This is a genomic window from Brevibacillus sp. TJ4, assembly GCF_044627595.2.
Lineage (GTDB): Bacteria > Bacillota > Bacilli > Brevibacillales > Brevibacillaceae > Brevibacillus.
The window spans coordinates 2,759,220-2,872,706 of record NZ_CP185865.1; the positions used below are offsets into that span (position 1 = coordinate 2,759,220).

The 113,487-nt window shown below is 54.5% G+C and carries 114 protein-coding genes, 6 tRNA genes, 1 pseudogene, 1 riboswitch and 1 other annotated feature (1 of these 123 cut by a window edge); of the genes and pseudogenes, 25 read left to right on the forward strand and 96 right to left on the reverse strand.

The window, feature by feature from the left end:
- Positions 1-983, forward strand: the 3' portion of a protein-coding gene (locus ACAF76_RS13565) for a PucR family transcriptional regulator (protein ID WP_421616801.1). It extends 571 nt beyond the left edge of the window; 983 of the gene's 1,554 nt are visible here — the last part of the coding sequence; its start codon lies off the left edge, out of view; the stop codon is at positions 981-983.
- Here the strand turns inward: ACAF76_RS13565 and ablB are convergent, their stop codons facing one another.
- Complete coding sequence (gene ablB, locus ACAF76_RS13570) at positions 984-1,829, reverse strand: putative beta-lysine N-acetyltransferase (RefSeq protein ID WP_421617916.1); 846 nt, start codon at positions 1,827-1,829, stop codon at positions 984-986.
- A gap of 341 nt (positions 1,830-2,170) precedes the next feature.
- Between ablB and ACAF76_RS13575 the strand changes: the two genes are divergently transcribed.
- Entirely contained in the window at positions 2,171-2,902 is a 732-nt protein-coding gene (locus tag ACAF76_RS13575; RefSeq protein WP_421616802.1) for a glycerophosphodiester phosphodiesterase, read from the forward strand.
- A gap of 105 nt (positions 2,903-3,007) precedes the next feature.
- On the opposite strand, the gene ACAF76_RS13580 is transcribed toward ACAF76_RS13575, so the two are convergent.
- Both ACAF76_RS13580 and ACAF76_RS13585 read right to left on the reverse strand, forming a co-directional pair.
- The gene (locus tag ACAF76_RS13580; protein WP_421616803.1) at positions 3,008-3,979 is read right to left on the reverse strand and encodes a TIGR01212 family radical SAM protein; all 972 of its coding nucleotides are present in this window, start codon (positions 3,977-3,979) and stop codon (positions 3,008-3,010) included.
- 147 nt (positions 3,980-4,126) lie between these two features.
- Positions 4,127-5,020 carry a PhzF family phenazine biosynthesis isomerase gene (locus tag ACAF76_RS13585; RefSeq protein ID WP_421616804.1) on the reverse strand — a complete coding sequence of 298 codons (894 nt, stop codon included), beginning with the start codon at positions 5,018-5,020 and terminating at the stop codon, positions 4,127-4,129.
- Positions 5,021-5,184: 164 nt separating this feature from the next.
- Between ACAF76_RS13585 and ACAF76_RS13590 the strand changes: the two genes are divergently transcribed.
- The 3 genes from ACAF76_RS13590 to ACAF76_RS13600 all read left to right on the forward strand — a co-directional run bounded on the left by ACAF76_RS13590 (position 5,185) and on the right by ACAF76_RS13600 (position 7,327).
- Entirely contained in the window at positions 5,185-6,042 is an 858-nt protein-coding gene (locus ACAF76_RS13590) for a manganese catalase family protein (protein WP_421616805.1), read from the forward strand.
- Positions 6,043-6,167: 125 nt separating this feature from the next.
- Positions 6,168-6,464, forward strand: a complete 297-nt coding sequence (locus ACAF76_RS13595; RefSeq protein WP_400162144.1) for a helix-turn-helix domain-containing protein — start codon at positions 6,168-6,170, stop codon at positions 6,462-6,464.
- 44 nt (positions 6,465-6,508) lie between these two features.
- Positions 6,509-7,327, forward strand: a complete 819-nt coding sequence (locus ACAF76_RS13600; RefSeq protein WP_400162159.1) for an IS3 family transposase — start codon at positions 6,509-6,511, stop codon at positions 7,325-7,327.
- A 220-nt stretch (positions 7,328-7,547) separates the two neighbouring features.
- On the opposite strand, the gene ACAF76_RS13605 is transcribed toward ACAF76_RS13600, so the two are convergent.
- The 6 genes from ACAF76_RS13605 to ACAF76_RS13630 all read right to left on the reverse strand — a co-directional run bounded on the left by ACAF76_RS13605 (position 7,548) and on the right by ACAF76_RS13630 (position 8,071).
- Positions 7,548-7,624, reverse strand: a tRNA-Arg gene (locus ACAF76_RS13605).
- A gap of 10 nt (positions 7,625-7,634) precedes the next feature.
- Positions 7,635-7,708 (reverse strand) — tRNA-Cys (locus ACAF76_RS13610).
- Between the two features lie 9 nt (positions 7,709-7,717).
- Positions 7,718-7,793: transfer RNA gene (locus ACAF76_RS13615), tRNA-His, on the reverse strand.
- 19 nt (positions 7,794-7,812) lie between these two features.
- Positions 7,813-7,886: transfer RNA gene (locus tag ACAF76_RS13620), tRNA-Trp, on the reverse strand.
- Position 7,887: 1 nt separating this feature from the next.
- Positions 7,888-7,964: transfer RNA gene (locus tag ACAF76_RS13625), tRNA-Met, on the reverse strand.
- Between the two features lie 16 nt (positions 7,965-7,980).
- Positions 7,981-8,071: transfer RNA gene (locus ACAF76_RS13630), tRNA-Ser, on the reverse strand.
- Positions 8,072-8,272: 201 nt separating this feature from the next.
- Between ACAF76_RS13630 and ACAF76_RS13635 the strand changes: the two genes are divergently transcribed.
- Positions 8,273-8,959, forward strand: coding sequence for an endonuclease/exonuclease/phosphatase family protein (locus ACAF76_RS13635; protein ID WP_400164058.1), 687 nt, complete (start codon positions 8,273-8,275; stop codon positions 8,957-8,959).
- On the opposite strand, the gene ACAF76_RS13640 is transcribed toward ACAF76_RS13635, so the two are convergent.
- The 29 genes from ACAF76_RS13640 to ACAF76_RS13780 form a co-directional block, all read right to left on the reverse strand.
- The gene (locus tag ACAF76_RS13640) at positions 8,913-10,397 is read right to left on the reverse strand and encodes an alkaline phosphatase family protein (protein ID WP_400164059.1); all 1,485 of its coding nucleotides are present in this window, start codon (positions 10,395-10,397) and stop codon (positions 8,913-8,915) included. The genes ACAF76_RS13635 and ACAF76_RS13640 overlap by 47 nt on opposite strands.
- Positions 10,398-10,518: 121 nt before the next feature.
- On the reverse strand, positions 10,519-12,018 hold the full coding sequence (locus tag ACAF76_RS13645; RefSeq protein WP_400164060.1) for a S41 family peptidase: 1,500 nt from the start codon (positions 12,016-12,018) through the stop codon (positions 10,519-10,521).
- A complete protein-coding gene (locus ACAF76_RS13650; protein ID WP_400164061.1) occupies positions 12,015-14,015 on the reverse strand; it encodes an S-layer homology domain-containing protein in 2,001 nt (666 codons plus the stop codon). The genes ACAF76_RS13645 and ACAF76_RS13650 overlap by 4 nt, the downstream gene beginning before the upstream one ends.
- Before the next feature lie 56 nt (positions 14,016-14,071).
- Positions 14,072-15,187, reverse strand: coding sequence for a Nif3-like dinuclear metal center hexameric protein (locus ACAF76_RS13655; protein ID WP_400164062.1), 1,116 nt, complete (start codon positions 15,185-15,187; stop codon positions 14,072-14,074).
- Positions 15,163-15,900, reverse strand: coding sequence for a tRNA (adenine(22)-N(1))-methyltransferase (locus ACAF76_RS13660; protein ID WP_400164063.1), 738 nt, complete (start codon positions 15,898-15,900; stop codon positions 15,163-15,165). The genes ACAF76_RS13655 and ACAF76_RS13660 overlap by 25 nt, the downstream gene beginning before the upstream one ends.
- Positions 15,901-16,040: 140 nt before the next feature.
- Positions 16,041-17,180, reverse strand: coding sequence for an acyl-CoA dehydrogenase (locus tag ACAF76_RS13665; RefSeq protein WP_400164064.1), 1,140 nt, complete (start codon positions 17,178-17,180; stop codon positions 16,041-16,043).
- 150 nt (positions 17,181-17,330) lie between these two features.
- On the reverse strand, positions 17,331-18,242 hold the full coding sequence (locus tag ACAF76_RS13670) for a hypothetical protein (RefSeq protein ID WP_400164065.1): 912 nt from the start codon (positions 18,240-18,242) through the stop codon (positions 17,331-17,333).
- Positions 18,243-18,334: 92 nt separating this feature from the next.
- Positions 18,335-19,453 carry an RNA polymerase sigma factor RpoD gene (gene rpoD / locus ACAF76_RS13675; RefSeq protein WP_400164066.1) on the reverse strand — a complete coding sequence of 373 codons (1,119 nt, stop codon included), beginning with the start codon at positions 19,451-19,453 and terminating at the stop codon, positions 18,335-18,337.
- A gap of 35 nt (positions 19,454-19,488) precedes the next feature.
- On the reverse strand, positions 19,489-21,357 hold the full coding sequence (dnaG, locus tag ACAF76_RS13680) for a DNA primase (RefSeq protein ID WP_400164183.1): 1,869 nt from the start codon (positions 21,355-21,357) through the stop codon (positions 19,489-19,491).
- A gap of 192 nt (positions 21,358-21,549) precedes the next feature.
- A complete protein-coding gene (locus tag ACAF76_RS13685) occupies positions 21,550-22,386 on the reverse strand; it encodes a pyruvate, water dikinase regulatory protein (protein WP_400164067.1) in 837 nt (278 codons plus the stop codon).
- An 11-nt stretch (positions 22,387-22,397) separates the two neighbouring features.
- Entirely contained in the window at positions 22,398-23,042 is a 645-nt protein-coding gene (locus tag ACAF76_RS13690) for a helix-turn-helix transcriptional regulator (protein WP_400164068.1), read from the reverse strand.
- 134 nt (positions 23,043-23,176) lie between these two features.
- On the reverse strand, positions 23,177-25,246 hold the full coding sequence (gene glyS, locus ACAF76_RS13695) for a glycine--tRNA ligase subunit beta (protein WP_400164069.1): 2,070 nt from the start codon (positions 25,244-25,246) through the stop codon (positions 23,177-23,179).
- On the reverse strand, positions 25,239-26,156 hold the full coding sequence (gene glyQ / locus ACAF76_RS13700; protein WP_400164184.1) for a glycine--tRNA ligase subunit alpha: 918 nt from the start codon (positions 26,154-26,156) through the stop codon (positions 25,239-25,241). Before glyQ ends, glyS begins: the two co-directional genes overlap by 8 nt.
- A gap of 328 nt (positions 26,157-26,484) precedes the next feature.
- The gene (recO, locus tag ACAF76_RS13705; protein ID WP_400164070.1) at positions 26,485-27,246 is read right to left on the reverse strand and encodes a DNA repair protein RecO; all 762 of its coding nucleotides are present in this window, start codon (positions 27,244-27,246) and stop codon (positions 26,485-26,487) included.
- Complete coding sequence (locus tag ACAF76_RS13710; RefSeq protein WP_400164071.1) at positions 27,237-27,392, reverse strand: YqzL family protein; 156 nt, start codon at positions 27,390-27,392, stop codon at positions 27,237-27,239. Before ACAF76_RS13710 ends, recO begins: the two co-directional genes overlap by 10 nt.
- A gap of 105 nt (positions 27,393-27,497) precedes the next feature.
- A complete protein-coding gene (gene era, locus ACAF76_RS13715; RefSeq protein WP_400164072.1) occupies positions 27,498-28,415 on the reverse strand; it encodes a GTPase Era in 918 nt (305 codons plus the stop codon).
- On the reverse strand, positions 28,408-28,806 hold the full coding sequence (locus ACAF76_RS13720; RefSeq protein WP_400164073.1) for a cytidine deaminase: 399 nt from the start codon (positions 28,804-28,806) through the stop codon (positions 28,408-28,410). Before ACAF76_RS13720 ends, era begins: the two co-directional genes overlap by 8 nt.
- Positions 28,807-28,938: 132 nt before the next feature.
- Positions 28,939-29,331: a diacylglycerol kinase gene (locus ACAF76_RS13725; protein WP_400164074.1), complete on the reverse strand. Its 393-nt coding sequence runs from the start codon at positions 29,329-29,331 to the stop codon at positions 28,939-28,941.
- 9 nt (positions 29,332-29,340) lie between these two features.
- Positions 29,341-29,790 carry an rRNA maturation RNase YbeY gene (ybeY, locus tag ACAF76_RS13730; protein ID WP_400164185.1) on the reverse strand — a complete coding sequence of 150 codons (450 nt, stop codon included), beginning with the start codon at positions 29,788-29,790 and terminating at the stop codon, positions 29,341-29,343.
- Positions 29,791-29,819: 29 nt separating this feature from the next.
- Positions 29,820-30,815: a PhoH family protein gene (locus ACAF76_RS13735; protein ID WP_400164075.1), complete on the reverse strand. Its 996-nt coding sequence runs from the start codon at positions 30,813-30,815 to the stop codon at positions 29,820-29,822.
- Between the two features lie 38 nt (positions 30,816-30,853).
- A complete protein-coding gene (yqfD, locus tag ACAF76_RS13740; RefSeq protein ID WP_400164076.1) occupies positions 30,854-32,074 on the reverse strand; it encodes a sporulation protein YqfD in 1,221 nt (406 codons plus the stop codon).
- A 41-nt stretch (positions 32,075-32,115) separates the two neighbouring features.
- Positions 32,116-32,400: a sporulation protein YqfC gene (gene yqfC / locus ACAF76_RS13745; protein ID WP_400164077.1), complete on the reverse strand. Its 285-nt coding sequence runs from the start codon at positions 32,398-32,400 to the stop codon at positions 32,116-32,118.
- A 133-nt stretch (positions 32,401-32,533) separates the two neighbouring features.
- A complete protein-coding gene (locus ACAF76_RS13750) occupies positions 32,534-32,743 on the reverse strand; it encodes a sigma-70 family RNA polymerase sigma factor (RefSeq protein ID WP_400164078.1) in 210 nt (69 codons plus the stop codon).
- Positions 32,744-32,900: 157 nt separating this feature from the next.
- A complete protein-coding gene (locus tag ACAF76_RS13755) occupies positions 32,901-33,389 on the reverse strand; it encodes a hypothetical protein (RefSeq protein WP_400164079.1) in 489 nt (162 codons plus the stop codon).
- A gap of 11 nt (positions 33,390-33,400) precedes the next feature.
- The gene (gene floA / locus ACAF76_RS13760; RefSeq protein ID WP_400164080.1) at positions 33,401-34,399 is read right to left on the reverse strand and encodes a flotillin-like protein FloA; all 999 of its coding nucleotides are present in this window, start codon (positions 34,397-34,399) and stop codon (positions 33,401-33,403) included.
- Positions 34,400-34,405: 6 nt separating this feature from the next.
- Positions 34,406-35,755: a nodulation protein NfeD gene (locus ACAF76_RS13765; RefSeq protein ID WP_400164081.1), complete on the reverse strand. Its 1,350-nt coding sequence runs from the start codon at positions 35,753-35,755 to the stop codon at positions 34,406-34,408.
- Between the two features lie 145 nt (positions 35,756-35,900).
- A complete protein-coding gene (locus ACAF76_RS13770) occupies positions 35,901-36,347 on the reverse strand; it encodes a GatB/YqeY domain-containing protein (protein ID WP_400164082.1) in 447 nt (148 codons plus the stop codon).
- 17 nt (positions 36,348-36,364) lie between these two features.
- Positions 36,365-36,538, reverse strand: coding sequence for a 30S ribosomal protein S21 (gene rpsU, locus ACAF76_RS13775; protein ID WP_007727630.1), 174 nt, complete (start codon positions 36,536-36,538; stop codon positions 36,365-36,367).
- Between the two features lie 108 nt (positions 36,539-36,646).
- On the reverse strand, positions 36,647-36,976 hold the full coding sequence (locus ACAF76_RS13780; protein WP_400164083.1) for a histidine triad nucleotide-binding protein: 330 nt from the start codon (positions 36,974-36,976) through the stop codon (positions 36,647-36,649).
- 213 nt (positions 36,977-37,189) lie between these two features.
- On the opposite strand from ACAF76_RS13780, the gene ACAF76_RS13785 reads away from it, so the two are divergent.
- Complete coding sequence (locus tag ACAF76_RS13785; protein WP_400164084.1) at positions 37,190-38,578, forward strand: UDP-N-acetylmuramoyl-tripeptide--D-alanyl-D-alanine ligase; 1,389 nt, start codon at positions 37,190-37,192, stop codon at positions 38,576-38,578.
- A 122-nt stretch (positions 38,579-38,700) separates the two neighbouring features.
- On the opposite strand, the gene ACAF76_RS13790 is transcribed toward ACAF76_RS13785, so the two are convergent.
- Positions 38,701-39,822, reverse strand: coding sequence for a D-alanine--D-alanine ligase (locus tag ACAF76_RS13790; protein WP_400164085.1), 1,122 nt, complete (start codon positions 39,820-39,822; stop codon positions 38,701-38,703).
- A gap of 228 nt (positions 39,823-40,050) precedes the next feature.
- Here ACAF76_RS13790 and ACAF76_RS13795 point away from each other — a divergent pair, with 228 nt between their 5' ends.
- Positions 40,051-40,569, forward strand: a complete 519-nt coding sequence (locus tag ACAF76_RS13795) for a hypothetical protein (RefSeq protein WP_400164086.1) — start codon at positions 40,051-40,053, stop codon at positions 40,567-40,569.
- 48 nt (positions 40,570-40,617) lie between these two features.
- On the opposite strand, the gene ACAF76_RS13800 is transcribed toward ACAF76_RS13795, so the two are convergent.
- Positions 40,618-41,916, reverse strand: coding sequence for a class I SAM-dependent rRNA methyltransferase (locus ACAF76_RS13800; protein WP_400164087.1), 1,299 nt, complete (start codon positions 41,914-41,916; stop codon positions 40,618-40,620).
- Between the two features lie 96 nt (positions 41,917-42,012).
- On the opposite strand from ACAF76_RS13800, the gene ACAF76_RS13805 reads away from it, so the two are divergent.
- Positions 42,013-42,963 (forward strand): Na/Pi cotransporter family protein, encoded by a 951-nt coding sequence (locus tag ACAF76_RS13805; protein ID WP_400164088.1) that lies wholly within the window; start codon positions 42,013-42,015, stop codon positions 42,961-42,963.
- 18 nt (positions 42,964-42,981) lie between these two features.
- Here ACAF76_RS13805 and ACAF76_RS13810 read toward each other — a convergent pair whose 3' ends face one another.
- The 13 genes from ACAF76_RS13810 to lepA form a co-directional block, all read right to left on the reverse strand.
- On the reverse strand, positions 42,982-43,647 hold the full coding sequence (locus ACAF76_RS13810) for an LrgB family protein (protein ID WP_400164089.1): 666 nt from the start codon (positions 43,645-43,647) through the stop codon (positions 42,982-42,984).
- On the reverse strand, positions 43,640-44,035 hold the full coding sequence (locus ACAF76_RS13815; protein WP_400164090.1) for a CidA/LrgA family protein: 396 nt from the start codon (positions 44,033-44,035) through the stop codon (positions 43,640-43,642). The genes ACAF76_RS13810 and ACAF76_RS13815 overlap by 8 nt, the downstream gene beginning before the upstream one ends.
- Before the next feature lie 227 nt (positions 44,036-44,262).
- Positions 44,263-44,928, reverse strand: a complete 666-nt coding sequence (gene deoC / locus ACAF76_RS13820; RefSeq protein WP_400164091.1) for a deoxyribose-phosphate aldolase — start codon at positions 44,926-44,928, stop codon at positions 44,263-44,265.
- Positions 44,929-44,933: 5 nt separating this feature from the next.
- On the reverse strand, positions 44,934-45,362 hold the full coding sequence (locus ACAF76_RS13825; RefSeq protein WP_400164092.1) for an NUDIX hydrolase: 429 nt from the start codon (positions 45,360-45,362) through the stop codon (positions 44,934-44,936).
- On the reverse strand, positions 45,359-46,717 hold the full coding sequence (gene mtaB, locus ACAF76_RS13830; protein WP_400164093.1) for a tRNA (N(6)-L-threonylcarbamoyladenosine(37)-C(2))-methylthiotransferase MtaB: 1,359 nt from the start codon (positions 46,715-46,717) through the stop codon (positions 45,359-45,361). The genes ACAF76_RS13825 and mtaB overlap by 4 nt, the downstream gene beginning before the upstream one ends.
- A 2-nt stretch (positions 46,718-46,719) precedes the next feature.
- On the reverse strand, positions 46,720-47,496 hold the full coding sequence (locus ACAF76_RS13835) for a 16S rRNA (uracil(1498)-N(3))-methyltransferase (RefSeq protein WP_400164094.1): 777 nt from the start codon (positions 47,494-47,496) through the stop codon (positions 46,720-46,722).
- Positions 47,497-47,514: 18 nt separating this feature from the next.
- Entirely contained in the window at positions 47,515-48,456 is a 942-nt protein-coding gene (gene prmA / locus ACAF76_RS13840; RefSeq protein ID WP_400164095.1) for a 50S ribosomal protein L11 methyltransferase, read from the reverse strand.
- Between the two features lie 63 nt (positions 48,457-48,519).
- Positions 48,520-49,650, reverse strand: a complete 1,131-nt coding sequence (gene dnaJ / locus ACAF76_RS13845) for a molecular chaperone DnaJ (protein WP_400164096.1) — start codon at positions 49,648-49,650, stop codon at positions 48,520-48,522.
- A gap of 123 nt (positions 49,651-49,773) precedes the next feature.
- Positions 49,774-51,609, reverse strand: a complete 1,836-nt coding sequence (gene dnaK, locus ACAF76_RS13850; RefSeq protein WP_400164097.1) for a molecular chaperone DnaK — start codon at positions 51,607-51,609, stop codon at positions 49,774-49,776.
- Between the two features lie 59 nt (positions 51,610-51,668).
- Entirely contained in the window at positions 51,669-52,235 is a 567-nt protein-coding gene (gene grpE / locus ACAF76_RS13855) for a nucleotide exchange factor GrpE (RefSeq protein ID WP_400164098.1), read from the reverse strand.
- Positions 52,236-52,301: 66 nt separating this feature from the next.
- Positions 52,302-53,330 carry a heat-inducible transcriptional repressor HrcA gene (gene hrcA, locus ACAF76_RS13860; protein ID WP_400164099.1) on the reverse strand — a complete coding sequence of 343 codons (1,029 nt, stop codon included), beginning with the start codon at positions 53,328-53,330 and terminating at the stop codon, positions 52,302-52,304.
- Between the two features lie 125 nt (positions 53,331-53,455).
- Positions 53,456-54,595 carry a radical SAM family heme chaperone HemW gene (hemW, locus tag ACAF76_RS13865; RefSeq protein ID WP_400164100.1) on the reverse strand — a complete coding sequence of 380 codons (1,140 nt, stop codon included), beginning with the start codon at positions 54,593-54,595 and terminating at the stop codon, positions 53,456-53,458.
- A 61-nt stretch (positions 54,596-54,656) separates the two neighbouring features.
- Positions 54,657-56,474: a translation elongation factor 4 gene (gene lepA, locus ACAF76_RS13870; protein ID WP_400164101.1), complete on the reverse strand. Its 1,818-nt coding sequence runs from the start codon at positions 56,472-56,474 to the stop codon at positions 54,657-54,659.
- Between the two features lie 212 nt (positions 56,475-56,686).
- Here lepA and ACAF76_RS13875 point away from each other — a divergent pair, with 212 nt between their 5' ends.
- Complete coding sequence (locus ACAF76_RS13875; protein ID WP_400164102.1) at positions 56,687-57,541, forward strand: GNAT family N-acetyltransferase; 855 nt, start codon at positions 56,687-56,689, stop codon at positions 57,539-57,541.
- A 75-nt stretch (positions 57,542-57,616) separates the two neighbouring features.
- Here the strand turns inward: ACAF76_RS13875 and ACAF76_RS13880 are convergent, their stop codons facing one another.
- From ACAF76_RS13880 to gpr, 15 genes are all read right to left on the reverse strand, one after another.
- On the reverse strand, positions 57,617-58,582 hold the full coding sequence (locus ACAF76_RS13880; protein ID WP_400164103.1) for a hypothetical protein: 966 nt from the start codon (positions 58,580-58,582) through the stop codon (positions 57,617-57,619).
- The gene (locus ACAF76_RS13885) at positions 58,561-59,100 is read right to left on the reverse strand and encodes a sigma-70 family RNA polymerase sigma factor (RefSeq protein WP_400164104.1); all 540 of its coding nucleotides are present in this window, start codon (positions 59,098-59,100) and stop codon (positions 58,561-58,563) included. The genes ACAF76_RS13880 and ACAF76_RS13885 overlap by 22 nt, the downstream gene beginning before the upstream one ends.
- Positions 59,101-59,155: 55 nt before the next feature.
- Positions 59,156-60,148, reverse strand: a complete 993-nt coding sequence (locus tag ACAF76_RS13890) for a methyltransferase domain-containing protein (protein WP_400164105.1) — start codon at positions 60,146-60,148, stop codon at positions 59,156-59,158.
- Entirely contained in the window at positions 60,145-60,963 is an 819-nt protein-coding gene (locus tag ACAF76_RS13895; protein ID WP_400164106.1) for a heme ABC transporter ATP-binding protein, read from the reverse strand. Before ACAF76_RS13895 ends, ACAF76_RS13890 begins: the two co-directional genes overlap by 4 nt.
- Entirely contained in the window at positions 60,960-62,018 is a 1,059-nt protein-coding gene (locus ACAF76_RS13900; protein ID WP_400164107.1) for a FecCD family ABC transporter permease, read from the reverse strand. The genes ACAF76_RS13895 and ACAF76_RS13900 overlap by 4 nt, the downstream gene beginning before the upstream one ends.
- Positions 62,019-62,044: 26 nt before the next feature.
- A complete protein-coding gene (locus ACAF76_RS13905) occupies positions 62,045-63,040 on the reverse strand; it encodes an ABC transporter substrate-binding protein (RefSeq protein WP_400164186.1) in 996 nt (331 codons plus the stop codon).
- A 217-nt stretch (positions 63,041-63,257) separates the two neighbouring features.
- A riboswitch (cobalamin riboswitch) is annotated at positions 63,258-63,461 on the reverse strand.
- Positions 63,462-63,487: 26 nt separating this feature from the next.
- Complete coding sequence (locus ACAF76_RS13910; protein ID WP_400164108.1) at positions 63,488-64,579, reverse strand: M24 family metallopeptidase; 1,092 nt, start codon at positions 64,577-64,579, stop codon at positions 63,488-63,490.
- Between the two features lie 172 nt (positions 64,580-64,751).
- Positions 64,752-65,651 (reverse strand): ABC transporter permease, encoded by a 900-nt coding sequence (locus ACAF76_RS13915; RefSeq protein WP_400164109.1) that lies wholly within the window; start codon positions 65,649-65,651, stop codon positions 64,752-64,754.
- 13 nt (positions 65,652-65,664) lie between these two features.
- Positions 65,665-66,675, reverse strand: coding sequence for an ABC transporter permease (locus tag ACAF76_RS13920; RefSeq protein WP_400164110.1), 1,011 nt, complete (start codon positions 66,673-66,675; stop codon positions 65,665-65,667).
- 112 nt (positions 66,676-66,787) lie between these two features.
- On the reverse strand, positions 66,788-68,443 hold the full coding sequence (locus tag ACAF76_RS13925) for an ABC transporter substrate-binding protein (protein WP_400164111.1): 1,656 nt from the start codon (positions 68,441-68,443) through the stop codon (positions 66,788-66,790).
- Positions 68,444-68,568: 125 nt separating this feature from the next.
- A complete protein-coding gene (locus tag ACAF76_RS13930) occupies positions 68,569-69,543 on the reverse strand; it encodes an ABC transporter ATP-binding protein (RefSeq protein ID WP_400164112.1) in 975 nt (324 codons plus the stop codon).
- An 18-nt stretch (positions 69,544-69,561) separates the two neighbouring features.
- Positions 69,562-70,530, reverse strand: a complete 969-nt coding sequence (locus ACAF76_RS13935; RefSeq protein WP_400164113.1) for an ABC transporter ATP-binding protein — start codon at positions 70,528-70,530, stop codon at positions 69,562-69,564.
- Between the two features lie 266 nt (positions 70,531-70,796).
- Positions 70,797-71,105: a DUF3679 domain-containing protein gene (locus ACAF76_RS13940; protein ID WP_400164114.1), complete on the reverse strand. Its 309-nt coding sequence runs from the start codon at positions 71,103-71,105 to the stop codon at positions 70,797-70,799.
- 6 nt (positions 71,106-71,111) lie between these two features.
- Positions 71,112-72,302: a stage II sporulation protein P gene (spoIIP, locus tag ACAF76_RS13945; protein ID WP_400164115.1), complete on the reverse strand. Its 1,191-nt coding sequence runs from the start codon at positions 72,300-72,302 to the stop codon at positions 71,112-71,114.
- Between the two features lie 153 nt (positions 72,303-72,455).
- A complete protein-coding gene (gpr, locus tag ACAF76_RS13950) occupies positions 72,456-73,556 on the reverse strand; it encodes a GPR endopeptidase (RefSeq protein WP_400164116.1) in 1,101 nt (366 codons plus the stop codon).
- Positions 73,557-73,713: 157 nt separating this feature from the next.
- Between gpr and rpsT the strand changes: the two genes are divergently transcribed.
- Entirely contained in the window at positions 73,714-73,989 is a 276-nt protein-coding gene (rpsT, locus tag ACAF76_RS13955) for a 30S ribosomal protein S20 (protein WP_400164117.1), read from the forward strand.
- Positions 73,990-74,057: 68 nt separating this feature from the next.
- Here the strand turns inward: rpsT and holA are convergent, their stop codons facing one another.
- The 6 genes from holA to ACAF76_RS13985 all read right to left on the reverse strand — a co-directional run bounded on the left by holA (position 74,058) and on the right by ACAF76_RS13985 (position 81,340).
- Complete coding sequence (gene holA / locus ACAF76_RS13960) at positions 74,058-75,098, reverse strand: DNA polymerase III subunit delta (RefSeq protein ID WP_400164118.1); 1,041 nt, start codon at positions 75,096-75,098, stop codon at positions 74,058-74,060.
- Positions 75,099-75,267: 169 nt separating this feature from the next.
- On the reverse strand, positions 75,268-76,404 hold the full coding sequence (locus tag ACAF76_RS13965) for an amidohydrolase (protein WP_400164119.1): 1,137 nt from the start codon (positions 76,402-76,404) through the stop codon (positions 75,268-75,270).
- Positions 76,405-76,487: 83 nt separating this feature from the next.
- A complete protein-coding gene (locus ACAF76_RS13970) occupies positions 76,488-77,021 on the reverse strand; it encodes a GNAT family N-acetyltransferase (RefSeq protein ID WP_400164120.1) in 534 nt (177 codons plus the stop codon).
- 432 nt (positions 77,022-77,453) lie between these two features.
- Positions 77,454-78,362: a hypothetical protein gene (locus tag ACAF76_RS13975; RefSeq protein WP_400164121.1), complete on the reverse strand. Its 909-nt coding sequence runs from the start codon at positions 78,360-78,362 to the stop codon at positions 77,454-77,456.
- Complete coding sequence (locus tag ACAF76_RS13980) at positions 78,362-78,907, reverse strand: RNA polymerase sigma factor (RefSeq protein WP_400164122.1); 546 nt, start codon at positions 78,905-78,907, stop codon at positions 78,362-78,364. Before ACAF76_RS13980 ends, ACAF76_RS13975 begins: the two co-directional genes overlap by 1 nt.
- Positions 78,908-78,958: 51 nt before the next feature.
- Complete coding sequence (locus ACAF76_RS13985) at positions 78,959-81,340, reverse strand: DNA internalization-related competence protein ComEC/Rec2 (protein ID WP_400164123.1); 2,382 nt, start codon at positions 81,338-81,340, stop codon at positions 78,959-78,961.
- A gap of 192 nt (positions 81,341-81,532) precedes the next feature.
- Here ACAF76_RS13985 and asnB point away from each other — a divergent pair, with 192 nt between their 5' ends.
- From asnB to comER, 3 genes are all read left to right on the forward strand, one after another.
- Positions 81,533-83,461, forward strand: a complete 1,929-nt coding sequence (asnB, locus tag ACAF76_RS13990) for an asparagine synthase (glutamine-hydrolyzing) (RefSeq protein WP_400164124.1) — start codon at positions 81,533-81,535, stop codon at positions 83,459-83,461.
- A 112-nt stretch (positions 83,462-83,573) separates the two neighbouring features.
- Entirely contained in the window at positions 83,574-84,290 is a 717-nt protein-coding gene (locus ACAF76_RS13995; RefSeq protein WP_400164125.1) for a helix-hairpin-helix domain-containing protein, read from the forward strand.
- A gap of 78 nt (positions 84,291-84,368) precedes the next feature.
- Entirely contained in the window at positions 84,369-85,205 is an 837-nt protein-coding gene (gene comER / locus ACAF76_RS14000; protein ID WP_400164126.1) for a late competence protein ComER, read from the forward strand.
- Positions 85,206-85,282: 77 nt separating this feature from the next.
- On the opposite strand, the gene leuS is transcribed toward comER, so the two are convergent.
- From leuS to ACAF76_RS14065, 13 genes are all read right to left on the reverse strand, one after another.
- The gene (gene leuS, locus ACAF76_RS14005) at positions 85,283-87,700 is read right to left on the reverse strand and encodes a leucine--tRNA ligase (RefSeq protein WP_400164127.1); all 2,418 of its coding nucleotides are present in this window, start codon (positions 87,698-87,700) and stop codon (positions 85,283-85,285) included.
- Positions 87,701-87,790: 90 nt separating this feature from the next.
- Positions 87,791-88,048 (reverse strand) — a binding site (T-box leader).
- A 44-nt stretch (positions 88,049-88,092) separates the two neighbouring features.
- On the reverse strand, positions 88,093-88,839 hold the full coding sequence (locus tag ACAF76_RS14010; protein ID WP_400164128.1) for a class I SAM-dependent DNA methyltransferase: 747 nt from the start codon (positions 88,837-88,839) through the stop codon (positions 88,093-88,095).
- Positions 88,840-88,845: 6 nt separating this feature from the next.
- Positions 88,846-89,202, reverse strand: a complete 357-nt coding sequence (gene rsfS / locus ACAF76_RS14015; protein WP_400164129.1) for a ribosome silencing factor — start codon at positions 89,200-89,202, stop codon at positions 88,846-88,848.
- The gene (gene yqeK / locus ACAF76_RS14020) at positions 89,195-89,791 is read right to left on the reverse strand and encodes a bis(5'-nucleosyl)-tetraphosphatase (symmetrical) YqeK (protein WP_400164130.1); all 597 of its coding nucleotides are present in this window, start codon (positions 89,789-89,791) and stop codon (positions 89,195-89,197) included. Before yqeK ends, rsfS begins: the two co-directional genes overlap by 8 nt.
- Complete coding sequence (locus ACAF76_RS14025; RefSeq protein ID WP_400164131.1) at positions 89,775-90,365, reverse strand: nicotinate-nucleotide adenylyltransferase; 591 nt, start codon at positions 90,363-90,365, stop codon at positions 89,775-89,777. The genes yqeK and ACAF76_RS14025 overlap by 17 nt, the downstream gene beginning before the upstream one ends.
- Positions 90,366-90,369: 4 nt before the next feature.
- On the reverse strand, positions 90,370-90,660 hold the full coding sequence (yhbY, locus tag ACAF76_RS14030) for a ribosome assembly RNA-binding protein YhbY (protein WP_400164132.1): 291 nt from the start codon (positions 90,658-90,660) through the stop codon (positions 90,370-90,372).
- 21 nt (positions 90,661-90,681) lie between these two features.
- On the reverse strand, positions 90,682-91,533 hold the full coding sequence (locus tag ACAF76_RS14035; RefSeq protein ID WP_400164133.1) for a shikimate dehydrogenase: 852 nt from the start codon (positions 91,531-91,533) through the stop codon (positions 90,682-90,684).
- Between the two features lie 77 nt (positions 91,534-91,610).
- Positions 91,611-92,735 carry a ribosome biogenesis GTPase YqeH gene (yqeH, locus tag ACAF76_RS14040; protein ID WP_400164187.1) on the reverse strand — a complete coding sequence of 375 codons (1,125 nt, stop codon included), beginning with the start codon at positions 92,733-92,735 and terminating at the stop codon, positions 91,611-91,613.
- Entirely contained in the window at positions 92,732-93,256 is a 525-nt protein-coding gene (locus ACAF76_RS14045) for a YqeG family HAD IIIA-type phosphatase (RefSeq protein ID WP_400164134.1), read from the reverse strand. Before ACAF76_RS14045 ends, yqeH begins: the two co-directional genes overlap by 4 nt.
- 101 nt (positions 93,257-93,357) lie before the next feature.
- Positions 93,358-93,555, reverse strand: a complete 198-nt coding sequence (locus tag ACAF76_RS14050; protein ID WP_400164135.1) for a hypothetical protein — start codon at positions 93,553-93,555, stop codon at positions 93,358-93,360.
- 11 nt (positions 93,556-93,566) lie between these two features.
- Positions 93,567-94,622 (reverse strand): DNA polymerase IV, encoded by a 1,056-nt coding sequence (locus ACAF76_RS14055; protein WP_400164136.1) that lies wholly within the window; start codon positions 94,620-94,622, stop codon positions 93,567-93,569.
- A gap of 72 nt (positions 94,623-94,694) precedes the next feature.
- Entirely contained in the window at positions 94,695-95,144 is a 450-nt protein-coding gene (locus tag ACAF76_RS14060; protein WP_400164137.1) for a peroxiredoxin, read from the reverse strand.
- A 109-nt stretch (positions 95,145-95,253) separates the two neighbouring features.
- Positions 95,254-95,997, reverse strand: a complete 744-nt coding sequence (locus tag ACAF76_RS14065; RefSeq protein ID WP_400164138.1) for a gamma-glutamyl-gamma-aminobutyrate hydrolase family protein — start codon at positions 95,995-95,997, stop codon at positions 95,254-95,256.
- A gap of 119 nt (positions 95,998-96,116) precedes the next feature.
- On the opposite strand from ACAF76_RS14065, the gene ACAF76_RS14070 reads away from it, so the two are divergent.
- Complete coding sequence (locus ACAF76_RS14070) at positions 96,117-96,923, forward strand: serine hydrolase (RefSeq protein ID WP_400164139.1); 807 nt, start codon at positions 96,117-96,119, stop codon at positions 96,921-96,923.
- Between the two features lie 159 nt (positions 96,924-97,082).
- Here ACAF76_RS14070 and ACAF76_RS14075 read toward each other — a convergent pair whose 3' ends face one another.
- The 3 genes from ACAF76_RS14075 to ACAF76_RS14085 form a co-directional block, all read right to left on the reverse strand.
- Positions 97,083-98,384, reverse strand: a complete 1,302-nt coding sequence (locus ACAF76_RS14075) for a phytoene desaturase family protein (protein ID WP_400164140.1) — start codon at positions 98,382-98,384, stop codon at positions 97,083-97,085.
- Positions 98,385-98,530: 146 nt separating this feature from the next.
- Positions 98,531-99,670 carry a virulence factor gene (locus ACAF76_RS14080; RefSeq protein WP_400164141.1) on the reverse strand — a complete coding sequence of 380 codons (1,140 nt, stop codon included), beginning with the start codon at positions 99,668-99,670 and terminating at the stop codon, positions 98,531-98,533.
- A gap of 130 nt (positions 99,671-99,800) precedes the next feature.
- Positions 99,801-100,559: a DUF4931 domain-containing protein gene (locus tag ACAF76_RS14085; protein WP_400164188.1), complete on the reverse strand. Its 759-nt coding sequence runs from the start codon at positions 100,557-100,559 to the stop codon at positions 99,801-99,803.
- A gap of 174 nt (positions 100,560-100,733) precedes the next feature.
- Here ACAF76_RS14085 and ACAF76_RS14090 point away from each other — a divergent pair, with 174 nt between their 5' ends.
- Positions 100,734-100,988: a hypothetical protein gene (locus ACAF76_RS14090; protein WP_400164142.1), complete on the forward strand. Its 255-nt coding sequence runs from the start codon at positions 100,734-100,736 to the stop codon at positions 100,986-100,988.
- 61 nt (positions 100,989-101,049) lie between these two features.
- On the forward strand, positions 101,050-101,412 hold the full coding sequence (locus tag ACAF76_RS14095) for a L,D-transpeptidase (protein ID WP_400164189.1): 363 nt from the start codon (positions 101,050-101,052) through the stop codon (positions 101,410-101,412).
- Between the two features lie 15 nt (positions 101,413-101,427).
- On the opposite strand, the gene ACAF76_RS14100 is transcribed toward ACAF76_RS14095, so the two are convergent.
- From ACAF76_RS14100 to ACAF76_RS14115, 4 genes and pseudogenes are all read right to left on the reverse strand, one after another.
- On the reverse strand, positions 101,428-101,643 hold the full coding sequence (locus ACAF76_RS14100) for a hypothetical protein (RefSeq protein WP_400164143.1): 216 nt from the start codon (positions 101,641-101,643) through the stop codon (positions 101,428-101,430).
- 134 nt (positions 101,644-101,777) lie between these two features.
- The gene (locus ACAF76_RS14105; protein WP_400164144.1) at positions 101,778-103,703 is read right to left on the reverse strand and encodes an ABC-F family ATP-binding cassette domain-containing protein; all 1,926 of its coding nucleotides are present in this window, start codon (positions 103,701-103,703) and stop codon (positions 101,778-101,780) included.
- Between the two features lie 625 nt (positions 103,704-104,328).
- On the reverse strand, positions 104,329-105,039 hold the full coding sequence (locus tag ACAF76_RS14110) for a hypothetical protein (protein ID WP_400164145.1): 711 nt from the start codon (positions 105,037-105,039) through the stop codon (positions 104,329-104,331).
- 317 nt (positions 105,040-105,356) lie between these two features.
- A pseudogene (locus ACAF76_RS14115) lies at positions 105,357-105,488 on the reverse strand (Sir2 family NAD-dependent protein deacetylase); the annotation flags it as partial.
- Positions 105,489-105,578: 90 nt separating this feature from the next.
- On the opposite strand from ACAF76_RS14115, the gene ACAF76_RS14120 reads away from it, so the two are divergent.
- The 6 genes from ACAF76_RS14120 (at position 105,579) to ACAF76_RS14145 (ending at position 109,844) form a co-directional block, all read left to right on the forward strand.
- On the forward strand, positions 105,579-106,364 hold the full coding sequence (locus tag ACAF76_RS14120) for a metallophosphoesterase family protein (RefSeq protein ID WP_400164146.1): 786 nt from the start codon (positions 105,579-105,581) through the stop codon (positions 106,362-106,364).
- Positions 106,365-106,467: 103 nt separating this feature from the next.
- Positions 106,468-106,896, forward strand: a complete 429-nt coding sequence (locus ACAF76_RS14125; protein WP_400164147.1) for a disulfide oxidoreductase — start codon at positions 106,468-106,470, stop codon at positions 106,894-106,896.
- Positions 106,897-106,899: 3 nt separating this feature from the next.
- Positions 106,900-107,373: a thioredoxin family protein gene (locus ACAF76_RS14130; RefSeq protein WP_400164149.1), complete on the forward strand. Its 474-nt coding sequence runs from the start codon at positions 106,900-106,902 to the stop codon at positions 107,371-107,373.
- 139 nt (positions 107,374-107,512) lie between these two features.
- Positions 107,513-108,382 carry a cytochrome c oxidase assembly factor CtaG gene (ctaG, locus tag ACAF76_RS14135; protein WP_400164150.1) on the forward strand — a complete coding sequence of 290 codons (870 nt, stop codon included), beginning with the start codon at positions 107,513-107,515 and terminating at the stop codon, positions 108,380-108,382.
- Positions 108,383-108,409: 27 nt separating this feature from the next.
- Complete coding sequence (locus ACAF76_RS14140) at positions 108,410-109,021, forward strand: SCO family protein (RefSeq protein WP_400164151.1); 612 nt, start codon at positions 108,410-108,412, stop codon at positions 109,019-109,021.
- Positions 109,022-109,028: 7 nt separating this feature from the next.
- Positions 109,029-109,844, forward strand: a complete 816-nt coding sequence (locus ACAF76_RS14145) for a FixH family protein (protein WP_400164152.1) — start codon at positions 109,029-109,031, stop codon at positions 109,842-109,844.
- Here ACAF76_RS14145 and ACAF76_RS14150 read toward each other — a convergent pair.
- Complete coding sequence (locus tag ACAF76_RS14150) at positions 109,830-110,105, reverse strand: hypothetical protein (protein ID WP_400164153.1); 276 nt, start codon at positions 110,103-110,105, stop codon at positions 109,830-109,832. The two genes, ACAF76_RS14145 and ACAF76_RS14150, sit on opposite strands and share 15 nt — an antisense overlap.
- Before the next feature lie 283 nt (positions 110,106-110,388).
- Positions 110,389-111,558, reverse strand: a complete 1,170-nt coding sequence (locus tag ACAF76_RS14155; protein WP_400164155.1) for a UDP-N-acetylmuramoyl-tripeptide--D-alanyl-D-alanine ligase — start codon at positions 111,556-111,558, stop codon at positions 110,389-110,391.
- Positions 111,559-111,721: 163 nt separating this feature from the next.
- Between ACAF76_RS14155 and ACAF76_RS14160 the strand changes: the two genes are divergently transcribed.
- Both ACAF76_RS14160 and ACAF76_RS14165 read left to right on the forward strand, forming a co-directional pair.
- Positions 111,722-112,780, forward strand: a complete 1,059-nt coding sequence (locus tag ACAF76_RS14160; RefSeq protein WP_400164156.1) for a CapA family protein — start codon at positions 111,722-111,724, stop codon at positions 112,778-112,780.
- 499 nt (positions 112,781-113,279) lie between these two features.
- Positions 113,280-113,450 carry a hypothetical protein gene (locus tag ACAF76_RS14165; protein WP_400164158.1) on the forward strand — a complete coding sequence of 57 codons (171 nt, stop codon included), beginning with the start codon at positions 113,280-113,282 and terminating at the stop codon, positions 113,448-113,450.
- The last annotated feature ends 37 nt before the right edge of the window (positions 113,451-113,487 follow it).

Here is a 113,487-nt window from a genome sequence, read left to right on the forward strand (position 1 = left end):
CTGGAGTGGAGACTTATTCGCATGCCATTCCGATCCGCGCCAACCGTGAGCATTACGGTACATTGACACTTCGCAAGCCGCAGGCACTATGGCGGGAACTGGACGATGTGGCACTGCAGCACGCGGCTACCCTGTGTGCCTTTGAATATGTAAAAGAACGTGCCGTCTCTGCGACAGAATGGCGACTGAAAGGGGATTTCGTAGAGGAGTTGGTAAGTGGCAAACACATGAAGCAGGAAGAGCTGGAAAGCCGCTGCCGGATGCTCGGCTATCCGTTGCAAGGGCCACACCTGGTCGTCGCCGCACAGGCGACTGGCAGCGGGGCTGTCGAGTCCCAGGAGCTGCACCAGAGCGCGATCACCCTGATGCGCCGGCTATGCGACCGAAAGCAGCGCTCCTATCTGCTGCGCGAACGCCCGCACCTGCTATTGTTCATTTTGCCAGATGACGGGGCGAGCATGCAGATCATCAGACAGTTTTCTGACCACTGGCAGCAGCTTTACCCCGAGCAGGAAATTCACCTGGGACTGAGCAATCCGCATGCCCAGTTGACACAAATCGGGGCGGCTGCAGAGGAAGCGATGTTTGCCTTGAAGGCGTATCCGTTTTTGGCCAAGCCTCCAGCACTGCTTCGTTTTGGCGACATGCGCGGCTACCAGTTTCTCTTTCCCTACCATCGCGACCAGAAGAGTTTGACCGCGCTCTGGAAGCCCCTGCTCGATCCGCTCATCCGCTACGACAGCAAACATCATCAGCAACTGCTGGAGACGCTGGAGACGTATTTGGCCCACAACGGAAACGGGTTGCAGACGTCCCAGGCGCTCTACATCCATCGCCACACGCTGAAGTACCGCCTGACGCAGATCGAGGAAAAAACGGGCTGCCGGCTGGAAGAGGCGCATCAGCGCTGGCAGCTTCACCTCGCCTTGATGGCGCGCCGCCTGGAAGCGCAGCTTTATCCGGGCACCGTGAGAAGCAAGTAATCAGTCCCGGACTGGTCGCAGCGGTTTTACCCAGATGTTCATGTCCTCGTAGCCGGAGTAAATCGTGCAGTTGTTGATCAGGCGGCCGCGGTAGGTGTACCCCATCTTCGCCGCTGTGACGTTCATTCCTGCCGACTGCGCCCGTGTCAGCGTATACAGATAGTAAATGCCCATCGCTTCCATTTTTGCTTCCAACGCCTGAAAAATCGGTTGCAGCAGCCCTTTTCCGGCATGGTCCGGATCGGTCGCGCAATCCGTCATTTCGGCTGAGCCAAAGCGCGCGGACACCTCCGCCGAAGCAGCACAGGCAATCGCTTTATCCCGCTCTGCCACGATATAGCACGTGCCTTCCTGCATCGTCTTGCGAATGTAGACAGGATCATCCATCGGAGTCGGATAGGTAGCAAAGACGCGTGCGTACAGGGCTGCCAACTCTTCGGCGTCTGCCTCCGTCGCCTCCCGCAAGCGGTACTCGGGAGGCAATTGCTTGTCGCCTCCTGCTCCCGCCTTGGACAGACTCAGGCGCACATTCTCCTCAGCCAGTTCAGGAGCGCTGGAGGTTGCCCGCTGCTCGCTCAGATAGAGAGAGAGCATATGCGCATTTACTCCCCGAAAAAACCCGTCGATCCTGCCTTCCAGCACGTAACCGAGGCTTTGCCAGTTTTCCACGTCCGCTTTTTTGCCGTACACGATAACTTTGTCAGCACCCGTCTCCCGCGCCTGTTGGCGCATGAGCTGATCCAGGGCTGGAATTGTCTTCGGGTCGTACTGATGCAGCTTGACCCTTTTGTTGTGCAGGTCCAGCACAAGGTCTTCTGCATCCAGCAGCTTGTTGAGGTCGATCATTTCCATCATCTCCTCCCTTCCTCCATTGTATCGTCTTCTCGGATGGCGTCATCATCCATTCTGTACAAAATGCACGCTCTCGTTTTTCGTTTTTTCGAGCGCATCTGCGCACCAGGCTCATAGAATACAGGTAGGGAAATGCCGATAAGGAGGCTTTTGTTAAATGACTTTTTCCGCAAACCAAGACTTCGTGCTTGTGCTGGTGCTGTTTGTGCTTTTGGTCATCGTGCTTTGCGCATGTTTGTAAAGCCTTTCACTTTGGGTCCCTCGTCAACGGTGGAAATGGGGGGCTTCTTACATATGCATGTAAAGAGGAAGCAAGGGAAAGGAGGAAGCCTCAGATGCCCCCTCTCGTCTACGCACATCGCGGTGCCTCCGGTCTCTATCCGGAAAATACGATGGAAGCCTTTCTCGCTGCCGAAAAAAAACGGGCAGACGGTATTGAACTCGATGTACAGCTAAGCCATGACGATAAACTGGTTGTCATCCACGATCATTTGCTGGATCGCACCACCAATGGCAGCGGTTTGGTACGCCAGACCACCTGGGCCAGCCTGCGCAAGCTGCGCGCAAACCAGGGGCATACTCACCGCTTTCCACATGCCCGCATCCCTTCTTTGCGCGAGGTTTTGCACCGTTTTGCCGACTCCAAGCTAAAACTTATTATCGAGATGAAAAACCTTTTGACTCCCCAGCCAGGCATGGAACAGAAGCTGATTGCCCTGATCCGCCATTACGACCTGACAGAGCGAACGGTGATCTCCTCTTTTAACTTCGACAGCCTGTCCCGCATCAAACAGATCGATCCGCTACAGACAACCGGGTTGCTCTATATCGGCTCCCTGCCAGCGCCGTGGGAAGTAGCGGCTCGCTACCAGGCGAACCAACTGCATATTCCCCAGGACCAGTTGACGCCCGACCTCGTCCACCAGGCGCAGGCACATGGCTTTCCCGTCATCGGATGGACGATCAACAGCGAAGCGGAAATTCGCGATGCCATCCGTACAGGCGTCAACGGCATTATCACGAACTACCCGGGACGCGCCCGCAAAATCTTGCGCAGCCGCAGATAGGCTAGGAAGTACCGGAGCATGACGGCGTCAGAAAGCTGCTGCCGATCACGACAATCAGCAAAAAACCTCAGGACATTCCTGAGGTTTTTGTACGACTGCATACTTTCACTTGGCCTTGGGAACAAAAAATTTCCCTTGCCAGCTATTGCGGCGTTTCAATTCGGCGTCGATGCCGTTTAACACCACCCATTTCTTGCGGCTCCACATCGGACCGATCAGCAAATCAGAAGGACCGTCACCAGTCACGCGGTGGACGATCATCTCAGGCGGCAACATTTCCAGCGTGTCTACGACGAGTTTGATGTACTCTTCTTGCGACAAAAAATCCAGCAAACCCGCCTCGTGCTGCTTCACCATCGGGGTCTTGCGCAGCAGATGGAGCAGATGAATTTTAATTCCTTGCACGTCGAGATGGGCCACCGCATCAGCCGTCTGCATCATCTCTTCATGCGTTTCTTGCGGCAGGCCGTAAATGATGTGGGAGCAAATGCGGATATTGTGCTTGCGCAGCTTCTCCACTGCTTTCAGATAACATTCGTAGTCGTGGGCTCTGTTAATCAGGCGGGCGGTATGCTCGTGGATCGTTTGCAACCCGAGCTCAACCCACAGGTAGGTCCGTTCGTTCAGCTCAGCGAGGTATTCCACCACGTCATCCGGCAGACAATCCGGCCGCGTCGCAATCGACAGACCGACGACACCCTCCTGCTGCAAAATCACTTCGTACATCTCGCGCAGCTCCGCCACCGGTGCATACGTATTGGTATACGCCTGGAAAAAGCCAAGATATTTGGCGTCCGGCCACTTTTCATGCATCCTGTTTTTTACATCGTGAAACTGACGCTGCAGATCCATCCGCCTGTCACCGGCAAAATCCCCCGAACCGCGAGCGCTGCAAAACGTACAGCCCCCTGTCGCTACTTTTCCATCTCGGTTAGGGCAGGAAAAGCCGCCGTCGAGCGGTACCTTGAAGATTTTTTCCTGAAACGTCTGCCGCAGATGGTAGTTCCATGTATGAAAACGCTTGTCTCCCCACATGTACGGGGTTTCACTGTTGGCTACATCGATTGCCTGTTTCATGGTATTGCGCCCTCCTTGTGGCAGATGCGTGTTCCTTCTCTTCTCCAGCCACATCTGGGTAGATGACAGCATTCATCTTGTCATTGTACCAAGCGAGGAGCGTTTTTGCCACGTTCAAAAGCAGGCAATGCTGCGTGCTGACTTGCGCTACGGGATGACGGCGAATTCTTTTACAAATACGGCCTGGCCGCTAATTTCAATCCCGAGCGTCTCGTTTTCTTTTGCGACCGTGACAAAAACCCGTCCGTCTTTTCCTATTTCCTGGCCTTGTTCGACGACAAGCTGCCGGGAATCGGCAAACTGGCGGTCGATGTAGGTGGCGTAGTAGGCGCCCATCACACCGGAAGCAGTGCCTGTCACCGGGTCCTCGACTGTCCCTGAAAACGGCGAGGAGAAATGGCGCGCGTGCATATCTGCGTTTGCATCCATCGTTTCCAGACAAAAAGGATGTACGGAAGCCTTCGGCATTTCTTGCAAAATCGATGGGAATTGTTTGTTATCAGGCTTCATTCGTGAAAAAGCATCGAGTCCTTTTAGCGGAATCAGCAATGTCCAGATACCTGTACTTCCGTATACAATCGGCAATTCATCGTGAAGATCAGCTTCCGCAAGCCCGATGGAATGTGCCAAAGCCTCTCTGGAACCGGCAAATTCGCGAAACTGCGGAGATGCTTGTTTCATCGTAATCTGAATCTCGCCATTCGCGTCTGTGTGGATCCGGATTGGCAACACACCCGCCTTTGTCTCGATCGTAAGTTCCGTCTTGTCAGCGAGCAGCCCTTTTGTTTTCAGTGCAAACATCGTCGCCATCGTCGCATGGCCGCACAGATTGACTTCGTGTCCGGGGGTAAAGTAGCGGATGCCCAGGTCGGCTACTTGTGACTGTACGGGAAACGCTGTTTCATTAAAACCTACTTTGTTTGCGATTTCCTGCATTTCTCGCTCGGTCAGATCGTCCCCGTACAGGACGACACCCGCTGGATTTCCCTTGTTGGGATAAATGCTGAACGCTTCGTAGTGGTACACCGTAATGGATTTCATATGTCCTCCCGCCTTCTCGATTGCCTTTCTTTCGACTATACCAAAAAATTCGCATGCATTGTGGCGATTTGCATATCCGCTGTAAGTGAGAATTCACACATGCACAGAACAGACTGCCGATCATATATTGCTTAGGATGAATGCCCATAGAGGAGCTGAGGCGAATGTTTTTCCACATTAAAGAATTGCAATACCAGGCAAAGCCCGAACGGCCGGATCCGTTGTTTGCGAAGAAGCTGCAAGAAGTTTTGGGTGGACAATTCGGTGAAATTACGGTCGCTATGCAGTATTTGTTTCAAGGCTGGAATCTCCGGGGAAACGGGAAGTACAAGGACTTGCTCATGGATACCGGGACAGAGGAACTGGCGCATATTGAAATGCTTGCGACGATGATTGCCCGATTGCTGGATAATGCACCTGTCGGAGATCTTGAGGAAGCGGCAAAAGATCCTGTAATCGGAGCAATACTCGGGGGGATGAACCCGCAGCATGCCATTGTGACCGGTCTCGGGGCTGCGCCAACCGATAGCGTCGGATACCCGTGGAATGCCCGTTATACCATTGCAAGCGGAAATTTGCTAGCAGATTTCAGAGCCAATCTGAACGCCGAATCTCAGGGGCGGCTGCAAGTATGCAGATTGTATGAAATAACATCGGACAGAGGCGTGCGCGACATGCTGGCTTGGCTCATTGCCAGGGATACGATGCACCAGAATCAATGGATGGCCGCTATTGCGGAATTGGAGGAAATGGAAGGAAAGGTCGTACCCAGCACGTTTCCAAGGAAATTGCAGAAGGAGGAAGTGGCCTATACACTGTTCAATTTCTCCCGCGGAAACGAAAGCGCAAAAGGCAGATGGGCTCATGGTCCAAGTATGGATTGCTGCGGAACATTCAACTACGTCGCAAACCCTCAACCGCTGGCTCCAGAGCCTCATCTCCCTCCGGCGCCTCCGTATATTTTTGATACGCCCCCCGGTGTAGTATCCGGAAAAGGTCCTGCTGTCCCGCCCTGCTATTGATGCAAGTTTACACGCAGGCCGTGCGCAAGAAGACCCTCGCCAGCCATCGTGAAGTGCACCCCTTAAAGTAGACATTGGAAAAACCCCTAGGGAAATCCGATGTATCTTTAGGGGGTGCATTTTTCATGGCAATCAAAGGACAAAAGTTTAAGTCGTATTCGGAAGAAATGAAGATAGAGGCGATTCGTTTACATGTACAAGAAAAATGGACATATCGCCAAATTACTGAACACTTCCAAATTCAAGATAAAGATCGAGTAAAAAGCTGGATGCGAAAATATCGACAGCTTGGGGAGTTTGGACTCCTCGATCAACGTGGGAGGCGCAAAGAGTATATCGACCAGAGTCGGTACGTTCAAAAACTGGAACGGGAGAATGAAATGCTAAAAAAGTGTTTGGAAATCTGGAAACCGGAGGTGTAAGTAGGAAGTATCGCATTATTGAAAGAGTTGCATCGCTGTACACTGTGACAGAGCTTTGCAAGGTTCTGGGGGTCTCGAGAAGCGGATATTATCGTTATTTGGGACGGAAACATATGAACCGGGATCGTGAGATCAAACTGCAGATTCAAGCCATATATACGCAGCGAAAAGGAATTTACGGTTATCGGAGGATAAAAGAAGAGCTGCTACGGCAATACAACAAACGAGTGAATCACAAAAAGGTATTGAAAATCATGCAGGGGCTTGGGATCAAGGCCATCATTCGGCGTAAGCGCACCTATCGTAGTACGTATCAGGTCGCTGAAGCGACTGGTCGTGTTGCCAATAATCTGTTACAACGTGACTTTACCGCAGATAAACCAAATCAGAAGTGGGTCACCGATATCACTCAATTTCGTATTGGAGATGAGCGATTGTTCCTCTCCGCAATAAAAGATTTATACAACAATGAGATTGTGGCTTACCATATGAGTTTACGAAATGACAATGCATTAGTCCTCGAGACGTTTAAGAAAGCTTTTGAAATGCAAAAGGACGTGACCGGACTGATCGTTCACAGCGATCAGGGATTCCAGTACACGTCCCATGCGTACCATGACATGCTGCCTACGGTTGGCGCCCAAATCAGCATGTCCCGTAGAGGCAATTGTTTAGACAATGCCTCTATGGAGAGCTTCTTTTCCCATCTCAAGGTGGAAGCACTCTATCCTTATGATATACGAAGCTTAGAAGAGGCACAAAGGCGAATTGAAGAATATATCCGTTTCTACAATGAGGAACGGATTCAAATCAACCTAAAAAAGCTAACGCCTGTAGAATACAGGCGTCAACTTGCGGCCTAGCGGCCGGGTTTTTCTTACTGTCTACAAATTGGGGTCTTGACCAATCGGCCAGTGAGGGTTTTTCTATTTTCGTGTCGTAATTATGTTTCTGAGGTCATGGCACGTCAAAGCAAGGACGACCGTACCACCCTCCGGGAACGGGATGAATGAAGATCGCTACTCATTAAGGAGACAGAAAAAAGCAAAAAACCGCCTGTTCGGCGGCTCAATTATGCAAGTATGGCGTCCCAGGAGAGATTCGAACTCCCGACCGACGGCTTAGAAGGCCGTTGCTCTATCCAGCTGAGCTACTGGGACAAGATCGAGATGGAGGGAGTACCCGGATTCGAACCGGGGGTGAAGGTTTTGCAGACCCGTGCCTTACCACTTGGCTATACTCCCGCAATACAATGGGGCGATCGATGGGACTTGAACCCACGAGTGCCGGAGCCACAATCCGGTGCGTTAACCCCTTCGCCACGACCGCCATGATGTTTGATTGTCTTTGGCAGGGGCAGTAGGAATCGAACCCACACCAAAGGTTTTGGAGACCTTCGTTCTACCGTTAAACTATGCCCCTCTGGTAGCGGTGGAGGGGATCGAACCCCCGACCTTTCGGGTATGAACCGAACGCTCTAGCCATCTGAGCTACGCCGCCATGCAGGTAATAAAAGTGGCGGAGAGTGAGGGATTCGAACCCTCGCTACGCTTGCGCATACTAACGGTTTAGCAAACCGTCCCCTTCGGCCTCTTGGGTAACTCTCCGTGATTGTTTATTTTGGTTTCAAATCGTGAAACCTATGTAACTGAACCATGTATTTCCCAGTTTATCTTGTAGAGGCGACGAATTCCAATATAGCATAGGTTAAAATGAAAAGCAACAGGAAATCCTAATAAATTGCTGTCTCGCGGGACGAGGATGCGTTTTCTCCAGTGTACCCGAATCCATATTGCAAAGGAAAGACCATGATACGAATTGTAAGCTACAACATTCACAGTGGACGCGATTTGTTTTGGCGCAAACGACTGAGGCAAATGGCCGAAACCTTGCATGCGACCCAGGCAGATGTGATCTGTTTGCAGGAGGTCCATCAAAACAGCAAATTTGGCAACCAGGCCGATTACTTGGCGAGTGAGCTGCAATACAACATGAGCTTCTCGCCAAGCATCGGGCTAGGTGACGGAGCGTACGGGAATGCACTGCTTACCCGACACCCCGTATTGCACAGCCGTTCGCTTCCTTTGCCCGCGAGGCGTGAAAAGCGCACCTTGCAGGAAGTGACACTTCGCTGGAAGGAAACGACTATTCTCATCGGCAATACGCATTGTAGCCTGTTTGCCAGCTCCCGCAACACCCAGCTTCACTTGCTGCGCGCGTGGGCACAGAAACAGGGGAAAACTTCACCGTTGCTGTTGCTGGGCGACTTCAATTCCTCTGCAGTTTCACTTTCTCCGCCATTGCAGGACTGCGCCGTACAAATGGGGAAAGAGCAGCAGTCCACACTGCCCTCTTTCAAACGCCGGCTTGATTACGTGTTCGCTTCGTCCCACTGGCATGTTCTCGATTACAAGGTCGTACGCGTTTCGTGGTCGGATCATCTGCCGATCATCGCGGAACTAGAGCTGTCTCAATCCCCAGCTCCTGAAGGATAAAAGCCGAGATGTCGACGATCCGTGCAGGAGTCGGAAAACTGCGGGATGCCCCTGCAATCAGCAAGGGCACCAGCGAATCCTGTTTGTGCAAGGACCCATGGCTGCCTCCGCCCGGATGGGTCGGGGCCAGTTCGGACAGAAACTGATAGCTGGGCGCAGCTGTCACCGCCACCACTTCGCATGTCTGGGCAAACAAGGCTCCGTACAGACGGGAAAAGGCATCCGGATAGGTGGAGAACTGCAATTCTCGCCCATTTCCCCGAACGTCCAGCACCTCCAGCTCGCCTTCCACTCCCCATGTCACGCCATGGATGTCTGTCCAAGGTCCGTTGCGCCAAAAACGGAGTGTTTTCCCCGTCCCGCCCTGCCTGACCACGACCTGCTCCCCTTCCTTCCAGGCGATCAGGTCAATCCGCTGGTCATGCGACAGATCGTCCACAATCTTTCCCATCACGCCTGCTTGCAGCGGATACAGGTACGACATTCGCTCATTGTTGCAGATGACCAGTTCACAGTCAGGGGAGACTTGCTCTCCCAGACGCAGAACCGAAAACCGCGAGAGCAGCTCATCCAGCGAAATCGTATACTCCTCGCTCTTGCCGATCACGGTCTGGCCATGGTCGCTTACGAGTATGCACACGTTGCGCTCCAGCATCTGCTCCCAGGAATCAAAAAAATCGAGAAAGCGGACGAGCTGCTTGTCCACATCCGCCAGATGGCTGACGGCTTCATGCGGTGTCCGGTGCAGCTTGTGGTCGTTTTCCGGCATGTACACGAGGGTAAAATCCGGCTGCTTTCCGCTTCGCAATACCTCGAGCAAAACATCGATGGCGTGGGTGTCGTTAACCCCATACCCCTCGATAATTGACTGGGAGGCGTTCCAGGTAATCGTACGGAAAAGGTCGGGTCGCACCAGTGTCCCCAGACTCATTATCGTCGGACCGCTCACTTTTCCTTTCAGTCGAAAGCCGGTTACAGCATCCAGCAAGGGCGGTATGTGAACCTTGTGCTTTTTGTGACCGCGATGGGCAATGACATTGATAGAGCCGGAGACGAGCCCCTGCTCTTCTACGATTTCGTGAATGGTTTTGACATCACGGTTCAGATGCCGTTCGTTGAGATCAAACAGAACATTGCGCGCGCATTGGGCGATCCCGAGTTTTTGCACGGGGAGCGAGCCGTTGATATAGTTGACCATCTGTTTCATTTCCGGATCATACCAGACCAGGCCGGGAACCTTGTGCTGATCCGGGTATACGCCTGTGATCAGCGAGCAGTCGATGGAAGCGGTCATCGTCGGAAAGACTGTCGTACAATCGGCAATGTACTGTCCATGCTCCATCAAAAACTGCATTCCCGGCGCCTTTTTCTCGGCGATACACGCTTCCAGCACATCTGGCATCATCGAGTCAATCAAAAACAAAATCACCTTTTTCACGCTCTTCCCCCCCTACGCCTGTCGATACTGCTACCGCTTAGGGTTCGATGGAATGCGGGAAGCTATTCACCCGGGCAAAGAAAGCCCCCTGTCAGCCGTTGCCAACAGGGGGACTGCATGCTTATTTTGATGTGTAGGAAAGCGTAATCTCGCCATTTTTGTTTTGCAGTTGCAAGGACGGATTCGCTTCCAGATACGGGGCCAGCCGGACGTACTCCAACAGCCCGATATCGGCTGCACCGATCAGTTCGGCCAATACCGCTGCACGCACTTCCAAGCCGTCCACTCCTTCCCGGAAGACAGGATGAACCGTTGGAAACGGGATACCGTTGATCACAGTGTCTCCGTCCCGGTCACTGATCTCCCAGGAGCGAATTCCGAGCGAACGCAGCGCCGCGACCACTTGCGCACCATCGTCCTCGACCATCAGATCAGGCTTCAGACCCACATGGTTGACTACCGTCCGTTTCGGGGTGAAATATTCGTTGAGCGTCAGCTTCAACGCATCCCCTCCGGACAGCAGCAGCACTTGCTGGGCACTTCCTTTTCCGTATGTCGTGGTACCTACCAGTTCGGCAATCCCGTGATCCCGCAGTGCTCCCGAGAGCAGCTCGGATGCAGAGGCAGAGCCTCCGTTGACCAAAATTCGCACCGGAACGCCAATATCGCGGCCATTTCGCACCCATGTCTCGACTTCCACTCCGTTGCGGTTGGTCGTGTACATCAGGATGCCTTCCTCCATGAACAGCCCGGCAATGTCGCGAGCAGCAGAGAGATAGCCGCCTCCGTTGTCCCGTACATCGAGGACCAGTCCGGTCAGCGGTGTTCCTGATTTGGAAAACGCATTGAGCGCATCCTGCATCTGGTACACAGCATCAGAGCCGAATGTCTCGAGCCGGATATAGCCGATGCCGCCCCGGTCAAACATCTCCCCGACGGCTTCCGGCAATGTCATCAGCGCACGCTGCAGCTTTACTTCCAAATACCGATCCTCGGAAGGGCGGTATACTTTCAGCAGCGACTCGCTTCCTTCTTCGCCCCGCAAGTACAGATAGGCTTCTTCCAGGGTCTTGTCAGCGAGGGATTCACCGTCGACTTCCACAATCCGGTCCCCTCGCTGAAGAGGCGAAGCGGATGCCGGAGATTCCGGAACGATTTCACGTATGATAAAGCTGCCTTCCTGTATGCGCAGGCGGAAGCCAAAACCGACGAACTGGTTTTCTACACTCGATTGGAAAAACAGCAAATCCTGCTCTGTGAAAAAGGTAGTGTGCGGGTCGTCCAGTGATGCCAGCATCCCTTCGATCGCCCAGCCGTTGATGACGGAATCGTCCCACCCTCCAAGCCGTTTCCATTCCTGGATCCGGGTCCGCAGATCCGCCAAGGTGTCGTCCTGCGCCCTGACGGCAAGCCGCATATTTTTCTCCTTTTCAGCCATATCGCGAATATGCTGCAAAGCGCCTTGTACGAGCTGGCTTTCCTGCGGCTTGCTCAGATGGCTTTCCAGGACGTGGCGGAAAACCTCCTCCGTCTCGGCGAAGGTGGCCGCTTTCGCGAAGTCGGGAAGAACCAGTGAAAAGGCGATTATGACCGCGGCAAGCCATTTCATCCATCGTTTCATCGTCTCACCTCATTTCCAAGCTGTTCCGGTTTTTTCACCTGTATCTCGGCACGGTAATCGTAGCTGTCCGTTCCCGTGCTGACCACGTAAGTCCCACCCTCGTACACTTCTTCATACCGCCAGAAATGCTGGACAATCATGTCCGACTCCCGGTCGATGTAGTACTTGTTGACGTACAGCGGGACGTGCTCGACCTTTCCTTTGACGAGCCTCACGTTGCGCGCCTTCTCCTCCAGAGCCGTCCGCGGAATCCATTCCGTGATGACGTCATACGGACCGTACGATTGCAGGTAATAGCGCGCGTTGAGTTGGCGAATCCGCTCGCTCGGCGTGAGGGAGCCGACCCACTCGTAGAGATATTCGTCCGAATCCGTGCGGTACGGCTTCCAGCTATCGGCCTCGGGATCGTACGTGTACTGAATCTTTTTATCCAGGTCGGTAAAGGCCTCCATCTTCTCCAAAATCGGCTTGTACGGCGATTGCATATAGCCCGAAGTAAGGCTGACCCGCTTCGACTGGTCCACGTCTTGCGTGTACTTGAACAAATAGCCGTTGAGCATCGATTCGCCCTCCACCCTGAAGGACGGCGCCCTTTTCAGGCGGCGCATGCTGTAGGCAAGGTCAGTCGCAATCGAATCCTGCTTCTTCAGCGATTCGAGGTCTTGCTGCAGCAGCGTGAGCAGTTGCTGCATGCGCTTGTCAGAAGAATGCGGTTTTACCGAAGCGACCAAATTCTCCGCCAGCTCCCGTTCTCCCTGCTGGAGCAAATAATACGTTTCGTTCAGCAGCGCTTCCGGATGGGTAGACGAAAAAGTGTGATATCGCTTCAAGGCATCTGCGAGCTGCCCGTTTTTCACTTCAAGAGCCGCCAAATAAATGGACAGCGCCTCCCACTCTTTCGTTCCTGGCTTTGTTTTTTTCTCGTAGCTGGCCAGACGCTCCAGGATGGGGGCAAACTGTCCGGGATCCCCGTTGCCCAATTGCAAAGCGAGATCGTATACATTCGCAGACAACAATTGCAATGTATCCGGCAAGATCAGCTTGTCGGCAAAATAGGCGTCGATCGCCCGGAACGCTTCCTCCAGATTCTCGGCCACATCGACATGCGGGTCCCAGCTCAAGTAATAATGGATACCAACCCGATTGGAAAAGTCCGATTTTTCCAACTTGCGCAAATCGGCAAAGGTTTGCTCGGAATCCCACTGGTTGACAATATCGTTGACGGCGTCTACGTATAGCTGTTCTTCAGCTGTCTTGTTTTCCGCATACGTGACAAACAACGGGAAGATTTCCTCTACTTCCGGTATTACCGGATATTTGTAGCCATCGTAATCGAGCAGGGGCAAAATGGAATCTTGCAGCAAGTATTCGATCAGACGGTCCATCGCAACAGCTGCCTCTCCCCGTTTTAACGGGTCGTTGCGCTCGCCTTCCAGCCATCGCCACTTGCTGATCTCCTCCCAGGCGTATGTACTGTCCGTACCCATCGTAAAGATCATCAGCAGCTTTGCCGCCTCTTCCTGGGTAATCGGTTGGTTCGGGTTCATCTGCTCGCCGGGAAATACCGACTGGATCGCGTTGGGACCGTACATCCGGTCCAGCAATACGGATATCCGCAAGATCGGATTGTACATCCAGGTCAGTCGGTCCACGTCTTTATACGGCAGATAAGGAACGTCGAAGCCTTCCCCTTTTGACCATTCCGCATGTTCTGACAAAAGTGTGAGCGGATAGATCTGGTACTGTCCGCCGTAATAGACGCGGTCCAGCAAGACCAGAAACTCGGCTCGCGTCATATCCCGGTTGGGGTAAAACATGCGTGTGCCGTCGCCAGGTGAAAACAGTCCGTATTGAACGCCGCGAACAATTGCAGATTTGGCCCAATGCCTGTCGATGTCGACAAAGGGCAGTGGTGCTGCGGCTGCCGAAGCGATGCCGGGGACAAGCAAGCTGGCAGCCAGTATACCGCATGTTAAAGCCCGAATGATTTTTCGCACAAATGAATCCTCCTACAATTGCAGGTTGAACCGTCGGCACGTCCTGCGCTGGGTTCTTATACAAACACAAACGGGTCGGTGTGCACCTTGGATGTTGCCACTTCTGTCTCGTACCCGTTTTCTTTCAGTTGAGCGAGCAGGTAGTCCGCCAGTTTCTGCTTCATAATTTTTTCGATGTTGTGCCCGGCATCGATGATCGACAAGCCGTCAGCCTGGGCGTCGTGCGCCGTGTGGTACCCGATGTCGCCTGTCAGGTACACATCCGCCCCGCGAAAAATCGCCTTGGACACAAACGAACTGCCATCGCCACCGACGACTGCGACTTTTTTCACCGTGCGTTGCAAGTCGCCGACGACGCGCAGACCACCGAGCTGGAACTGCGCTTTGACCAGTTCTGCCAGTTCGCGCAGCGTCATTTCGTTCGGCAGCTCGCCGAGGCGGCCAATACCGTAGCCCGTTCCCGGCAGGTCGAGCGGAATGATGTCGTAGGCGACCTCCTCATACGGATGAGCCGCGAGCAACGCCTTGATCACCGCAGATTGGCGGGAAGCAGGCAAAACGAGCTCCAGCCGCACTTCCTCGACCTTTTCCAGTTGCCCTTGTTGCCCGATGTACGGATTCGTGCCTTCATTCGGCAAAAAAGTCCCCGTTCCCTCGACCTGGAAGGAGCAGCAACTGTAATTCCCGACCGAACCGGCACCAGCCTGGCAGACTGCCTGAAAGACCGCATCGCGATGCGACTGCGGCACGTAGACGACCAGCTTCTTCCAGGCGTCGCGGTGGATGACATCCAGCACCTCGACATTTTGCAGGCCGATTGCCTCTGCCAGCCAGTCGTTGATACCGCCGACCGCCACATCCAGATTGGTGTGGGCTGTGTATACCGCGATGTCGTGCTTGATCAGTTTTTCGAATACGCGCCCTGCCGCCAGATCGGTGCGGATATGCTTGAGCGGCCGATAGATGACAGCGTGGTGGGCCACGATCAGGTCGACGCCTTCCGCGATCGCCTCATCTACGACCGACTCGAGCACATCCAGCGCCACCATGACTTTCTTTACTTTCTTTTGCAGCGTCCCGACGTGCAGGCCGATTTTGTCCCCCTCCATCGCCAGCGACTTGGGAGCCAGTCGTTCGACGTACTGAATTACGGTTTGTCCATGTGCAAGCATGCGATCACCTCATCGATCCATTCGATTTCTTTTTGTATCTGCTGCATCCGTTCTGCGGCTTCCGGCTTGTCGGAGCGCTCCAGCGAGGACAGCACCTTCGTCCACTTCTCTTTTTCACGCTGCCATTTTTCGCCCAGCAGCGGCTGTTTTTCCGCCCATAAAAACGGACCTAGACGGAGCAATTCCTCGCGCGATCGCTGTTGCCCCTCGTACGGGAGTGCCGCTTCTCCGGGCGTCGCTACGAGGATTTCGTAAATAATCCCGTCCTCCTGCAATATCGATTCCGCGACAAGCTGCCAGCCGTTCTGCAAAAACCAGCGGCGTACCAGCTCCTCGCCGACATTCGGCTGGAGAATCAGGCGCTGCACTCCCTCCAGCTTGTCAATCCCCGCCTCGAGTATCGAAACGATCAACTGCCCGCCCATTCCAGCGATGCAGACGACATCCGCCTCGCCCGGGGCAAGAACGGCCAGTCCGTCTCCCTTCCGCACCGATGCGCGGTCGCGCGCCCTAGGCAAAGCATCTATCTGTTTACGGGCAGCCTGATACGGGCCTTCGTTCAGCTCCCCGGCAATCACATAGCTTGCGATCTCTTCTACAAGCAAATAAGAAGCCAACAACGCATGATCCGATCCGATGTCGGCGACGCGGGCTCCTTTTGGACAATAGCGGGCTATTGTTTGCAGCCGCTTCGATATGGTTACCAATCCCATGATCCCTTCACCTTCCGTTCCTATATTTTACCCTATTTAGCGCCAATTGCCCAATGCTAAATCCCCTATATTCACTGTCATTTCACGACAAAATCCCCGCCATTTCACTGGCAGGGATTTCTTTGATGCCGCTTATTCGTTTAACAGCCGATTTCGCGTGCGATCACGTTGCGCAAAATTTCTGACGTTCCTTCCCCGATCTCCAGCAGCCGGGCGTCGCGGAAGAAGCGCTCTACCTGGTACTCGCGCATGTAGCCGTAGCCGCCGTGGATCTGGATCGCCTGATGCGTCACCGACATCGCCACCTCAGAGGCGTACAGCTTCGCCATCGCCGCTTCTTTGGTAAAGCGGCGGCCTTGGTCTTTCAGCCAGGCGGCCTTGTAGACCATGTTGCGGGCCAGTTCAATCTGCATCGCCATATCCGACAGCTTGTGCTGAATCGCCTGGAAGTGGCTCAGCCTGTTGCCAAAGGCAGTCCGCTGCTTCGCATACTGCAGCGCCTTTTCGTAGGCAGCCTGGGCAATCCCGACCGCCATCGCGCCGATGCCGATCCGCCCGCCGTCGAGTGTCATCAGGAACTGCTTGAAGCCTTCCCCACGCTTGCCCAAAATATTTTCCTCGGGGATGCGCACGTCTTCGAGGATCAACTCTGTCGTATTCGAGCTGTGCAAGCCGAGCTTCTCGTAGTTGGCTACGACGGAAAAGCCAGGTGCATCCGTCGGAACGATAAAGGCGGTGATTCCCTTTGCTCCCATCTGTTTTTCCGTGACCGCGGTCAGTGCGACGAAAGAAGCGTACGAGGCATTGGTGATAAAACATTTCGACCCATTGATTACCCACTCTCCGCCATCCAGAACTGCGGTGGTGCGCGTGCCGCCCGCATCGGACCCGGCGTTTGGCTCGGTCAGGCCGAATGCGCCAATGCTTTCGCCCGAGCAGATTTTGCTCAAATACGTGCGCTTCTGTTCTTCCGTGCCGAACAGGTGCAGCGGTGCGCCCCCCAGCGAAATATGCGCCGAATAGGTAATCCCCGTCGAACCACAGGCGCGGCTTAACTCCTCGACGACGATCGCAAAGCTGATCGTGTCTGCTCCCCCGCCGCCGTATTCTTCGGGAAAGGGCAGGCCCATCAGGTTCAGGTCGGCCAGTTTGGCCAAAACATCCTGCGGAAACGCTTTCAAACGATCCCGTTCATCAGCACCCGGTGCTACTTCCGCGTCGGCAAATTCGCGGATCATCTGCTTGATCATCTGCTGTTCCGAGGTTAAATCGCAATGCATGAAATCCCCTCCTCACAATACACGTGCTTGGCATACACAACATTCAAAATCGACTGAGCGTTTGTTCAGTTTGTGTTTCCATTATACACCAGCCGTGCCTGGTTTATCTACACAAAAAAACACGCCGCATATTTGGCGTGTTTTTTGTTGCTACAGTCGCAGCCAGCTATACCAATAGCCTCTGGTCAGGAAAAAGTAGACCGAGGAGATGAACACTTTGATAAACAGCAAAAGCTGAATCAAATCCCGCATCGCTTCCGGGATGTACAGCGACTGGATTTCCGCCCCGAAAAAGCACAGCAGTCCACAGACCGCAAATACGCCCGACCATTTGGGGCTGGAGCGGTGCATCAAAAAGGCAACGCCGGTCAGCATGCAGGCAAGCGGCACCCAGTACAGCTCTGAACGCCACCACGTGTATTCGTCAGCCACCCGCTCTGTCGTCGCCACACCGTACAGCAAGGCCAGCCCGAGCATCCCGCTGTAGAGCAAATACGAGTAACCAAAGAAAAACGCACTGCCACACGCCAAGACGCATAGTACGCCCAGATACAGCAGGATGACAGCCAGCGATCCGCCTAGCTGGATGATGCAGAAAATTCCGCCCCAGACGGTAATGAGAAAGAAAAGCCCTAAAAAAAGATGGGTCAACGGCGGTGCTGATTTGCGGAAAACAATCGCCAATATGTAAAAAACAAGGGAAAAACAGGTAAATATGGCAATTTGCATTGAGGTTTGAAAACGGTTAAAATGAAAAGCAAGCAAGATCAATCCGGCGATGACCAACGCTCCGAGGAGCCAGCCCAGGATCAATTTTCCAGTCACAGGCGAGACTTCTCTCTTCACGTAGACGTACTCGGTCGTCTTTTTGCCTGCATTGCCAGACGCTGCTGCAGCAGGTGCCCCCTTCTTTTTGTTCCGGCTTGTCGCCGCAGGGTCGGAGGCTCGCTCTCCTTCTGTGTACAAGTTCAACAGGAAGATGCAGTAATGTTCGGGCAGCAGGTGGTTGCGCCGCCAGTTTTCAATTTCTGCAATGATCGTTCGCTTGCGCTGGTCTTCCAACGCGGCCCCTCCTCTATCCGTGACACCGATGTCACACAAAAATAAAAGCCTACGTCGGCTGTAACACGTAGGCCACCCATTATTAGTATCGGTTACTCCAGGAAATCTTTTAAGCGCTTGCTTCTGCTGGGATGACGAAGTTTACGCAGCGCTTTTGCTTCGATCTGACGGATCCGCTCACGAGTAACGCCGAATACTTTTCCCACTTCCTCCAAGGTGCGTGTACGACCGTCATCGAGACCAAATCGCAGTCGCAGCACATTCTCTTCCCTGTCGGTCAATGTATCCAGCACATCTTCCAGTTGCTCTTTCAACAACTCGTACGCAGCGGCGTCAGATGGCTCCAAAGCGTCCTGATCTTCGATAAAATCTCCAAGATGGGAATCGTCTTCTTCTCCGATCGGTGTCTCCAGCGAAACCGGCTCCTGGGCAATTTTCATGATTTCGCGTACTTTTTCCGGAGTCAGATCCATTTTTTCCGCGATCTCTTCCGGCATCGGTTCACGGCCCAACTCCTGCAATAGCTGGCGGGAAACGCGAATCAGCTTGTTGATCGTCTCCACCATATGCACGGGAATCCGGATCGTTCTCGCCTGATCGGCAATCGCGCGGGTGATCGCCTGGCGAATCCACCACGTCGCGTACGTACTGAATTTGAAGCCCTTGCGATAGTCAAATTTTTCTACGGCTTTGATCAAGCCCATATTTCCTTCTTGGATCAAATCGAGGAACAGCATTCCCCGACCGACGTACCGCTTGGCGATCGATACGACGAGACGCAGGTTCGCTTCCGCCAGACGGCGCTTCGCTTCTTCGTCTCCTTGCTCGATCCGAAGTGCCAGTTTGATCTCCTCTTCTGCGGAGAGTAGAGGAACGCGGCCGATTTCCTTGAGATACATACGAACAGGGTCATTAATCTTGATTCCAGGAGGAACGGAGAGATCGTCGTAGTCGAATTCCTCTTCGTCTTTCAGATTCATCTCATGGACTTCGTCGTCGTCATCGCTTTCGTTGTTTATCTCGATACCTTGATCCCCCAGATATTCGAAAAACTCATCCATCTGATCCGAATCTTGCTCAAAACCGGCGAGGCGATTGGTAATTTCTTTAAACGACAACGCGCCCCGTTTTTTGCCTAGTTCAACCAACTGTTCCTTGACTTGTTCGATGGACATCGCTTCCATGTCAGAAGTGATATTTTGTTTGTTCATCTACTATCCCTCCTTCCCCGGGAATGATTATGAAGCTACCCTTCCTTTAAAGCATTTTCCAATTCAAGAATCTTCATCCCTGTAAAGGCTGCTTGCATTTCCAGTTGCTTGCGTGCATCGTCGCTGTCTGTTGCGGTGGCCTGAAGGTGTAAGTTCCGCTGCTCTTCGCGCAATCGTTCCAGTTCTGCACGCTTCGGGTAGTTATTCACTTGTTTGATGTAGTCGCCGATCTCTGTGTCAGATACGTCTTCCTTGCACTCCATCATGGCCAATCCCGAGGCTAATTGCTTTAAAGAATCATCTTGCAAATAATGAATGAATGTTCCAGGGTCCTCAGGGTTTCCCTCTGCGTAGTAGGCGTACAAGTAGGCGACCAGCGCATCGTGTTCGTCCACCTGAAACGGTGACGTACATTCCTGCTGGACGCGTGCAGCGATTGCCTGATCACGCATCATGTAATAAAGCAGCATTCGTTCTGCAGTGTAATAGGCAGGGGGTAAAGTTTTTGCGAGCGTACCTTTGCCATTATTTATACTATTATTCCATGCTGGCGCTACTTTATCCCTTTGGCGTTCAGTTTTTTGCATTCTGTAGACGCGTTTGGACTCCCACTTCAAATCGCTGAGGGAGAGGGAGTATTCTTCCGCCAGTTGCCGCTGGTACAAGTCCCTTTCCACCGGACTGTCCAGCTCGTTGATGATCTCCAGTGCTTTTGAGATCAGCCGGGCCTTGTCCGCCTCATCGTTTATTACGAACTGGCGGCGCAAATGTTTCAAGCGAAAAGCAGTCACCGGTACAGCCTGGAGCAGGATTTGCTGGGAAAAGCTCTCCGCTCCGTGCTGGCGGATGTATTCATCCGGATCCGTCCCCTGTGGCAGCGGAGCGATCCGCACGGTCAAACCCGCCTGCTGCAATATCTGAACCGCTTTGTTCGTCGCTTCCTGCCCGGCGAGGTCGCCATCGTAACAGATTACGACAGAGTCCACATTACGCCGTAGGATGCGAGCTTGTTGCTCGGTCAGCGCTGTTCCCAAGGTAGCAACGCCTTGTGTAAAACCAGCCTGCCAAGCGGACACAACATCCATGTACCCTTCAAACAGCAAAGCCTGCTTACGTTTGCGTATGTTCGATCGCGCACGATGTAAATTGAATAAGGTGTCACTTTTGCTGAAAAGCGGAGTTTCCGGGCTATTCAGGTACTTGGGCTGTGACTTTTGGCTTTTGTCCAGCAGACGACCGCCAAACCCGATTACTTGTCCCTGCGAATCGTGGATGGGAAACATGACGCGGCCGCGAAATCGGTCAAAAATCTTGCCGGCTTCGCTCTTCGCCAACAGCCCCGCTTCGACCATCTGATCCAGGGGAAAATCCCGTTTCTTCAAAAATTGCGTGACAAAATCCCAAGAATCAGGAGCAAATCCAATCTGGTACTCGACCAGTGTCTGCCGGGACAGCCCGCGCTGTGTGAGATACTTCATCGCATCCGCACCGTAAGGCGTCTCTGTCAGCACGTAATGGTAGAGCTTGGCTACATGCTCATGCGCTTTCAGCATGGTACGCTTCAACTGTTTTTCCGGCGATTCGGCTTCCTGCTTCTCGGCTTGTGTCACGGGCACTGCTATCCCGGCGCGATCCGCCAGCTTGTGCAGCGCTTCGGGAAAGGTCAGTTGCTCGATGTTCATTAAAAAGGAAAAGACATCCCCACCTGCACCACAGCCAAAGCAATGATAAAACTGTCGCTCTGCATTTACGTTGAAGGAAGGGCTCTTTTCGGAGTGGAACGGACACAGTCCAAGAAAGGCACGGCCGCTTTTTTTCAGTTGAACGTACTCTCCTACGACGTCCACGATGTCGACTGCCGCACGCACCTGACTGACAAATTCATCGGAAGTGGGCATCTTAATCCACCTTTATCGGAGATTACGGATGAGACTATAGTAATTCGTCAAAATTCGTCATTTTCCTTCCTGCATCCACACTCTTTTTCTTCATCTACTACTTTTCCACATTTTTTCAAGCAATAAACGCCGACGTAGTGCTTGCGGCACTTGCCCTACTCACTTTTCTACAAAAAACGTCAAAACCCTTCTTTTTTCCTACTTGTCTTTTCCACGCAGCTGGTTTTTTCGAATCATCGCCAAAATGATGTTCGCCGTCTCCTCTACTGCCTTGTTCGACACGTCGATGACCGGGCAGCCGAGGCGTTGGATAATTTTTTGCGAGTAAGCCAGCTCCTCGTTGATCCGCTCCATGTTGGCGTAATTCGCCTGAGCCGTAAGTCCTAGTGCTTTTAGCCTTTCCGTGCGGATGCTGTTGAGCTGCTCGGGATTGATCGTCAGCCCGATACACCGCTCCGGCGGCAATTGAAACAGCTCCTCTGGCGGTTCTACCTCAGGGACGAGCGGTACGTTCGCCACTTTCAGGCGCTTGTTGGCAAGGTACATCGAAAGCGGTGTCTTGGATGTGCGCGATACCCCGATCAGCACGACGTCAGCCCGCAACAAGCCACGCGGGTCGCGTCCGTCGTCATACTTGACGGCAAACTCGATGGCATCGACCTTGCGAAAATACTCTTCGTCCAGCCGGCGCACCAGGCCAGGTTTGCCAGTCGGCGGTTCCTGCAGCATGTCTTGCAGCGTATGCATCAATGGCCCCATCACGTCGATTGCAGGAATACCGTACTTGGCTGTCTGCTCCCGGATGTAGGCGTTCAGTTCTGGGATTACCAGTGTAAACACAATCATCGCTTTCGCTTCGCGGGCGGAGGCGACAATTTCATCAATCGATTCCTTGTCTTCGATGTACGGATACTTCTGTACGTCAATCAAAAAGCGGTCAAACTGACTGGCTCCTGCGCGAACAACGAGTTCGGCTGTTTCCCCGATGGAGTCTGAGACCACGTAGATGAGTTGACCTTGTTGGCTTTCTTGCATCGTTTCTCCTCCTACACTTTCGGTTCGCTGCCCAATTCAACAAATGCTTTGGCGATTGTGGTCTTGGTCACGCGGCCTGTCAGTTCCATGCTCTTCGGATCTTTTTCGCTTGGCCGGACGACCGGCAGAGAATCGATCTGAAAATCGATCAGCTTTTTCGCTGCGTCGAACAAGGTGTCCTCGGGAGCACAAGTAATGATATTCGGCATCCGAGACATGATGATGCTGACTGGCACATCCTCCAGCGTCTTGTTGCCCAGGGAAGCGCGCAGCAGGTCCTTGCGGGAAACCACTCCTGCCAGATAGCCTTTCTGATTGACGACAAAGAGTGTGCCCACATCCTCGAGAAACAGGGTCACAATCGCATCGTACGCAGAGGCCGACTCGGCGACGACGATAGGCAGTGCTTTGTAGTCATTGACGATCAGTTTGTGCAGCCGCTCGCTGATCACCGATCCGGCCTGTCTGCCCGCATAAAAGTAACCGACCCGCGGTCTGGCCTCCAAATAGCCAGACATCGTCAGGATCGAAAGGTCGGGACGCAGGGTTGCTCGTGTCAAATTCAGCCGTTCCGCAATGTGCTCCCCGGTAATCGGCCCCTCGTCTTTTACGATCTGTAATATCTGCTCTTGGCGCTTGGTAAGCTCGATGATCAATCACCCCGGTTCTATCCTGATACCTCTTCCTAGTATTACTCTACTCGCCGCAAGATTCCTTCTTTCGCGGGAAAAAAGCTGCCTTCCGTCGACAAATCGACGAAAAACAGCTTTTTTCACATCGCCCGAGCTGATCAGGCAAAGACGAGCTTGGAGAAATCGGCGTACCCGAAAATCAGGCGCGACAAGCGCAGCAGCAAGCCCAGACGGTTGTTGCGCACCGAAGTGTCCTCAGCCATGACCATCACCTGGTCAAAGAAGGTGCGAATTGGCCCGCGCAGAGTAGCAAGCACCGTCAATCGCTTGTCCTCGTCAGCCAGATTGGCTGTTTCCTGCTGCACGGCGAGGTAGGCTTTGTACAGCTCGCGTTCGACAGCTTCCGCGAACAACGCTTCGTCCACGTGATCCGCCTCGGCCTTTTGCGCCAGGTTGTGAACGCGGTTGAACTGCTCGACGACGAGCTTGAATTCTTCGTCTGCGACCGCTGCCATCAGTGCTTTTGCCTTGGCCAGAACAGCAGGCACGACCATCGCGTCTGCGGACAGGACAGCGTCGATCACGTCGTAGCGGATGCTGTTTTCCTGCAACAGGTTTTTCAGGCGAAGGGCGAAGAAATCGACCAGGTCCTGCTTCACTTCATCCACCGGCCTTTTGGCTACCCCTTGCTCGGCATATGCTTGCAGAGCAGCGTCCCACAATCGGTCAAGCGGCAGCGCCCAGCCGCGCTCGTTCAAAATCGTGACGATTCCGGCAGCCATGCGGCGGAGTCCGTACGGGTCGGCCGATCCGGTCGGCACGATCCCGATCGAGAAGGTACCTGCAATCGTATCCAGCTTGTCAGCCAGGCTGACGATCGCGCCTGGCACCGAGGCCGGCAGTTGGTCACCGGCAAAGCGGGGCAGGTAGTGTTCGAATACTCCTTGCGCCACGACGTCGCTTTCCTTCGCTTTTTTGGCGTAGTCTGCACCCATGATCCCTTGCAGCTCAGGGAATTCCCCGACCATGTTGGTGACCAGGTCAAACTTGGCGATCTCGGCAATCCGGTCTGCCTGCTCGGTCTGCGCCGCGCTGACGTTCAGCATGGCAGCGATTTGTGCAGCCGCCTTGCGCACGCGGCGCACTTTATCCCCGATCGTGCCCAGTTCTTCGTGGAATACGATCGTCTCCAGCCGCTTGAGGCAACTGTCAATCGACAGCTTCTGGTCTTCCTCATAGAAAAAGCGGGCGTCGGAGAGACGGGCACGCAGTACCTTTTCGTTCCCTTTGGCGACGTTGTCCAATGCCCGGCTGTCGCCGTTGCGGACAGTGACGAAATGATTGAGCAATTCCCCCTCGGCGTTTTCCACCGGGAAGTAGCGCTGATGCTCACGCATGGACGTGACCAGCACCTCCCGCGGGATGCTCAGAAACTCCGGCTCAAAGGTTCCATACAGTGCGGTCGGATATTCGACGAGATGGACAACCTCGTCGAGCAAGCCTTCGTCCATCGGGATCGTCCAGCCTTTTTCCTGCTCCATGCGGCGAATCTGCTCGATGATCGCGGCTCGGCGCTCCTGCGGATTGACCATGACATACTGCTCGGCCAGCTTGCTGACGTACTCACCCGGATGGGACAATTCCACTTCTGTACCGAGGAAACGGTGCCCGCGGGTAACCCGTCCACTTTTCACACCGGTGATGTCGAGATCGACCAGATCGTTGCCGTACAAGGCTACGAGCCAGCGGATCGGACGAACGTACTTCAGGTCATAGGCGCCCCAGCGCATGTTTTTCGGGAAATTCATTCCGGCGATAACGTCGCCAAGCTGCGGCAGCAGCGCGGTCGTCTCTTTCCCCGCTTCCGATTTGCGCGCGTGAACGTACTCGACGCCGTTTACTTCCTTGAAGTACAACTGGTCCACTTCCACTCCGTTGCTGCGGGCAAATCCTTGCGCCGCTTTCGACCAGTTGCCTGCTTCGTCGACGGCGATCTTTTTCGCCGGTCCTTTTGCTTCTTCATTGCGATCCGGCTGTTTTTCAGCCAAGCCGTTGATCAACACGGCAAAGCGGCGCGGCGTTTCGTAGGCGACAATCTGCTCGTAGGGCAAACGCTCAGCGGCAAGCCACTTCTCCACTTTCTCCTGCAATTGCGCCGCTGCTTGCGCGACAAAACGCGCCGGCATTTCCTCCAGACCGATTTCCAACAGCAAATCGCGTTTACTCATTTGAATCCGCTCCTTTCCCACCGTTCACCTGTTGTGCGCCGTCTTGTTTCAGCATCGGGAAGCCGAGTCGCTCCCGCTCGGCGTAGTAGGTCTGTGCGACTTCACGCGAGAGATTGCGGACCCGTGCGATGTAGCCGGTGCGTTCGGTGACACTGATCGCCCCGCGCGCATCGAGCAGGTTGAAGGTATGGGAACACTTCAGCACGTAATCGTACGCCGGATAGACAAGGCGCTCTTTCATCAATCGTTTTGCTTCTGCCTCGTAGGTGTTGTACAGATTGAACAGCATGTCCACATCAGACAGCTCGAAGGTGTACTTGGAATGTTCATACTCCGGCTGGAGGAATACATCCCCGTACGTGACGCCATTTACCCACTCCAGATCGAAGACGTTTTCTTTCTCCTGGATGTAAGAAGCGAGCCGCTCCAGTCCGTAAGTGAGCTCGACCGCTACCGGCTTGCATTCCAGACCGCCTACTTGCTGGAAGTAGGTGAACTGCGTAATCTCCATTCCGTCCAGCCACACTTCCCAGCCGAGTCCCCACGCGCCAAGCCCCGGATGCTCCCAGTTGTCCTCGACAAAGCGGATGTCGTGCTCCAGCGGCTCAATGCCCAGTTCGCGCAGGCTTTCCAGGTAGAGCTCCTGAATGTTGTCAGGCGACGGCTTCATAATCACCTGGAATTGATGGTGCTGGTACAGGCGGTTCGGGTTCTCCCCGTAACGACCGTCTGCGGGACGGCGGGATGGCTCCACGTAGGCCACGTTCCATGGCTCCGGCCCGATCGAGCGCAAAAACGTCATCGGGTTCAGCGTCCCCGCCCCTTTTTCCACGTCGTACGGCTGCACGATCAGGCAATTTTGCTTTGCCCAAAAGTTTTGCAACGTCAAAATGATGTCCTGAAAAGTCATTTTCATGCCTCAACTTCCTCCTCACATAGTCAGAACACCTCAATCGAGGCTCCTGTACAGTAAAAAAACCTCCCGTCGCCTACACCGTCTGAGACAGACCGTGTAGGGACGAGAGGATTCTCTCGCGGTTCCACCCTACTTGGCGAAAAAATTCGCCCACTTTCAGTTACACATTGCTCCGGAACGCCCTTCATCAGCTTGGTGACCGGGCTCCCACCCTCCCCGGTTCGCTACGACAGCCAGCAGCCGACTACTCCTTTCCATCATGGCAATTTCAGTATCAAATTTGCTACTTATCATAGCGAAAACAAAGGCCGATGTCAATTCATCACTTCTCCGGCATTTGCATGCGTTCCAATTGTTCGAGAAAAGAGCGGCTTTTCAGACGAAGATCGAGGTGCTCGTCCATGTAACTGCGCAGCACATGCTTGAGCTGGGTGCGGGTCGCTTGCTTGACCTCGATCTCGCCCAGCCGCTCCACGTCAAACACCTGGAACAGCCGAAGCATTTTCCAGGTCGAAGGCGTGATGGCGATCGCGTACGGGTCGGAAGCAACACAGGCAGGGCACAGCAAGCCCCCCTGACCGATGCTGAACACATACGGTTCACGCTGCTCCCCGCACATGACACAGCCGGAAAGCTGGGGCGAGATGCCCGCTACCTGTAGCATTTTCGTCTCAAAAATGCGGCAGAGAATTTCGGCGTCTCTGCCTTCGTTCAAATACTGCAGCATATGTACCAGCAGTTGAAACAGATACGGATTTGCTTCTCTCTCGTGCGTCAGGCGATCGAGCAACTCCGCCATGTAGGCAGCGTATGCGGTAGCGCTCAAATCGAGCCGCATCGCTTTGTAGGAGTTGACTACATCGCCTTGTGAAAGGTCAGGCATCCCGCTGCCCGGGCCTGCCTTGCACAAGTAATAGCCGTGGGTGAACAATTGGGAGACGGCAGCGATGCGACTCTTGGCTTTTTTGGCACCGCGCGCCATGATCGCCAGCTTGCCGAGCTCCCGGGTAAACAAGGTTACTACTTTACTGGACTCGCCGTAGTCCACACCGCGGATCACGATGCCTTCCCACTTTACAAGCATGCCTCTTGGTCACCCAATTCCTCCTGGGCAAAATCTGCCGACTCCTGCTCTCCAGAAGCCGGGATCTGGTGGTGATCTCGGTAAAGAAGGTAGGCATGAATATCACCGGTACTAGCGAAAACTCGCCAAGAAAAGTCACGAAGCATGGAGCATCTTCCTTTCCTGTTTCGGTGGATCCACTTCCTTCTTAGAATCACCCTCGCCCTTTTTTCTATCCGTTGGAAAAATTACCTCTTGACATATATTGGAGTTTAGTCTTCGTCGTAGAAACCGAAGTTTCTCAGCATTCGCTCCTGGTTGCGCCAGTCTTTTTTCACCTTGATCCACAATTCCAAAAACACCTTGTCGCCCAGCAGACGCTCGATGTCATGGCGGGCGCGCCGGCCGATCTCCTTGAGCATCTGCCCTTTTTCACCGATCAGAATACCGCGCTGCGAATCGCGCTCGACGTAGATGGCGGAGTAGATATACAAGGTCTTTCCGTTGTCTCCGCGCTTCATCTCCTCGACGACGACGGCGATGGAGTGCGGCACTTCCTCGCGGGTCAGGTGCAGCACCTTTTCCCGGATCAGCTCCGCGACGATAAAGCGCTCGGGGTGATCGGTTACCTGGTCGGCCGGATAAAACATCGGCCCTTCTTGCATTTCGCTGAAAATCGCTTCGGAGAGCGAACTCGTGTTGTTCCCTTCGAGTGCGGAAATCGGGATGATCTGCTTGAAGTCGTACAGCTTGCGGTAGTCGTCGATGATCGGCAATAGCGCTTCCGGATGCACCTTGTCGATTTTGTTGATGACGAGGAAGACAGGGGTTTTTACCTGCTTCAGCCGCTCGATGATGTACTCGTCGCCCGCGCCCCGCTTTTCCGTGGCATCCACGACGAACAGGACGAGATCCACTTCGTTCAGCGTGTTTTCCGCGACCTGTACCATGTAGTCGCCGAGTTTTGACTTGGGCTTGTGGATGCCCGGTGTATCGATAAAAATGACTTGTCCTTCATCGGTGGTGTGCACCGCGGTAATTTTGTTGCGCGTCGTTTGCGGCTTGTTCGACATGATTGCGATCTTGCGTCCGACCATGTGGTTGATCAGCGTCGATTTGCCTACGTTCGGCCTGCCCACAATCGTGACGAAGCCTGACTTGAAAGATTGTTTTGTCTTGCGATTATCCACGTAAATCCTCCTTGGTGAACGCTCCCGGAAGCAGAGCAGATACAGTCGTTTCCATGATTTCTCCGTTCAAATTCGCCAAATAGACAGGCATTTGCGGCGGGCAGAGCTCGGCCATCACCTGGCGGCAGGCTCCGCAGGGTGAAACTGGTCCAGGCGTGTCGGCTGCTACGGCGAGCGCGCGATACGATGTCTTGCCTTCGGAAAAGGCTTTGAACAGCGCTGTCCGCTCGGCGCAATTGCACAGAGAGTAAGCGGCATTTTCAATATTGCAGCCAAGCACGACTTCGCCTTCCTCCGTCAGCAGGGCAGCGCCCACCGGAAAGTTCGAATAAGGCACATAGGCCGCGTCCCGAGCCGCAATTGCCTTGGCTACCAACTCACGTATATCCATTTTATCATCCCTCACTTATGAATCTGTACGCATGACCCGAACAGTGCCGACCATCATCCCGCGACCATTGTACATTCTGATAGACGAGAAGAAACCCGACCGTTGCCCGAAGTACGGGAAACAGTCCGGCCCTCATCCGTTGCCGAAAAGATTCCATCCCACCCACTTTTGATACAAAGGCGGGCCAAACACCGCGATCCCGACCCCAACGGAAAAGATCGCCGCCACCAGGACCGCTCCGGCTGCAGCGTCCTTGGCGATTTTGGCCTTGATGTGCCAGTCTGGCGAGAGCAAGTCGACGACGGCCTCAATCGCCGTGTTGACCAGCTCCAGACTCCATACCAGGGCGATCGCCAGCAATACGAGAATCAGGTGCAAGGGGGGAATCTGCAGCCACCAAGAGGCCGCCAGCGCGAGCACGGCAGCCACAATATGAATCTGCATGTTTCGCTGTGTCTTCGCTGTGTGCACTACGCCTTGCGCTGCACAGCGCAGGCTTCGCCCAAAACGTCGCCACTCGTTCACGCTGATCGCCTACCTCGTCAGGCCGATTTGCGCCAGCACTTCTTCTTGGCGGGAAAACATTTCCTTTTCTTCTTCCGCTGTTCCGTGATCGTAGCCGAGCAGGTGGAGAAAGCCGTGGACAGCGAGAAAACCGAGCTCCCGCTCCAGCGAATGGCCATACTCCTCGGCCTGCTCCTGCGCCTTGGGCAAGGAGATGATGATGTCTCCTAGCATGTTCGGGTAATCCGCCAACTCACTCTCGTCGATGTAGATGTCCATCTCGCCTTCCCCGGACTCGTTCATCGCAAAGGAAAGCACATCGGTCGGCCGGTCCACACCGCGGTAGTCCCGGTTCAGTTCGTGAATGCGCTCGTTGTTGACCAGGGTTACCACCACTTCCCCCTCGACCTCTTCGCGTTGCGCCGCTGCCTGGATGCAACGGATCATAAGCTCCTGCAACTGTTCGGAAATGGGTTCAATCTCTTCATGTAGAATTTCTACTGACAGCACTACATCCGTCTCCTTGCTTCTTCTCGTTCGCCTTCGTCCGACTCTTCCACGGCGTAGGCTTGAATGATTTTTTGCACGAGGCTGTGGCGGACGACATCCCCCTCCTGGAAGCGGATAAAGGCAATGTCTCCGATGCCTTGCAAAATGCGCTCAGCTTCCCGCAGCCCTGATTTTTTTCCTTTGGGCAGGTCGACCTGAGTGACGTCACCGGTAATGACCATTTTGGAACCGAAACCGAGCCTCGTCAAAAACATTTTCATCTGCTCCGGCGTCGTGTTTTGGGCCTCGTCCAAAATGACGAAGGAATCCTCCAGGGTACGCCCCCGCATATACGCGAGCGGAGCGACCTCGATCAAACCTCGTTCCATCATCTTGGCGACCTGCTCGGTGCCAAGCATATCGTATAAAGCATCGTACAAGGGGCGCAGATACGGGTCTACCTTCTCCTGCAAATCCCCTGGCAAGAACCCCAGGCTTTCCCCGGCTTCCACTGCAGGTCTGGTCAGCACAATCCGTTTGACACGCCCGTTTTTCAAGGCAGTCACTGCCATTACCACGGCCAGGTAGGTTTTCCCCGTACCGGCAGGACCGATGCCAAAGACGATGTCCCGCCGCTTGATCGCCGACAGGTAGTGGCGCTGTCCCAATGTCTTGGCGCGAATCAGCTTGCCTCTTTGGGTGCGGGCAACCTCTTCCTCGTAAATATCGAGAAGCTGGGCTGCTTCGCCTTGTCTGGTCAGCTTCATCGCATACGAGATGTCTCGTTCCGATAGTGTGATTCCCCGGCGGATCAGTTGCAGCAAAACGCCGATCAGCTCGGACAGTTTTTCCACCTGCTCCCGTTCTCCACTGATTACCAGTTCGCCCTCTCTGGTCATAACCTTCGCCGCGTATTGTTCCTCGATCAATTTTAGGTACGCGTCGTGCGGTCCAAACAGCAACAAGGCCTCAGATGCGTCTGAAAATGGGATTCTTACCTCTTCTTGTACGTGCAACAGGCTTCCATCTCCTTGAAACGGTTATCATCCATTGGTCACGGCTGCCCGCCTCCATTGGACGGCGGTTGCGGCACACCGAGAATCGGCTGCTCGACAGCAATCTCTTCGATGACCGAAAAATGAATGCTTACGTAAACTTTACCATTCTCCGATGTGCTGTGCAAAACTTTTTCCGCGCGAATCACAGCATCCGTACCCGCTTTGTGCAAAATGTCTTCTCTCGCAAAACGCATTGCCTGTTCTGTCGCCTCTTCTACGGTCAGCTCCCGCTTGGTCGGCACTACCTCGGACTGGGTGATCAGCTTCCAGCCGAGCGGCGAGCTGAAGCCTGCGTACTCGGGGATGTAGCGCTTCTCTTCGCTCTCAAACTGCTGGAACGTCTGCTCCTTCTTCCAAGGCCACACCTGTACAGCGTAGGGGCCGACGAGCAAATGATGCTCCTCGTACCGTTCCCCCGTCAAACGGAAGTCGTTTTGCGCCAACGGTACGGACACATTGCTGATGTACCAGACCTCGCCTTTTACCGTACCGCGAGCGGAAACTGCCTGCTGGCGGGTCTCGTTGCCGATGATGCCCGAAATCAGCACTTGCCCTTTTTCCACCAGTTGGTTGACGCGAACCTGGCTTCTGCCCGCTTCCGGCAAAATCGTATGGATCATCGCCCGCTTCTTGGCAACCAGGTTGCGCGGGCCAGTCGGCTGCGGCTTGACGGGTTCTTGCTTTTCCACGACCTGCAGGGTGACTTTGGTCCCCTGGATCGTCACCCCTACCCACTCAGCCTGGGGCAGCAGGTTTTCCAGCTCCCTTTTCAAGACGAGCGGTTCCTTTAGTTTGACCTTCCATGCCCCTTCTTTAATCCCGATTTGTTCGGCTGCCGCCAGCACCTGCTGCGGGCTCATCATTTTCGTGCCTGTCACCTCGACCGACCAGACGAAGGAGGAGAGCATGTACAATCCGACGAAAAACAAAATCCCTCCGATCGCCAAACCGGCTCTGCGGCGCAGCCGAAGCAGCCAGAATGGAAAGCCTCCTCTCGTCTCCACATGCAGCCGACAGCCTGTCTCCCGCATCAACGGACGCAAGCGGAAGTAGTCGGAAATGACGATGTCGCAGCGGCATGTCTCTGTCCCGACACGCCTGATATTCCAGATCCGCACTCCTTCTCGCACAGCCAGGTTCAGGAAGCGCTCGAAACGCTTCCCGTGAACGGTAACCGTCACATATCCATCCATCCATTCCTGCAGCCTATTTCGCATCCAGATCCCCGCCTTCCCTTGCAATCACGCGTAATTAGCCACTACGGCTTTTCCAAAAATTTCACGCCGCCGATTCTGCCTTCCAGCAGTACCTCCTCCGGCAAAATGGCCCGGATGACGAGTTGCTCGCCATGCACAATCAGCTGTCCGTTCGTTAACAGCAAGCGGAGCTCTTTTTCACTAAAGTGCAGAACTCCGCGATGGTTTTCTATGTACATTTGCAGATGCCCGATCATCGTGATCCGCGGGACTTCCAGGACTACGTCTTGCGGCAGATCCAATACCCCTCCGGCCAACTGGCGCAGACGGCGGCCCCAACGCCTCATGGAATAGCCCCCTTCCTAAGTCGTAACCGTTTCATATCCATGTGTATGCAGCCGCTGCGGGATACATGCGCGCTGACTGCATGCCACATACAAAAATGCCGCCTGTGGACAGGCGACATTTCGTTTGGACCGTTTATTTCTTTTCTCCCTGGGCGGGCAAGGGGCTTGCTTTCGACAGCGCTCTCCATTTTTTCAACACGCGTTTTACCTTTTCCGCCGTGCAGCCGCAGGCAATCGCCGTCTCGTAAATCGATTTTCGTTCGATGATGGCAAGCTGCACCACCTTTTTGCGGAACTTTCCCAATCGCTCCCACGCTTGCGGATCAACGGTTTGTTGACTCATCCCTCATACCCCCTGACTACAATTGGAAGTTTTTTCTATACAATCAGGATAGACAAGCGGGTTTTGCGAGACAAGACAAGCTGTACGCATTTTTTCGACATCGTTCAACAAAAAAACAGGCATGCCCGGTCGCATGCCTGTTTTCACGATCTATCTGCTATTCATTTCGTCGTGCGTACGGAGGTCGATACGGCGATTTGGAACGAGGCTGACCAAAAATCAGCGCCCACTTCATCCCTTCGCGGGGATCGACCAGCGGTGCTGCCTGCTGTGGCGACGGGACAGCAGCGCGGTCGTCTCGCGTGCTCCATCGTCCTCTTCCGTCTTCGAAACCGTCCTTTTGTGCAGCAGCCGATTCCCGAATTGCCCCCTCGTAGGCCAGTTCCTCCGGAGCAATCGGTTCGTACTTGGCAGAAGCGCGCACACGCTTGCGACCCTGACTCTCGCCTGCGGGTTGCATCTGTTGTGGCGCTGCAGGAGCAGCGGGTCGTTTGGACTGCTCCTCGACCCACTTTTTGCCCTGCTTGCCGAAGAACTTGAAGAGGATATACCCCACGATCAAGAACCAAAACTTGCCCACCAACGGCCATGCCCAGGCCAACAAGTCAGCTACGAGGTCCAGGATCAAAAAGATAAGATCGTCCATCTTGATCTACCTTAATCCTGTTCTTCTTCTGGCTGGGATTTGTCAGCAGGCACACCGAACGATTCGCGCATCTGCGTATCTGCCGCGATGTTTTGCAGGTTGTAGTAATCCATTACACCCAGTTTTCCTGATTTCAGGGCATCGGCCAGGGCAATTGGCACTTGCGCTTCGGCCTCGACTACTTTCGCTTTCATTTCCTGTACCCGCGCCTTCATCTCTTGCTCGGTCGCCACAGCCATAGCGCGGCGTTCTTCCGCTTTCGCCTGGGCAATTCGCTTGTCTGCCTCCGCCTGGTCGGTCTGCAGTTCGGCACCGATGTTTTTGCCGACATCGACATCGGCGATATCGATGGAGAGAATCTCGAATGCCGTACCTGCATCCAGCCCTCTGTTCAATACGCTCTTGGAGATCATGTCCGGGTTTTCCAATACATCCTTGTGGCTCTCCGAAGAACCGATCGTCGAAACGATCCCTTCCCCGACACGGGCGATGACCGTTTCTTCACCCGCACCACCGACCAGTCGATCGATATTGGCGCGAACCGTTACCTTCGCTTTGGTACGCAGCTCGATCCCGTCTTTTGCCATCGCAGCGACGACAGGTGTTTCGATTACTTTCGGGTTTACGCTCATCTGTACCGCTTCGAGTACGTCGCGGCCAGCCAGGTCGATGGCAGCAGCACGCTCGAAGCCGAGCGGGATGTCCGCCCGCTGTGCCGCAACCAGTGCGTCAATGACGCGGTCGACGTTACCGCCAGCGAGATAATGGCTCTCCAGTTGGTTCGTATCCATTTCCAGTCCGGCTTTGCGCGCCTTGATCAGCGGGTTGACGATCCGCGACGGAACGACGCGGCGCAGGCGCATGGCCACCAGGGTGATAATCCCGACGCGCACGCCCGAGGCGAGCGCCGAAATCCAGAGCATGACCGGTACAAACGAGAAGAAAATCGAAAGTACCACGATGGCTACAGCAGCCATAAAAATAAGAGGAATCAATCCACCATCAAACATCAGCATCTACTCCTTCGTTTCATCTTCTTGTACGACCACACGGCCGCCTTCTACCTGGGTGACGACGATGGGGGTCCCAGCCGCGATAAACGCACCTGGCGACACGGCATCTACCCGAGCCCCGTCAATTTTTGCTGTCCCGGAAGGACGAAACGGCGTGAGGGCAATCCCTTTCTTGCCGACCAGATCACTCTGGTTTTTCGGGGCCACATAGCCCTGTTCGTTCTTTTGCGCATCTCCCAGGATAAATCGGTTGAGCAATCCCTTGAATCCGAATTTCTTGATCAAGAAGAACGTCACGATCCCGGTAATCAAGACCGCAATTCCCAGTGAGGCAAGTCCTTGCTGCGTATCGTAAGCTGCCATCACAAGCCCGCTGACGATACTGATAAATCCGATTGCGCCGACGATGCCGCCAGGGAGAAAAATCTCGAGAATCATCAATAAGATTCCAAAAACAAATAGTGCGATATGCAGCCAGTTGGCAAATCCGGCAACGAAATGCCCGAAGAAATACATGCCAAAGGAGAGAAGCGAAATCGTACCTGCCACGCCAAATCCGGGCGCGAACAGCTCCACGACGATTCCGACCAGACCGATGACCAAAAGCAGGCTCATTACGACCGGGCTAGTGACCCAGCGCGCGACGCGTTCGCTCATGGTCGGTTCGATCGTCTGCAGGGATTGCGGCGAGATGCCAAACTGCACGAGCAGTTCATCCCTGGTATTGACCAGACGATCGGCATAGCCAAGCTGCTTGGCTTGCTCCGCATCGAGCGAGAGAACGGTTCCTTTTGGCTTCAGTCCGGGAAATTCCGTGTCGATCTCGACCATTGCCCGGGCTACCATCTCATCGCGGTTGTTCAGCTTTGCCGCAGACACCATCTGATTGGACCAGGCAGAAATGAACTTGATGTCCGCTGCATTCCCTGCCATCGTGATCGGTGTCGCCGCCCCGATGCTGCTGCCTGGCGTCATCACAATTTCGTTGGCATTCAGCGCGATATACGTCCCTGCCGAAAACGCCTGATTGTCGATGTACGCGACCACATGCATCGGTGATTGGCGAACCAGCTCGCCGATCGCACCTGCGGCCTCGACTTCCCCGCCTGGCGTATCGATGTCTAAAATGACCAAATCAGCCTGCTGCTGCTCCGCTTCAGCAAAAGCCCGGCGCAAAAAGGCTTCCAATCCTTGCTCGATCGTTTTTTCCACCGGAATCCAGACAGCTTTCTGGAACGTCTGTGCCGTCGCAGGCTGTGGCTGTGGCAGTACCGCCAGCACCAGCGCAGCGAGGATGCAAAAGAACGACAGCAGCAAGCGAGCACGTCTGAAGACGTATCGGTTTGTATCCACCATGTCAACCTCCCTTCTACTTATCATCTTCCACGGATGGTCACTATGGTATACGAACGTGAACGTGAATTGTTTCAAAAAAAGAAAAACCCAACCGCTAGTACGGTTGAGTTTTCCTGTCGTATCTATATGAGGGATTTATTTGCTACACGGGTAGTTCCTCAGATACAATCTTTTGCACGAGGGTACCATCTGCTCTGCCTTTTACTTTCGGCATAATTGCCCCCATCACTTTGCCCATCTCCTTTTTGGAGCTGGCATTGGTAGCGGCAATCGCTTCCCGAACGATAGCGCGAATTTCATCTTCGCTAAGCTGAGCGGGTAAGTATGCGGAGAGCACATCGATCTCTTCGCGCGTTTTGGAAGCAAGCTCATCACGGCCTGCTTTCTCGAATTCGTGGAGGGATTCACGGCGTTGTTTTAACTCACGAGTCAAGATGGTCAGCTCTTCATCGTCAGACAACGGTCTGCCTTGGTTAATCTCTTCGTTCTTTAACGCGGCTTTCACCATGCGAATAACAGAGAGTTTTAGAGCAGCTTTGTCCTTCATTGCCTGCTTCATATCTTGATTGAGTCGCTCCATTACACTCATGATGGGCCCTCCGTCCATTAAAACTTGCGCTTGCGAGCTGCTTCGGATTTCTTCTTGCGTTTGATGCTAGGCTTCTCAAAGTGACGACGTTTACGCAGTTCTGCCATCACCCCAGATTTTGCGCTTTCACGCTTGAAGCGGCGAAGTGCGCTATCCAAAGACTCGTTTTTCTTGACTCGAATTTCTGCCATTTGTCTTCCCTCCCTCCGCTAAAACCGTGGGACGCCTGAATCGGTATCGCGAACAGACTGTCACACCTCATTATAGGATATATGACCAGCGAAGGTCAACTATCCCTTCTACTTTTCTTCATGGAATCCAGCCAAAAAGTGGTAGTGAATGTGAAAAACTTCTTGTCCGCCTTCCTTGCCGCAGTTGTTCACCAGGCGAAAGCCTTTTACTTCCAGCTTCTTCGCCAATGTTTGCGCTACGCGGTGAATATGGCCGATCAAAGGAAGATCCTCCTCCGTCACATCCATCAGCGTCGGGATCGGTTTGCGCGGGATGATCAACAGATGTACAGGCGCTTTCGGAGCGATGTCGTGAATGACGATCACCTGCTCGTCCTCGTACTCCACCCGGGCGGGAATTTCCTTTTCCATGATGCGCGTAAAAATGCTTTTTTCCATTGTACAAACTCCTTTCATCGCGTCAGCGGCCATTGTGTCATATGTACGAACAGTCTCACTACATGATAGCGAACGAAGGCAGTCAAAAGCAATCCCTTGCCCTGTCGCAATTAACGCTTGCGGCATGAATGACTGCGTGATAGCATGACTTCGAGGTTGGAAGCATTACATATGTACATCACTAACGGATTTTTGGAAAAGGAGCTCGTGGACATGAAACCAATCCGATTGGAACAGGCTGCGATCCTGGCGGAGGGTATGCTTTTGGCGGGACGTCCCGCAGCAGAAGTCGCGTCCGTCCACTTTGACACGCGCCAACTTGCTGCCGGCTCTCTGTTTGTCGCCCTTACCGGCGGTGCCAGGGACGGCCATGACTTCCTTTTGCAAGCGGCGGAAAGCGGAGCGGTCGGCGCCATCATTTCCGAGCAAGACAAGATTCCTGAAGGGCTGCCTGAGGAGTTTGCGCTGATTCTGGTCAACGACACGCTGCGCGCCTTTCAGAAGCTGGCTGCCGGCTACCGCAAATCGTTTGCCATCCCGCATATTGCCATCACCGGAAGCATCGGCAAGACGACGACCAAGGACATCGTCGCCCATGTGCTGGAAAGCCGCTACCCGCTGTTGAAGACGTATAAAAACTACAACAACCACATCGGGGTTCCTCTCACTTTGCTGCAGCTTGAGCCCGATCACCAGGCTGCCGTGCTGGAGCTGGGGATGAACCACGCTGGCGAGATTGACCTGCTCGCCTCGCTTGTACAGCCCGAGATCAGCGTCATCACTTACATCGGAGAGTCGCATATCGAGTACTTTGGCACGCGGGAGAAAATTGCCCTGGCCAAAGCAGAGCTTTTGCCTCACACCGCGCCTGACGGACTCGTGCTGCTGAACGGCGATTCTTCGTATTTGCGGCAAATCGCCCATCTGTACGCCGGGGAGATCATGTACTACTCCGTTGCCGGAAAAGCGGATGCTGGCATCTGGGCCGAAGACATTCGCTTCATGGAAGACGGAATGCAGTTTGACGTCTGCTTTGCTTCGGGAGAGCGCTTCTCTGCCTTTTTGCCGCTGTACGGCGAACACAACGTGCTCAACGCGCTGCCCGCTGTCGCCATCGGCAAGCGGCTGGGGATGAGCCACGAGGAGATCGCTCGCGCACTCGCCACCGTGAGACTTTCCGCGATGCGTTTTGAACAGGTACATTCGGCCCACGGCGCGCTCTACATCAGCGATGCGTACAACGCCAGTCCGCCTTCCATGCAAGCGGCAATCGGGACATTCGCGGAGCTGTTTCCGGAGCGCAAAAAAGTATTGGTGCTGGCTGACATGTTCGAGCTGGGAGCAGAGAGCAAAGAGCTGCATGCGCAGGTAGGCGCTTATGCCGATCAGTTGCGCGATCGATTCGAGCTGCTGGTGACGATCGGCGACCACACCCGCTACCTGAACGAAGCGTACGAAGGCAAGAAGATTCACTTCGCGAACAAGCAGGATGTGCTGCCTACCCTGCTCGCCCTGCGCGATGCGCAGCACGCCTTCCTGTTTAAGGCCTCAAGAGGGAACGAGCTGTGGACGGTCATCGACGACCTGGAAAACTGCGACTGACCGCTCCGCCTCCCCGCTTTGATTGCTGCCACCTTTCTGCAGACAGGGGCAGAAGCGGGACAAAAAAGCACACCCTGGACACCGGGTGTGCTTTTTCTTTTTCTCGTATTCTCTATCGTCGCTCAATCGAGTCCTTCTGCTTCCACGGCATTGCGCTGCTTGTCAGCGTGACGCTCGATCGCCAACCGGACGAGTCTGTCGATCAGCTCGGGGTAGCTGATGCCCGCTGCCTGGAACAGCAACGGATACATGCTGTGCGGCGTAAAGCCGGGCATGGTGTTGACTTCGTTGATGTACAGCTTGTCGTTTTCTTCATTCCAGAAAAAGTCGACGCGGGAGAGACCGGATGCATCCAAAGCCTGGAACGCCTTCTTCGCGATCTGCGCGATTTCCTCCGCGACATGCTCCGGCACCTGGGCCGGAATCTGCAGCTCCGTCCCCGCTCCTTTGTACTTGGCTTCGTAGTCGTAAAACTCCTTGGAGGCGATCACTTCGCCGACGACGGACGTAACCAGTTCCTCGTTGCCGAGTACACCGATTTCCAATTCTCGCGCTTTGACGAATTCTTCGACGATCAGACGACGGTCAAAGCGGGCCGCCAGTTCGAGCGCCTGCGCCAGTTCCGCGCGGTTTTTCGCCTTGCTGATCCCGACGCTGGAGCCCATGTTGGCCGGCTTGACAAAGCAGGGATAGCCAAGCTCCTGTTCGATCCGATCCATCGTTGTGTCGCGTTCTTTTTCCCACTGCGAACGCAGTAGCCCGATATAGTTGACTTGCGGCAATCCGACTTGGGCAAACACCGTTTTCATCATCCATTTGTCCATGCCTACCGCCGAGGCCATCACGCCTGTTCCCACGTACGGCAGGTTCGCCAGTTCGAGCAGCCCTTGGATCGTGCCGTCTTCCCCGTTCGGTCCGTGAATGACGGGAAAAATCACATCGACGTCCTGGCTAAGCGTAAAAGGCGAAGCGACTGCGGACTTCGCCAGACTTTTGCCCGCCGACGCTTCTGCCTTGTCTGTGCTTCCATCTGTCAAGCGCAGGGGGGCGATCGTCTCCGGGAGCTGTCCCGTCAGCGCTTCGCCTCTGATCCATTTGCCTTCCAGCGAAACAAAAACGGGAATTACCTCGTATTTTGCAGCATCTACGGCCTTTATGACCGACAAAGCGGTGCGCAAGGAAACCTCGTGCTCGGAAGATTTTCCCCCGTAGATGATGCCGAGACGTATTTTCTCTCTGTTCATGTATGCCAGGCCCCTTTCCTCTTTCGTGCCACCAAAAGAGCTACAACGTATGTTTTCTCCCATCCTATGCAAATGCCTAGTACAGCTCTACTGCCAAAGAATCCATCCTACAGGATACACAAAGCCCCCTGCAATTACAAGGGACATCCGATGCACAGGCAACCCAACTTTATCATATCATGCCACTAACTATTCGATCTTGGTGCTTTTTTGCAGGAGGAATGTTCCATGAGAGATTACCTGCTCTTTTGCACGTATTGCTCATCCTTTACGCTGCTCCACAGCTACGACAAGGAGAACGGAACTTTTCTGGGCGAGTATTCCTTGCTTCACAACCACTATACGGAAGACAGCATCGTTCTCAACAAGTTTTTGCTGACGCACCTGGGGCACACGATCCGCCCCATCCCCTCGCAGACGGAAGAGTACAGAGAAATTATTTGCACCGCTGACCACTTCCTGGCGAACGACATCGACAAGTACGTAGAGGAGAGCATGGCGCGTCGAAAATTCATGGAGCGGGACCGGCAAAGCGAGCGGGAAATCGGGCAAGTGCAGCTATACGTGATCGAACATCTGCTGACGCATGAACTGCAGATGCTCTCCCAGGCACGGGCTTTCACGCCTGCCGAAGGGCAAGTCCTGCTCGGCAAAGAGCTGGGTCTCAAGCAGTCCCTAGAAATCGTACGCCGTGTCATCGCCGACAAGCCGTTCTCCTCGTCGGCCGAAGCCTCGCACGAAGCGTAAATCCTCACGGCAAAAAAGCCCCTTATCCGAGGGGCTTCCTTGTTTTTTCTATCGTCTGTCGCGCACTTCGAAGATGGCGAACTTGAGGTAATCGCTCTCCTCTGCGCCGCTAATCTGCGGATGATCCTTGCCTGCTCCACGCCACTCGATCAGGCGCAGCAGCTTTTTCGCGTCGAGGGCTGCCTGCTGGATCGTCTCCAGGAACAGCTCCGGCGACATGTGGTAGGAGCACGATGCGGTGACCAGGTAGCCTCCCTGGCGGACGAGCTTCATTCCGTTCAGGTTGATGTCTTTGTAGCCGCGGACTGCTCCTTTGACTGCGTTGCGCGATTTGGCGAAGGCAGGCGGGTCGAGAATGACGACATCCCAGCTTTTTCCCGCCGCTACCTGCTCACGCAAGTAGTCAAAGGCATTGGCGACGACGAAATCAACGCGGTGCAAAAAGCCGTTTCGCGTGATGTTGCGCTTTGCCGTCTCGATGGCATGCTCGGAGATGTCCAGCGCAGTCACTTTTTTCGCTCCGTGCTTGCAGGCGTTGAGCGTGAACGATCCGGTATGGGTAAAGCACTCCAGCACCTCTGCCCCGTCCCAGAACGGATTTTTCACGATCTTGCCGCGCTTGTCGACAGGGACGAGCTTCGTCGCCTGCCCCTCGTCCTGCGTCTCTTGCAGCGTGATGCCGTGGGACTCGCCCCAGCCTGTCATCAACGGGGCGATCGCGGCGCGGTTTTCCCTCTGGTCGTAGAAAAATCCTGTCTTTTGCCCATTTACGACGTCGACGATGTAGGTCAGACCGTTTTCCTCGATTTCCACCTCGGAAGGACATTCGCCGTACAGCACGCCTTTGCCTTGGGGCAGTCCTTCCAGCTCGCGGACCGGGACGTCATTGCGCAAGTAAATGCCGCGCGGTTGAAACACTTCCACCAGCGCATCGCGCACCCAATCCATTCGCTGCTCGATTCCCAGCGACAGCACCTGCACGACGAGAATGTCGTTGTAGCGATCGACGATCAGCCCCGGCAAAAAGTCAGCCTCTCCGTACAACACGCGGCATGCCTGCGGATTTTCCACGAAGCGCTGGCGAAACTGCGCCGCCTCGCGAATCTTGCGCAGAAAGAAGGAATAGTCGATCTCCTCCTTCGGATCGTAGCTGAGGATGCGGACGATCATTTGCGACGCTGGGTTGATGTAGCCTTTTGCCAGAAAATGCCCCTTGTGGTTGGCCACCTCGACGACCTCTCCCGGCTGTACCTCTCCTTCGATGCTCATCACTTCCGACTGAAATACCCACGGATGTCCCGCTTCCAATCTTTTCTTTCGATGCTGTTGCAACAAAATGCGTGCCACTCTCTTTTGGTCCTCCTTGTCATGCCTGTCTATGTACAAGCATAGCGTATAGTATTGTGCGGTTGTCCGTGTGGATGGAAAAAGAAAGGAAAGGAGATGTTTGTGGTGCTCTCCGTCCTTACCCCGTTTACTGTCGGCCTCAGTTTTTTTCTGTTTGGTCTGTTTGCGATGCGAACCGGCTTTCAAAACCTGGCCGGAAAAAAGATGGAAGCGTGGATGTCACGTGTGACGAGCACACCTGTCCACAGCTTTTGGGTCGGCTTGATCGCCACCTTTGTACTGCAAAGCTCCGGTGCCGTCACCGTGCTGACGATTGGACTGACCAATGCCGGGATGATTCCCTTCACGCAGACGGTGGGCATTATCCTCGGGACCAATCTCGGTACGACCGTCACCACAGAGCTGGTCGCGCTCAAGCTGGAATCGTTCGCCGTGCCCATGCTGCTCATCGGGGTCGCCCTCTGGCTGATGCCGCGCCGCAGCATACGCTGCGTCGGTCTGGTCGTCGCCGGATTCGGACTGATCTTTCTCGGCATCGATACGCTGAAAGTCATGGCCAAGCCGCTGGAGCAGTCAGAAGCATTTCGCTCCCTGTTTCAGGAAAGCCGCCATTCTCTCTGGATCGGGCTGATTACCGGGATGATCTTTACCGCCTTGATCCACAGCGGTTCTGCCACCACTGTGCTGACGATGGGGCTATTCAGTCATTCCCTGCTGTCCATGGAGACGGCTCTGGCCATCCTGCTCGGCGCCAACATCGGCACCTGCTTTACCGCTGTCATCGCCAGCTTTGGCGCCAATACGGCATCCAAGCAGGTTGCATGGTGCCATACGTTGTTCAATGTGGCGGGTGCGCTGCTGTTTTTGCCCTTTTTATCCCAGCTTGCCCTCGTCAGCGCTTTTTTAACGGACAATCCGGCCATGCAGATCGCCCATTCGCAGACGGTATTCAATCTCGTCTGCTCGCTGGCCGCGCTTCCTTTTGCCGCGCAAATCGGCCGCTTCATCCAGTGGCTGATCCCGGACAAACGGCGTCCTTCGCCGTAAGCGGCTGCACGCCTGCGTTTAAAACGAAAACGGAATCACGTATATCGAGGTGACGACACCGGCTACAATCATCGCGACGGTAGAGGCGGCAGTCTGGACGGCAGAGATGCGGTTCAGGCTGGCCGTACCGATCGCATGCGCGCTCGTCCCTACCGCGATGCCGATCGCCCGGTCATCCGTGATCCCGCCCCAGCGCAAGACCGGGCGGGCCATGATCGTTCCGGCAAAACCGGTGAGTGCCGTAAAAAACGCAGCCAACGCCGGAATCCCGCCAATCGATTGCGCCAGCTCCAAGGCGATCGGAGTCGTGACCGATTTGCTCATCATGCTGCGCACCATGGTGTCATCGTAGCCAAGTACCCAGTAGATCAGCATGACGGATAGAATCGCCACGCCACAGCCTGCACACACGCCCAACAGCACGCCCTTCCAGATGTGGGCAAATTCTTTGATGTGCTTTGCCAGCGGGATAGCCAGCGCGACCGTCGCCGGACCGAGCCAAAAGGAAATCCACTGCCCGCCGGAAGAAAAGGCCTGCCAGTCGCCCCCCAGCACCCACCAGACAAACCAGACGAGCACCACGCCGACGATCAAAGGCTGAAAGCGCGGGAAGCGGGCGTATATTGCAGTCGCCGCTTTGTATCCGGCCAATATGACCACAATGGCAAACAGTGACTCAAGCATCCAGGCTCCTCCCCTCTTGCGAAAGCTCCGTATTCGCCTGAGACTTCTCCCGTCTGACGTACCATTGGACGACTCTTCCCGTCACGAGCATGACGATGAAGGGCCCAAGCACGAGTGAAAGCAGGATCGGCAGCGGATCGTTTGCCACCACATTCATGTAAGACGAGACGCCCACGATAATCGGAATAAAAAACAGCATCATATGACGGATCAAAAAAGAACTTGCCCGCTCTACCCAATCCATGCGTATCCAGCCCATCACCAGCGCCAGCGCGAGCATGATCATGCCGAGCAGGCTGCCTGGCAGCGGGATGTGAAGCCACTGGTGCGCCAATGTACCTGCTGCGTAAAAGACGAGCAGGATCAGGATGCCACTGACGTATCTCATCTCTATTTCCTCTCCCTTTTCTCCCCTGAAAACGCGAATTCGCTCCTGCCTGCCTCGGTATTACTGCTGCTTTAGGCAGTTGAAGTCCGATGCCCCTTCATTATAGCAAAACATGGGCTGACAAGGCCGCGGAAAGAGCGATTCCTTTGCCTCCTACCGTATCTGCCATTATCGATGCCACGGGTACAGAAAAAAGCCTGACCTATGTCCTGGCCAGGCTTTTGGCATTAGTATCCCTGTTGTGCAGTCTTTTCACCGGTGACGATAGCGACGCCGGAGCTCGTGCCGATGCGGCTGGCTCCCGCTTCGATCATGGCAAGCGCTGTCTCACGGTCGCGCACTCCACCGGAAGCCTTCACGCCGAGCTTGTCCCCGACCGTTTTGCGCATCAGGGCGATGTCTTGCACTGTCGCTCCACCTTGCCCGAAACCGGTCGACGTCTTGACGTAATCAGCCCCGGCCTCGACACAGAGCTTGCAGGCAGTCTCTTTTTCTTCGTCTGTCAAAAGACCCGTTTCCAGAATTACTTTCAGCAGTACGTCGCCGGCCGCCTGCTTGACTGCAGCCACGTCGCGCTTGACGCTGTCCAGATCACCTGACTTGAGTGCGCCAATATTCAACACCATGTCCACTTCGCCTGCGCCATTGGCGATGGCGTCTTTCGTCTCGGCCGCTTTGCTGGCAGTCGTCGTCGCTCCCAGCGGAAAGCCGATCACGGTGCACACCTTTACTTCCGTCCCAGCCAACAGTTCCGCACAGCGTTTGACCCAGTACGGATTGACGCACACAGAAGCGAAGTTGTGTTCCTTTGCCTCGGCGCACAGCTTGTCGATCATCGCAGCAGTGGCCTCTGGCTTGAGCAGGGTATGGTCAATATAGCGATTCAGATTCATTTGGACTACACCTCGATCCCCAATTGTTGAAAAGCCAGCCGGAAGATGTTGTCGTTGTTTCGGTAGCCTCGCTCCAGCTGCAACGTCCACGCTTCGCTGGCGGTATGCCAGTGAACATCGTTGATCTCTTCAAGCTGTACCGTGATTTCCGTATTGTAGGCTTCTACCAGGTAGTAATGGACTTCCTTTTCGACTTGCTCTCCGTAGACCGGATGGGTGTAGTTGTAGGTGATCGTGTCCAGCTTTTCTCCCAGCCGCCCGGCAACCCCCGTCTCCTCCAGCACTTCACGCAGCGCTGTCTCTTCGATCGTCTCGCCCAGCTCCTGCTTGCCTTTTGCCAGTGTGACCTTGCCATATCGGTCTTCGATCAAGAGTAGCATGTATTCTCCGTCCTGCTGGCGGTAGACGACACCTCCTGCCGAAATTTCCTTCATATGGCTCGCTCCTTCAGAAGTGGTAGCTGCTCCTCTTCCAGTACACGCACAAAGCTGCCTTTGCAGTATTCGGTGCCCGGCTCGTCAAGACGAACCTTGCAAATTTTTCCAATCATGCTTTCGTCTCCAGGGAAGACGACATTCAGGTAGTTGTCGGAGTATCCCATCAGCAGGCCGCTTTCCGGCGCTTCCTTGTACGGACGTTCCGGAATCACTTCCAGCACCTCGCCGACGAACTGTTTGGAGTATGCGAGCTGCAGCTCACGGTTCAGCTCCAGCAGCTTGGCGACACGTTCATGCTTGATTTCTTCCGGAACTTGGTCGGTCATTCGTGCGGCTGGTGTCCCGGTACGCATCGAATACGGGAAGACGTGCAGCTCGGCAAAGCCGATTTTTTTGATAAAGGCGTAGCCGTTTTCAAACTGCTCTTCGGTCTCGCCCGGGAAACCGACGATCACGTCGGTGGTCAGCGCTACACCCGGCAGAGCCTGGCGCACTTTGACCATTTTCTCGTAAAATTCCGCGGTCGTATATTTGCGGCGCATGCGCTTCAGCACGTCGTCGTCTCCAGCTTGCAGCGGGACGTGCAAATGGCGGACGACGCGATCCGAGTTGTTGATCACTTCGATCACTTCATCCGTGATCTGGCTCGCTTCGATGGAGCTGATGCGGATTCGCTTCAGTCCTTCCACCTGGTGCAAGTCGACCAGCAGTTTGGCGAGGTTGTAGTCTTCCAAATCTTCGCCGTAGCCGCCGGTGTGGATGCCCGTCAAAACGATTTCCAGGTAGCCTGCCTCCACCAGTTTGCGCGCCTGCTCGACGACGCTCTCCGGCTTGCGGGAGCGCATCAGGCCGCGCGCCCACGGAATGATGCAGAAGGTGCAAAAGTTGTTGCAGCCCTCCTGGATTTTCAGCGAGGCGCGGGTCCGGTCGGTAAAGTTGGGCACGTCCAATTCCTCGAACTCGCGCGCTTTCATAATGTTTCCGACAGCGTTGATCGGAGCGCGGTCCTGGCGAATCTGGTTGACGTACTCAATCAGTTTTTCCCGTCCCTGTGTCCCGAGAATAATATCCACTCCGGGAATTTCGGCGATCTCGTTCGGCGAGGTCTGGGCGTAGCACCCGGTAACGGCGACGATCGCATCCGGGTTGCGGCGGATCGCGCGGCGAATCACCTGGCGGCTTTTCTTGTCGCCGGTATTGGTCACGGTGCATGTATTAATGATGTACACATCGGCGTCGTCCTGTTCAAAATCGACCCGTTGGTAGCCTTCTGCCTTGAACAACTGCCAAATCGCTTCCGTTTCGTAGCTGTTCACTTTACAACCTAATGTATGAAAAGCAACGGTAGACATTGCTATTCCTCCTTTCTTTCTGCTGCATCCGAACATCCGCTGCGCTTCTGCTCGAACTGATAGGAAGCCGCGGACAAAATATACTGGCTGGCCGTTTCGGTACGCAAAATGCGCGGCCCCAAAGAGACAGGAAGAAATCCCCCTGCCTGTGCCAGCGCTACTTCTTCGGCAGAGAACCCGCCCTCTGGACCGACGAGAATCAGCAGACTGTCATCTGCCTTCATCGTTTCCAGGAGCTGATGCAGGGTTGCCCCGTCTTCTTTTTCATATGCGATCGCGCAATGCGTATACTGGGCAGGTTGCTTCAACATTTCACGAAAACTCACCGGAGCGAGAAGCTGCGGCAGTACCGCCCGATGCGATTGCTCGGCCGCTTCCTTGATGATTTTGCGCCAGCGCTCCAGCTTTTTCGCCTCTTTTTTGGCGTCGAGCTTGACGATCGTGCGCTCCGAGGTAAACGGAAAAAAGGAGTACGCTCCCAGTTCCGTCCCCTTTTGCAAAATCCACTCCATCTTCTCGCCTTTGGGCAAACCTTGTCCGATCGTGATACGGACAGGCAACTCCGTCTGCTCGCTCAGCGCTTCGACGACCTGCCCCTTCACTTCCTTGGAAGAAAGCTGGGTCAGGCGAACCCGAGACGTTCGCCCCGCGCCGTCTGAGACGAGGATCTGCTCTCCCTCTTTCGCCCGCATCACATTCACGATATGGTGGACATCTTCGCCCGTAATCGTGATCTCGTCGTCGGCAAAGAGGTCTGGATCGACAAAATATCGTTGCACCTCGCCAACCTCACTATTCTATCTTTTTTTCGAGACAATTGCTACCCAGTCGTCGATGCTAATCATCTCCACGATTTCCATCCCCGAAGCGACAATCGCCTGCTTCACGTCTTCTGCCCGCGCTTCGATTATGCCGGATGCGATAAAGACGCCGCCGGGCTTGAGCACGCGGAACACATCGTCGGTAAAGCGAAGGATCACTTCGGCGAGGATGTTGGCGACGACGACTTCGACCTGCTCCTCGATGCCGTCCAGCAGGTTGTTCTGCCTCACTGTGATCTGCTCGGCAACTCCATTCAGCTCCGTATTGGCCTGCGCTGAGCGAACGGCTACCTCGTCCAGATCCATCGCCAGCACATGCGATGCACCCAGCTTCACAGCGGCAATGCTCAAGATCGCCGTACCCGTACCGACATCGTAGACGCGATCGCCCGGCTGCAGGTATTTTTCCAGCGATTGCAGACAGAGGATCGTCGTCGGATGAGTACCCGTGCCAAATGCCATCCCCGGGTCCATCTCGATAATAATCTCGTCTTCGGAGCGCAGCTCGTACGCTTCCCAGACCGGCTTGATCGTCATCCGATCGGTGACGTGGATCGGCTTGTAGTACTTTTTCCAGGCGTGGGCCCACTCGTCTTCCCGGACATCGTTGACAGCGATCGTCGCCTTGCCGATGTCGAGTCCAAATGTGGTCAACTCCGCCAGCTGCTCTTTCAGCTCTTCTACCACATCGATCAGCTCGCTGCTGTCAGCAGGCAGATATGCCTTGACGAATACGCCCTCGTCGGGAAAATCATCCGGGGAGAGCTGGTATATTTCCCCAAACGGTGTATCCCACTGGCGATGCAGCACCTCGGGGTCCTCGATTACGACCCCGTTTGCACCCAATTCATACAAAAGACTGGAGACCGCCTCCGTCGCTTCTGCAGTTGTATGGATACTAATTTCCGACCAGTTCATGTACCTACACTCCCCCTGTATGCTGCCTATCCTGCTTCCGGATGGAATCAGGGCATCCCGCTGCTACTCGCCACGGAAAGCCCGTTTCATTTTTTCAAAAAAGCTCTCGTCTTCTCCGCTGCCGTGCTGTCCAGGCTTTTCCCCCGACAATTCGGCCAGCTCGCGAAGCAGTTCTTTTTGTCTGTCGCTCAATTTCGTCGGCGTAATGACCCGCACTTTTACGTGCTGGTCGCCTCTGCCGTTTCCGCGCAAATGCGGAACCCCTTTGCCGCGCAGACGGAAATACGTCTCCGTCTGAGTACCGGCAGGAATCTTCAGCTTGACGCGGCCATCCACAGTCGGCACCTCGATTTCATCTCCGAGTGCAGCCTGGGTATAGGTGAGCGGGACTTCACAGTAAATATCGATTCCTTCCCGCTCGAAAAACTCGTGCTGTTTTACTCGCAACACGACATACAAGTCGCCTGGAGGACCACCGTTGATGCCTGGTTCTCCTTCGCCGGAAACGCGAAGCTGCGCTCCGTCGTCGACGCCTGCCGGAATGTTGAGGTGGATCTTGCGGCGGACTTTGACCCGGCCGCTGCCTCGGCAGGAGCCACACTTCTCTTTGACCACCTTGCCTTTTCCTTCACAAGTCGGGCAGACGCGGCGGTTCACAATTCGGCCGAACGGCGTATTGGCGACGACCTCTTGTTGCCCCGAGCCGTTACATGTCCGGCACGTCTCGACGCCAGATCCAGGCTTTGCCCCGGAGCCGTGGCACGTATCGCACTCCGCCTCTTTCGGGATTTCTACATCTGTCTCCTTGCCAAACACGGCGTCAAGAAAATCGATGCTCAGGCCAAACTGCAAATCGGCCCCTTTGCGTGGCGCATTCGGATTGGCCCTTCTGCCGCCACCGCCGAAAAACATGTCAAAAATATCGCCAAAGCCGCCCATGCCAGCGCCGTCAAAACCGCCGCCGCCAAAGCCCTGGTTCGGGTCCTGATGGCCGAAGCGGTCGTACTGTGCCCGTTTTTGCGGCTCGGACAAGATGTCGTACGCTTCTTTTACTTCTTTGAATTTTTCTTCTGCATCCGCAGCTTTATTCACATCTGGGTGATACTGGCGGGCCAGCTTGCGGTACGCCTTTTTGATCTCGTCCGCGCTCGCGTCCTTGGCCACCCCTAGCACTTCATAATAATCGCGTTTCATCTCCTATATCACTCCCACGACAGTCAACTGTTATCATAGCATGTGACAGACTTGAAAAAAAGTCAAAGTCACATCCCGTGACTTTGACTTTCAAGGGTCACATTGTGAAGAAATGCGACGTGATTACTTTTTGTCGTCCACCACTTCGTAGTCGGCGTCTACCACGTTGTCTTTCTTCGGCTCGCTGCCGCCTGCGCCCGGCTCGCCCTGTGCCGCTTGCTGGGCTTGCGCTGCTTGCTCGTACAGCTTCATGGAAATTTGCTGGATGATTTGCGACAGTTCGTCTTTCGCCGTCTTGATTTCCTCGATATTGCCGCCTTCCAGCGCTTTTTTCACTTTGTCCTTGGCTTCGTTGGCGCGATCGATCTCGGCCTGGTCAACCTTGCCTTCGACTTCTTTCAATGTTTTTTCCGTCGTGAAGACGAGCTGGTCTGCTTCATTGCGGATTTCTACTTCTTCCTTGCGCTTTTTGTCAGCCTCGGCGTTGAGCTCGGCTTCTTTTACCATGCGCTCGATCTCTTCGTCGCTCAAACCGGAGTTGGACGTGATCGTGATGCGCTGCTCTTTGCCTGTACCGAGGTCTTTGGCGCGCACATTGACGATTCCGTTCGCGTCGATGTCGAAGGAAACCTCGATTTGCGGAATACCGCGCGGTGCTGGCGGAATGTCCGTCAGCGTGAAGCGGCCCAGCGATTTGTTGTCGGCAGCCATTTGGCGTTCGCCTTGCAGAACGTGGATTTCCACCGATGTCTGGTTGTCTGCCGCAGTAGAGAATACTTGCGATTTGCTGGTCGGGATCGTCGTGTTGCGATCGATCAGCTTGGTGAACACGCCACCCAGAGTCTCGATCCCCAGTGACAGCGGCGTTACGTCAAGCAGTACGACGTCTTTTACGTCTCCAGTCAATACACCGGCTTGAACGGCTGCACCGAGGGCAACTACTTCGTCCGGGTTTACCCCTTTATGCGGTTCTTTGCCGATAAATTTCTTGATCGCTTCCTGTACGGCAGGGATACGCGTCGAACCACCGACGAGGATGACGCGGTCGATATCGTTTGGAGTCAGTCCTGCGTCCTGCATCGCTTGACGGGTTGGCCCCATCGTGCGCTCAACCAGGTTGGCGGACAGCTCTTCGAATTTGGCGCGAGTCAGGTTCAGCTCCAAGTGTTTCGGACCAGTCGCATCTGCTGTAATAAACGGAAGCGAGATGGTCGTCGTCAACACGCCGGAGAGGTCTTTTTTCGCTTTTTCCGCAGCGTCCTTGAGGCGCTGTTGAGCCATGCGGTCTTTGGACAGGTCGATGCCATGCTCTTTTTTGAACTCGCTCACCAGGTAATCGATGATCACTTGGTCGAAATCGTCCCCGCCCAGACGGTTGTCCCCTGAGGTCGCTTTTACTTCAAAGAAACCTTCGGACAGCTCCAGGATGGATACGTCAAACGTACCTCCGCCCAGGTCAAAGACGAGAACGGTCTGGTCTTCGGATTTTTCCATGCCGTACGCGAGTGCAGCCGCAGTCGGCTCGTTGACGATCCGCAATACTTCCAGACCGGCGATTTTACCGGCGTCTTTTGTCGCCTGGCGCTGACTGTCGTTGAAGTACGCAGGAACCGTAATTACCGCCTGGGTTACGGGCTGGCCCAGGTAGCTTTCCGCATCTGCTTTCAGCTTTTGCAGAATCATCGCGGAGATTTGCTCTGGTGTGTACTCGTTTCCTTCCAGTGTTTCCTTATGTGTAGTCCCCATGTAGCGCTTGATGGAGATGACGGTGTTGTCGGGGTTGGTAATCGCTTGGCGTTTTGCTGCTTCACCGACGATGCGCTCGCCGTTTTTGAACGCGACCACAGATGGCGTGGTACGGTTTCCTTCCGCGTTGGCGATGACGACCGGCTCTCCACCCTCCATCACTGCCACGCAAGAGTTCGTTGTACCCAAATCAATTCCGATAACTCGACTCATTTACTATGTCCTCCTAACACTTCAGGTCTGTTCTGCTTCTTTGTCTGTTTCACTAGAGCCTACTCGTTGACCTTGACCATCGACGGACGAATGACGCGGTCTTTGAACAGGTAGCCTTTTTGCAGTTCCTCTACGACGACGCCGGACGGGAATTCCGGGTCTTGCGTCTGCATGACTGCCTGGTGTACGTTCGGGTCAAAAGGCTGCCCTTTCGCCTCGATCACCTGCAAGCCTTCCTTTTCAAAGACTTGCAGCATTTGCCGGTACACCATGTTTACCCCCGTCAACAGCGATTCGACGGTCATCGTCTCCTTGTCGGCAGCCATGGCGCGCTCGAAGTTGTCCAGAGTCGGGAGCAGTTCTTCCACTACCTTTTGGGAAGCGTACTTGACCAGGTCCTCCTGCTCCTTGCGCACGCGCCTTCTGATGTTTTCCATATCAGCCATGGCGCGCAGCATTTTGTTCTGGTTTTCCTCAGCCAGCGCTTTCCACTTGGCTGCTTCCTGTTCCCAGTCTACATCAGCGGCCGCCTGCTCCTGGCCTGCGGTCTCATCCTGCTGTTCAGCCGTCGTCTCTACTGTTTCTTCTACTGCGTCTTGTTCCTTCGTTACTTTTTCCTCACTCAACGTCTGATACCTCCTGCGGCTCTACCAAGCATGTTTGCCGGGAGCCTCTCCATCATTCAACCCCGATTATTTCTCGAATTGCGAGGTCAGCATTTGCGACAATCCCTCAGCCAGATGGTTCAGTACGGCAATCACTCTGCTGTACTCCATCCGCGTCGGACCGAGAATCCCGACCATCCCCACCGGCTTACCGCCGAGCGAGTACGAGGTCGTGATAATGCTGCAATGCTTCATCGCTTCCAGTTGGTTCTCCTGGCCAATCCGCACCGTCAGACCGTTTGCGGGCATGCCCATCAAGTGCAGCAACTGGTCGTTTTGCTCCAGCAGCTCCAGGATGTCTTTCACCTTTTCCAGATCGCGGAATTCCGGCTGGTTCAAAATCTTGGTCGCTCCGCGCAGACAGACGCGGTCCGTCTCTTCCTGCACGAGGGACTGATCGATGACCGCCAGCATCTCTTCGTACTGTTCGGTATGCCGGCGCAGCTCGCCTGCGATTTCCTGATACAGACGTTGACGCAATTGCCACAGCGGCACATCCGTCAGGCGATGGTTGAGCAGATTGACAAACCTTTCAATCTCACTCGCTCCGATACCCTCCGGCAGGTCGATCAGTTTGTTCTCTACGCGACCCGTATGCGTGACCACGATAGCCACTGCCTGTCGCTCATTGAGCGGAACGATCTGTATATTTTTCAAGCGGTGCTCGAAAATTTCCGGCCCCAGCACGATTGCCGTATAATTCGTCAGTTGCGTCAGGATTTGCGCCGTCAGTTCCACCACTTGCTCGGCGTGCAGAATCCGTTCGGCAAACAACTGTTTGAGTTTGAGCAAATCCTTTTCATCCAAATACTGTGGCTGGATCAGGTTATCCACATAAAAGCGATACCCTTTCGTAGACGGTACGCGACCGGCTGACGTATGAGGCTGCTCCAGATACCCCAGCTCCTCCAGGTCAGACATCTCATTGCGGATCGTAGCCGACGAAAAACCGATGTCCTCCCGTTTGGAGATCGTACGAGACCCTACTGGTTCGGCTGAATGAATGTAATTATCGACGATAGCGTTCAAAATCAGTCGTTGACGTTCTGATAACATCTCACTTCAACCTCCCCATTGTTAGCACTCATACTCTTTGAGTGCTAAATCTACTTACTAAATTATCAATAGAAGCAGGATTTGTCAACGGACTTCGGGCAATTCCTCCTACAAGATCTGGCAAATCAGCGCAAAAAACGAGCAAACACCTCGTTGCCGAGCAGCATCCCGTTTCGAGTCAAACGCAGATGAGCGCCGTCCCTTACCAGCAGTCCCTTTTCCGTCTCCTCCTCGATGATCGTGCCAAAGACATCATATGCCGAGATGCCAAAGCGCGCCGCAAACCGGTCCAGATCGACGCCTTCGCGCAGCCGCAGGCCCAGGATCATCTGCTCCTCCATCGCATCCTCGCGCGGCACTTCAAACTGCTCTACGCGCGGAAGCCCTTCCTTGCATTTTTGCAGGTAGATGGCCAACGGTCCGGCGTTGACGTGTCGAAAGCCGTCAATATACCCGTGAGCACCCGCACCCAATCCATAATAGTCTTCGTTGAGCCAGTACGTTTTATTATGCCTGCTGGCAAATCCAGGCTTGGCGAAATTGCTGATCTCGTACTGGGCGTAGCCGTGTTTTTCCATCTCGTCAATCAGCACCAGGTACATTTCCAGCTCTGCTTCCTCCGAAGGCAGCGGCAACTGGTCCTTTTGATACAAGGTGTGGAACAGCGTGTTTTCCTCGACTTTCAGACTGTAGGCGGAAAAATGGGTCGTGCCGAGCGCAAAGGCTTTGTCCAGCGTCTCGCGGAAAATCGCGACGCTTTGATCCGGCAGCCCGAACATCAGGTCGATGGAGATGTTGGCAAAGCCTACTTTGCGGGCATTGTCGATGCTGCGGTAGACGTCGTCCGTGTCGTGAATCCGGCCGAGCCGCTTCAACAGGGCGTTGTCAAAGGATTGCACTCCGAAGCTGAGACGGTTTACCCCGAGCTCGCGCATCAGGCGCAATTTGTCCACGTCGGTCGTCCCCGGATTGGCCTCCATCGTATATTCCACGTCGTCTGCAAGGTATGGTCCGAGATAGGTCTGTACCGTCGACAGAAATTGCTTCATCTGCTCGTGATCGAGAAATGTCGGTGTCCCGCCGCCGACGAAAACCGTCTTGACCTGCTCGACCGGCTTTTCGCGGAAGGTGAGCTCCATTTCTCGCCTGAGCGCCTCCAGATAGTCCCAGATCAGTTGCGGATTGTTGGTGACAAACGAGTTGAAGTCACAGTAGTAGCATTTATTCGTGCAAAATGGAATGTGGATATACACGGAATGCGCCATCTTCTTCCCCCTCCTTTTTTTAGAATCGTAGAATGGAAAAGACCTGACGCAGTGGTCAGGCCTACTTTTTGTCATCCATGCGCAGTACGGCCATAAAGGCTTCTTGTGGAACCTCGACGGAGCCGACCGACTTCATGCGCTTCTTCCCTTCTTTTTGCTTCTCCAAAAGTTTGCGTTTCCGCGAAATGTCCCCGCCGTAACACTTGGCCAGGACGTTTTTGCGCAGGGCGCTGATCGTTTCGCGGGCGACTACCTTGTGTCCGATCGCCGCCTGGATCGGCACCTCGAATTGCTGGCGCGGAATCAGCTCTTTGAGCTTCTCGCAAATGACTTTTCCACGCGCGTACGCCGTATCCTTGTGCACGATAAACGAGAGCGCGTCGACCATCTCGCCGTTGAGCAAGATGTCCATTTTCACCAGCTTGGACGGTTTGTAGCCGCCGAGCTCGTAGTCAAAGGAAGCGTACCCTCTCGTTCCCGATTTCAGCAGGTCGAAGAAGTCGTATACGATTTCCGAAAGCGGCATGTCGTATTTGAGCTGTACGCGGTTTTCTCCCATGTACTGCATGTCGAGGAACTCGCCGCGCTTGCCTTGGCACAACTGCATCACGTCGCCGACGTACTCCTTCGGCACCATGATCGTCGCTGTCACGTACGGCTCTTCAATCATCTCGATCTTTTGCGCATCCGGCATTTTCGACGGGTTGTCGATCTCGATCACTTCCCCGTTCGTCTTGGTGATCCGGTAAATAACGCTCGGCGCTGTCGTGATCAGATTGATGTTAAACTCCCGCTCGATCCGCTCCTGGATAATCTCCATGTGCAACAGGCCGAGGAAACCGCAACGGAAGCCAAAGCCAAGCGCTTGCGAGGTCTCCGGCTCGAATTGCAGGGAGGCGTCGTTGAGCTGCAGCTTTTCCAGCGCTTCCCGCAGGTCGTTGTACTCGTTTGTTTCAATCGGATACAGACCGCAGAAGACCATCGGGTTGATCTTGCGGTAGCCGGGCAGCGGCTCGGCTGCCGGACGGTTGGCATCGGTGATCGTATCCCCGACGCGCGTGTCGCCGACAGTCTTGATCGAAGCAGCCACATATCCTACGTCGCCGACTGTCAATTCCTCGACAGGCGTCTGACGCGGCGTGGAGGTGCCGATCTCCGTCACCTCGAACGACTTGCCTGTCGCCATCATCTTGATCTTCATACCTTTTTTCAAGGTGCCGTTGACGATTCGCACAGAGGCGATCACGCCGCGATAGGCGTCAAAGTACGAGTCGAAAATCAATGCTTGCAGCGGTGCATCCGGGTCGCCCTCAGGCGCGGGCACCTTGCTTACGACAGCTTCGAGCACGTCCTTGATCCCGATCCCCGCTTTCGCCGAGGTCAGGCACGCATCACTGGCATCCAGCCCGATGACGTCCTCTACCTCTTGCTTGACGCGCTCCGGTTCGGCGCTGGGCAGATCGATCTTGTTGATGACCGGGATGATTTCCAGGTTGTTGTCCAGCGCCAAATAGACGTTGGCCAACGTCTGCGCTTCGATCCCCTGTGCGGCGTCGACGACCAGAATCGCCCCTTCGCAGGCAGCGAGACTGCGCGACACCTCATAGGTGAAGTCTACGTGTCCGGGGGTGTCGATCAAATGCAGAATGTACTCTTCCCCGTTATCCGCTTTATAGTTCAAACGCACGGCATTCAGCTTGATCGTAATGCCGCGTTCTTTTTCCAGCTCCATCGTGTCCAGAAACTGGGCTTCCATCTCACGCGCAGTCAACGCACCGGTCAACTCCAAAATCCGGTCGGCCAGTGTTGATTTTCCGTGGTCGATGTGGGCGATGATGGAAAAATTTCGTATTCTTTTCTGTCTTTCACGGCGATCCATGTGTTGTTCGTTCCCTCCCACGCGAATCCAGTCATCCTTCCCAGATTGCGCTGCGCAAAAAATACACTAACGACAATTATAGCAAACGCGGGATGCCGGAGCAATAAGCCAACGCTGGGTGCTTCTGTTATATTTGCTTGAGGCTCGTCTGATTTTTCAGTCTGTAGTACAGTTAGGTAAACATGATTTTTTCGCCAAAGGAGGCCGCTGCCTTGTTCGAACCTGTTCTTGAGCGCTTGTCTGCCGACGATATTCCCGGCCTGATCCAACTGTCCCGCGCCGTCCAATGGGATTATTCCGAGGCCGAAGTACACACTATCCTCGCCCTTGGTCCTGTATTCGGACACAAGGATGAGCACGGTCGATTGCTTTCATGCGCCGGAGTCATCCGGTACGAAGGCGGGATCTCCGTGATCGGAATGGTCATTGTCGATCCAGCGTTTCACGGCAGAGGACTGGGCCGCTCGCTGATGCACATCTGCATGGAACAGGTCCCGCCGCCTGCGCCGATCATGCTGATCGCCACGGAAATGGGACGTCCGTTATATGAAAAGCTCGGCTTTCGCGCAGTCGATACGATTCACAAATACATCTGCGAGACATTCACCTGCCCGTCTTTGGAAGCGGCTGACGGTGTATCCATCGAAGCGATGCGTGCAGATGATCTGCACGAGGTCGTACAGCTCGACGCGCAGGCTGTGGGCACAGTCCGGGAAGCCTTCTTGCGCCAACGAATGATGCAGGCGAAAACATGCCTCGTCGCCAGGGACGCATCCGGTTCGCTCAAAGGGTATGGCTTCGCCGTCCAGACCCCTGCCAATCTGGTTACGGGGCCGATCGTAGCCGCCGATCACAACCTCGCTGTCCGGATCGTCAGCAGTCTTGCCAAAGAGCATGCGGGACAGCTGCGAATCGATGTGCCAAACGGACAGTTTGCCTTCCTCGACCTTTTGGAGAGCTGCGGATTTGTCAAATCGAATCAGCCGCCGGTGATGGTCGCCCGCGCCAGCCGGATGCCGGAGCGCAATCAAACGTACTACGCCATCGCCTCGCAATTTTACGGATAAAAACGGCACTATCTGTCGCGAACACAAAACGGACTTCTCCCATACACGCGGAGAAATCCGTTTTTTGCTTGCAGCTTATTCTCGGTTGCGCAGCAGCTCGCGCGCACGCTCCGGAAAGATGCGTTCGAGACTGCTCATGTAGCGGTTTCCGTCCTCCGGCATTTCAAAGTCTGTCACCCTGTAGTCATTGCCCACGTACAAAATATCAAAAGCCATCGGCGCACTCACACCCGCTCCGTTCTCCCCGCTGACGATCAGGACCTCGGCATAGGCACGTCGCCGATCTGCGCTGGGCGCTTCTACGTAGAACAGGTCGAGCGTCACTTCCCTGTCTGCTCCCAGCCACTTCAGTTGCTCCTGTTCCTGCTGCAAGTACCGGGTAATGAGCGACTCCACCCACGAACGATTGCTTGGGGAGACGCCCTCCTTTACCTCGACAAACACTCCGCCGAGCACGCTGCCCCCTGCCTGCACATGCAGCTTCCAGATTCCCGGTTCCGGCAAAACGATTCCCGATGGAAAATGATGATCGGCATCGTACAGCTCTCCGCCTGTAGCATACGTTCCCAGATTGACCTGCTTGCCATCGCTTCGGTAGGCGAAAATCTCCACTTCTGCGGGAACCTCCCCGTTAAGCAGCCACATCCACTTTTGCTGCTGCGCCTCGTAGATGTTCGTCTCATCAGTAATGACCCGAACCGGCCTTTCGCCAATGTACGTATACGTCATGCCATCGTACGTTTCGGTCACGGCAGGAGACGGCTCCCACGTCTCGACGGTGCGAAGAGGCGGAGGAGTAGAGGACGTGCTCGCATGCTCAAGCCCGATTTTCTGCGGCCACACCTGCCACATCAGCAGTACGAGCAGCGCCATGCCGCAAATCCCGACCGCGTACTTCGCCGTACCATATCTTTCACTGCTCGCACGCTTGCTGACTTTTTCCCGCACCCCCTGCTGCATTCCAGGTGTAAAGTGCACATCCTTGAACATGCTCTGGTCCGCTCGTTCCCGCAGTTGGCTCAACCATTTGTTCTCGTCCATTCCCACTCCTCCTCTCCCGCCATCTGCTGCTTCAACTGCTGTCTGGCCCGGTACAGCCGGGTGCGTACGGTTCCTTCTGAAGCGCCGAGAATTTCCGCTATTTCTGCGATCGACAAATCGGCGTAGTAATGCAGCGCGATCACCTGGCGATACAACTTCGGCAGAAGCATTACCTGCTGCACCAACTGGTCGCGATCGGCCTGCTCCAGCACGGCGCTTTCGGTCGAGTGCTCCGCGCCGCCTTTGATCCAGGACTGCGGCAAAATGTTGCGAAACGACCAGGAGCGCCAATATCCTTTACATTCGTTTACGACGATCCGGTACAGCCACGTCTGAATATTGCTGTCGCCGCGAAAGCGAGGCAGATTCCGGTATACTTTGACGAAGACGTCCTGTGTAATATCCTCAGCCAGACTGCGATCTTTGACCAAAAAAATGACAAGCCGAAGCACACGAGTCCCGTAGCTGCGCATGATTTGCTCAAACGCCTCGTCATGTGTCGGCTTTAGTTTATCCAAGGGCGCTCCTCCTTTGCTTGCATGCTACCTGTTAGATGCAGCAGCCCTCGATTTGTTACAACAGATAGCGAACTTTTTTTGCGGTGATCGTGTAACGGGAAGCGGCGCAGTCAGAATTGCCGACGGATGCAAAAGGGTACCCGCCATGCTGCCAGCGATCCATAGCGAAGCCTTCGACCGCTTTTCCTGCGCTCTCGGTCTGATGCTTCTCGTGGAGTTCAAGCACCTCGAACCCCTCTGCTTCCAGCAGCAAACAAAGCTCCCCCGGCAACAGCAGGGCCATTTCCCGCTCGACCCGATAGCGCGGCTGTTCAACCTGATCGAGAAAGGTCTCGTAGGTCAGTATGTAGCGAAATGCTTGCCGCACAAGCGACGTCTCCCCTTCTACCCGCTGGTACACCATCCGATCCGGAAAAACATGCTTTCGGCGCAGAACGCTCCAGGAGTCGTGCATCGGCGGCAATAGAATGTCGATGGCGACGATCCCCTCCTCTCGCAGATGGGCACGGACTGTCCGCAAAAACTGCCGCTGCGCACGACGCGATACGGCTTGTTGAAAAATTCCTTCTGGCAGCAGGACGTGCGTGAATGTCCAGTCCAGGTCCAGCTCCCTGGCGTTGCCCTCCACAAGCTCCAGCAAATGCTCGCGTTCCTTTAGCACATGGCGCTTCTTTTTCTCGGCCAACCGAAGCATGTCCGTGCTCCAGTCCACCCCGACGACGGCAATCCCGTTTCGCGCCAGCTCGACGGCGATCCTGCCTGTTCCGACCCCCAGCTCCAGCACCGAGATATTGTCCCCGAAGCCCAGCAGCCAGTCGCGATAAAAGGCGATCCCGGCTTTTCCGGCAAACTGGTCGTAATACGTCGCCTCCAACCCTGCATACTTGATTTCGTCCAGCTCCTCATGCCGTCCGCCCTGCAAGCCGCAATTCGAACAGACCGATCCTGCCAGACGGGAAAAGGGAACACCGGGCTCCACGCCGTTTTTCGTGTCGCCCACCCACTCGTCGTAACGGAACTTGCATACGTTGCATCTGTATACGCTCATCCGAGAACTGCCACCTCTCGTCCTGTCGTTGCCGCTTTCTGCGCTCCCGAAAAGAAGTAGACATGCTTTTTGCCGGTGACCGGATGGGTCGTGACCTCCGCCTCCACCCCGAATACGTCCCGGATCAGGGCAGGGGTGAGGATTTGCTCCGGCGCACCGGAGGCGACAATTTCTCCCTCGTGCAAAAACAGGAGTCTGTCGCAATACGCGGCGGCAATATTCAGGTCGTGCAGGGCGGCGAGCGTCGGAATGCCCAGTTCTTGCACCAAATCCATGATTTGCAGTTGGTAGCGCACATCGAGATGGTTGGTCGGCTCATCCAGCACCAGTACCTTTGCTTGCTGGGCCAACGCCCTGGCGATCATCACCCGCTGCTTTTCTCCTCCTGAGAGTGTAAAAAAGCTGCGTTTGGCATAGTCCAGCATACCGACCTGACGCAGCGCCTCCTCACAAATGTGGCGGTCTTCTGCTCCGTCGGGCTCAAACAGCTTCTTGTGCGGAGAGCGGCCCATCCAGACCACTTCATCCACGCGAAAATCAAAGTCCACTGATGATTCCTGCCTGACGACTGCCATGCGTTGTGCACATTCCTTGGCGGAAAGTCCGTAGACGTCTTCCCCTTCCAGGTAAATCCATCCGGCATCCGGCTTCATCACCCGATAGATGCTTTTTAACAGGGTCGATTTGCCGCTGCCGTTGGGACCGAGCAGTCCGACGATTTCGCCTGCCCCAAGCTCCAGATCAATCTGATGCAAAATTTTCTTTTTGTCCAAGGAGAGGGATACCCGCTCTGCCCGTACCGCAACATCGTTCATCGTCCACTCCCTCCAAACGAATAGGAACTGCGCAGCATCAGCCAGATGAAAAACGGACCGCCACACAATGCCGTAATGATGCCGATCGGAAATTCTTCCGGGGCAAACGCCAGTCGCGCAAACACATCGGCCCAGATGAGAAAAATGGCTCCCAACAGCGCACTGACGGGCAACACGCGCTTGTGATCGGAACCGACGATCACCCGCACAATATGGGGCAGCATCAACCCGACAAAGCCGATCGAACCGCTAATCGCCACGATCACTCCGGTAAGCAAGGCGGTAAGCACGAACAACAGCTTGTGAAAATGTGCCGTGTTTACCCCGAGCGTACGCGCTGCTTCTTCGCCCATCAGCATTGCGTTGAGCGAACGGTGCAGTGCCGTCAGAACGGCAAAAGCGAGCAGCAAGACAACAGCCGGGATCAACAGGTAGTCCCATTTTGCACCCGCCAGGCTGCCGCTCATCCAAAACAGCACGGAGCGTATGCCCTGCTCATTCGGTGCCGAAAAGATGATCAGACTGGTGATCGCAGACAAAATGGCAGAAATCGCGATTCCCGACATCAGCAGGCGGGTCGTCGAGTTGTGCCCGCCCAGCCTAGACAGAAAAAAGACGAGCAGGATCGACAGCAGCGCTCCTCCAAACGCGCCCAGTGACAAGGCGAGCTGGCCAAACCATTGGAATGCTCCGAATAAAATAACGAGTGTTGCACCTACCGAGGCCCCCGAGGAAACTCCGAGAATATACGGATCTGCCAGCGAGTTGCGGACCAGCGCCTGGATGGCCACTCCGACAATCGAGAGGCTCGCTCCGACGATCGCCCCCAGCAGCACGCGGGGAAAACGGATGTCCCAGATGATCGTCTGCTGCGCACTCGTCCAATCTACCGGGATCTGATTGCCGACAAGCGGCACTTTTGACAAGGCAATTTTCCAAACGGTCGCCGCTTCTACCTTGACCGACCCGAGCGTAACCGCCATGGTGACGGACACGAGAAGAGATGCGAGCAGTACGAGCAGCAACCAAGACATCTTGATTCGACGCAGATTCATTTCTCCACTCCCATCCCTGTCGCTTCCTACTGCTGGAATCGTTCCGGATAAAATCCTTCCGCCAGCATTTTCAGCGCGATCGGAGCGCGGACCCCTTCAGCAGCGGCAGACAAAGGCAGTACGATCAGCCGTTGATTGGCGATTGCCGGAACCTCGGCCAGCTCTCTTTTGGCAAGCAGAAACTCGCGCTTTTGTTCCACGCTCGTATTCCCGTAATCGACGACGACGATTACATCCGGCTTGCGATCGACGACTTCCTCCCAGCTTACCGCCGGCCATCCCTTCTCGATGTCGTCAAAGATGTTTTTGCCTCCCGCCAGCTCGATCAGGTGCGTCATGTAGTTGTTGCTTGCTGCTGTCTTCGGCTTGTCTTCCCCGCTGTCGTAGACAAAAACAGTAAGCGGCTTGTCCACCGATTCGATTTTGCTGACTGTATCGTCCATTTCTGCTTTCATCTGGGCGATCAACTCCTCCGCCCTGTCGTCAATACGGAAGATGCGTCCGATGTTTCGGATGTCGGCAAACACATCGTCCATCGTCGGTCCGGTCATGTTGGAGGACATGTGCAAATACGGCTTGATCCCCATTTGCTCCAGTTCCTCCATCGTCCCTACCCCCTGGTCGCCAAAGCCGCTTTTCCACCCTGCGTAGACAAAATCCGGTTCCGCTGCCATCAGCACTTCCTTGTTCGGATATTTGTCGGAGAGCACCGGGATCTTCGCGTAGGCTTCCTCCCATTGCGGCAAGATCGCGTCGTCGAGGTAGGCCGTACCGACCATCTTGTCTTCCAGCCCGAGCGCGAGCATCACCTCTGTCACGTGCTGGTTCAAGGTTACCGCTCGCTGCGGAGCCTGTGGATAGGCAATCGTCATTCCGTTCGTCTCAATCGTCACCGGTTCGCCCGCGGCTGGCTGCGACGGCTGCGGCTGCACCTCTTTCGAACATGCTGCAAGCGTCAATGCGAAAGCGATCGTTCCCAGCAACAAGAAAGCATTTTTTGTACGTTGTATGTTTATAAACATCTTCACGAATGAATCTCCTCCCCATGCTATGTAGCCTGTTGGGCATACAGCCCCGTTTCACGTCCTGTTTTTGCATCACCTCCCTTTCTGCCAAACAAAAAACACCTTCCCGTTGACGAACGGGAAGGTGTCTATGCGTACATACAGCCAGGCCAGGACAGGCATTTCCTGGTACACGACGGTCAGCTTTCTACACCACCCCATCCTCGTGGGTTGATTGTGCAAAGGCTTCATGGCAGGTCTCCTGGCTCGGATTCCTCGCACCCTGCTCCCTTCCCATTCCTTCTTGCGACGGAACAGTGGTTTGCAACAGGGTACTCCTCCTTACAGTGGCGGGACCGCGCCGGCTTTTCACCGGACTTCCCTTTTAAGCTGCTGAACGATGTCGCGTCCATACAGCACCATGAAACACATGTATGCAATTGTTTTTCGTCTGATTGTGGTTCTTTAGCCGATGACGGTCAATTCTTTCGGGAAGCTCGTCAGAACCTCCACGCCGTCCTCGGTTACCAGGACGTTGTCTTCAATGCGCACACCGGCGACGCCAGGTACGTAAACGCCCGGTTCGATGGTGAAAACCATTCCGGGGCGCAGTTCGTCCTTGTTTTCGCCATGGATCGAAGGGTACTCATGGACGTCCATGCCCAGGCCGTGTCCAAGCCGATGCATGAAGTATGGACCGTACCCTTTTTCTGTAATCAGGTCGCGCGCTGTCTTGTCCAGATGGCCAAAAGAGACCCCGGGACGAACCGCTGCGATAGCCGCCTTGTTGGCAGCCAGCACGGTTTCGTAGATGTCCCGCAACTTGTCGTTGACCTCGCCGACCGCAAACGTGCGGGTAATGTCCGAGACATAGCCGTCCGCTTCCACGCCTGCATCGAACAGGAGCAGTTCTCCTTGGCGAATTTGCCTGCTACCGGGATGTCCGTGCGGCAGCGCAGAGTTTTCTCCGGACAGGACCATGGTTGAAAAAGAAGGGCCTTCCGCACCCAGCCGCTTCATCTGGTATTCCAGTTCGGCGACGATCTCTTTTTCCATAACGCCCGGCTGGACTTTTTTCACCGTTTCCCTGATCGCACCCTCAATCAGACGAATGGCATGCTTGATTCGGGCGATTTCGTCCGCCGTCTTGATCATGCGCATCTCGCGCAGCGGCCGATCGACGTCCACATACTGTGAAGCTGCGACGACTGCGCTCAAGGCTTCGAAGCGCTCGACTGTCATATGGCCTTTTTCCAGCCCGAGCTTTTTCACGCCGCCCGGCAGTGCCTGCTTCAAAATATCAAACGGATTTTGCACATCCGTATGGGTAACGATCTGTTTGACGATAGACGCATTCATGGCGGCATCGCGATCCAGCGCGGGAACGATCAAGGTAGGCTCCCCGACAGCAGGTATGACCAGTCCCATAAAACGCTCGTGCGGATCAGAATAAAAGCCTGTCAAATAGTAGACATGCTTGGGGGAAGTAATCAGTACCGCATCCAGCTCTTGCTGTTGCAGAAATGTGAGAAGGTTTGCAATCCGCTCTTGTGACATGCTGCTTCACCATTCTTTCACCAAGTAGTTTATAGCGAGGATACCATTTTCTGCGAAAAAATAGAAGAAGTATCGGCAAAAAGACTCAAGGAAGAGGGGCTCCGCATGCAAAGATTTTTCGCTGCGCGTACTGAAAGGAAAAAGGGAGACGCGTTTTGTCCCCCCTTCTCTTCTAGTTTTTCATGCGCGGGTCCAGCGCGTCACGCAAGCCATCACCGATCAGGTTGAAGCCGAGAACCGTCAGCATGATCGAAAGCCCGGGAAAAATCACTGTCCACGGTGCTTTCTGGATATACTGGCGGGAGTCGGAGAGCATCTTGCCCCACTCCGGCTCCGGAGCTTGGGCCCCAAGCCCGAGGAAACCGAGTGCTGCCGCTTCGATAATCGCTGTGGCAATGCCCAAGGTTCCCGTGACAATGATCGGGGCCATGCTGTTGGGGAGGATGTGCTGCAGCAAAATGCGCGAATCCTTCATCCCGATCGCCCGTGCGGCCGTAACGAACTCCTCTTCCTTCAGGCTCAGTACGCGGGAACGGACGAGTCGCCCGAAGGTGGGTATATTGACAATCGCAATCGCCAGCAAGGCATTTTGCAAGGAAGGCCCGAGAATTGCCACGATCGCGATCGCCAGCAAAATGCTGGGAAAAGCAAGCATGATGTCAAACAGCCGGGAGATGACGATATCCACCCATTTCCCGTAGTAGCCTGCCAAAAGTCCGAGAACCGTCCCGGCGATGACCGAGCCGATTACGGCGAAAGTGCCGACCCACAGGGAAATGCGCGCCCCGTAAATGACGCGGCTCAACACGTCACGACCGTTGTAGTCGGTGCCAAACCAATGTTCAGCGGATGGCGGCTGGTTTTTTTTCAGCAAGTCGTAATCTTCGCTGTAGTGATACGGTGCCAAAACCGGTGCCAGAACCGCAACGACGATAAAAAACAGGATGATCCCCATTCCGACCAGCGCCAGTTTGTTTTTGCGCAATGTCCCCCATGCTTCCCGCCACGGAGAGATGACCTGGTCGTCCGCCTGCTTCAACGGCACGTTGTTTTGTACTTGTATGTCTGCCATGTACCCATCCTCCTCAGCGGTATTTGATCCGTGGATCGAGATATGCATACAGGAGATCGACGACGAGGTTGATCAGCACAAAGATGGTGGCAATGACCAGAATTCCCGATTGAATGACCGGATAATCGCGGTTGCCGATCGCCGTATAGATGTAACGCCCTACTCCCGGCCAGCCAAAAATGGTCTCCGTCAGTACGGCTCCGCCGAGCAACAGCCCTGTCTGCAAGCCGATTACGGTCAGGACGGGAATCATCGCGTTTTTCAACGCATGCTTGTACACGACGCCAAATTGCGCCATGCCCTTCGCCCGTGCCGTGCGGATATAGTCGGAACGCATCACTTCCAGCATGCTGGAACGGGTGATCCGTGCGATAATCGCCATCGGAATCGTTCCCAGGGCAATGCTCGGAAGGATCAGGTGCTTTACGACATCGATGAATTGATCCCAGCGGCCGGCGAGCATGGTATCGAGTACATAGAAGTGCGTGATCGCCTGGACGGGGTCACGCGTATTGTCACGACCTACGGATGGCAGCCATCCCAGCTCCTGGGCAAACACCCATTGCTCCATCAACCCCAGCCAGAATACCGGCATGGAAACGCCAATCAAGGCAAGCAGCATTGCGATGTAGTCAAACCAGGAATTTTGTTTCCAGGCTGAGATGATGCCGGCATTGACTCCTACGAAGACCGCAAAGAACATGCTGAAAATGGTCAGTTCGGTCGTCGCCGCCAAATACGGACCGATCTCTTTGGCGATGCTGGCTCCCGAGTGCAGGGAAACGCCCAAATCCCCTGTGATGATTTGCTTGAGATATTCAAAGTACTGAATGTACCACGGGCTGTTCAACCCGAGAGCTTCCCGCAAATCCGCCAAGGCTTGGGCACTTGCCTTTTCACCCAGGATCGTGAGCGCGGGGTCGCCGGGAATGGCACGTATGATCGAAAAAACGACGATTGACATGCCCAGCAGAACGGGGATGAGCATAAGAATTCTTCGGATGCTGTAGGATAGCAATGCCATCTCCTCGCTTTCCTTCCAAGTAAAAATGAGTGCAAAGTCCAAAAAAGAAAGGGTAAGAAGAGGGATCACTCCTCTTACCCTACAGCTTCGGTACAAGTACCGGATCAACCGCTTATTTGATGTCTACTTTTTCCAAGCTCTCCGATCCTTTTGGATGCGGCAGATAGTCGACGACGTTGGATCTTGCTGCCAGCGCCGGAGTCGAGTGCGCCAGCGGCACGAGCGGCACTTCGCGGAAAATGATTTCCTGCGCCTGTTTGTAAATCTGCTCGCGCTCTGCTTGTGTCGAAGCCGATTTGGCCTTCTGCATCAGATCGCTGTACTCGTCGTTGGCCCAACGCGTATTGTTGTTGCTGTCGATATTGTTTTTGTCCAGCAAGGTCGCCAGGAAGTTGTCCGGGTCACCGTTGTCTCCCGTCCAGCCGAGCATGAACATCGTCTGTTCACCGAGTCTCGTCTTTTCCAGATACGTCGCCCATTCCATCGTGACGATTTCTGTCTGGATGCCGATCTTGGACAAATCCTGCTGAATCGCCTCGGCGATTTTCACACCGTCCGGCATGTACGGACGTGGTACAGGCATTGCCCAGAAATCGGTTTTAAAGCCGTCCGGGAAGCCCGCTTCAGTGAGAAGCTGCTTCGCTTTTTCGAGGTTGTAGTCGCGGTCTTGGATGTCGTCGTTGTGCCCCCAGAGGGTAGGCGGCATCGGGTTGACGGCAGGTTCGCCCAGCCCCGCGAAGAACGCTTCGATAATGGCCGGCTTGTTAATCGCATGCGCGATCGCTTCCCGCACTTTCGGGTTGTCGAACGGAGCCTTTTCCACGTTAAACCCGATGTAACCGATATTCATCGACGGGCGCAGGATCAGCTGCAGGTCGCTGTTTGCTTCCACCGTGTCGGCATCGTCCGGGTTCAAGCCGTCCATCAGGTCGATTTCCCCGTTGATCAGCGCAGTCAGACGAGCCGTATTTTCCGGGATGACCTTGAAGACGAGTTTGTCTACTTTCGGATATCCAGGGTTCCAGTAGTCAGGATTCTTCTCCAGGGTAATCGTGTCGTTACGCTTCCATTCCACGAACTTGAACGGACCTGTACCGACCGGTTTTTCCATAAAACCGTCTGCACCCGCCGCCTGCACTGCTGCCGGAGAAGCGATGGCAAACGGAGACATGCCGAGGTTTTGGATAAACGGTGCCAGCGGATAGTTCAGCGTGAACTTCACCGTATGCGAGTCGACTGCTTCGACGGATTGGATGACGTGGTTCGGATCGCCTTTGTAGCCGCCAAACATGTCGTTGTAGTAATAGTAGCCATCGGCGTTGTGGAACGGATGGCTTTTGTCCATCCAGCGCTCGAAGTTCCAGACGACTGCTTCTGCGTTGAAGTCGGTGCCGTCGTGGAATTTGACTCCCTGGCGCAGCGTGAAGGTGTAGGTCAACCCGTCCGGCGAAATTTCCCATTTCTCTGCGAGGGAAGGAACGACCTCGGTACTCTGCTCGGCGTAGCCAACCAGAGTGTCGTAAATGTTTTCCGTTACTTTGAATGTTTCCCCGTCCGTTTCCCGGATCGGGTCCAATCCGACCGAGTCGCCGCCGCGTCCGACGATCAGTTGCTTTGGCCCCTGGTCGGCGGGTTCTTGCGCTGCAGGCTGCTCAGCCGGAGCATTTGTTTCGGGCGCCTGCGTCGTCGAGGAACCGCCGCATCCCGCTACCAGCATGGCCAGCGCGACCAGGCTGGTCATCGCTGCACTGAAAACTCTTTTCTTCATGTACTAACATCCCCCTTTTCTTTGTAACGCGTACACTTTACGAACTACCAGATGAAACTGACTGACCTGCTTCACATCCCCCCTTTTCCGGGATTGTCAGGCAACGTCTCTGCACTCTCGACCACTCAATCCGTCTTGTACAGGTGACAGGCGACGTAGTGCCCATCGCCGACATCCTGGAACGGCGGGCGCACCGTCCGACATTCCTCCATCACGTGCGGACAACGCGTGTGAAAGGTGCAGCCAGAAGGCGGATTGGCCGGGCTGGGCACATCCCCTTGGAGGATGACCCGCTCCCGCACATCGTCGGGATCAGGCACGGGTACGGCGGAGAGCAAGGCTTGCGTGTACGGATGAAGCGGCTTGGTGTAGAGCTGGCTGCTCGTTGCAAGCTCGACAATTCTGCCAAGGTACATGACCCCGACGCGATCGCTGATGTGGCGAACCACGCTCAAGTCATGGGCGATAAACAGATAGGTCAGCCCCATCTCCCGCTGCAGGTCCTGCATGAGGTTGAGCACCTGCGACTGGATCGACACGTCCAGGGCGGACACGGGCTCGTCGGCGACGATCAGTTTGGGGTTGAGCATCAGGGCGCGGGCGATGCCGATCCGCTGCCGCTGCCCGCCGCTGAACTGATGCGGATAGCGCCTTGCGTGGTAGCTGTTCAGACCGACGACTTCGAGCATGTGCTCGACCCGTTTTCGGCGTTCCGCAGAACTGCCAACACCGTGTACGATCAGCGGTTCCTCCAGAATTTTGGCAATATTATGACGAGGATTGAGCGACGCGAACGGGTCCTGGAATACGATCTGCATGTCGCGCCGCATCTTGCGCATCTCTTCCGGTTTTAATGCAGTCACATCGACGCCGTCGAAGTACACCTTGCCCGAAGTCGGTTCGATCAGGCGCAGCAACGACCTGCCTGTCGTCGATTTGCCGCATCCGCTCTCGCCGACGAGTCCCAACGTCTCCCCCCGGCGGATGGAAAACGAAATATCGTCTACTGCTTTTACCACACCGATCTCCGAGCCTAGCACGCCACCTGTGATCGGATAGTATTTTTTCAGATTGGAAACGACGAGAAGTTCTTCAGCCACCTGCATGCTCCTTTCGGGTTATTCGGCAAGCCAGCAGCGAACGGCGTGATTGTCGCCTACTGCGGCAAGCTCCGGCATCTCAACACGGCAGCGGTCTGTCGCATGCTCACAACGCGGAGCAAAGCGGCAGCCGACAGTGAGCGAGCCGGGCAGCGGGACGTTTCCCGGAATCGAGTACAGCCGCTCCTGTTCTTCTTCGAGTTTGGGCAGCGAATGAAGCAAGCCGATCGTATACGGATGCTTGGGCTCTTTCAAAATGGTGCGGACGTCGCCTTCCTCGATTACATTGCCGGCGTACATCACGACAACGCGATGGCACATCTGCGCCACGACGCCGAGGTCATGCGTAATCAGCAAGACCGCCGTTTGCAATTCGCGGTTCAACTTTCGCATCAAGTCGAGGATTTGCGCCTGAATCGTTACGTCCAGTGCTGTCGTCGGCTCGTCCGCGATCAGCAACTCCGGGTTGCAGACCATCGCCATCGCGATCATTACGCGCTGGCGCATCCCCCCTGACAACTGATGCGGGTACTCATCGACAATCGCCTCGGCACGAGGAATGCCCACTTTTTGCAGCATCTGGATGGCGCGCTCCCGGGATTCTTTTTTTCCTACCTTGGTATGTATGCGTATGGCCTCTCCGATTTGCTCGCCAATCGTAAACACCGGATTGAGCGAGGTCATCGGCTCCTGAAAAATCATCGCGATTTCGTTGCCGCGTATCTCTCTCATCCGCTTTTCACTCGCCGAGACGAGATCCTCCCCTTTGAAGCGGATCGCTCCGCCGACGATTTTGCCGGGCGGGGTGGGGATCAATTTCATAACCGACAGCGAGGTAACGCTTTTCCCGCAGCCGGATTCGCCTACGATGCCGACTACTTCCCCTTTTCGCACCGTGATCGAGACACCGTCTACTGCGGGTATTTGGCCACGGTCCGTAAAGAAGTGCGTTTGCAGGTTTTCAATCTGAAGGACAGGCTGTGACACGAGTCGCACCTCTCTTATTTGAAATAATAGTCTGAAAAGATAAATATCTTGATTTTTATAGATATTATTACATCCGTGCAATTATTTGGCAATAAAAAATTTTTGCATTTATATACTTTTTATCAATATTCATTTTTTGCTGCATTAAAGTATTTTACGCCCCTGCACTTCTTTTTCCTCTTTTTGTAAATGACAAAAGACCCGCCCGCGCAGGTCTTTTGTCACCCTACTCTTTTTTTCATCAACTACTTGAAAGGCAAACTAATTTACGGCTCGAAAAAGTTTCCCACCCATTCCACGAACCACCTGGCTCCATCCCGAAGGCTGTTTCCAAGCGTCATTCCCGCTTGGCTGACGTAGTTCACCATCCGGTCGGGATTGGCCGCTTGCACTTGCTTGCCCATTAAGGAGATTTCCAGTTGGCCCTGGTCCATCCTTTTGATATAAAAGGTCTGTGTCTGCTGCTCGGGAAGCCCGCTCACCTTGTAGATGCCTCGCTCGGCAGTCTGCAGGCCGATGACCACGCCGATCAGCAATATCAACAGCATGCCCGTCAATCTCACTGTCACCTGCACAGCCGCTCACCCCTCCTTCGGCTCGTCTGCTGCTGGTGTGGACGCCTTTTCCGCCTTGAAGTAGTACGCTGCAAATACATCCGCCAGCGCTTCTGCCGTGTTCAGGCTCTCCTCAAGCGTATTTTCGACGCCACCGATCTCCAGTAACAGACTACCCGGTGAGATGGACTGATTATACTCGCCATGATCGGTTTTTGCCCCTTTTTCCATCACGCCGCGCGACAGCTCGGGGTACATTTCTTCCATCAGCTTGTGCAGTTCGGTAGCGAACGCCTCGTTTTGCTGGTGATTCTTGTTGCGCTTGCCGACGACGATGAGGACGCGGGCGTAGGTTTTTCCGTTGATCGTCGCGGTCGATTCTTTCCGGGGAACCGTATCCCGGTGCAGGTCAAAGAAATAGTGAAGCTCCCGGTGTTCCTGCTTGGCCGCCTGCAGTACCTGCAGTGACTCGGCGTAGGAGAGCGAGTAGTCTTTCTTTTTGTCTACCAGCTGCTGGTAGATGTCGTGGGTGCTCACATCCGCCCCGATGCCTCGTTCGTTCAGCGCTTCGGAAAGATGCCTGCTGACGAGCGAAATATTGCGCGTGGGATGGTCGAGCGAAGCGCCGTTCGGCTTCGTTTCGCTGTACCATGACTCGCGGTTGTGCGACGTGTATACGTAGACGACTTTTTCTTTGGGCGGGGTAGGACTTACCGTCGACGGCGGCTTCTTTTCTTCGCCAGGCTTCTCGCCCGTCTGCGTCCCTTCTGTCTGGTCAGTCGCAGGAGGATCCTGGACGGAAGGCGAAGCGTCAATCACCTGTCTTGGATGTGGCGGGTATTCGACGTAAAAGTCCGTCAAACTGGCACCTTTGCCTTCGACGATAAAACGGGAATCGTCCAGCGTAATCATTCCCGGCAGTTCACGCCCCAGCAGGCTGCGCAAATCTCCCGGATGGATGCTCGTCGCTACCTGGAACAAAAAGCCGGAGACGCTGCCTGCTGTGGAGTCGACTTGCACGGTACCGTTGAGCGCAGGAATTTCCCGCCCCATCCAGGTGAGCAATGCGACGCTGGAAATATGGGAAGCGGCACGCTGGATCGTAGACGAGGCAACCATCAATTTGTTGTTGTTCAGAGCCAAGGCTCCTGTCATCAGAAACAAAAAAGCCGTAATAAAGGAAAGCACTGCAAATTGACGCTGGATCAAGGCAGTCATCTGTCTCACTCCCCGAGCTGTAGCATTGGCAGCGGAGTCCTGTTTGGTTATCCGCTTGTCTATGCTTTAGCCTATGAGGATCATAGAGACGATAGAACTGCTTTTCTAGCTTTTCTCTTAAAATGTGGGTGCGTGATTGCCCGAATGGTATTTTCAGTGGGTGTACGAGCTGCTGTTTTGCCTGTTGACGGCGTCATGCAGCGAACGGTTGAGCCCCGTGGCGATCACGTTGGCCACACCTTCGATAAAATCGTCCACTTCCTTGGGCGTGACGACCAGGTCTTGGCCGAGCGGTCTTAGCACCTCGTGGATCAACTGCCGTTTTTCTTCTTCGGGGAGAGAACCTACCAATCCCATGAACATCTTCCGCGATTCCAGATCAGGCAGGTCTTCTTCTGTATACGGCTCCTTGCGCTCGGGTACACTGCTCATCGCCAGCTTGTTGAAGGCGCGGTTGCTCTCCGCCAAGGACTGTCCGAAATGACCGAGCAAATAGGTGATCGCATCGTTGACGATCGTCGAAGCGAACACGACAGTAGGAACACCGACGGCGATAACCGGGATGCCCAAGGTGTTTCGGTCGATCGCCTTGCGTTTGTTGCCGACGCCTGAACCGGGGTGGATGCCCGTATCGGAAATCTGGATCGTCGTGTTCACCCGATGCAGTGCGCGGGAGGCCAGCGCGTCGATGCAAATGACAAAATCGGGCTTGCTTTTCTCCACCACACCGAAGACGATTTCGCTCGTCTCAATTCCGGTGATGCCCAATACGCCAGGAGAGAGGGCGCTCACTTCGCGGTAGCCGTCCTCGACTGTTTCCGGTGCGAGCTGGTACAAGTGGCGGGTGACCAGCAAATTTTCCACGACCATCGGCCCGAGCGCATCCGGTGTGACATTCCAGTTGCCGAGCCCGACAACGAGTGCCTTCTGATCCTTGCTGATGCCCAGCCTTTGCAGAAAAGCGGCGAATTCGACAGCAAAGCGCTCCGTCACCTGCTCTTCAATCGCGGTGTCGTTGTCGCGCAGCTTGGGCACCTCGATCGTCACGTAATGCCCCGGCAACTTGCCGATTTGCATGCCTGCCTCCTCTGTCTGCACGTGCAGGCGGGTGACGTGAATCCCCGCCTCCCGGTCATCTGCCTGCAGCCAAATGCCGGCGATATTGCTCTCGTTTTGCTGCTGCGCCAGTTCATGTGCTTCCAGTGCGAGGTCGGTACGGATCGAATAGCCTGACAGATCGATATTGTGTTCCATGTGCGATCGCTCCCTTCTCCATGTTGTTCCTGCTACTAGGGTGCTTGAATCCCCTGTTTTTATTCCCAATCCTCTTCTTGCAAATGGGTACCGTGCATGCTAGAATTACTTTGTTGTATGACTGACCGTATGATGGTCGTCTAAGGAGGTGACACACATGCCAAACATTAAATCCGCGATTAAGCGCACCAAAACAATCGAAAAGCGCCGCGCACACCGTGCTTCTCAAAAGTCCGACCTGCGCACTTCCCTGAAAAGCTTTGAGAAAGCTCTGGCTGCTTCCGATGTAGAATTGGCGAAATCCACTCTTCTGGTGGCTGTGAAAAAGCTGGACAAGGCCGCTTCGAAAGGTCTCATTCATAAAAACGCAGCAAATCGTCAAAAATCCCGTTTGATGAAGAAGCTCAACGCTCTGAGCGCTCCTGTAGCGTAAGGGACCCGGCTGAAGACGACAAAAACCCGCGAACATCTCGTTCACGGGTTTTTTCATGTTTTGTTTCCTTACCCGGTCGTCTTCAGACGCTCCTGGTAGGCACGCGTGATAAACAGCTCAAGCGCCAACTGCTTGTCCACCTGCCCCGATTTGATGCGGAAGTCTTCTTCCGCCAAAATGCCGAGCAGCCTTTTGAGCGAGTCCTCGGAAAAATGGCGGGCCTGCTCCGTCCCTTTTTTCACAGCGTACGGATGGATTTTTAACATCCCGGCCAATTGCTGCTGCGAATAGCCACGCGGCGCCCACTGGCGAATGTGGAGCAGCATGCGGAACTGGCGGGCCATCAAGGCGAGCAGCTTGAGCGGCTCTTCGCCCGTCTTCAGGCAGTCGTACATCATGCGCAACGCTTTGTCCAGCTTGCCCATTGCTACCTGCTCGATCAGCGCAAACACGTCTTGCTCGAGTGTGCGGGTAGCCAGCTTTTCGATCACCTCGTCGCTGACCTTCCCCCCTTCGCCTACGAAGAGCGCCAGTTTTTCCAGTTCCTTGTCGAGCAGGCGCAGCTCGCCTCCCACCCGCTCTGCCAGTTTCACCGCTTGCGGCCGCTCGATCGCGGCCTTGTACACGCCAATCCGCCTTTCGATCCAGGCGAACAGTTCGGCGTCTTTCAGCAGCGGAAAGGAGAGCATCTTCGCCTTTTGCTGCAATGTTTTTACGAGCTTTTTTCGCTCGTCCAGCTTTTCTGCTTCGGTAATCAGGATCAGCGACGTATAAGCCGGGGGATTTTCCGCATAGTGGAGCAGCGCGTCGGGATTGCTCTCGATCTTTGTCACTGGCTTGCTGCCGGTCAGAAAATACGCATCCCGGGCGATCACCAGGCGATGCTCACCCATAAACGGCAACGTCTCCGCATCCTGGAGAATATCAGTCAGCGGTGTCTGCGTGCAGTCGTACACGCTTGTATTCAAATCGGCGAACGCCGGATCGATCATCTCCCGGCGGGCCAGCGCCACGAATTCCTCGGCGAGATACGATTCCGGTCCGTACAATACGTAAATCGGTGCGAACTGTTTGTTGCGAATGTCTTGAATTGCCGCGCGCAAAGGCATGATCCCCGCTCCTCTGTCTGTATCATCAGCGTCATTATAGCATATGTACCGGTGAGCAAGCACAGCCCGCCTAGTCGCCTTTCACCCAAACTTTACCACAAGGAGAGTATAGGAAGTACGGAAACCAAAAAAGCTCTCCAGAGCATATCCTCGAACGAACGCGGCGATTTCAGCCTGCAAGCCGTTTCAGCTCGGCACTCGCCAGCTCGGCGAAAAACGCGGCACTGACCGGCAAAGCCTTTTCGTTTACGTCAAAGGCAGGGTGATGCCATTCATGCGCCCCTCCCGTCCCGACAAAGGCGAAGAAGCCGGGAATGTGTTGCTGGTAAAAAGCGAAGTCTTCCCCCGCGGGCGACGGCTGGGGTGTGACGACACGCAGGCCCTGCCGCTCCGCTGCCTTCCGCGCCTCCTCCGCCAGCCGTTCGTCGTTGTGGACAGGCGGCGGACCATCGAACCACTGCAGGGAAGCCTTCGTCCCGTAAGCCGCGGAAACACCTTGCACGACCTGTTCAAAACGCCCCAGCACGCGGTCGCGGACCTTCGCGTCAAAGCACCGTATCGTTCCCTCAAGCACAGCCGTCTCGGGGATTACGTTCCAGGCTGTTCCGCTGTTCAGCTTCGTGACGCTGATGACGGCGCTGTCCAGCGAGCTGACGTTGCGGCTGACGATGGATTGAAATGCGGTTGTCAGAAACGCGGCCGCGACGACCGGATCGACGCTTGCCTCCGGTACCGCAGCGTGTGATCCTTTTCCCGCCAGCTCGATGCGAAAGCCGTCGCAAGCAGCCATCAACGGACCGGGCTTGATGCCGATTGTGCCAACGGGCAGATCCGGTTTGTTGTGCATGCCGTAGATCGCCTGCACGCCTTCCATCGCTCCGCTTTTCAATACAGCCGCAGCTCCGGTCGCTTTTTCTTCCGCCGGCTGGAACACCAGGCGTACCGTTCCTGCCAGTTCCTGCTCCTTTTCTTTCAGCAGGAACGCGGCACCGAGGATGGCAGCCGTATGAAAGTCATGCCCGCAGGCGTGCATCCGTCCGGCAATTTTTGAAGCGTACGGCAGCCCCGTCTCTTCCTGGATCGGAAGGGCATCGATATCCGCCCGCAGCGCGATGATCGGTCCTCCATGCAGGCCTCCCACTTCGGCGATCAATCCGGTCTGCAAAGGAAATGCATCGGCGATACGGATTCCTGCCTTCTGCAAAATGCTCTTGATGTACGCCGTCGTCTCCACTTCTTCATGGGACAGTTCCGGGTATTGATGCAGGTGCCGTCTGATTTCCACCAGTCTTTGTTCAAAAACCACCTTCGTTCACTCCTGTCTTTTTGACTTGCTCGGCCTTTGCCTGTTGTAGAATCGTATCGGATTTTTCCAGTCCCGTCCACGTTTTAGCTGGAAAGCGGGACAGATACAGGCAGCCGATACGCTTCCACCACGATGCGATTGTCTCCATAAAAATCGAATTCGGGTGCTCGTTCGAACCCGAGCCGCTGATACAAGCGAACGGCTTGCGGCATCAGCTCCGTCGTGTGCAACCCTACATAAGGGTAACCAGCACGCGCTGCCCGTTCTGCGGACTCACGAATCAATGCGGTTGCGACGCCTTTTCCCCGCATCGCTGGAAGTACGCCGAGCAGCCGGATTTCCGGATATGGAATTGTTGTATCCAGTTTTTCGTACAGTCCTTTTTGTGGCGGGTACAGCAACAAAGCCGCTGCCAACTCTCCCGCTACAAACGCGACAAGTCTCTCTGCCTGCTCCTGCTTTTCCCATTGCCAACGGATGTTGTCTACGTACTGCTGCCAAAAGAGCGGACCGAAACTTCCTGCGTACTGCTGATAGGCTTTGATCGTCAGTTCGATTGCTGCCTGCCATTCGTCGCGGTGGGCGTTACGGATGTGTACTTCATGTTCCTGCGCCATGCCTACCTTCCACTCCTTTTTACGTGTTTTGCGTGACACGATTGGGTGAGAAAACATGTATTTTCTTTTATACCAATAGGATTAATCGGATTAATGCTCGTAATCAGTATTTTATACCAGGTCGCGACCGCTCTGCAGGAAAAATGATTCTATCCACTCATTGAAATATTTGATCAATCACAGCCATGCTGGCCTTGAACAGACAATGACCCGCAAGAGGAACACTTGGATTGTGTCCTTCTTGCGGGTCATTGTTCAAACAGAGCAGTATCCAGTTTTGCACCTCTATGTAAACGTTGGGGGAAGAGGCCCGGGTTTCATCCTCCCCGAACGATAAGCAGGGGGTGCTTGATACTGTATCATACGAAAAAAGAAGCGTTTGGTGCAGGTCCATTTACAAAAGAGACACCTCTCACCTTCTGCCTTTTCGAACTAGTCGTCTTCACGTTCGGACTGTTTGCGTTCTTCTTTCTCCTGCTTTTCCTGCTCTTTCCGCTCTTTCTTTTCTTCTTTTGACTCTTTGTCATCGTCGTCATCATCTTCGTCACCCGCGGTGCCGGAGGACTGGTCGTAGACGTAGTCATCCGACTTCTCCTCCAGCCCGATCGGAAATGCGGGTGTTTTTTGCTGAGGAGGAACGACCGGAGCCTTCGGAATTACCGGAGGCAACGGTTCGTTCACTCCCTGTTCTGGCTCTTCCTCCGAAACCGCTGCCGTCGTCGTCTGGACCGGTGGCTGATCTTGCACTGGCTCTTTTCTTGGAAGGTTTTGTCTGGCGCGATTCTCCACGGTTGGTTCCTCCACAGAAATAGACGTAGGAGTAGTATCAGTGCTTGGAGGAGGAACAGGCGGACCGTAGATCGCTGGCGGCTCCTCCGACTCAAGCGGAGGAACTGTGGCGCCATTGTGCGAAACATCATCCTCGAGCTGTTTGTTTGCGTTATCGCTCAGCACCAGAACACCGACCAGCAGACACGCAGCGACAGCGACGCTTCCCATTCGCGCAAGCCAGGCATAAGCCGGCTTGCGTCTAGCTCCTTTGGAAGTCTGGGCCAAAAGTCGCTTCACTTCAGTTGGCGCATCTTCCTGGCTTTCAGCAGCCAGAGCGGCAGGGTTAGCTGCCGCCGATTCGAGCTTTGGCAGGATCGAGTCAACGATGCTGAACGGAGGGGTGACGGCAGGAAGTTCTGCCAGTCGTTGCGAAACTTGTTGCAAGCGGTCGTATTTTTGTTTGAGCAGCGGCTCCTTGTCCAAGACAGTGAACAGCACCTGTTGTTCCTCAGGCGACAGATCATTGTCCAGATTGCGCTGCATCAATTCCCAAAGTTCGTCGTCCGTCATTAACCGATCCCCCCTTTCTGGTAGTCATACAATAGCTCTTGAAGCTGCTGCCTTGCCCTGTACAAATATGATTTGACTGTGTTTAGCGGCAAATCCAAGGATTCCGCTATCTCTTGGTAAGAGAAATCCTCCAAATAGCGAAGCACAACGACTAATCGGTACTGCTTGGGCAGTTTTTCAATCGCTTCCTGAATGTCGTGGGACAACCCGGTAAGAAGGATTTCCTCTTCTACGTTGTTTCGATCAGGAACAATGATCTCGTGCTCGTCTATGGAGACCGTCTCCTTCTTTGCGCGAAATTTATCCATGCATACATTGCTTACAATGCGTTGAACCCACGTGGAGAATTTTGCCTTTTCCTGATAGGTATCGAGTTTGCGGTATATGCGAATCAACACTTCCTGGGCCGCGTCAAGCGCATCCTGCTCGTTGCCCAGGATATAGTAAGCACTGCGGTAGACGGAGGTCTCAATAGAACGAAGCAGTTGAACCAGCGCATCATGGTCCCCGGATTGCGCTTTCCTGATCAGCTCTGCTTCTTGCATTTCTTCCTCTCCCTCCTACAGACGGATCGCTGTTCGAAAAGGTTGCAACCTTTATGTATCCGAAAGCTCAGTTGTCCAAGTATATCCTTCACTCGAAATGACAAGTGTGATCGCTCCGTCCCGATCGGTGCGATAAATACTGCTTCCGAACTGTTCCAACCGTTCGATTACATCCGGTGCGGGATGCCCATATCTGTTGTTTTGGCCGGCCGAAATGACGGCAAATGCCGGCTGTGTCGCAGCGAGAAACGAATCAGTGGATGAGGTCTTGCTCCCGTGATGGGCTACTTTTACAATATCGGCATTTGACAAGCCGCGCATGAGGAGTTGCTCCTCACCGTCCTTTTCAATATCACCCGTAAACAGGACAGTGGTCCCATATGCAGTCAGCTTCAAAACGACTGACGCGTCGTTTTCCGAGCCTTCTGATCTCTGTCCGTCCGGATACAGCCACTCCCACTCTACCCCTGGCAGATCAGTCCAGCGGTCACCTGATTTTCCTGTCAATACAGGGATGCTTCGCTGCCAAAACCGCTGTACAATCTCCCGTTCCGCTGCCTGGGCAAGCCTGCCGTTAACGAATACCTGCCCGAATGAAAAATGGGGCAGCAGTGCCTTCATTCCACCAATGTGGTCCAGATCCCCATGCGTCATTACTACTGTATCGATATGGTCGATGCCGCGTGATCGCAAAAAGGGCAGGACGATGTTCTTGCCTGGGTCAAACGGGTCACGCTTTTCTCTCCAGGCTTCGCGGGATGGCCAAGCAGGATTACCACCCGCATCCATTAAGTATACCTTTTTTGTACCAACTTCGACAACGATGGAATCCCCCTGTCCGACGTCGAGGAAGGTGATGCGCACCACGCCATCTCCGGAGAACGGTTGTCGCGCCAGTACGAGCAACACGAAAAACAATAACGCATATCCCAACATATCCCTTTTTCGATGGTAGCCTCGCTCCCACAGCCATGGCAGGAAAGAGAGAAACAAGGCGTAGAGGATCAGCCACCACCAGTCGGGATGGGGCCAATGGGTAAAGGGAACATTCATCTCCTGCAAGGCAAACAAGGGTTTGTGCAGCCAGTGCAAAAGCTGTGTGGCGATCAGTACGGGCCAGGTCGACAGAGCGGGATGGATCAGACCGAGCAGCAATCCCGTGTACCCCATCGGCAGTACAATAGCCGACAAGAGCGGCGTGGCGACCAGATTCACCAGCCAGGAGAGCGGCGAGAACAGATGAAAATGATACACGAGAAAAGGAAAGGAGACGACCTGTGCGACGAACGTAACGGCGATCGAAGCCCGCAACCATGCGGGAAGGCGCTGTCCGACCTGCAAGCAGTACGGTACGAAGACAATCAGGCCCAGGGTGACCGCAAACGAAAGCTGAAAGCCGATCTGCCACAGAAAGAACGGATTCACCGCGAGCATCGCCAGCAAAGCTCCTGCCCACACCTCTCTGCCGTCCAGATGCCGCCTGAACGCCTGGCAGACGAGCCCGACGCCCCCCATCAGCCCGGATCGAACAGCCGAAGCGCTCGCCCCGACGAGCAGGACGTAGCCGATCAGCAGCAGAACCGTCACAAGCAACGCCCACTTTCGATTGATGCCGCTGCGTTCCAACAGCCACAAAAACATGCTGCTGACGAGTGTGACGTGCAATCCGGAAATCGCCAAAATATGGCTGAGCCCGAGCTTGGCGTACATGTCGGACAGATCGGGAGAGGCTTCATGCTGCAATCCGAGCAGCAGCGATTTCATGTAGCCGGCTGCTTCCTGATCGGCAAACAGGCTGTCGATTCGGGCAGCAGCATTGCCCTGCCACTGCTGGAACCAGCCCCAGATTCCTGTAGCATGACGAACGATGCGAATATCGGCGAAGGACGTCTCGCCCGTCACCTGCACGCCCAGCCAGTGCAGATAGCGCTCGTAGTCAAAGGCGTTCGGGTTGCGGGCCACAGCCGGCAAGGAGAGCTGTACAGCAGCTTCCAGATCCATCCCCTGAACCCACCTGTCCACCTGCTTCGCCTGTTCTTCCGAGCCGAGGCTGACGCGCAGGGCGATCCTTTCTCCTCCCGCCGACTCCCACTGTCCGCCTGGGTGCGAAAAAACGTGAACGGCAAAAAAGAAACGGGCCACATCCCCATCACGTCTTACAGGGGAATCGATCGTGCCGCGCATGACGACCGTTTTTCCCTGCACCGCATGCGGCTCGAGTAGCGAGTGATGGAGCTGTTGATATACGCAACAGTAAAGACCAGCCAGGATCATCGCACATGTATACGCGAAAAGAGCGCGGCGCTTCGATTGGGGTGCTAGCAAAAACAGCGCGCATCCGCCGCCAGCCGCCGCCAACATCCACGCCGGGTGGAGGTAAGCAGCCAGTACAATGCCTGCGATCACGGCGATACTTGTCCGCAAAAGTGTCACGCCATTCCCTCCTTTGTCGAAAGGTTCTTTGGCGCTCCCGAGTATATCCCGCAGGCACGAGACAAAAATAGCTAAAAAAGGGGCTTTTGCCGGGCCAAAACCTTGATTTTACGGACATTCGCAAGATTGCGCTGGCCTCCGATCCATGGTAGAGTTAGCAAGAGCAATCAGTGAGAGGAAGAGTCATTTCATATGTGTGGAATTGTATCGCTCTACAACAAACGGCAAGCACCTGCACAACAGGAAACGATCAGCGCAATGACTGGTGTGATCTTGCACCGCGGTCCAGACGACGATGGCTTCTTTCTGGAGCAAAACGTCGCCCTGGGCTTTCGTCGTTTGAGCATCATCGACGTGGAGGGTGGCCATCAGCCACTGTTTAATGAAACGAAGGACATGTGGATCATCGGTAACGGCGAGGTCTACAATTACAAGGAACTGCAGACATGGTTGAAGGAGCGTGGACACGTCTTTCACACGGATTCTGACATCGAAACGATCCTCCACCTGTACGAGGAAGTAGGTACCGAGGCCCCCCGCCACCTGCGCGGAATGTTTGGCTTCACCATCTGGGATGGCCGGAAAAAACGGCTGTTTGGCGCTCGCGACCACTTCGGGATCAAACCGCTGTACTACGTGGAGACCGCCGATTCCATCGCGATCGCCAGTGAAATCAAGAGCCTTCTGGAGCTTCCGGGGCTCAAGCGGGAAGTAAACCCGAATGCCTTTTACCATTACCTTACCTTTCAGTACGTCCCGGACCCGGAGACGATGTACCAGGGAATTTACCGCATCCCGCCAGCCCACTTCTTTGTCGTGGAAAACGATCAATTGAGGCTTGAGCGCTACTGGGATGTGGAATTCAAGCCGGACGAGAGCAAGCCGTTTTCCCATTTTGTCGAGGGCACACGGGAGATTTTGATGGATTCGATCGACAAGCATCGCATCAGCGAGGTTCCGCGCGGAGCTTTTCTCTCCAGTGGCGTCGACTCCAGCAGTATCGTCGCCATGCTGCGCACATTCGAACCGGTGAAGACGTTCTCCGTCGGCTCTGACATCCCCGGCTACAGCGAGCTGGACTTCGCGCGTCGCACTGCGTCTTTTCTCGGCACCGAGCATCACGAGCTGGTGGTCAATGCCAAACAGTACATGGAAGAGCTGCCCCGCCTGATCTGGCACCAGGACGAACCGGTTGCTGACCCTTCAGCCATTTTGCTCTATTTCGTGGCAAAGCTGGCCAGCGAGCACGTGACGGTCGTATTGTCCGGCGAAGGTGCTGACGAGTTTTTCGGCGGGTACAACATCTACCGTGAACCGCAGTCGTTGAAAATGTTCTCGGGAATGCCATCCTGGATGCGTCAATCGATCGGCTATCTGGCCAACCATTTGCCTGACCAGGTAAAAGGGAAAAATTTCCTTCTGCGCGGTTCGAAGACGGTAGAGGAACGCTTTTTCGGCAATGCGCTGATTTTCAACGAAGAGATGAAAGAGCGCGTCGTCATGGAAGACATCGCCAACTCCAGCACCTACGCTCCTCCTTTCCGCATCACCGAGGAGATCTACAAACGGGCTGCCCAGTATGACGATGTGACGAAGATGCAGTACCTGGACATCCACACCTGGCTGCGCGGGAACATCTTGATGAAAGCAGACAAGATGACGATGGCCAACTCGCTTGAGCTGCGCGTTCCGTTTATCGACGTCAAAGTATTCGAGTTCGCGGCTACAATTCCGACCAAATACAAGATCGCCAACGGCACGACCAAGCACGTCCTGCGCGAGGCCATGAAGGACTTTTTGCCTGCGGAAATCAAGTCGAAAAAGAAACTGGGCTTCCCGGTTCCGACGCGCACCTGGCTGAAACAGGAATTCTACCAGTGGGCTAAAGAGATCATTTTCGAATCCAAGGTAGACAATCTGATCAACAAAGCCTACGTGCTCTATATGCTGGATGAACATCGCGAGGGCAATGCCGACTACAGCCGCAAAATCTGGACGATTCTCGTCTTCATGCTGTGGCACCAGATTTTCATCGAGCAAAAATATTCGTTCGACCCGTACGTCAGCCCCAACGTGGAGCTGCGACGCACCAAGACATCCTTGCAGCAGCACATCGTCTAAGCGGGAAAACGATCCATTTATTTGCACCCCCTCCTTGTCTTTTCGTAGCATCGACAGTAGAGAGACTCGTTTCTCTACCTGTTCGCATGCGGAAAGGAAAGGAGGGTTTTTTATGTTGTTCGAATGGTGGGAACGGTATCGACGCTTGATCTTGCTGGTCGCAGCCAGCCTGTTTCTGTGCAGCAGCATCTGGTGGTACATGGCAGACCAGACAGGACAACAGGACGCTTTGTCTGCCCCCCTGTCACCTGTCGTTCCTGTCCAGCCGGAAGAAAAGCCTGCTGCCAGTCCCGCTCCTTCCGCTTCGGAGCAGAGCGCAGCCCGGGAACAGAAGGCCGACAGTCAACCAGATCCTCCCCATGCCCCCATCTATGTCGATGTCAAAGGCAGCGTTGTCGCACCGGGAGTCTATACCTTCGATCGCAGCAGCCGTGTAGCCGATGCGATCGAGCGGGCTGGCGGTCCGTTGCCGACAGCCGATCTCGAGCAAATCAACCTGGCCCAACCGCTCCAGGACGGCAGTGCGGTCGTGATTCCGGCCAAGCGTGATCCGGCTGACAGCGACACACCGAATCATCCTCCGCTGGCAGTCCAGCCTGCGCTCCAGACCGGCTTGCTCGGCGGACAGGCCGACGAGACCATCAATATCAATACGGCGACAAAAGAAGAGCTGATGAAGCTGCCCGGCATCGGAGAGGCAAAAGCGCAGGCGATTATTGAGTATCGGGAACAAAAGCAGCGCTTTCGCTCACCGGAAGAGCTGAAGCAAATTTCCGGAATTGGCGACAAGATGTACGAACGGATTCACGATCAGGTCCGTGTGCAGTAGCCGAGTTTTTTCGGCATGAACCCTTCTCTTCTCTCATACAGTGGAAGGAGAATGTTGGAGGGAGGTAAAGAAGCGAAGATGGACAGGATCGGAGTCATCGGGACTGGCAGCATGGGCAGCATGTTGGTCGAAGCATGGTTGAAAACCAATGCGCTCTCTCCCGGCCAAGTCACGATCTGCAACCGCACCCCCGAAAAGGCGGAAAATCTGGTCAAGCGCCATCCCGGTTTGCATCTGGCAGAAAACAACCTCCAGTTAGTGCGCGCTTCACAGGTGCTCTTGCTATGTGTCAAACCGTTGGAATACAGCCACGTATTGGAACAGATCGCCCCGGCTCTGACGAGTGAGCATCTGTTGATTACCATCACCAGCCCGATCACGCTTGACCAACTGGAAGAACGTGTGCCGGCGCGGGTAGCGAGGGTTATTCCCAGCATCACCAACGCGGCAAAAAGCGGTGTCAGCCTGTGTGAATTTGGTTCGCGCATCGAGGAGTCGCATCGCCAGTTCATTTTTTCCCTGTTTTCTTCCATCAGCCAGCCCGTCGAGATCGTACCGCCCTTTTTGCGAATCAGTGCCGACCTGATTAGCTGTGGTCCAGCTTTTCTCAGCTACACGCTGCAGCAGATGATCGAGGATGCAGTCTCGGAGACAGGCATCTCCCGTGAAGCGGCTACGTATCTGGTGACACAGATGGTCATTGGAGTGGGGCAGCTTTTGCAGCAGGAGCTGTTCACTCTCCCTGCATTGCAAGCGCGCGTCTGCGTGCCAGGCGGGGTTACAGGCGAAGGATTAAAGGTCATGCAGGAGCGACTCCCTGGCATGTTCGCCCAGGTATTCGCCCGCACTCAAGCCAAATTTGCCGAGGATCAGGAGCTGACAGCAGCCCAACTGTCCCAGGTCCCCGCAGAGTAGCAAGCTGCCAAAAGGAAAAAAGGAGCGATTCACCTGGACAGCCAGATGCGCTCCTTTTTCCTTTTTCGATTTGCTCGTTATCGTACGACGATGTTGACCAGCTTGCCTGGCACAGCGATCACTTTCACAATGCTCTTGCCTGCGATCAGCTCCTGAATGGTGTCATTGGCAAGCGCCAACTGCTCCATTTGCTCCTTGCCAGCATCGGCTGCGACCATCAGCTTTTCCTTGTTTTTGCCGTTGATTTGCAGGACGATCTCCACTTCGTCGTCCACGAGCTTGGACTCGTCGTAGGTCGGCCATGGTTCGTAGGCGATGGACTCCTTGTGTCCGAGCTTCTCCCACAGTTCTTCCCCGATATGCGGCGTAATGGGAGAGAGCATTTTCACGAAGTCTTCCATGTATTTTTTCGGCAGAATATCGGCTTTATAGGCTTCGTTGATGAAGACCATCAACTGGGAAATGCCCGTGTTAAAACGCAGTCCCTCGTAGTCTTCCGTCACCTTTTTCACGGTCTGATGGTAGACGCGCTCCAGCGATGTCGGCTTGTCGGTATCGACGATTTTCGGGTTGAGCTCGCCGCTTTCGGTCACGTACAGGCGATAGACGCGGTCGAGGAAGCGACGGGCGCCATCCAGGCCTTTCGTCGACCAGGCGATCGAGGCGTCCAATGGCCCCATGAACATTTCGTACAGGCGCAGTGTATCCGCCCCGTGGCTTTGCACGATGTCGTCCGGGTTCACCACATTGCCTTTGGACTTGCTCATTTTCTCGTTGTTTTCGCCCAAAATCATGCCCTGGTTGAACAGCTTCTGGAACGGCTCCTTCGTCGGCACCACGCCGATGTCGTACAGGAATTTGTGCCAGAAACGCGCGTAGAGCAAGTGCAATACGGCATGCTCGGCACCGCCGATATAGATGTCGACCGGCAGCCATTCCTTGAGCTTTTCCGGATCGGCAAGCGCCTTGTCGTTGTGCGGATCGATAAAGCGCAGGAAATACCAGCAGCTTCCCGCCCACTGCGGCATCGTATTCGTCTCGCGGCGCGCCTTCATGCCCGTCTCAGGATCTACGGTGTTGACCCAGTCGTTGATGTTCGCCAATGGCGACTCACCCGTACCGGATGGCTTGATTTCTTTTGTTTTTGGCAAAATGATCGGAAGCTCCGACTCCGGCACTACCTTCATCGTGCCGTCTTCCAGGTGCAGAATCGGAATCGGCTCACCCCAGTAGCGCTGGCGGCTGAACAGCCAATCGCGCAGGCGGTAGGTCACTTTGCGGCTGCCCTTGCCGTTTTCCTCCAGCCACTCGATCATCTTGGCGATCGCCTGCTCCTTGTTCAAGCCGTCGAGGAAGCCAGAGTTGATGTGTTTGCCATCTCCGGTGTAGGCTTCCTTGGAAATGTCGCCGCCCTCGATGACAGCCTTGATCGGCAGATCGTAAATTTTCGCAAACTCGTAGTCGCGCTCGTCGTGAGCCGGAACCGCCATGATCGAGCCGGTACCGTAGCTGATCAGCACGTAGTCGGCGATCCAGATCGGAATACGCTCGCCGTTCACCGGATTGATCGCATACGCTCCGGTAAAGACGCCCGTCTTCTCCTTCGCCAGATCGGTGCGCTCGAGGTCGCTTTTGTGCTTGGTCTGCTCCAGATACTGCTCCACTGCTGCTTTTTGCTCAGGTGTGGTAATTTGTTCGACCAGCTTGTGCTCCGGTGCGAGAACGGCGTATGTAGCGCCGTAGAGCGTATCCGGACGGGTGGTGAAGACAGTAAAGCTACCGTCGTGGCCATCGATGCCGAAGACGACCTCTGCTCCTTCCGAGCGGCCGATCCAGTTGCGCTGCATTTCCTTGATGCTCTCCGGCCAGTCGAGCTCTTCGAGGTCAGCCAGCAGACGCTCGGCGTACGCCGTAATGCGCAATACCCACTGTCTCATCGGACGGCGCTCTACCGGATGGCCGCCGCGTTCGCTTTTTCCGTCGATTACTTCTTCATTGGCCAGGACAGTACCCAGCGCAGGGCACCAGTTAACGGCTACCTCATCGACATAGGCCAAGCCCTGCTCGTACAGCTTGGTAAAAATCCACTGCGTCCACTTGTAGTAGGCAGGGTCGGTCGTATTGATCTCCCGGTCCCAATCGTAGGAGAAGCCCAGCGATTTGATCTGGCGGCGGAAGTTGTTGATATTTTGCTCGGTAAACTCGGCAGGGTCATTTCCCGTATCCAGTGCGTACTGCTCGGCTGGCAATCCAAAGGCGTCCCACCCCATCGGATGGAGTACATTGTAGCCCTGCATCCGCTTCATGCGCGACAAGATATCGGTAGCCGTATACCCTTCCGGATGTCCAACGTGCAGTCCGGCACCCGATGGGTACGGAAACATGTCGAGAGCGTAAAACTTCTTTTTGTTCTTGTCTTCGGATGTTTTGAAGGTCTTGTTCTGCTCCCAGTATTGCTGCCATTTTTTCTCGATATTGCGATGACTGAAAACCATGGTAACGCACTCCCATTCTACATTGGTTAGAAACGACTTGAACGGTAGCCAAGTCTATACAAAAAAGCCCCACGTCCCCTATCACTTTCGAAAAGGGACGAGAGGCTGTGTTCGACTACTCCCGCGGTACCACCCAGATTGGTGAACATGATTGCTTCACCCGCTTATTAGCATCCCGTAACGAGGATGAATCGCGATCCCTTACACAATGATTCCTGCGACTTTTCTCAGGTCTTCGGGGAACGTGCTGAGAGGCGAGTTCGGAATATTTCCGGGTTGACTTGCACCTGCCGTCAACTCTCTTGCTTCGCGGAATCATCCCTACTATTCCTCTTTAAACGCGTCGATTTTTGCAGTTGTAACTCGATTATAGTCAAAAGAAACCAATTGTGTCAATCTCCCGGCCGATACGCGCGGAAAAATAGACGCTCGCTGTCGGTCGCAGGCGGCAGATCGGTAAAGTCGGCCGTGACCGTCATATCCACAAAACCGGCCTCGCCGAGCCAACGCAGCAACTGGATCGGCTGGTAGGCACGCTGCCAGTGCTCTTCTTCAACGCGCTCGTACAAGCCATTTGGCTGGCGCAGAAAAAACGTCAACTGATGTTCCACTTCCAGGCGCAACGGGTCGCAGAAACATTGCCAAATGTACGAAACTTCATCGTCCTGGTACGTAAAGGTCTCATCGCCAAACACATGCAGTATTTTGTACGGGCTGTGGACGTCAAACAAAAATACGCCACCCGGCTGCAGATGGTCGAAGACGCGGCGAAACGTCTGCTGCACGTCCTCTTCCTCAGTCAGGTAGCTGAGCGAGTCGCACAGGGAGATGACGGCATCTGCCGGTGCCGCCTCCAGCTCCCGCATGTCCTGCTCGGCCCAGGCGACGTGGACTTGAGCCGCCCGCATCTTGTCGTAGGCGATCGCCAGCATGTCTGCTGACAAATCCACCCCGGTGACGCGGTACCCGCGCTTGGCCAAGGGAATGGCCACCGCTCCTGTGCCACAGCCAAGATCGAGCACTGACTGCGGCTGCCTGTTCCCTTGGCGAAAGTTATTCTCCACCCAATCCAGCCATTTGTCATACGGCGTATCGGCCATCAGCCGGTCGTACACCGCAGCCATGTGTGAATACGCCATCGCGGATTACCCTTGCTCCGAAAAGGACACGACCTCGGCGTCTTTCCACAGTCGCTCCAGGTTGTAAAACTCGCGGTCTTCGCGGTGGAATACGTGAATGACGACGTCTTCCAGGTCAACCAGCACCCAGCGTCCTTCATCAGCCCCTTCAATTCCGCGCACGTTGTAGCCGTTTTTGTGGGCCTGATCGCGAATCTCCCTGACGATGGCCTGAACCTGACGCTCGTTGTTGCCGTGACAAATCATAAAGTAGTCCGCGATGACAGACAGGTTTTTAATGTCCAGCACCAGCAAGTTCTCCGCCTTTTTGTCCTCCGCCGCCTTTACCACCAGACGCGCCAAATCTTCTACCGTTTTAACCATTAAACCCTCCTTCTCTCCCTTTGCGGGAAACCAGATCGTTATACGCAAGCAATGTAAGTGGATAAACGGATTGCTTTTTCTCGATCAAAAATTGAATGGTTCCACCCAATGCCACAGCCAGTGCGGTATCGAGGTCTTCTTTCGCCAACTCCCGGATGGTGTCCACCCCCGGATAGTTGCGGTTCGGTTCTATATAGTCTGCCACACAAACCACTTTTTCTAACAGGGACATGCCGACTCTGCCCGTGGTATGGTAGCGGACCGCCTGCAAAATTTCAATATCTGTCACGCCCAGCTCCGTCTGAATGACGATGGCCCCGGCGAACGCGTGCCACAGTTCCTTTTCGCCTGCCAAAAGCTCTGGCGGCAGGTCGTGGCGGAGCAGCACCTCGCGCATCTTTTCTATCGGCCAGCACTTGCAGTAGTCGTGCAAATATCCGGCCATCTCCGCTTTCTTTGGATCAGCGCCGTACTGCAGCGCCAGCAGGCGGGCTGTTTCGGCGACACCCAAAGTGTGCTGGTACCGTTTTTCATTCATCTGTGCCCGCACCTGGGCGAGCAGTGCGTTTCGGTCATTCCACACTTCCATACAGTCCGTTCTCCTTTATATACCGCGCGACCGCATCCGGAACGAGATAACGAATGCTTTTTCCTGCCCCCACCCGATTGCGGATCAGCGTGGATGAAATGTCCCAAACCGGCATTTCCACGTAGGTGACGGATTCATTCTCCCGCTTCATGCGCGATCCGGGCCTGGCCAGACCGATAAAACGGATCATGCGGACCAGTTCCTCGTAGTGATTCCATTCGGGCAGCGTATTGACCATGTCACCACCAATGATAAAGGAAAAATGGTGCGTTGGAAACTTTTGCGTGAGCAGCCGCATCGTATCGTACGTATAGGAAGGTCCCTCCCGTCGCAGCTCCTCATCGCACACGTGGAAGGCCGGATGATCGGCGACGGCCAGTTCAACCATGCGAAGCCGGTGATGGGCAGGCGTCAAGCCATGGCGACTTTTGTGGGGCGGGATGTGCGTAGGCAAAAACCACACCTCATCGAGCTTCGCCTGTTCCCTTGCTTGCTCGGCCGCGAGCAGGTGGCCGCAGTGAATCGGGTCAAACGTGCCGCCCATGATCCCGACGTGTTTTGTATATCCTTCCATCTTCTTATGGCAGCTTGATCGTTTTGTTTTCGCGGGATTCCTTGTACAGTACGACGGTGTGACCGATCAACTGAACCAGTTCCGCTCCTGTCCCTGCTGCCAATTCCTCTGCCACGTCATGCTTGTCATCCAGATTGTTTTGCAGGATTTGCACCTTGATCAGCTCGCGCACCTCCAGGGCCTCCTTGATCTGGGTCAGCATGTTTTCGTTCACACCGCCTTTTCCCACCTGAAAAATAGGGGTGAGGTGGTGTGCTTCTGCCCGCAAAAAGCGTTTTTGCTTGCCGGTTAGCATCGGCTTTCCTCCTTTGGTGATCTATCCATTATTCCGAAGCTGCTCCAGTACGACGGAACGCATCAGGTCGCTGGGGGCAGGCTCTTTGGTCCACAGTTCAAAAGCCAACGCTCCCTGGTTGACGAACATGCCGACACCGGAGTGGACACGCGCCCCCCGATTTCGCGCTTCGCGCAGCAGGCGTGTTTCCAGGGGGTTGTATATCAGGTCGCTGACAACCATGGCGCTGTGCAGCCACTCTGCCGGAACGGGCATGTCTTCCACGTTCGGGTACATGCCGATCGAAGTCGTATTGATCAAAAGTGTGGACGCGGCGATCGCCTCTCTGCCCTCGGCGTGTTCGATCGCTTGTGTCGGCGCAATCGCGCTGACGTGTTCGGCAAGCAAGGCCGCTTTTTCCCGCGAGCGATTGATGATGTGAATGTGCTTGACGCCGTGCTCCGCCAGTGTAAATGCCACGGCTCGCGCTGCACCGCCCGCTCCCAGCATGGTCACGACCTGCTGCTTCAGGTCAATGCCTGTCTCTTCCACCAACGAACGCACGTAGCCCATGCCGTCCGTATTGTAGCCGATCAGCCGGCCGTTGTCGTTGACGACCGTGTTCACTGCCCCGATCCGCTTCGCCAACGGATCGATCTCGTCCAAAAGCGGCATGATTGCCACTTTGTGCGGAATCGTTACATTGACGCCTTTTAGACCCAGCGCGCGAATACCCGCAACAGCATCGGGCAAATTCTCCTCCGCCACGTCAAAAGCTGCATAGGCATACGGCAAGCCTTTTTCGGCAAAGGCGCGATTTTGCATCGCGGGCGACTGCGAATGGGAAACGGGATGACCCAGCAAACCAACCATCTGCGTTTTGCTCGTAATCATGTTGTTTTTGCAACCCCCTAGCTCTCCTGGCTTCTCTCTCGCAAAGCTCTCGGCTTATCTGTTGACAGGCTCCCCGATCAGATGAGCCCTTTTCTCATTCCTACACTGACACCCTTCGGTGCATGCACGACCACATGGGCTTCCTGCTTGCCCTGGAAGCTGACCCAGCCCAGGCCGGAAATGAACACGTCCGTGGTCATCCCCGTCGCCTTGATTTTGAAGGTATGCTTGACAAAAGGCGGCAATGACTTCGCAGCATCTTCTCCGGTCGGCGGCACGAGCAGCGAGCCGTGGTGTTTTTCCAATACTTCATCCGCCTTCTCCAGCTTGGTGCGATGAATGTACAAGTCATTCTCGACGTAGACGACCAGCGGCTGGCGCGGGCCGCGCACAAAGTCGACGCGGGCCAGACCTCCGAGATAGAGTGTCTGTTCGGGATCAAGCTGGTACACCTTGGAGTTGATCCTGCTTTTTGGTGTTATTTTGCGCAAATCCGCGGGCGAGATCATGTGGCCGATCTGCTCGCGGTTGATGATTCCCGGCGTGTCGAAGATCGATTTTCCATCCTCCAGCGGGATTTCGATTTTGTCCAGCGTCGTCCCCGGAAAAGGCGAGGTCGTAATCTCCAGCTCGGCTGCTCCGTAATCGTGCAAAATACGGTTGATCATCGTCGATTTGCCGACGTTGGTGACGCCGACGATGTAGACGTCGCGGCCCTTGCGAAGCTGTCCGATGCGATTCAGCAGCTCGTCGATGTGCAAGCCCTTCTGCGCGCTGATCAAAATCACGTCCTCCGGGCGCAGGCCTCGCTCTTTGGCCTCGTGCTGCATCCAGTTGCGCACACGGTTCAGGTTGATGTTGCGCGGAAGCAGGTCTACCTTGTTGCCGACAAGCAGAATCGGGTTGTTGCCGACAAAGCGCGGCAGCCCTTTCAGCCAGGAGCCCTGGAAGTCGAAAATGTCCACGACCATGACGACAAGAGACTGGGTCGCGCCGATCCCGTGCAAAATGCGCAAAAAATCGTCGTCATCCATGCTGACGGGAGCTACCTCGTTGTAATGCTTGATCCGGTAACAGCGCTGGCAGACGACGACCTTTCGCTCCAGGGCGGAAGCCGGAGCGTAACCGGGCCGTTTGGGGTCCTCTGTCTGGATGGCAATCCCGCATCCGGCACAGGTGTTGGCCACATCTTGTTCGATCATGCTTTTTTCTTCCACGAAATCAATCCCCTTCGCTCCATCCAATATAACGCGACGCGCTCCATCATGCGGTTAAATCGCGTAAAAAATCCGTCTGTCTGAGCGACAGGAACGACCAGGATCGTATGAAATCCGAGCCGATTGCCTCCCAGCACATCTGTAAACAATTGATCGCCTATCACGACAGTCTCTGCGACGGAGACGTCCATCTCCCGGACTGCCTGCAAAAACGCCTTGTTGGCCGGTTTTCGCGCAGTGCTAATAAACTTGATCTGCAAAGGCGCACAAAACCGTTCCACGCGTTCACGATTATTATTCGAGACGACCGTCACCTGCATTCCCGCATCCTGCAAGCGCTTGATCCAGTCGATCACTTCCGGGGTCGCAAGCGGCCTGTCCCATTCCACAAGTGTATTGTCCAGGTCTGTAATCACTGCGCGTATCTTGTTTTTCTTCAATTGATCTATGTCAATGTGATGAATCGATTCCGCGAACTGACTCGGCATCAGTTTTTCCAAAAACACGGAGCACCTCCAGACGGCATGAAGAAATTACCGTGATTTCGGCACTTACTATACCATATTCAGCCGCTTTCTTGCAAAAGAAATAGGGACGCCTCCGCTCGCTAGCGCTCTGAAGTGTCCCTTGTACGACGGTTCATCAGTTTTTGTACGTTCTCCGACGGCGTCCAGCAGTCAAATCGGTAATCCGGGCGCGTTTCATAAGTCAGACGCGAGCAGCGATAGGTGGTACGGCCGCTTCCTTTTTCCACGCGAAAGTGGACACAGCTGGCACAGCAATGAAACGGATTGGACTCGCTCATGCACACTCCTCCTATTCATCCTGTCGCTTCCACGAAAAGATCGTCAACTGCTCGTAGCGCTCCTGGGCGGGATCGGCGAAATTGGAAAAGCCGATGCCGACCAGCCGCACCCCTTCCTCGTAGGCGACGCCGTCGAGCAACTCTTCCAACAGCTCCTGCCATCCGATCCCTGCCTCTGCCTTGCGTTGTCGGGTGCGCAAGGTAAAGTCGGCGTAGCGAATTTTCAATGTCATCGTTTGAGGATGGACGCCTTCTTCGCGCACGTCCTCGAGTACCTCTTGCAAGAGCGTACGGGCCACAGGTGCAACCGCCTCGCGCTCGTACAGATCGTACGGCAGCGTCGTCTCCCTGCTCAGCGACTTGGGAGCGCGGTTCATTTCAATCTCCCGCTGGTCTTCTCCACGGGTGCGGTCGTACAGCGCCCGCCCCCATTTGCCGAATAGCTGTACCACTTCGTCGAGACTGAGCCGCCAGAAGTCCTCGACGGTGACAATGCCTTTTCGGGCGAGAAGCTCCTGCGATTTTTTTCCGACGCCGTGGATGCTGCCAATCGGCAGTGTACGAAGCACCTCCAACGCCTGGCCCGGACGGATGATCACAAAGGCGTCGGGCTTTTTCAGATCGCTCGCGATTTTTGCCAGCGACATGTTGTAGGAGAGACCGACGCTGCAGGTTAGCCCTGTCTCCAGGCGAACCCTGCGCTTGATCTCCCGTGCGATCGGCACGGCGTCAGGGTAGGAGGACAGGTCGAGGTACGCCTCATCCAGTCCTACGCTCTGATACAGCGACGTATACTCGCGAATAATTCCCATGATCTCGGCCGACTTTTCGGCATAACGGGAATAACGGACCGGCATGAAAATACCTTGGGGGCATTTTTTTCGGGCGAGTGCTGCGGGCATCGCGGAACGAACGCCGAACTTGCGCGCTTCATAGCTGCAGGTCGAGACGACACCGCGATTTCCCATCCCGCCGACGATGACCGGCTTTCCCCGCAATTCCGGGTGATCCAACTGCTCGACACTGGCGAAAAATGCGTCAACATCCATGTGCATGATTTTTCTCATCGGGACAACCACCAAACATACATTCTCATTTGATTATCCCCTTTTTTCCGCCAATGCGCAAGCTGCTGCTGCCTACTTGCCTGTCTTTTGGGCGCGTATCGCCTGCAACAGCTCGGATACGGGCGGATTGCCTTTTTTGGCGTAGAAAATGTTGCCGTCTTCGCCGATGATATAGACGATCCGCTGCTGGAACAAAAAGCCGAGCACTTTCCCGACATCGTACATTTTTCGGATGCTCTCGTCATCGTCGACGATCAACGGAAAGCGGTACCCGAACTTTCCCGCAAACGCCTGGTGTTTGTCCCGATCCGCCGGGTTGATGCCGAACACGACAGTATTTTCGTCTTCAAACGCGGCGTAGCTGTCTCGGATCGCACACAACTGCTTCGTGCAAATCGGCGTATCATCTCCCGGGTAAAAGATCAGCACGATGTTTTTCTTGCCCAAAAACGCCTCGAGGGCGACTATTCCCGCTGTACTGTCCGCCGTAAAGGCAGGAGCCTGACTGCCTGGCTTCAACATTTGCCTACCACCTCCTCTGTAGTATATCGGATCGTTTTGCATGCCCCTATAGAAAAACTGCCTGACCCTCGCAGGCAGGCAGCTTCGTTTCCCTGTTGCAGGCAGCTTATTATACGTGTTTCGCCGCTGCTTCCTTTTGTTTTTTGGCGATGCCAACGAATGCTTCTGCGATACGCATCATTCCGGCGTCGTGGAACCACATGCGCTCCGGATGCCATTGTACGCCGACATGCAGACCATCCAGACTTTCGATCGCCTCGATCACGCCGTCTGCGGCCACTGCAGTCGCCTTGAAGCCCGGAGCCACATCTTTGACTGCCTGGTGATGCGAGGTGTTGACAAGCAGCTCTGTTTGTCCGAGCACATCAGCCAAAAAGCCAGGCTGAAGCTGTACCTTGTGCGCACCGTATTGACGTGATCCCTTCTGCGCATGCTGGAATGCTCCCGGAACCTGGCTGGGAATATCCTGAATCAAGGTCCCTCCGCAGGCGACGTTGAGAATCTGCAGCCCGCGGCAAATACCGAGGATCGGTTTTTTCTGCTCGATCGCCAGTTTGATCAAAGCCAATTCGGCCAAATCGCGCTCGTAATCTACTTCACCCAGACGTTGTTGCGGCTCTTCGCCGAACAGATGGGGAGCAGGGTCTTCACCGCCGGTCAGGATCAAGCCGTCGAGGGCTTCCAGCATTGCCGCATAGGTAGACGGCTGTTCATCTAGGAGTGGCAAAAGCAGCGGAGTTCCGCCAGCAAGAGCGATGCCCTTGACATATCCTTGCGCTACGTAAAAATACTGGTCGAGCGTGTTGTTATGCAGATACATTTTGGAGCAAGCGATACCGATGATGGGACGCAAAACAGTCACTTCCTTGTCAAATTTTCTCGATTCGTGAACACTTTTTTCTTGCTGTCTGGTGCATGAGTACATACTATAATAGTAAGAAAATTTTGTCTACAGACAAAGGAGATGTTCTCATGCTTTCCACTCTCAGCTCACCCATCACCGCACTGCTGGAGCAAGCCGGCGGGCAATGGGGAATTTACCTGGAGGACTTGCGTACCGGCGAGACATTAGCCATCGATTCCGACAAGCGCTTCTACTCCGCCAGTGTGATCAAGGTACCAATTATGACAGCAGTGTTCGCCGAAGTATATGCAGGCAAATTTGCCTTGGAGACAAAAATTCCTCTGCGGCGCGAAGACCAGGTAGGCGGAGCCGGAGTGTTGCAGCATATGACACCGGGTACCGAGTTGGCGGTGTGGGATCTTGTCACGTTAATGATTATTCAAAGCGACAACACGGCGACGAACATCCTGATCGACCTCGTCGGGAGGGAAAGTATCCGCAATGCCATGCAGGCAACAGAGATGGTCAACAGCCGTTTTTACAACAAACTGATGGTCGTACCAGCACAAGTGGAAGGGTACAACGAAATTACGGCCGCAGACATGGGACGCCATCTGCGCTATCTTGCCACAGGCAAGGTCGTCTCGTACGACAGTTGTCTGAAAATGATCGGAATTCTGAAGCGTCAGCAGCATCGCGACCGCATCCCATTCTACTTCCCGCCAGCAGGAGGCGACCTGATCGGATCGCTGCCCGCCTGGGAGTTGGCCAACAAGACCGGCTCGGTGAACGAAATTACGCACGATGTGGGCATCCTCTACATCGGTTCAGACGCCGTTACGATTAGCATACTGAACAAAGGACTGCCGCAAAAGCCGGCGGTTGCGACGATCGCCCAAATCGGAAAACTGGTGTTTGACTTGTACAGCAAATAACGTCAGACAGCGGACTGGCTGTGCAGCAGCAGACGCTGACGTTCGATTGGACTGAAAGACAGGAATGATACGTTTCCTCCCTGCCGCGCCTTTGTTTGCACCCAACACAAAAGGCACCCTCTCCCCTGCCATGCGGGCGGAGAGGGTGCCTTGCGCTTATTAGTTCTCTTCTTTTTCCAAGATCAGCTTGGATACTTCAAACGCGCTGGAGAAGGAAAGCTCAGAGAGTTGTCCCTGTCCCGTGCACCAGTCACCGGCAAAGAACAGGTTCCGGTAATCTGGCAAGAAGATCGGCATCGGCTGCTGGTTCATCGTCCACTTGATCTCCTGGACGATCGCACGTGTAGAGACGCGCGGCACGACGAGCTGATCGCGCCAGCCCGGGAAGTGTTTGTCGTACACACTTTCAATCTCCTGCTTGCGCTGTTCGACCATCTCTTTGTTCCCGACATCAGCCTGGCGCATATAGGCAGTCGCCTGGAGCAACTGGCCTCCCTCAGGCACACAAGTATGGTCGTAGTAGGAAATGTCGGTAATGAAAATGTTGTTTTTCTTGTCGTAGATGTAGGAGTACGGAACGTCAATCCGCTCCTTCAGACCGACGTCATACACGACGACGACAGTAGGCTCGTATTCCGCATACTGGGCAATCGCGTGCGACAGACGGGTTTCGGTAAACACTTTGACCATTTCCTTCGGTGGAATACAGAAGATGAACTCGTCTCCGGTAATTTCCGCCTCCGGTGTGACCACGCCGATTACCCGCTCATTTTCCACGTGCACGGCTTCTACCTTGGTCTTGGTCATAATCGTACCGTTGTTCTCTTCAATGACCCGCACAAATTCGTTGATCAGCGCTTGCCATCCCCCACCGATGTAGGCTACCGGCTTGTTTGTCGTAAACAGACGGCGGTAGTAGTTGAAAAACACGTCGGACGGGATTTTTTCCGGTTCCCGCGTGAAAAAGTTGGAGGACGCCAGCGTCAGCATCATGTCCTTCACATCTTCATTGATGTGCTTTTTCTCCATCCATTTCTGAATGGACAGATGGGGATGCCCGGTCTCCATTTTCAGCATCGTTTTCAAAATTTCAAACGTAAATAATACTTTTTCAAAACCTTTTAACAGTCTTGTCTGGAAAAGTCCTTGCACGTTTGCAGGAACAGCAGTCAAATCATTTCCTGTATCGTACTTTGCTTTGGTCGGATTAAAGTCTTGCCAGTCAATATGCAAGCCAAGTTCTTTCTCAAAGGTCCGCAAAACGGAGCTGTCGCGAGCGTAGATCGCATGAGCACCGAAGTTGAAATTGAAGCCCTTGATCTTCAAGGTAACAGCGCGTCCACCCAATTGTCCGCGCTCCAAAACAGCTACTTTTTTTCCTTTTGCTGACAAATAGGCGGCGCTGGAAAGGCCAGCAAGTCCTCCGCCGACGATCACAACGTCATAGTGATTGGTCGTCATACAAAATCTCCCCTACGCATTAGCGATGTTGGTTGGTACTTGAATGAAACCCTCTCCTAGAATAAGGGATGTAGGAAGAGAAAGTCAACTATTATTGAACTGTGTCTATTATTATACTTGCGGATACCATTTTTTGGTTCCGCCGATTACTTCTGTTCGTTTCGCCGCGTCATCTGCTGCCACACCGTACCGCTCGCCGCTTCTCCGCTCTCGATCCGCTCCAGCGCCATTTTCACCTGCAAGCTGACCTCGAATTCCGGATCGTTCTGCGCCTTGCGCAATGCTTCCAGCGCTGTCTCGTCGCCGACCTCGAACAAAAAACGGGCTGCACGCCAGCGCACGAGTTTGTTGCGGTCTTGCAGCGCCTGGCACATCGCTTCGATCGCGCGGGGGTCGCCCAAATCGGAGAGTGTATCCCCGGCTGTCCGCCGCACAGAAGCCGAATCGTCCTGAAGTGCTTGATACAGCAGCGGGAAGACCGCGTCTGTTCCGACCATGCCGAGGTATACGACAGCCAGCCTGCGGATCGATGATTTGCTGTCGTGCAGCGCTTTTTCCAGTACAGGCAGATCGTCTTCCGTCGGCTCCATGCGATCGAGCGCCGCGTAACGCTTCTGCCAATCCGGGTCGTCGAGCATGTCCAGCGTCACCACTTTTTTCTCGCGCACGACTGGCGCAAGCGTCTCGCCCTCGCCAAGCTGCATCGCTCGCTCAACCAGCTCCTCGACTCGCTCTGCCGGATAAGCGGCGTCAATCTCCTGTGCCACTTCCTCACCGATCTCGCGCAAGTCGCCGTAACGGACGCCGTGCTCTACCCACTTCCGCTCCATGATCAAGTTCGGTGAAGCAGAACCTGCGCTTACAGCCGCCTGTCCGAAGCGCTCCGGCAGGGCGGCGCGTATTTGCTCTGTCCCCATCGTCACCTTTACCTGCATGGGAATATCGCGGAACATCTGGATGTACACCTGCGCCTCGCCAAAGGCTGCCCCTTCGCCGGCCTGGGCGAGTTCCGGCACGGGCAGATCGGCCCCGGCATGCAGAACTTCCCGCGCCTGGGTCAGGATTGCCTGCCAGTCTGCATTCGATTTGCGCTCCAAGGCGAGAAAATCAGCGGTCTGAAACAGCGAAACAACTCCGTCAATGGACAACAGCTTGACCATGATCGCAGGCGCTTTTTCTGCGTTTTCCTTAGTATAGACACGCTGAACACCATCGGGAAGGCGTTCATCCACATTCAGCTTCATCACGTTGGGACTTGGCGTAGGCTCAATCGACAACAACTTCATCGTTTTTTCACTCCTTTTTTCCGTACGTTTCCCATCTCCCCATATATGGTAGCACGGAACTCTTTCACATATCCATTTTGAAGTACAGCGGACGGCACTTGCTTAGCGCTCCAACCTGATCGCCTATGAATTAAAAATACCGTTTCTTCATCTCGCGGACGACTTCATCCAGATTGTTGGCGACCTGGGGAATACCGTAGCCGATAAACAGCGGGGAAGTGACAAATCGAGGAACCACCTTGGCGATCAGCGTCTCACCCTGGCGATAGAAGAAAAAGTTGTAGCTCTGAAAGTGGGGATTGACGCAGGTCAGCACCCAGTGCGCGAGGATTTGCAGATAAGCGGCCATCGCGTCCAGACGATCCCGGTCCGTCAGCACCACATTGTATTCAAAAAAGCCGGCACGCGGATGGGTGGACAGGTTCAACTCTACCCCTGCATCGCCGTCTATTTTTACTCCGGTAAAATCGCTCTCCTTGACTTGCTGCCGGTAGTCATATTCGTTCAACCCGACAATCTGCATATGCGGATGACGGATGCTGCCGCCTGAATACGGACCGTGGTTTTTGAAGAAGAGTACGGAGCAAAACGAGCCGCTGCTCTCCAGCTCCAGCCATTTTTCCACACCAAACGCGAGCAGAGCCTGCGCATGTTCGCGGGAATAGACAGACCAGTCCCCGTCACAATCGTCGGTTTCGATCAAAACGGTCTGGTATGTGTCTTGCAATACGGGGTATTTGTTTATCAGCCACATCATCGAGCCGCGCTGCTCCAGTACGCCGGTCAGGCTGTCCCGGTCGCAAAACGGACATGCTGTTTCCCGGTTCCGCACGCTTTCGGGCTTTTTTCTGCCTATGTACATGTCGAAATGCAAGTGGGTTTGTGCCATCACGATCGATCCTCCCTGTATACCCTGCCTCTACTGTACAATGGAAGGAACAAAGGCGTAAACAGTTCCGCTCTCCCGCAGCTCATCGTGAAAAAAACCGCCAGCCATTCTTTTTTTATCCTAGCGGTCTGTTTACAATAGAAGTAGCGAAAGACGGAAAGGTGTCTGATAGAAATGGAACGATCTTTCTATTATCCAGTATCATGGAGCACGGTACGCGAATACAAAAAGCTCTTGGATGAAAAAGAGATCCCGTACGAAATCCAGTCCTCGACCGACCTGCCCTTGCTCGAAGAAGGGCAACTGGCCATCGTGTTCCCTTCTCTTCCGAATCGCACGTACGTCTGGGTGAGGACGCTGTTTTCCCGGGATGGACACGCGTATCCCGATGAAGCTACGCTGTTCTTTCACCACCTCAGCAAAAATTGAATGTGCACAGGACCTGTCGGCGTGATCGGAATAGGATGAAGGAGAACGGGAGGTGAGAAGCATACCGTCCTACAACATCCGCATCTCGATTGAGCAACTGCGCCTGGATTTATTTGACGGCACGAGACTGGTTCGTTCCTTTCCCGTAGCTTTGGGGAAAATCGCAACCTCTACACCGCGCGGGGATTTTACCATTATCAACAAAGTGCCATACCCGAACTCGTATCCGGGCGGACCGCTTACTGCGTTTGGCACGTACTGGCTCGGTTTGAGCAAGCCGCATTACGGCATTCACGGTACCAACAATCCGTCCTCCATCGGCAAATACGTATCGCGCGGCTGCATCCGCATGTACAACCAGGATGTAGAAGCGCTCGCCAGACTTGTCCCGATCGGCACGCCGGTACGGATTCGCCAGACATAAGAAAACCCGCCCTGGTTACTGGCGGGTTTCTTGCATTTCTTCAGCATCTTCATCAGATTCCAGGTAGACGATATACCTTCTCGCTTGTTTGTACATGATGGACAGCGTAAACTCCCTCATTTTGTCCATGATCTCCTCTTTTTGCTCGATGGAGCATTCCGTGTGGAGCTTCTCTTCTTGCTCGTTCAGATAGGTCATAACCCATTCCGGGTCCAGTTTGTATGCAGGCAAAGACGACGACTCCTCTACTCAGTAATCCCCATCATTCTACCGGAAGATCGTCGTCGAGCACACCATTAATAACTGGCTGGACAAGCAGAGTTTGACAAGTTGTGCATATTCTCCCCGCTGCATCGGTTCACAGGCTACTGTCCCAGCTCCTCGATCAGAAGAGACAGCTCGGTCCAGCGCTCGATCGCAGCTTCCAACTGCTCGGCTACCTGCTGTTCTTCCGCATACAGCTTTTCCACTTTTTCGTAATCGCTGCCCGCTGCGGCAATTTCCTGCTTGAGCTCCTCGGCTCGTCTCTCCAGTGCCGCGATCTTGCCCTCGATCTCATCCCACTCTTTCTGGTCCTTATACGAAAGTTTGCGCTGGCGGTTATTCCCCCTGCTGCCTTGTCCGCGCTCGCTTTTTTCCTTCTCGGCAGCGCGTGCCGCTTCCTTGTCTGCGGCAGCAGAGGAAAGCTCCTGCTCCAGTCTCCTTGCTTCCAGATACTCGGAGTAGTTGCCCTGGAAATGGCGGATTCGCCCCTCCCCTTCAAACGCAAACAGATGCTCGACCGTCCGATCCAGAAAGTAGCGGTCGTGGGAGACGGTAATCACTGCACCGGGAAAAAGCTCCAGGTAGTCCTCGAGGATGCTCAATGTCTGGATGTCGAGGTCATTGGTCGGTTCGTCCAAAAACAGGACGTTGGGCTCGCCCATCAAAGTGCGCAACAGGTAGAGTCGCCGCTTTTCCCCGCCGGACAAGCGGTGGATCGGCGTATACTGCATATGCGGCGAAAAGAGGAAGCGCTCCATCATCTGCGAGGCGGTAATCGTCTGCCCGTCGCTGGTACGAATCACTTCCGCCGCTTCCTTTACATACTCGATCGCGCGAAGCTGCTCGTTCATCTCCACGCTGTCTTGCGTGTAGTAGGCGATTTTCACCGTCTGCCCGATGTCTACTGTACCGGAGTCGGGCTGGGTGCGTCCAGCGAGGATATTGAGCAGGGTTGATTTGCCGCTGCCGTTGGGCCCGATAATCCCGACGCGGTCTGTGGGCAAGACGATATAGCTGAAGTCGTCAATCAGCTTGCGTGCACCATACCCTTTATGGATGTGCTCGATCTCCAGCACCTTTTTGCCCAGACGGCTCGCTCCGAGCGCAATGTCCAGCTTGGCGCCAGCCGTCGGAGCATCCCGGTCCCGCAGTTCCTCGACGCGCTGGATACGCGCCTTTTGCTTGGTCGTCCTCGCCTTGGCGCCTCTTCTCAGCCACGCCAGCTCCCGCCGCAGCAGGTTTTGCCGCTTGCTCTCCGCGGCCGCCTCGTTTTCCATGCGCTCCGCCTTTTTCTCCAGGAAGGTCGCGTAATTGCCCTCGTAGGCGTACAGCTTGCCGCCGTCCAGCTCAAAAATGCGGGTAGTGACCCGATCGAGGAAATAGCGGTCGTGCGTGACCAGCAACAGAGCGCCTTTGTACCGGGACAAAAATTCCTCCAGCCATTCCACCGTTTCGTTGTCGATGTGGTTGGTCGGCTCGTCGAGGATCAAGAGGTCTGCCGGCTGGATCAGTGCGCGGGCCATCGCAACCCGCTTGCGCTGACCGCCAGACAACTCGCGGATGTTTTGCGAAAAGTCATGGATGCCGAGCCTGGTCAGGATCGTCTTCGCCTGTGTGTTGCTCTCCCATGCGTCTGCCGCGTCCATCCGGTTTTGCAGGGTGAGCAGGCGCGCCTGCCGGTTGGCATCGTCAGGCGCCTTTTGCAAATCTGCCAGGGCTTGCTCGTACTCGCGCATCAGTTGAATCAGCGGCGAATCGCCGTAAAAGACCTGTTCGAGGACAGTCGAGTTTTCGTCAAATGCCGGGTTTTGCGGCAAGTACTCGACGTGAAAGCGGTTGGCGTGTACGATCTTGCCGCTGTCCGGCGAATCCAGTCCGGCGAGAATGGCGAGCAGGGACGATTTCCCTGTGCCGTTGACCCCGATCAGGCCGATCCGCTCCTGTTCGGCGATGTGAAAGGATATATTGTTGAACAAAACCTTTTCTCCGTATTCTTTGGAGAGGTTTTCTACGGTAAGTATTTGCATCATCGATTCTCCTGTGTGAAACAAATTCGCCTGTCACTTGCGAGGAAGTGAGGCTGTCGGGTAAATCGTACCATGTTTTTGCGGCAAGCTCTAGTTGTCGGAAGAGTTTGGCGGTATTCCCGACTATTGGCTCTCCTGATGCTGCCATGACGCATGAACGCAGCGACAGCAGGAAACAAAAAGAACCTCGGAGCGGATGAACGCTGCGAGGTTTCGAAACGGACGAAGGCGGCTTGCGACAGAGCGAACCGCTAATTTAGCACGATGCCAGCATCTCGCCAATCGAGTTCTCCCGAATCACCAGATCCGCGAGGTCGTCCAGCGGCGTCGAATCGTAGTTGACGATCACCAGTCTGGCGCCGTGCGACTTGGTGATTCAGAAGTCAGGTGGACATTCACGCAAATTATTTTCTATGCTGTCTCCAGTGTTCAACAACATAGAAAAAAATTAATAAAAGTAGGCTTACCCACCATTGGTTAGGGCTAATGAAATAAATAAAGATACTAATAGCCCCGCCATTAATCGGACGGAATATCCATTTCTTTTTAAAAATATCATACAAGGATGTCACAAGTATTAATCCCCAAAAGAGAAATACCGTATAATCTGCAATCCCCATGCCCATTACCTCGAGTAAATTGCTGCTCCGCCACTGTATGCTCTGATTATAACACCGTTACCTTTATTTCGATTACTTATAATAGAAGCACCAGTAGCTGCAATAACTGAGCAAATTGTAGCAGAGGAGGACGGAAGTGACGCCCTGAACAATGCTAAGACTACTGCAGTTATAGTTGATATTGCAGTTGTATAGATCAAAATATCAACAACGTCTCTTGTATCTTCATCACTCAAGTACAACCAGTATCCAACGTCCCAGTTAGGCCCTTCATAATAATATGTTTCTTTATCTTTTCCTGCATATGTTTTTCCACCTGTCCCCGGATCTGGTGCAAAAACAATTGGACCGGAAGATTTTAATTCCTGTGAATAAGTAAATTTTTCGCTGAATTCATTAGCCTGCTTAAATGTATCTTCTAGCAAAATGTATATCTCTTTAGGGATATTTTCTTCGGCATCTTTTGTAAAAGAATATCCATTTTCATCAACAACATAATATTTTTTATAGTTATCTAATCCTTCAAAGAGTAGCTTTGCTTCTTTTGACTCCATTATTTTTTCGATTTTTTCATATGTTTCAGCTGAAAGTTTTACATTCTCCAATTCGTTTTGAATGACCGTTCTTTCGCTTGCATGAGCTTTTTTGGCATTCACCTCATACATTGAAGTAGCCATTAACGAAAATGATAATGCAACAAAAAGTACTTTTTTCATCGTAATAAACCTCTATTTTTGGTTATAATAACCAAATATTAGCATGCTAGATTTGGAGATTCAATCTGTTTTTAGTGTATTTTGTATTTTTGCCCAAATATTGCAAATTCCTTTATTGGGAAATGCCTAAAAATTGCTACAAAAGCCCCATTTGAGTGTTGGACTTTTGTTTATCTAACACACAGAAAGCCCGAAGCAATTGGCTAGAATCCTATAGCTATTAAAATGTCCATTGAATTTTAAGAATTCCTTTTTGCCTGAAAAGGGAAACCTCTACTTCTTCCGGTACCTTTTCAACCGTAGCCGATACTACAATAGGGGTCCTTCCCCCGCCACAGCCCGGTCTGTGAACGAAAATCGGGCAGTCCGCTCTCCGTCGACATTCCCGCTCCGGTAAACACGACTGCGTGCGACGCCTCCAGCAACCAGCTTTTCAATAGCTGTGACATACGATCGCGCTCCTTTTCACCCTAACCTTGTTTGCACATATTGTAATGGAAAGAATGTTGTTTTGGTACAAAAAGGAGGATTTCACGACCATGACGATGTATTTTGTCTCTGATATACATGGGCAGTATCTGGCGTTGCAAAAGGCGTTGCGGGAGGTATCCTTTTCGCCTGAGAGCGGAGACCAGCTCTATGTGCTCGGCGATCTCGTGGACAGAGGGCCACACTCGCGGGAGGTGCTTTTGGAGCTGTTGGGCATGCAGCAATCGTATCCGAACCAGGTCATCTTGCTGAAAGGCAATCACGAACAGATGCTGCAAGACTGGCTGCTTCGCCAGGGCAACCCGGAGATGTACCTGCGCTTTAACGGCGGAGATGCCACGATCCGCTCCCTGCTGCACGACCATCCGCTGCGCCGGGCATTTTTGAGCAGCATGCCGTCTGGCGAGGTGCAAGAAGAGGCGCGGAATCTGATCCTGGCACGTTATCCGCAGCTTTTATCTGCACTTTCTTCGCTTCCCCTGTACGTCGATCTGCCCCATGGCCGAAGCAATGGCGCTCCCCCTGTCCTGCTTGTGCATGCAGGTATTCGCCCCGGCCTTCCGTTGAACAGGCAAAAGCCCGATGACCTGCTGTGGATTCGCGAGCCTTTTTACAACCATTACAACGGCGAACTGGGCGTTGTGTTCGGACATACGCCGGTCAATCGGCTTCCCGGGTATACGGGCAACGGGCCGTGGCAGCGAAACAATATCGTGGGGATCGACGGAGGTGCCGCTTATCACCGACTCCTGCTGCTGCTGGAATGGCCGACGATGCGCTCCCTGTCGATACCGATCCGTGATCTGGGAAGAAGCGTCTCTGTCCGCCTGAGCTGACATCCTGCCTGCAAACTTGCGCAGCACCTGCTTCACAAATTGTTACTTTTTATAATCTGCTTCCAATTCGTAAATGTGGTAAAATGGTGGACGAGGTGTTGTTATGAAACGAGAAAGCGTTCGGGAGCAGGCGATGTTTGCTTCCTGGGGAATTGCCCTGATTGCGACTGCGGGCAGTCTCTTTTTTTCGGAAGTGCTGAAATACATACCGTGCGATCTTTGCTGGTACCAGCGAATCCTGATGTACCCGCTCGTCATTTTGCTCGGGGTCGCTTCCGCGAAAAAAGACTACCAGATGTCGCTCTACGGATTGATTCTCTCAGTGATCGGCGGATTGATCTCGCTGTACCACTACTCGATCCAAAAAATCCCGTTCCTGCATGAACTGGGAGACGCGTGCGGGATTGTCCCGTGCAATACGGACTACATCAACTGGCTTGGCTTTATTACAATTCCTTTTTTGGCGCTCGTCGCCTTTACGCTCATCGCCATTCTGCAATTTCTCGTTCTAAAAAGCGCAAAGGGGAAATAAGCCTTGAAGAAAATCATCGTTATATCGGTCATCGTAGCAGCGCTGTTGATCGCGGCTATCGTCTACTCCGACATCTCCAACCGCGAAAAAGCGGCAGGAAACCCATATGGAAAAGCCACCCTGCATCCGGCTACACTGGAGCAATTGAATGATCCACTGTATGACAATCTGATCATGCCGGAGGAATTGCAGACGCGTCTGGCAAACGAAGAGGACTTGTTTGTCTACTTCTACAGCCCCATTTGTGAACACTGCCTGGCGACCACTCCTGTTCTCGTCCCGCTCGCAGATGAGTTGGGGATCGATCTGAAAAAGCATAATGTCTTGGAGTTTTCCTCCAGTTGGGACACTTACCAGATTGAGTTCACACCGACGCTCGTTCACTACGTAGACGGAAAAGAAGTGGATCGCATCGTAGGCGGTCAGGATGAATCCGTGTTCAGAAGCTGGATTACCGAGCAAAAAGCGGCAGAATAAATAGAGCGGCCTCCCGCAGCAGTCCGGGAGGTTTTTTCATTGCGTTGAAAAAATAGCCCGTCCGGGTCATTAGGCTTATCCGAATATTGGTTTATACTAGGTAATGGGGAACATCATGGAACTTACGGAGGTAAGGTGGATGACTCTTGCCTATTTGACGGAAACCTTTGGCTTTCGCGCGACGTGGAATCCCGAACTGATGCTCGTGACCGTCCTGATCGGGATCGCCTATTTTTCACTGATTGGTCCGCTTCGTCACACATTTGCCGACGCCGAGCCAGTATCGCTGCGTCAAAAGCTGTCTTTTGCCTTCGGGCTGCTGCTGTTGTACTTTGGCATGGGCAGTCCGTTAAACGTGTCTGGTCATTATTTATTCAGCATCCATATGGTACAGCAATCGCTTCTGTATCTGGTCATGCCGCTGCTGCTCATTTCCGGTACACCCGCTTTCCTGTTTCGCCATCTGGTCGCGAGGCGGTGGGTGCGGCGTGCATTGCAGGTGTTCACTCATCCGATACCAGGAGTGCTTATGTTCAACGCCTTGTTCTCGTTTTACCACATGCCCGTCATTCTCGACCTGGCGATGAACAACCTGCTCATGCACAACCTGATTCAGCTTTTGCTTTTGATCACGGCTTTTTTTATGTGGATGCCGGTGCTGTCACCGATTCCCGAGATTCACCGCCTGTCCCACTTGAAAAAGCTGGCCTACATCTTTGCCAACAGCGTCTTGATCACGCCAGCCTGCGCCCTGATCATGTTTGCCGGGGCACCGCTCTATGAAACGTACGTAAACGGACCGACGATTCTCTGCGCTCCTTTCTTCTCCGCTCCCATCGACAAATCGATGTTTGCCGTTCCGCTCTCTCCCCTCGATGATCAACGGCTGGGCGGAATTTTGATGAAACTGGTGCAGGAAATTACGTACGGCGCTGTTCTCGCGTACGTGTTTGCCGCATGGTACCGGAAGGAAAAGGACCAGCCGGACGACCAACTGCTCCCGCATTAAACACAAAAGAAAGGGAGGACTCCTATCATGTCCCAGGCTTCGATTGGCGCGATTCGGCTTCGGCGGTTTCTCATGTTTTTGCCGCCCGTCGTCTTCCTCGTCCTGCTGCTCTCCTGGGTCTTCGGGCAGCCGCATCAGGTCCGTGCCGCATTGCCTGCGGTTACGCTGGAAACACTCGACGGAAAGCCCTATGACCTGGCGCAAAGCAATGGCAACGTGCGGCTCGTGGAATTGATCTATACGCGCTGTCCGGACATTTGCCCGCTCACTACGGTGAAAATGGTACAGTTGCAAAAACGGCTGCAAGCGGAGCAGAGGATGGGGAACGGGATTGAATTTTTGACTGTCACGATCGATCCTGTCAACGATACCCCCGAGGTGTTGCGCACATACGCCAAACACACCGGGATTCAGCCGCAGGGCTGGACGATCCTTCGCGGAGACGAAGAGACGATCAAAGCCGTCACCACTTCACTCGGCTTTTTTGTCAATCAGATGGAAGATGGCTTCCTCTCCCACACCTCCAGTACGTATCTGGTAGATGAAAACAACCTCGTGCTGCGCAAGTTTGGCATGGGGGCAGATTTTGATCCCGACGAGATTTACGAAGAGATCGTAACATTGATACAGGAAGGGTAATGCACGCATGGTCACAAAACGATGGGCACTCATTTTTCCCGCTGTACTGGCACTTCTGTTGGCTGCATGCGGAAGTGACGAGCCGGAATCAACCTTTAGCCCCTCTGCTCCGGTAGAAGTCAAATTCTCGCTGGAACCAAGCGAACCGAAGAGCGGGGATACCGTTACCTTCGCCGTCACCGTCACGCAGGAGGGGCAGCCGGTAGATGATGCAAGTGAAGTCAATTTTGAATGGTGGAAGGAAGGCGATGAGCAGCACAAGACCGTACCTGCCACATTTCAAAAGGACGGCTTGTACATCGCCCGGCAAACCGTCGACGAGCCTGGCTCCTACTATGTCTACTACCATGTGACTGCCCGCGATTTTCACAGCATGAAGCGCACGCCGTTCACCGTTGTCGCTGCGGACGGCGAAGCGGATACAAACGACACGGGCGAGCATGCACATGAGCACAGTGGCGATGCCGGACATACAGACAGCCATGCGGATGAGCATGAAAGCGGCGACAGCGGACATGCACACGGGCACGACTCCCAGGTCGACATGCACTTTGCGCCGTCGGAGTCGATCCGCGCGTCCGAGGAGGCGAGCCTGGCTGTTCATGTTATGCACGAGGATCAAGCGTTGAGCAAAGCGACTGTTCGCTTTGAGTACTGGCGGGACGGCGAGCAACTACATCATTTCCTCGATGCGCCAGAATCCCAGCCGGGAATGTACGAGGCGAAGGTGTCGTTTCCCGCTTCCGGCTCGTATACGGTGAAAGTGCATGTGGAAGCGCCTGACATTCACGATCATCAGGAATTTCCGCTAAGCGTCCAGTAATTGTGCAGGGAAAGAAATCGCAAAATCGCACAAAAAGCGCACCTCTCCACATGGAAGGTGCGCTTTTTCAGGCTTCACCGCCTGGACGATACCACTGGCTAGCAGGTGAAATAGGCGACCCGGTTTACAAATAGCTCGTAAAATTCCCATCTGTTCCGCCGCCAGCGAAAACCACGCACCGAGTTGCGACCGATTGCTACGGGAAAAAACCAGAACGATCTGCCATTGTGCAGCCAAACGAATGTGAACCGAAACAGGCACGCCTGGAAGCTCCACGGAAAGATCGGGCGCGGTCCGCCTCTGCCACGCGATCCCGGCGAGCTTGGTACCCAGCCAGGGGGTGGTCCGGGCGGAAAGCGACCGGGTGAACCAGGGGAGCCAGGGGAAAAGCCGGGAGAGCCAGGGGAAAAGCCGGGAGAGCCAGGTGGAAAGCCGGGAGAGCCAGGTGGAAATGGAAAACTAAACGACATGACATTTCACCTCCTACAATTCTCCCTATAGCAGATGCAGGGAATGCGGAGATGGCATGTGCTGTTGCCCGTAGTCACCTACCTATTTTTCTCGTCTGTTGGCAGAGAAACTGGACAGTCTTTCCCATTTTCAGCTTGCGTGAGCCTTTGACGAGAATAAATGTATGCGGTTTGATGCGCTTTTGCAGCTGTCGATGCAGTTGCTGCCGGCTGCTGCAATGTATCACGCGATCAGCGGGAAAGCCTGCACGGATCGCTCCTTTGGCAATATGACGGGCACTTTTCCCCAAAGTGTACAAATAATCGAGCTGACTTTGCTGAACGTATCGCCCTACTTCGTCGTGGCCCTTTACTTCGTACCTCCCCATCTCCAGCATGCTGGCCAGAACAGCAATTTTCGTTCCCTCGCCCATATTCCGCAGTACATCGATCGCCGCCTTGGCTGCATGCGGATTGGAGCTGTACGTGTCATCGAGAATGTGAATGTCTTGCGATCGCAAGCGATAATGCGTCAGCCGCTTTTTTTGCCCCCGAAAGAAGCGGAGCCCCCGCTGGATGGTACGGTAGCCAAAGCCGAGCGTATGCGCCACAGCAATCGCAAACAAGGCATTGTATACGGTGTGCAGCCCCATCATCGGGACGTAAAACGGCACCTCGACCCCTTTGAGCAAACAGCTAAAGTAGACGCCGCTCTCATCAAACTCAATATTGGACGCCTGGTAGTCTGCCGGGTTCTCGATCCCGACGGTGACAAACTTTCCGGCAAAATTCCCGGCAAACGGCTGCTTGTGCAATCGGCGGGAATACGGGCAATCCTGGTTTACAAACACGACGCCCCGCCTTTTCATGTGCCGGATCAGCTCCGATTTTGCCATCGCGATGCCCCTTCTGCTCCCGCCAAAATTGCCGATATGCGCCGTCCCGATATTGGTAATCACCCCGTAAGATGGGCGGATAATCTGGCAATGCCGTCTGATATGCCCCCTGCGCAGCATGCCGAATTCCAGGACCGCCGCTTTGTGCTCCGCCTTGATCCGCTTGACATGGGCGCGGGTATTCCCCAAAAAATTGCGATTGTACTTCGATTTGTACACCTTCCACTTCCGCGACAGAATGGCTGCAATCATTTCTTTGGTCGTCGTCTTTCCCGCACTTCCGGTCACTGCGATCACCGGTTTGTGCAGCAATAAACGCCTGATTCGTGCTCTCGCTTTGACGAATTCTTTCTTTTCGTCCTTTTGCACCGAATCCTTCGCCTCCCTGTTCCAGACTCACTCCAGCAATGTTCTTCACCATATCGTATGTGCCAGTCTACGAGCCCGTATAGACCTTTGTACACCAGATTTTCCACTACTGTCCAATTCATGGAACGGGGCTGCTGAATACAGTACAAGAGAGGTGAAGCAGTTGACAAAAACGATAACGATCGCAGCGGTGGGAGATCTCTTGATGTGGAAATCGCAAATTTCCGCTTCCCGGCAAAACGGTACCAAGCACTACTCGTTTGCCAGGATGTTTGCCCCCGTCGCGCCACTGCTGAAACGCGCCGATTTTACCATTGGCAATCTGGAAACGACATTTTCAGGCTCTGCGCAGCCCTATCAAATCGGCTCTGCCCGCACCGGCTACCCACGATTCAATTGTCCGGACGAGCTCGCCCAGGATTTGCGACAGGCCGGCTTTGACTTGGTCACGACTGTAAACAATCACTGCCTCGACGGGGGTGTGAGAGGGCTGTACCGGACGCTGGATGTGCTGGATCGCTGCGAACTTGCCCATACAGGAACCTATCGCAGCAAAGAAGAGTCGCTCCAGCCGTATATCACAGAGCGAAACGGGATTCGACTGGGCGTCCTTGCCTATACGTACGGGACCAACAAGCAGCGCGTCCCCTCCGCCACGCCGTGGATTGTGAACCGGCTAAAACCGGCCAAGATCGCAGCAGACATCGCGTCGCTGCGTCCGCAAGTCGATCTGCTTATCGTCTGCCTGCACTTCGGCATCGAATTCCGGCATACGCCTACACCCAAACAAAGGCGGCTCGTCCAGTCGCTTTTGGAGCTAGGCGCAGATATTATCCTCGGCGCTCATCCGCATGTGCTGCAGCCGGTCACCACTCCCCGGATTGCGTCCAGGAGTGGTCCGCCTCGCCAGACGGTCGTCGCGTACTCGCTCGGCAATTTTACTTCGGAACGCATGCTGTCGTATCACCACTCGCAATGCGGTGCCATCCTGTTCATTCGCGCGCAAAAAGACGAGTCACAGCAAACGAAAATCACCAAGGTTTCCGTCGTACCGACGTACTGCCGGCAGGTGATGGTCAAAGGACGCAGGCGATTTCGCGTCGTGCCCATGCGCACGTACTTGCGCCATTCCCTGCGGCAGTTGCCTCTCCCCCGCCGCAAAAAACTGGGAGCACTGTGGAAAGACGTCACGCGAATCGTCGGCCGCCGCTTTCTGCGGTAAAGCAAGCCCCGCTCACCTCGACAAGGGTAGCGGGGTCTTGTTGTGAATTGGTTACAAGTTCAACCGGATAGACGGAGCATGCTTGCTGTTTCACTTCGGTTTGCCGTTCGCCGAAGTTGACTTCTTTCATCTCTCTTCTTATTATTGGAATAAGATTGATTATGGTGGATTCGTGGATTACCAAATCAAAACTGTACATTAAATGAGGGAGAGACTGTGGAAGCTACACTGCGAATGATACTGGAGTACGCGTTGTATGCGTTCTGTTTTTTGAGTACGGGACTGCTTGCCCTGTTTCCTCGTGCGATTTGGCATTTGGAGAAGTGGTGTTTCATCGAACGGGAAGAGCCTTCCGAATTTTATTTCGATATGCTTCGCATCGTTTCAGCCATATTATTTTTTATTTTCGTACTTGGATTATTTATGTAAAATGAATACATGACTGTTCGTACCTCTGTATGATGAGAAAAATTTTTCGCAAACGTGAGGAGCGCAACCAATGAAACAAGCGATCTTGTTAATCAGCAGCATACTGATCTGTTTCTTCGGCGTATATCGCCTTGTGACTGAACCACTGTCATTCATTCCGGTTTTGTTCGCCCTGTGTGGTGGAGTCGGGGCAATCGGAGCAATACTGCGAATGAGACAGCCGGAGAGGTATTCCCGCTAAGCAGTCTGGTCAGGCAAAGCCTGCGGACTGCTTTTTT

What these genes read in the sequence shown, in the direction of transcription:
- ACAF76_RS14120 (WP_400164146.1), top strand. Translation starts at nt 105,579, where the DNA reads ATGACGATGTATTTTGTCTCTGATATACATGGGCAGTATCTGGCGTTG.
- rsfS (WP_400164129.1), bottom strand. Translation starts at nt 89,202, where the DNA reads ATGGTTAAAACGGTAGAAGATTTGGCGCGTCTGGTGGTAAAGGCGGCG.
- ACAF76_RS13815 (WP_400164090.1), bottom strand. Translation starts at nt 44,035, where the DNA reads ATGAGATACGTCAGTGGCATCCTGATCCTGCTCGTCTTTTACGCAGCA.
- ACAF76_RS13825 (WP_400164092.1), bottom strand. Translation starts at nt 45,362, where the DNA reads ATGAAGGAAATTTCGGCAGGAGGTGTCGTCTACCGCCAGCAGGACGGA.
- ACAF76_RS13790 (WP_400164085.1), bottom strand. Translation starts at nt 39,822, where the DNA reads ATGAACAGAGAGAAAATACGTCTCGGCATCATCTACGGGGGAAAATCT.
- dnaK (WP_400164097.1), bottom strand. Translation starts at nt 51,609, where the DNA reads ATGAGTCGAGTTATCGGAATTGATTTGGGTACAACGAACTCTTGCGTG.
- ACAF76_RS13980 (WP_400164122.1), bottom strand. Translation starts at nt 78,907, where the DNA reads ATGCAAGAAGCAGAGCTGATCAGGAAAGCGCAATCCGGGGACCATGAT.
- ACAF76_RS13635 (WP_400164058.1), top strand. Translation starts at nt 8,273, where the DNA reads ATGATACGAATTGTAAGCTACAACATTCACAGTGGACGCGATTTGTTT.
- dnaJ (WP_400164096.1), bottom strand. Translation starts at nt 49,650, where the DNA reads ATGAAACGCGATTATTATGAAGTGCTAGGGGTGGCCAAGGACGCGAGC.
- ACAF76_RS13770 (WP_400164082.1), bottom strand. Translation starts at nt 36,347, where the DNA reads ATGAGTGTAATGGAGCGACTCAATCAAGATATGAAGCAGGCAATGAAG.
- yqeH (WP_400164187.1), bottom strand. Translation starts at nt 92,735, where the DNA reads ATGATCGAACAAGATGTGGCCAACACCTGTGCCGGATGCGGGATTGCC.
- ACAF76_RS14140 (WP_400164151.1), top strand. Translation starts at nt 108,410, where the DNA reads ATGTCCCAGGCTTCGATTGGCGCGATTCGGCTTCGGCGGTTTCTCATG.
- hrcA (WP_400164099.1), bottom strand. Translation starts at nt 53,330, where the DNA reads ATGTTATCAGAACGTCAACGACTGATTTTGAACGCTATCGTCGATAAT.
- ACAF76_RS13810 (WP_400164089.1), bottom strand. Translation starts at nt 43,647, where the DNA reads ATGCTTGAGTCACTGTTTGCCATTGTGGTCATATTGGCCGGATACAAA.
- ACAF76_RS13910 (WP_400164108.1), bottom strand. Translation starts at nt 64,579, where the DNA reads ATGTCACAAGAGCGGATTGCAAACCTTCTCACATTTCTGCAACAGCAA.
- ACAF76_RS13720 (WP_400164073.1), bottom strand. Translation starts at nt 28,806, where the DNA reads ATGGATATACGTGAGTTGGTAGCCAAGGCAATTGCGGCTCGGGACGCG.
- ablB (WP_421617916.1), bottom strand. Translation starts at nt 1,829, where the DNA reads ATGATCGACCTCAACAAGCTGCTGGATGCAGAAGACCTTGTGCTGGAC.
- ACAF76_RS14010 (WP_400164128.1), bottom strand. Translation starts at nt 88,839, where the DNA reads ATGGCGTATTCACACATGGCTGCGGTGTACGACCGGCTGATGGCCGAT.
- ACAF76_RS13590 (WP_421616805.1), top strand. Translation starts at nt 5,185, where the DNA reads ATGTTTTTCCACATTAAAGAATTGCAATACCAGGCAAAGCCCGAACGG.
- glyS (WP_400164069.1), bottom strand. Translation starts at nt 25,246, where the DNA reads ATGAGTAAACGCGATTTGCTGTTGGAAATCGGTCTGGAGGAAATGCCG.
- ACAF76_RS13585 (WP_421616804.1), bottom strand. Translation starts at nt 5,020, where the DNA reads ATGAAATCCATTACGGTGTACCACTACGAAGCGTTCAGCATTTATCCC.
- rpsT (WP_400164117.1), top strand. Translation starts at nt 73,714, where the DNA reads ATGCCAAACATTAAATCCGCGATTAAGCGCACCAAAACAATCGAAAAG.
- ACAF76_RS13780 (WP_400164083.1), bottom strand. Translation starts at nt 36,976, where the DNA reads ATGGAAAAAAGCATTTTTACGCGCATCATGGAAAAGGAAATTCCCGCC.
- comER (WP_400164126.1), top strand. Translation starts at nt 84,369, where the DNA reads ATGGACAGGATCGGAGTCATCGGGACTGGCAGCATGGGCAGCATGTTG.
- deoC (WP_400164091.1), bottom strand. Translation starts at nt 44,928, where the DNA reads ATGAATCTGAATCGCTATATTGACCATACCCTGCTCAAGCCAGAGGCC.
- spoIIP (WP_400164115.1), bottom strand. Translation starts at nt 72,302, where the DNA reads ATGACTGCCTTGATCCAGCGTCAATTTGCAGTGCTTTCCTTTATTACG.
- ACAF76_RS13595 (WP_400162144.1), top strand. Translation starts at nt 6,168, where the DNA reads ATGGCAATCAAAGGACAAAAGTTTAAGTCGTATTCGGAAGAAATGAAG.
- ACAF76_RS14055 (WP_400164136.1), bottom strand. Translation starts at nt 94,622, where the DNA reads ATGAGAAAAATCATGCACATGGATGTTGACGCATTTTTCGCCAGTGTC.
- floA (WP_400164080.1), bottom strand. Translation starts at nt 34,399, where the DNA reads ATGTTTGATGGTGGATTGATTCCTCTTATTTTTATGGCTGCTGTAGCC.
- ACAF76_RS13805 (WP_400164088.1), top strand. Translation starts at nt 42,013, where the DNA reads ATGTTTGTGGTGCTCTCCGTCCTTACCCCGTTTACTGTCGGCCTCAGT.
- ACAF76_RS13880 (WP_400164103.1), bottom strand. Translation starts at nt 58,582, where the DNA reads ATGGACGAGAACAAATGGTTGAGCCAACTGCGGGAACGAGCGGACCAG.
- yqfD (WP_400164076.1), bottom strand. Translation starts at nt 32,074, where the DNA reads ATGCGAAATAGGCTGCAGGAATGGATGGATGGATATGTGACGGTTACC.
- ACAF76_RS13575 (WP_421616802.1), top strand. Translation starts at nt 2,171, where the DNA reads ATGCCCCCTCTCGTCTACGCACATCGCGGTGCCTCCGGTCTCTATCCG.
- ACAF76_RS13975 (WP_400164121.1), bottom strand. Translation starts at nt 78,362, where the DNA reads ATGACGGACGACGAACTTTGGGAATTGATGCAGCGCAATCTGGACAAT.
- ACAF76_RS13750 (WP_400164078.1), bottom strand. Translation starts at nt 32,743, where the DNA reads ATGAGTCAACAAACCGTTGATCCGCAAGCGTGGGAGCGATTGGGAAAG.
- ACAF76_RS14025 (WP_400164131.1), bottom strand. Translation starts at nt 90,365, where the DNA reads ATGGAAGGATATACAAAACACGTCGGGATCATGGGCGGCACGTTTGAC.
- asnB (WP_400164124.1), top strand. Translation starts at nt 81,533, where the DNA reads ATGTGTGGAATTGTATCGCTCTACAACAAACGGCAAGCACCTGCACAA.
- ACAF76_RS13970 (WP_400164120.1), bottom strand. Translation starts at nt 77,021, where the DNA reads ATGGCGCAGGAACATGAAGTACACATCCGTAACGCCCACCGCGACGAA.
- yhbY (WP_400164132.1), bottom strand. Translation starts at nt 90,660, where the DNA reads ATGCTAACCGGCAAGCAAAAACGCTTTTTGCGGGCAGAAGCACACCAC.
- rpsU (WP_007727630.1), bottom strand. Translation starts at nt 36,538, where the DNA reads ATGGCAGAAATTCGAGTCAAGAAAAACGAGTCTTTGGATAGCGCACTT.
- ACAF76_RS13755 (WP_400164079.1), bottom strand. Translation starts at nt 33,389, where the DNA reads ATGGACGATCTTATCTTTTTGATCCTGGACCTCGTAGCTGACTTGTTG.
- hemW (WP_400164100.1), bottom strand. Translation starts at nt 54,595, where the DNA reads ATGGCGCATTCCGTGTATATCCACATTCCATTTTGCACGAATAAATGC.
- ACAF76_RS14075 (WP_400164140.1), bottom strand. Translation starts at nt 98,384, where the DNA reads ATGACGACCAATCACTATGACGTTGTGATCGTCGGCGGAGGACTTGCT.
- ACAF76_RS14035 (WP_400164133.1), bottom strand. Translation starts at nt 91,533, where the DNA reads ATGATTACGAGCAAAACGCAGATGGTTGGTTTGCTGGGTCATCCCGTT.
- ACAF76_RS13710 (WP_400164071.1), bottom strand. Translation starts at nt 27,392, where the DNA reads ATGCTTCGTGACTTTTCTTGGCGAGTTTTCGCTAGTACCGGTGATATT.
- prmA (WP_400164095.1), bottom strand. Translation starts at nt 48,456, where the DNA reads ATGAACTGGTCGGAAATTAGTATCCATACAACTGCAGAAGCGACGGAG.
- ACAF76_RS13995 (WP_400164125.1), top strand. Translation starts at nt 83,574, where the DNA reads ATGTTGTTCGAATGGTGGGAACGGTATCGACGCTTGATCTTGCTGGTC.
- ACAF76_RS13655 (WP_400164062.1), bottom strand. Translation starts at nt 15,187, where the DNA reads ATGCTTGCACATGGACAAACCGTAATTCAGTACGTCGAACGACTGGCT.
- ACAF76_RS14105 (WP_400164144.1), bottom strand. Translation starts at nt 103,703, where the DNA reads ATGCAAATACTTACCGTAGAAAACCTCTCCAAAGAATACGGAGAAAAG.
- ACAF76_RS13685 (WP_400164067.1), bottom strand. Translation starts at nt 22,386, where the DNA reads ATGCAAGAAAGCCAACAAGGTCAACTCATCTACGTGGTCTCAGACTCC.
- ACAF76_RS13795 (WP_400164086.1), top strand. Translation starts at nt 40,051, where the DNA reads ATGAGAGATTACCTGCTCTTTTGCACGTATTGCTCATCCTTTACGCTG.
- ACAF76_RS13580 (WP_421616803.1), bottom strand. Translation starts at nt 3,979, where the DNA reads ATGAAACAGGCAATCGATGTAGCCAACAGTGAAACCCCGTACATGTGG.
- ACAF76_RS14145 (WP_400164152.1), top strand. Translation starts at nt 109,029, where the DNA reads ATGGTCACAAAACGATGGGCACTCATTTTTCCCGCTGTACTGGCACTT.
- mtaB (WP_400164093.1), bottom strand. Translation starts at nt 46,717, where the DNA reads ATGTCTACCGTTGCTTTTCATACATTAGGTTGTAAAGTGAACAGCTAC.
- leuS (WP_400164127.1), bottom strand. Translation starts at nt 87,700, where the DNA reads ATGGTTTTCAGTCATCGCAATATCGAGAAAAAATGGCAGCAATACTGG.
- ACAF76_RS13900 (WP_400164107.1), bottom strand. Translation starts at nt 62,018, where the DNA reads ATGAATCTGCGTCGAATCAAGATGTCTTGGTTGCTGCTCGTACTGCTC.
- ACAF76_RS14060 (WP_400164137.1), bottom strand. Translation starts at nt 95,144, where the DNA reads ATGTTGAAGCCAGGCAGTCAGGCTCCTGCCTTTACGGCGGACAGTACA.
- ctaG (WP_400164150.1), top strand. Translation starts at nt 107,513, where the DNA reads ATGACTCTTGCCTATTTGACGGAAACCTTTGGCTTTCGCGCGACGTGG.
- ACAF76_RS14080 (WP_400164141.1), bottom strand. Translation starts at nt 99,670, where the DNA reads ATGAAGTTGTTGTCGATTGAGCCTACGCCAAGTCCCAACGTGATGAAG.
- holA (WP_400164118.1), bottom strand. Translation starts at nt 75,098, where the DNA reads ATGCCTTTGCGCGCGGCAATTCAAGACATTCGCAACAAACAGTTCGCA.
- ACAF76_RS14165 (WP_400164158.1), top strand. Translation starts at nt 113,280, where the DNA reads ATGAAACAAGCGATCTTGTTAATCAGCAGCATACTGATCTGTTTCTTC.
- ACAF76_RS13665 (WP_400164064.1), bottom strand. Translation starts at nt 17,180, where the DNA reads ATGCATTGCGATTTAACCTCGGAACAGCAGATGATCAAGCAGATGATC.
- ACAF76_RS13920 (WP_400164110.1), bottom strand. Translation starts at nt 66,675, where the DNA reads ATGGCATTGCTATCCTACAGCATCCGAAGAATTCTTATGCTCATCCCC.
- ACAF76_RS13915 (WP_400164109.1), bottom strand. Translation starts at nt 65,651, where the DNA reads ATGGCAGACATACAAGTACAAAACAACGTGCCGTTGAAGCAGGCGGAC.
- ACAF76_RS13645 (WP_400164060.1), bottom strand. Translation starts at nt 12,018, where the DNA reads ATGAAACGATGGATGAAATGGCTTGCCGCGGTCATAATCGCCTTTTCA.
- yqfC (WP_400164077.1), bottom strand. Translation starts at nt 32,400, where the DNA reads ATGAGGCGTTGGGGCCGCCGTCTGCGCCAGTTGGCCGGAGGGGTATTG.
- ACAF76_RS14050 (WP_400164135.1), bottom strand. Translation starts at nt 93,555, where the DNA reads ATGAGCGAGTCCAATCCGTTTCATTGCTGTGCCAGCTGTGTCCACTTT.
- ACAF76_RS13660 (WP_400164063.1), bottom strand. Translation starts at nt 15,900, where the DNA reads ATGGGATTGGTAACCATATCGAAGCGGCTGCAAACAATAGCCCGCTAT.
- gpr (WP_400164116.1), bottom strand. Translation starts at nt 73,556, where the DNA reads ATGGAACACAATATCGATCTGTCAGGCTATTCGATCCGTACCGACCTC.
- ACAF76_RS14125 (WP_400164147.1), top strand. Translation starts at nt 106,468, where the DNA reads ATGAAACGAGAAAGCGTTCGGGAGCAGGCGATGTTTGCTTCCTGGGGA.
- ACAF76_RS13925 (WP_400164111.1), bottom strand. Translation starts at nt 68,443, where the DNA reads ATGAAGAAAAGAGTTTTCAGTGCAGCGATGACCAGCCTGGTCGCGCTG.
- ACAF76_RS13890 (WP_400164105.1), bottom strand. Translation starts at nt 60,148, where the DNA reads ATGAGCGTATACAGATGCAACGTATGCAAGTTCCGTTACGACGAGTGG.
- recO (WP_400164070.1), bottom strand. Translation starts at nt 27,246, where the DNA reads ATGCTTGTAAAGTGGGAAGGCATCGTGATCCGCGGTGTGGACTACGGC.
- rpoD (WP_400164066.1), bottom strand. Translation starts at nt 19,453, where the DNA reads ATGAACAAACAAAATATCACTTCTGACATGGAAGCGATGTCCATCGAA.
- ACAF76_RS13785 (WP_400164084.1), top strand. Translation starts at nt 37,190, where the DNA reads ATGAAACCAATCCGATTGGAACAGGCTGCGATCCTGGCGGAGGGTATG.
- lepA (WP_400164101.1), bottom strand. Translation starts at nt 56,474, where the DNA reads ATGGATCGCCGTGAAAGACAGAAAAGAATACGAAATTTTTCCATCATC.
- ACAF76_RS14110 (WP_400164145.1), bottom strand. Translation starts at nt 105,039, where the DNA reads ATGAAAAAAGTACTTTTTGTTGCATTATCATTTTCGTTAATGGCTACT.
- ACAF76_RS14085 (WP_400164188.1), bottom strand. Translation starts at nt 100,559, where the DNA reads ATGGCACAAACCCACTTGCATTTCGACATGTACATAGGCAGAAAAAAG.
- ACAF76_RS14090 (WP_400164142.1), top strand. Translation starts at nt 100,734, where the DNA reads ATGGAACGATCTTTCTATTATCCAGTATCATGGAGCACGGTACGCGAA.
- ACAF76_RS13895 (WP_400164106.1), bottom strand. Translation starts at nt 60,963, where the DNA reads ATGAACGATGTTGCGGTACGGGCAGAGCGGGTATCCCTCTCCTTGGAC.
- glyQ (WP_400164184.1), bottom strand. Translation starts at nt 26,156, where the DNA reads ATGACTTTTCAGGACATCATTTTGACGTTGCAAAACTTTTGGGCAAAG.
- ACAF76_RS14070 (WP_400164139.1), top strand. Translation starts at nt 96,117, where the DNA reads ATGCTTTCCACTCTCAGCTCACCCATCACCGCACTGCTGGAGCAAGCC.
- yqeK (WP_400164130.1), bottom strand. Translation starts at nt 89,791, where the DNA reads ATGGAAGTGTGGAATGACCGAAACGCACTGCTCGCCCAGGTGCGGGCA.
- ACAF76_RS13905 (WP_400164186.1), bottom strand. Translation starts at nt 63,040, where the DNA reads ATGTTTATAAACATACAACGTACAAAAAATGCTTTCTTGTTGCTGGGA.